Source organism: Kribbella sp. NPDC048928, assembly GCF_043197975.1.
GTDB lineage: Bacteria > Actinomycetota > Actinomycetes > Propionibacteriales > Kribbellaceae > Kribbella.
In genome coordinates this window covers 112350-223089 of sequence record NZ_JBICUC010000005.1, presented here as the reverse complement: position 1 = coordinate 223089, position 110740 = coordinate 112350, and the positions used below count along the sequence as shown (strand labels likewise).

General features: G+C 68.9%; 114 protein-coding genes (2 of these 114 only partly in view). 62 read left to right on the top strand and 52 right to left on the bottom strand.

Features of this window, described 5'->3' with window-relative positions; all coding sequences use genetic code 11:
* From ACGFI6_RS23155 to ACGFI6_RS23135, 5 genes are all read right to left on the bottom strand, one after another.
* Positions 1–445, bottom strand: partial view of an RNA polymerase sigma factor gene (locus ACGFI6_RS23155; RefSeq protein WP_393121755.1) — the start only. Its footprint begins 872 nt before the window's first position; 445 of the gene's 1317 nt are visible here — the first part of the coding sequence; it begins with the start codon at positions 443–445; its stop codon lies beyond the left edge, outside the window.
* Positions 446–649: 204 nt separating this feature from the next.
* Complete coding sequence (locus tag ACGFI6_RS23150) at positions 650–1270, bottom strand: HhH-GPD-type base excision DNA repair protein (protein WP_393121753.1); 621 nt, start codon at positions 1268–1270, stop codon at positions 650–652.
* A 1-nt stretch (position 1271) separates the two neighbouring features.
* Positions 1272–1685 (bottom strand): universal stress protein, encoded by a 414-nt coding sequence (locus tag ACGFI6_RS23145; RefSeq protein WP_131357832.1) that lies wholly within the window; start codon positions 1683–1685, stop codon positions 1272–1274.
* 348 nt (positions 1686–2033) lie between these two features.
* A complete protein-coding gene (locus ACGFI6_RS23140) occupies positions 2034–3512 on the bottom strand; it encodes a glutamate--cysteine ligase (RefSeq protein WP_393121750.1) in 1479 nt (492 codons plus the stop codon).
* An 88-nt stretch (positions 3513–3600) separates the two neighbouring features.
* Entirely contained in the window at positions 3601–4362 is a 762-nt protein-coding gene (locus tag ACGFI6_RS23135; protein ID WP_393121749.1) for an MBL fold metallo-hydrolase, read from the bottom strand.
* A gap of 36 nt (positions 4363–4398) precedes the next feature.
* Here ACGFI6_RS23135 and ACGFI6_RS23130 point away from each other — a divergent pair, with 36 nt between their 5' ends.
* The gene (locus tag ACGFI6_RS23130) at positions 4399–5724 is read left to right on the top strand and encodes a DNA polymerase IV (RefSeq protein ID WP_393121747.1); all 1326 of its coding nucleotides are present in this window, start codon (positions 4399–4401) and stop codon (positions 5722–5724) included.
* Between the two features lie 319 nt (positions 5725–6043).
* On the opposite strand, the gene ACGFI6_RS23125 is transcribed toward ACGFI6_RS23130, so the two are convergent.
* From ACGFI6_RS23125 to ACGFI6_RS23105, 5 genes are read right to left on the bottom strand one after another with little or no spacing between them, the layout of a single operon-like run.
* Positions 6044–6781, bottom strand: coding sequence for an MBL fold metallo-hydrolase (locus ACGFI6_RS23125; RefSeq protein ID WP_393121745.1), 738 nt, complete (start codon positions 6779–6781; stop codon positions 6044–6046).
* On the bottom strand, positions 6778–7170 hold the full coding sequence (locus ACGFI6_RS23120) for a YccF domain-containing protein (RefSeq protein WP_393121743.1): 393 nt from the start codon (positions 7168–7170) through the stop codon (positions 6778–6780). The genes ACGFI6_RS23125 and ACGFI6_RS23120 overlap by 4 nt, the downstream gene beginning before the upstream one ends.
* Positions 7167–8006, bottom strand: coding sequence for an alpha/beta fold hydrolase (locus ACGFI6_RS23115; protein WP_393121741.1), 840 nt, complete (start codon positions 8004–8006; stop codon positions 7167–7169). Before ACGFI6_RS23115 ends, ACGFI6_RS23120 begins: the two co-directional genes overlap by 4 nt.
* Complete coding sequence (locus ACGFI6_RS23110; RefSeq protein ID WP_393121739.1) at positions 7993–9129, bottom strand: saccharopine dehydrogenase family protein; 1137 nt, start codon at positions 9127–9129, stop codon at positions 7993–7995. The genes ACGFI6_RS23115 and ACGFI6_RS23110 overlap by 14 nt, the downstream gene beginning before the upstream one ends.
* Positions 9126–10019 (bottom strand): SDR family oxidoreductase, encoded by an 894-nt coding sequence (locus tag ACGFI6_RS23105; RefSeq protein ID WP_393121737.1) that lies wholly within the window; start codon positions 10017–10019, stop codon positions 9126–9128. The genes ACGFI6_RS23110 and ACGFI6_RS23105 overlap by 4 nt, the downstream gene beginning before the upstream one ends.
* 75 nt (positions 10020–10094) lie before the next feature.
* Here ACGFI6_RS23105 and ACGFI6_RS23100 point away from each other — a divergent pair, with 75 nt between their 5' ends.
* The 6 genes from ACGFI6_RS23100 (at position 10095) to ACGFI6_RS23075 (ending at position 15785) form a co-directional block, all read left to right on the top strand.
* A complete protein-coding gene (locus ACGFI6_RS23100; protein WP_393121735.1) occupies positions 10095–10703 on the top strand; it encodes a TetR/AcrR family transcriptional regulator in 609 nt (202 codons plus the stop codon).
* 3 nt (positions 10704–10706) lie between these two features.
* Complete coding sequence (locus tag ACGFI6_RS23095; protein ID WP_393121733.1) at positions 10707–11171, top strand: hypothetical protein; 465 nt, start codon at positions 10707–10709, stop codon at positions 11169–11171.
* Between the two features lie 9 nt (positions 11172–11180).
* The gene (gene xth / locus ACGFI6_RS23090) at positions 11181–11984 is read left to right on the top strand and encodes an exodeoxyribonuclease III (protein ID WP_393121731.1); all 804 of its coding nucleotides are present in this window, start codon (positions 11181–11183) and stop codon (positions 11982–11984) included.
* Between the two features lie 35 nt (positions 11985–12019).
* Positions 12020–12505, top strand: a complete 486-nt coding sequence (locus ACGFI6_RS23085; RefSeq protein ID WP_393121730.1) for a hypothetical protein — start codon at positions 12020–12022, stop codon at positions 12503–12505.
* Between the two features lie 32 nt (positions 12506–12537).
* Positions 12538–14643 carry a S9 family peptidase gene (locus ACGFI6_RS23080; RefSeq protein ID WP_393121728.1) on the top strand — a complete coding sequence of 702 codons (2106 nt, stop codon included), beginning with the start codon at positions 12538–12540 and terminating at the stop codon, positions 14641–14643.
* 182 nt (positions 14644–14825) lie between these two features.
* Positions 14826–15785 (top strand): RNA polymerase sigma factor RpoD/SigA, encoded by a 960-nt coding sequence (locus tag ACGFI6_RS23075; protein WP_393121726.1) that lies wholly within the window; start codon positions 14826–14828, stop codon positions 15783–15785.
* Positions 15786–15872: 87 nt separating this feature from the next.
* Here the strand turns inward: ACGFI6_RS23075 and ACGFI6_RS23070 are convergent, their stop codons facing one another.
* On the bottom strand, positions 15873–16589 hold the full coding sequence (locus tag ACGFI6_RS23070) for an HAD family hydrolase (protein WP_393121724.1): 717 nt from the start codon (positions 16587–16589) through the stop codon (positions 15873–15875).
* Between the two features lie 44 nt (positions 16590–16633).
* Positions 16634–17593 (bottom strand): CPBP family intramembrane glutamic endopeptidase, encoded by a 960-nt coding sequence (locus ACGFI6_RS23065; protein WP_393121722.1) that lies wholly within the window; start codon positions 17591–17593, stop codon positions 16634–16636.
* A gap of 337 nt (positions 17594–17930) precedes the next feature.
* Here ACGFI6_RS23065 and ACGFI6_RS23060 point away from each other — a divergent pair, with 337 nt between their 5' ends.
* On the top strand, positions 17931–18887 hold the full coding sequence (locus tag ACGFI6_RS23060; RefSeq protein WP_393121720.1) for a Dyp-type peroxidase: 957 nt from the start codon (positions 17931–17933) through the stop codon (positions 18885–18887).
* 3 nt (positions 18888–18890) lie between these two features.
* Here ACGFI6_RS23060 and ACGFI6_RS23055 read toward each other — a convergent pair whose 3' ends face one another.
* A complete protein-coding gene (locus ACGFI6_RS23055; RefSeq protein WP_393121718.1) occupies positions 18891–19826 on the bottom strand; it encodes a hypothetical protein in 936 nt (311 codons plus the stop codon).
* Between the two features lie 104 nt (positions 19827–19930).
* On the opposite strand from ACGFI6_RS23055, the gene ACGFI6_RS23050 reads away from it, so the two are divergent.
* The 3 genes from ACGFI6_RS23050 (at position 19931) to ACGFI6_RS23040 (ending at position 23118) form a co-directional block, all read left to right on the top strand.
* Positions 19931–21481 (top strand): ATP-dependent DNA ligase, encoded by a 1551-nt coding sequence (locus ACGFI6_RS23050; RefSeq protein WP_393121716.1) that lies wholly within the window; start codon positions 19931–19933, stop codon positions 21479–21481.
* Positions 21474–22148, top strand: coding sequence for a class I SAM-dependent methyltransferase (locus tag ACGFI6_RS23045; protein ID WP_393121714.1), 675 nt, complete (start codon positions 21474–21476; stop codon positions 22146–22148). Before ACGFI6_RS23050 ends, ACGFI6_RS23045 begins: the two co-directional genes overlap by 8 nt.
* 61 nt (positions 22149–22209) lie before the next feature.
* Positions 22210–23118 (top strand): helix-turn-helix domain-containing protein, encoded by a 909-nt coding sequence (locus tag ACGFI6_RS23040; RefSeq protein ID WP_393121712.1) that lies wholly within the window; start codon positions 22210–22212, stop codon positions 23116–23118.
* Here ACGFI6_RS23040 and ctaD read toward each other — a convergent pair.
* Both ctaD and ACGFI6_RS23030 read right to left on the bottom strand, forming a co-directional pair.
* Entirely contained in the window at positions 23115–24803 is a 1689-nt protein-coding gene (ctaD, locus tag ACGFI6_RS23035) for a cytochrome c oxidase subunit I (protein WP_393121710.1), read from the bottom strand. The two genes, ACGFI6_RS23040 and ctaD, sit on opposite strands and share 4 nt — an antisense overlap.
* 68 nt (positions 24804–24871) lie before the next feature.
* Positions 24872–25684, bottom strand: coding sequence for an alpha/beta fold hydrolase (locus ACGFI6_RS23030; protein WP_393121708.1), 813 nt, complete (start codon positions 25682–25684; stop codon positions 24872–24874).
* Between the two features lie 342 nt (positions 25685–26026).
* Between ACGFI6_RS23030 and ACGFI6_RS23025 the strand changes: the two genes are divergently transcribed.
* Complete coding sequence (locus tag ACGFI6_RS23025; RefSeq protein WP_393122522.1) at positions 26027–26341, top strand: LysR family transcriptional regulator substrate-binding protein; 315 nt, start codon at positions 26027–26029, stop codon at positions 26339–26341.
* On the opposite strand, the gene ACGFI6_RS23020 is transcribed toward ACGFI6_RS23025, so the two are convergent.
* Entirely contained in the window at positions 26338–28347 is a 2010-nt protein-coding gene (locus tag ACGFI6_RS23020; protein WP_393121706.1) for a glycoside hydrolase domain-containing protein, read from the bottom strand. The genes ACGFI6_RS23025 and ACGFI6_RS23020 overlap by 4 nt on opposite strands.
* A gap of 151 nt (positions 28348–28498) precedes the next feature.
* Between ACGFI6_RS23020 and ACGFI6_RS23015 the strand changes: the two genes are divergently transcribed.
* Both ACGFI6_RS23015 and ACGFI6_RS23010 read left to right on the top strand, forming a co-directional pair.
* A complete protein-coding gene (locus ACGFI6_RS23015; protein WP_393121704.1) occupies positions 28499–29074 on the top strand; it encodes a TetR/AcrR family transcriptional regulator in 576 nt (191 codons plus the stop codon).
* Positions 29075–29145: 71 nt separating this feature from the next.
* On the top strand, positions 29146–30345 hold the full coding sequence (locus ACGFI6_RS23010) for a Cmx/CmrA family chloramphenicol efflux MFS transporter (RefSeq protein WP_393121702.1): 1200 nt from the start codon (positions 29146–29148) through the stop codon (positions 30343–30345).
* Here the strand turns inward: ACGFI6_RS23010 and ACGFI6_RS23005 are convergent.
* A complete protein-coding gene (locus ACGFI6_RS23005) occupies positions 30303–30593 on the bottom strand; it encodes a hypothetical protein (protein ID WP_393121700.1) in 291 nt (96 codons plus the stop codon). The genes ACGFI6_RS23010 and ACGFI6_RS23005 overlap by 43 nt on opposite strands.
* A 91-nt stretch (positions 30594–30684) precedes the next feature.
* Here ACGFI6_RS23005 and ACGFI6_RS23000 point away from each other — a divergent pair, with 91 nt between their 5' ends.
* From ACGFI6_RS23000 to ACGFI6_RS22990, 3 genes are read left to right on the top strand one after another with little or no spacing between them, the layout of a single operon-like run.
* The gene (locus tag ACGFI6_RS23000) at positions 30685–31902 is read left to right on the top strand and encodes a hypothetical protein (RefSeq protein ID WP_393121698.1); all 1218 of its coding nucleotides are present in this window, start codon (positions 30685–30687) and stop codon (positions 31900–31902) included.
* 51 nt (positions 31903–31953) lie between these two features.
* Positions 31954–32433, top strand: a complete 480-nt coding sequence (locus ACGFI6_RS22995) for a hypothetical protein (protein WP_393121696.1) — start codon at positions 31954–31956, stop codon at positions 32431–32433.
* A gap of 9 nt (positions 32434–32442) precedes the next feature.
* Positions 32443–33126, top strand: a complete 684-nt coding sequence (locus ACGFI6_RS22990) for a hypothetical protein (RefSeq protein WP_393121694.1) — start codon at positions 32443–32445, stop codon at positions 33124–33126.
* Positions 33127–33274: 148 nt separating this feature from the next.
* Here the strand turns inward: ACGFI6_RS22990 and ACGFI6_RS22985 are convergent, their stop codons facing one another.
* Positions 33275–33775: a hypothetical protein gene (locus ACGFI6_RS22985; RefSeq protein ID WP_393121692.1), complete on the bottom strand. Its 501-nt coding sequence runs from the start codon at positions 33773–33775 to the stop codon at positions 33275–33277.
* A gap of 451 nt (positions 33776–34226) precedes the next feature.
* Between ACGFI6_RS22985 and ACGFI6_RS22980 the strand changes: the two genes are divergently transcribed.
* Together ACGFI6_RS22980 and lexA are read left to right on the top strand one after the other, a co-directional pair.
* A complete protein-coding gene (locus tag ACGFI6_RS22980; RefSeq protein ID WP_393121690.1) occupies positions 34227–35696 on the top strand; it encodes a hypothetical protein in 1470 nt (489 codons plus the stop codon).
* A 560-nt stretch (positions 35697–36256) separates the two neighbouring features.
* Positions 36257–36910 (top strand): transcriptional repressor LexA, encoded by a 654-nt coding sequence (gene lexA, locus ACGFI6_RS22975; RefSeq protein ID WP_393121688.1) that lies wholly within the window; start codon positions 36257–36259, stop codon positions 36908–36910.
* A gap of 40 nt (positions 36911–36950) precedes the next feature.
* Here the strand turns inward: lexA and ACGFI6_RS22970 are convergent, their stop codons facing one another.
* Genes ACGFI6_RS22970 through ACGFI6_RS22960 form a run of 3 tightly spaced genes read right to left on the bottom strand, consistent with a single transcriptional unit; the run spans position 36951 to position 38965 of the window.
* Positions 36951–38180, bottom strand: a complete 1230-nt coding sequence (locus ACGFI6_RS22970) for an RNA polymerase sigma factor (protein ID WP_393121686.1) — start codon at positions 38178–38180, stop codon at positions 36951–36953.
* Between the two features lie 7 nt (positions 38181–38187).
* Positions 38188–38535, bottom strand: coding sequence for a YciI family protein (locus ACGFI6_RS22965; RefSeq protein WP_393121685.1), 348 nt, complete (start codon positions 38533–38535; stop codon positions 38188–38190).
* A gap of 28 nt (positions 38536–38563) precedes the next feature.
* A complete protein-coding gene (locus ACGFI6_RS22960) occupies positions 38564–38965 on the bottom strand; it encodes a VOC family protein (RefSeq protein WP_393121683.1) in 402 nt (133 codons plus the stop codon).
* Positions 38966–39048: 83 nt separating this feature from the next.
* Here ACGFI6_RS22960 and ACGFI6_RS22955 point away from each other — a divergent pair, with 83 nt between their 5' ends.
* Positions 39049–39678: a class I SAM-dependent methyltransferase gene (locus ACGFI6_RS22955; RefSeq protein ID WP_393121681.1), complete on the top strand. Its 630-nt coding sequence runs from the start codon at positions 39049–39051 to the stop codon at positions 39676–39678.
* Positions 39679–39681: 3 nt separating this feature from the next.
* On the opposite strand, the gene ACGFI6_RS22950 is transcribed toward ACGFI6_RS22955, so the two are convergent.
* The gene (locus ACGFI6_RS22950) at positions 39682–40122 is read right to left on the bottom strand and encodes a YybH family protein (RefSeq protein ID WP_393121679.1); all 441 of its coding nucleotides are present in this window, start codon (positions 40120–40122) and stop codon (positions 39682–39684) included.
* A 71-nt stretch (positions 40123–40193) separates the two neighbouring features.
* Between ACGFI6_RS22950 and sigJ (ACGFI6_RS22945) the strand changes: the two genes are divergently transcribed.
* The gene (sigJ, locus tag ACGFI6_RS22945) at positions 40194–41099 is read left to right on the top strand and encodes an RNA polymerase sigma factor SigJ (RefSeq protein ID WP_393121678.1); all 906 of its coding nucleotides are present in this window, start codon (positions 40194–40196) and stop codon (positions 41097–41099) included.
* Here sigJ (ACGFI6_RS22945) and ACGFI6_RS22940 read toward each other — a convergent pair.
* Both ACGFI6_RS22940 and ACGFI6_RS22935 read right to left on the bottom strand, forming a co-directional pair.
* Complete coding sequence (locus ACGFI6_RS22940) at positions 41062–42330, bottom strand: FAD-dependent oxidoreductase (protein ID WP_393121676.1); 1269 nt, start codon at positions 42328–42330, stop codon at positions 41062–41064. The two genes, sigJ (ACGFI6_RS22945) and ACGFI6_RS22940, sit on opposite strands and share 38 nt — an antisense overlap.
* Before the next feature lie 7 nt (positions 42331–42337).
* The gene (locus tag ACGFI6_RS22935; RefSeq protein WP_393121674.1) at positions 42338–43204 is read right to left on the bottom strand and encodes a diiron oxygenase; all 867 of its coding nucleotides are present in this window, start codon (positions 43202–43204) and stop codon (positions 42338–42340) included.
* Between the two features lie 102 nt (positions 43205–43306).
* On the opposite strand from ACGFI6_RS22935, the gene ACGFI6_RS22930 reads away from it, so the two are divergent.
* Both ACGFI6_RS22930 and ACGFI6_RS22925 read left to right on the top strand, forming a co-directional pair.
* A complete protein-coding gene (locus ACGFI6_RS22930) occupies positions 43307–43858 on the top strand; it encodes a Chromate resistance protein ChrB (protein ID WP_393121672.1) in 552 nt (183 codons plus the stop codon).
* Positions 43855–44988, top strand: a complete 1134-nt coding sequence (locus ACGFI6_RS22925; protein WP_393121670.1) for an MFS transporter — start codon at positions 43855–43857, stop codon at positions 44986–44988. Before ACGFI6_RS22930 ends, ACGFI6_RS22925 begins: the two co-directional genes overlap by 4 nt.
* Here the strand turns inward: ACGFI6_RS22925 and ACGFI6_RS22920 are convergent.
* Together ACGFI6_RS22920 and ACGFI6_RS22915 are read right to left on the bottom strand one after the other, a co-directional pair.
* Entirely contained in the window at positions 44963–45583 is a 621-nt protein-coding gene (locus ACGFI6_RS22920) for an SAM-dependent methyltransferase (RefSeq protein WP_393121668.1), read from the bottom strand. The two genes, ACGFI6_RS22925 and ACGFI6_RS22920, sit on opposite strands and share 26 nt — an antisense overlap.
* Position 45584: 1 nt before the next feature.
* Positions 45585–46178 carry a TetR family transcriptional regulator gene (locus ACGFI6_RS22915; RefSeq protein WP_393121666.1) on the bottom strand — a complete coding sequence of 198 codons (594 nt, stop codon included), beginning with the start codon at positions 46176–46178 and terminating at the stop codon, positions 45585–45587.
* Between the two features lie 87 nt (positions 46179–46265).
* Between ACGFI6_RS22915 and ACGFI6_RS22910 the strand changes: the two genes are divergently transcribed.
* The 6 genes from ACGFI6_RS22910 to ACGFI6_RS22885 all read left to right on the top strand — a co-directional run bounded on the left by ACGFI6_RS22910 (position 46266) and on the right by ACGFI6_RS22885 (position 52898).
* Entirely contained in the window at positions 46266–47732 is a 1467-nt protein-coding gene (locus tag ACGFI6_RS22910; protein ID WP_393121664.1) for an FAD-dependent monooxygenase, read from the top strand.
* Between the two features lie 99 nt (positions 47733–47831).
* Positions 47832–48749: a DUF929 family protein gene (locus ACGFI6_RS22905; RefSeq protein WP_393121662.1), complete on the top strand. Its 918-nt coding sequence runs from the start codon at positions 47832–47834 to the stop codon at positions 48747–48749.
* Positions 48750–48753: 4 nt separating this feature from the next.
* Complete coding sequence (locus tag ACGFI6_RS22900; RefSeq protein WP_393121660.1) at positions 48754–49248, top strand: vitamin K epoxide reductase family protein; 495 nt, start codon at positions 48754–48756, stop codon at positions 49246–49248.
* 29 nt (positions 49249–49277) lie between these two features.
* On the top strand, positions 49278–49940 hold the full coding sequence (locus tag ACGFI6_RS22895; protein ID WP_393121658.1) for a DUF6766 family protein: 663 nt from the start codon (positions 49278–49280) through the stop codon (positions 49938–49940).
* Complete coding sequence (locus ACGFI6_RS22890) at positions 49940–50578, top strand: UdgX family uracil-DNA binding protein (protein ID WP_393121657.1); 639 nt, start codon at positions 49940–49942, stop codon at positions 50576–50578. Before ACGFI6_RS22895 ends, ACGFI6_RS22890 begins: the two co-directional genes overlap by 1 nt.
* A gap of 166 nt (positions 50579–50744) precedes the next feature.
* The gene (locus ACGFI6_RS22885; RefSeq protein WP_393121655.1) at positions 50745–52898 is read left to right on the top strand and encodes a DEAD/DEAH box helicase; all 2154 of its coding nucleotides are present in this window, start codon (positions 50745–50747) and stop codon (positions 52896–52898) included.
* Here the strand turns inward: ACGFI6_RS22885 and ACGFI6_RS22880 are convergent.
* From ACGFI6_RS22880 to ACGFI6_RS22870, 3 genes are all read right to left on the bottom strand, one after another.
* Positions 52890–53324, bottom strand: coding sequence for a hypothetical protein (locus tag ACGFI6_RS22880; protein WP_393121653.1), 435 nt, complete (start codon positions 53322–53324; stop codon positions 52890–52892). The two genes, ACGFI6_RS22885 and ACGFI6_RS22880, sit on opposite strands and share 9 nt — an antisense overlap.
* Before the next feature lie 194 nt (positions 53325–53518).
* On the bottom strand, positions 53519–54145 hold the full coding sequence (locus tag ACGFI6_RS22875; protein WP_393121651.1) for a DUF1684 domain-containing protein: 627 nt from the start codon (positions 54143–54145) through the stop codon (positions 53519–53521).
* A gap of 11 nt (positions 54146–54156) precedes the next feature.
* Positions 54157–54837 carry a transglycosylase SLT domain-containing protein gene (locus tag ACGFI6_RS22870; RefSeq protein WP_393121649.1) on the bottom strand — a complete coding sequence of 227 codons (681 nt, stop codon included), beginning with the start codon at positions 54835–54837 and terminating at the stop codon, positions 54157–54159.
* Between the two features lie 168 nt (positions 54838–55005).
* Here ACGFI6_RS22870 and ACGFI6_RS22865 point away from each other — a divergent pair, with 168 nt between their 5' ends.
* From ACGFI6_RS22865 to ACGFI6_RS22850, 4 genes are all read left to right on the top strand, one after another.
* Positions 55006–55707, top strand: a complete 702-nt coding sequence (locus ACGFI6_RS22865; RefSeq protein ID WP_393121647.1) for a GAF and ANTAR domain-containing protein — start codon at positions 55006–55008, stop codon at positions 55705–55707.
* A 44-nt stretch (positions 55708–55751) separates the two neighbouring features.
* A complete protein-coding gene (locus ACGFI6_RS22860; protein WP_393121645.1) occupies positions 55752–56390 on the top strand; it encodes a VOC family protein in 639 nt (212 codons plus the stop codon).
* A 103-nt stretch (positions 56391–56493) separates the two neighbouring features.
* Entirely contained in the window at positions 56494–57069 is a 576-nt protein-coding gene (locus ACGFI6_RS22855; protein WP_393121644.1) for a dihydrofolate reductase family protein, read from the top strand.
* A 45-nt stretch (positions 57070–57114) separates the two neighbouring features.
* On the top strand, positions 57115–58728 hold the full coding sequence (locus tag ACGFI6_RS22850) for a RecQ family ATP-dependent DNA helicase (protein WP_393121642.1): 1614 nt from the start codon (positions 57115–57117) through the stop codon (positions 58726–58728).
* Here the strand turns inward: ACGFI6_RS22850 and ACGFI6_RS22845 are convergent.
* Entirely contained in the window at positions 58718–60322 is a 1605-nt protein-coding gene (locus tag ACGFI6_RS22845; RefSeq protein ID WP_393121640.1) for an alpha-L-arabinofuranosidase C-terminal domain-containing protein, read from the bottom strand. The genes ACGFI6_RS22850 and ACGFI6_RS22845 overlap by 11 nt on opposite strands.
* Before the next feature lie 240 nt (positions 60323–60562).
* On the opposite strand from ACGFI6_RS22845, the gene ACGFI6_RS22840 reads away from it, so the two are divergent.
* Positions 60563–61288, top strand: a complete 726-nt coding sequence (locus ACGFI6_RS22840; protein WP_393121638.1) for an alpha/beta hydrolase — start codon at positions 60563–60565, stop codon at positions 61286–61288.
* Here ACGFI6_RS22840 and ACGFI6_RS22835 read toward each other — a convergent pair.
* The gene (locus tag ACGFI6_RS22835; RefSeq protein WP_393121637.1) at positions 61285–62997 is read right to left on the bottom strand and encodes a cation:proton antiporter; all 1713 of its coding nucleotides are present in this window, start codon (positions 62995–62997) and stop codon (positions 61285–61287) included. The two genes, ACGFI6_RS22840 and ACGFI6_RS22835, sit on opposite strands and share 4 nt — an antisense overlap.
* 127 nt (positions 62998–63124) lie before the next feature.
* Here ACGFI6_RS22835 and ACGFI6_RS22830 point away from each other — a divergent pair, with 127 nt between their 5' ends.
* The 4 genes from ACGFI6_RS22830 to ACGFI6_RS22815 all read left to right on the top strand — a co-directional run bounded on the left by ACGFI6_RS22830 (position 63125) and on the right by ACGFI6_RS22815 (position 65484).
* Complete coding sequence (locus ACGFI6_RS22830; protein ID WP_393121635.1) at positions 63125–63748, top strand: VOC family protein; 624 nt, start codon at positions 63125–63127, stop codon at positions 63746–63748.
* Between the two features lie 74 nt (positions 63749–63822).
* Positions 63823–64257, top strand: coding sequence for a VOC family protein (locus ACGFI6_RS22825; protein WP_393121633.1), 435 nt, complete (start codon positions 63823–63825; stop codon positions 64255–64257).
* 42 nt (positions 64258–64299) lie between these two features.
* Complete coding sequence (locus tag ACGFI6_RS22820; RefSeq protein ID WP_393121631.1) at positions 64300–65034, top strand: helix-turn-helix transcriptional regulator; 735 nt, start codon at positions 64300–64302, stop codon at positions 65032–65034.
* Between the two features lie 66 nt (positions 65035–65100).
* Positions 65101–65484, top strand: coding sequence for a VOC family protein (locus tag ACGFI6_RS22815; protein WP_393121629.1), 384 nt, complete (start codon positions 65101–65103; stop codon positions 65482–65484).
* Between the two features lie 9 nt (positions 65485–65493).
* Here the strand turns inward: ACGFI6_RS22815 and ACGFI6_RS22810 are convergent, their stop codons facing one another.
* Entirely contained in the window at positions 65494–66243 is a 750-nt protein-coding gene (locus tag ACGFI6_RS22810) for an SDR family NAD(P)-dependent oxidoreductase (protein ID WP_393121627.1), read from the bottom strand.
* Positions 66244–66332: 89 nt separating this feature from the next.
* Between ACGFI6_RS22810 and ACGFI6_RS22805 the strand changes: the two genes are divergently transcribed.
* Genes ACGFI6_RS22805 through ACGFI6_RS22795 form a run of 3 tightly spaced genes read left to right on the top strand, consistent with a single transcriptional unit; the run spans position 66333 to position 70279 of the window.
* Positions 66333–66956, top strand: coding sequence for a TetR/AcrR family transcriptional regulator (locus ACGFI6_RS22805; protein ID WP_393121625.1), 624 nt, complete (start codon positions 66333–66335; stop codon positions 66954–66956).
* Positions 66957–66966: 10 nt separating this feature from the next.
* Positions 66967–69093, top strand: a complete 2127-nt coding sequence (gene pta / locus ACGFI6_RS22800; RefSeq protein ID WP_393121623.1) for a phosphate acetyltransferase — start codon at positions 66967–66969, stop codon at positions 69091–69093.
* Complete coding sequence (locus tag ACGFI6_RS22795; protein WP_393121621.1) at positions 69086–70279, top strand: acetate/propionate family kinase; 1194 nt, start codon at positions 69086–69088, stop codon at positions 70277–70279. The genes pta and ACGFI6_RS22795 overlap by 8 nt, the downstream gene beginning before the upstream one ends.
* Here the strand turns inward: ACGFI6_RS22795 and ACGFI6_RS22790 are convergent.
* Together ACGFI6_RS22790 and ACGFI6_RS22785 are read right to left on the bottom strand one after the other, a co-directional pair.
* Entirely contained in the window at positions 70266–70910 is a 645-nt protein-coding gene (locus ACGFI6_RS22790; RefSeq protein WP_393121620.1) for a response regulator, read from the bottom strand. The two genes, ACGFI6_RS22795 and ACGFI6_RS22790, sit on opposite strands and share 14 nt — an antisense overlap.
* Entirely contained in the window at positions 70907–71857 is a 951-nt protein-coding gene (locus tag ACGFI6_RS22785; RefSeq protein WP_393121618.1) for a HAMP domain-containing sensor histidine kinase, read from the bottom strand. Before ACGFI6_RS22785 ends, ACGFI6_RS22790 begins: the two co-directional genes overlap by 4 nt.
* Before the next feature lie 157 nt (positions 71858–72014).
* On the opposite strand from ACGFI6_RS22785, the gene ACGFI6_RS22780 reads away from it, so the two are divergent.
* A complete protein-coding gene (locus tag ACGFI6_RS22780) occupies positions 72015–72563 on the top strand; it encodes a hypothetical protein (protein ID WP_393121616.1) in 549 nt (182 codons plus the stop codon).
* Here the strand turns inward: ACGFI6_RS22780 and ACGFI6_RS22775 are convergent.
* The 6 genes from ACGFI6_RS22775 to ACGFI6_RS22750 all read right to left on the bottom strand — a co-directional run bounded on the left by ACGFI6_RS22775 (position 72551) and on the right by ACGFI6_RS22750 (position 76705).
* Positions 72551–73831, bottom strand: coding sequence for an SLC13 family permease (locus ACGFI6_RS22775; RefSeq protein WP_393121615.1), 1281 nt, complete (start codon positions 73829–73831; stop codon positions 72551–72553). The genes ACGFI6_RS22780 and ACGFI6_RS22775 overlap by 13 nt on opposite strands.
* Positions 73828–74298: a CBS domain-containing protein gene (locus tag ACGFI6_RS22770; RefSeq protein ID WP_393121613.1), complete on the bottom strand. Its 471-nt coding sequence runs from the start codon at positions 74296–74298 to the stop codon at positions 73828–73830. Before ACGFI6_RS22770 ends, ACGFI6_RS22775 begins: the two co-directional genes overlap by 4 nt.
* A gap of 135 nt (positions 74299–74433) precedes the next feature.
* Positions 74434–75009: a hypothetical protein gene (locus ACGFI6_RS22765; protein ID WP_393121611.1), complete on the bottom strand. Its 576-nt coding sequence runs from the start codon at positions 75007–75009 to the stop codon at positions 74434–74436.
* A gap of 1 nt (position 75010) precedes the next feature.
* Positions 75011–75967 carry a DUF6286 domain-containing Asp23/Gls24 family envelope stress response protein gene (locus ACGFI6_RS22760; protein WP_393121609.1) on the bottom strand — a complete coding sequence of 319 codons (957 nt, stop codon included), beginning with the start codon at positions 75965–75967 and terminating at the stop codon, positions 75011–75013.
* The gene (locus ACGFI6_RS22755) at positions 75954–76136 is read right to left on the bottom strand and encodes a hypothetical protein (protein ID WP_393121607.1); all 183 of its coding nucleotides are present in this window, start codon (positions 76134–76136) and stop codon (positions 75954–75956) included. The genes ACGFI6_RS22760 and ACGFI6_RS22755 overlap by 14 nt, the downstream gene beginning before the upstream one ends.
* A gap of 62 nt (positions 76137–76198) precedes the next feature.
* Positions 76199–76705, bottom strand: coding sequence for an Asp23/Gls24 family envelope stress response protein (locus ACGFI6_RS22750; protein ID WP_393121605.1), 507 nt, complete (start codon positions 76703–76705; stop codon positions 76199–76201).
* A gap of 210 nt (positions 76706–76915) precedes the next feature.
* On the opposite strand from ACGFI6_RS22750, the gene ACGFI6_RS22745 reads away from it, so the two are divergent.
* From ACGFI6_RS22745 to ACGFI6_RS22735, 3 genes are all read left to right on the top strand, one after another.
* On the top strand, positions 76916–77473 hold the full coding sequence (locus ACGFI6_RS22745) for an RNA polymerase sigma factor (protein WP_393121603.1): 558 nt from the start codon (positions 76916–76918) through the stop codon (positions 77471–77473).
* Positions 77464–78024: an Asp23/Gls24 family envelope stress response protein gene (locus ACGFI6_RS22740; RefSeq protein ID WP_393121602.1), complete on the top strand. Its 561-nt coding sequence runs from the start codon at positions 77464–77466 to the stop codon at positions 78022–78024. The genes ACGFI6_RS22745 and ACGFI6_RS22740 overlap by 10 nt, the downstream gene beginning before the upstream one ends.
* Positions 78025–78122: 98 nt before the next feature.
* Complete coding sequence (locus tag ACGFI6_RS22735) at positions 78123–78458, top strand: hypothetical protein (RefSeq protein WP_393121600.1); 336 nt, start codon at positions 78123–78125, stop codon at positions 78456–78458.
* A gap of 6 nt (positions 78459–78464) precedes the next feature.
* Here the strand turns inward: ACGFI6_RS22735 and lhgO are convergent, their stop codons facing one another.
* Positions 78465–79631: an L-2-hydroxyglutarate oxidase gene (lhgO, locus tag ACGFI6_RS22730; RefSeq protein ID WP_393121599.1), complete on the bottom strand. Its 1167-nt coding sequence runs from the start codon at positions 79629–79631 to the stop codon at positions 78465–78467.
* 75 nt (positions 79632–79706) lie between these two features.
* On the opposite strand from lhgO, the gene ACGFI6_RS22725 reads away from it, so the two are divergent.
* Positions 79707–81914 (top strand): glycoside hydrolase family 2 protein, encoded by a 2208-nt coding sequence (locus tag ACGFI6_RS22725; protein WP_393121597.1) that lies wholly within the window; start codon positions 79707–79709, stop codon positions 81912–81914.
* On the opposite strand, the gene ACGFI6_RS22720 is transcribed toward ACGFI6_RS22725, so the two are convergent.
* The 3 genes from ACGFI6_RS22720 to ACGFI6_RS22710 form a co-directional block, all read right to left on the bottom strand.
* The gene (locus ACGFI6_RS22720; protein ID WP_393121595.1) at positions 81853–82665 is read right to left on the bottom strand and encodes an alpha/beta fold hydrolase; all 813 of its coding nucleotides are present in this window, start codon (positions 82663–82665) and stop codon (positions 81853–81855) included. The genes ACGFI6_RS22725 and ACGFI6_RS22720 overlap by 62 nt on opposite strands.
* A 26-nt stretch (positions 82666–82691) precedes the next feature.
* Entirely contained in the window at positions 82692–84089 is a 1398-nt protein-coding gene (locus ACGFI6_RS22715; protein ID WP_393122520.1) for a gluconate transporter, read from the bottom strand.
* Positions 84090–84385: 296 nt separating this feature from the next.
* The gene (locus tag ACGFI6_RS22710) at positions 84386–84670 is read right to left on the bottom strand and encodes an alkylmercury lyase (protein ID WP_393121593.1); all 285 of its coding nucleotides are present in this window, start codon (positions 84668–84670) and stop codon (positions 84386–84388) included.
* 138 nt (positions 84671–84808) lie between these two features.
* Here ACGFI6_RS22710 and ACGFI6_RS22705 point away from each other — a divergent pair, with 138 nt between their 5' ends.
* Together ACGFI6_RS22705 and ACGFI6_RS22700 are read left to right on the top strand one after the other, a co-directional pair.
* A complete protein-coding gene (locus ACGFI6_RS22705) occupies positions 84809–87019 on the top strand; it encodes a family 43 glycosylhydrolase (protein ID WP_393121591.1) in 2211 nt (736 codons plus the stop codon).
* 11 nt (positions 87020–87030) lie between these two features.
* The gene (locus ACGFI6_RS22700) at positions 87031–89844 is read left to right on the top strand and encodes an alpha-glucuronidase family glycosyl hydrolase (RefSeq protein ID WP_393121590.1); all 2814 of its coding nucleotides are present in this window, start codon (positions 87031–87033) and stop codon (positions 89842–89844) included.
* A 63-nt stretch (positions 89845–89907) separates the two neighbouring features.
* On the opposite strand, the gene ACGFI6_RS22695 is transcribed toward ACGFI6_RS22700, so the two are convergent.
* Complete coding sequence (locus ACGFI6_RS22695; protein WP_393121588.1) at positions 89908–90891, bottom strand: LacI family DNA-binding transcriptional regulator; 984 nt, start codon at positions 90889–90891, stop codon at positions 89908–89910.
* Between the two features lie 67 nt (positions 90892–90958).
* Complete coding sequence (locus tag ACGFI6_RS22690) at positions 90959–92101, bottom strand: NAD(P)/FAD-dependent oxidoreductase (RefSeq protein ID WP_393121586.1); 1143 nt, start codon at positions 92099–92101, stop codon at positions 90959–90961.
* 126 nt (positions 92102–92227) lie between these two features.
* On the opposite strand from ACGFI6_RS22690, the gene sigJ (ACGFI6_RS22685) reads away from it, so the two are divergent.
* Positions 92228–93097: an RNA polymerase sigma factor SigJ gene (gene sigJ / locus ACGFI6_RS22685; protein ID WP_393121584.1), complete on the top strand. Its 870-nt coding sequence runs from the start codon at positions 92228–92230 to the stop codon at positions 93095–93097.
* Here the strand turns inward: sigJ (ACGFI6_RS22685) and ACGFI6_RS22680 are convergent.
* On the bottom strand, positions 93094–94086 hold the full coding sequence (locus tag ACGFI6_RS22680) for an aldo/keto reductase (RefSeq protein ID WP_393121582.1): 993 nt from the start codon (positions 94084–94086) through the stop codon (positions 93094–93096). The two genes, sigJ (ACGFI6_RS22685) and ACGFI6_RS22680, sit on opposite strands and share 4 nt — an antisense overlap.
* Positions 94083–94514 carry a VOC family protein gene (locus tag ACGFI6_RS22675; RefSeq protein ID WP_393121580.1) on the bottom strand — a complete coding sequence of 144 codons (432 nt, stop codon included), beginning with the start codon at positions 94512–94514 and terminating at the stop codon, positions 94083–94085. The genes ACGFI6_RS22680 and ACGFI6_RS22675 overlap by 4 nt, the downstream gene beginning before the upstream one ends.
* 67 nt (positions 94515–94581) lie before the next feature.
* Here ACGFI6_RS22675 and ACGFI6_RS22670 point away from each other — a divergent pair, with 67 nt between their 5' ends.
* Together ACGFI6_RS22670 and ACGFI6_RS22665 are read left to right on the top strand one after the other, a co-directional pair.
* Positions 94582–95217: a TetR/AcrR family transcriptional regulator gene (locus tag ACGFI6_RS22670; RefSeq protein ID WP_393122518.1), complete on the top strand. Its 636-nt coding sequence runs from the start codon at positions 94582–94584 to the stop codon at positions 95215–95217.
* 45 nt (positions 95218–95262) lie between these two features.
* Positions 95263–97344, top strand: a complete 2082-nt coding sequence (locus tag ACGFI6_RS22665) for a hypothetical protein (protein WP_393121578.1) — start codon at positions 95263–95265, stop codon at positions 97342–97344.
* Between the two features lie 101 nt (positions 97345–97445).
* Here the strand turns inward: ACGFI6_RS22665 and ACGFI6_RS22660 are convergent, their stop codons facing one another.
* Entirely contained in the window at positions 97446–98528 is a 1083-nt protein-coding gene (locus ACGFI6_RS22660) for a sensor histidine kinase (protein ID WP_393121576.1), read from the bottom strand.
* Entirely contained in the window at positions 98521–99192 is a 672-nt protein-coding gene (locus ACGFI6_RS22655) for a response regulator transcription factor (protein WP_393121574.1), read from the bottom strand. The genes ACGFI6_RS22660 and ACGFI6_RS22655 overlap by 8 nt, the downstream gene beginning before the upstream one ends.
* An 87-nt stretch (positions 99193–99279) precedes the next feature.
* Here ACGFI6_RS22655 and ACGFI6_RS22650 point away from each other — a divergent pair, with 87 nt between their 5' ends.
* From ACGFI6_RS22650 to ACGFI6_RS22620, 7 genes are all read left to right on the top strand, one after another.
* Positions 99280–99870, top strand: a complete 591-nt coding sequence (locus ACGFI6_RS22650; RefSeq protein WP_393121572.1) for a M15 family metallopeptidase — start codon at positions 99280–99282, stop codon at positions 99868–99870.
* Positions 99867–100982 carry a lipid II:glycine glycyltransferase FemX gene (locus ACGFI6_RS22645; RefSeq protein ID WP_393121570.1) on the top strand — a complete coding sequence of 372 codons (1116 nt, stop codon included), beginning with the start codon at positions 99867–99869 and terminating at the stop codon, positions 100980–100982. The genes ACGFI6_RS22650 and ACGFI6_RS22645 overlap by 4 nt, the downstream gene beginning before the upstream one ends.
* Positions 100983–101102: 120 nt before the next feature.
* A complete protein-coding gene (locus ACGFI6_RS22640; protein WP_393121568.1) occupies positions 101103–101660 on the top strand; it encodes a VanZ family protein in 558 nt (185 codons plus the stop codon).
* A 9-nt stretch (positions 101661–101669) separates the two neighbouring features.
* Positions 101670–102680: a D-isomer specific 2-hydroxyacid dehydrogenase family protein gene (locus tag ACGFI6_RS22635; RefSeq protein WP_393121566.1), complete on the top strand. Its 1011-nt coding sequence runs from the start codon at positions 101670–101672 to the stop codon at positions 102678–102680.
* Positions 102673–103746 (top strand): D-alanine--(R)-lactate ligase, encoded by a 1074-nt coding sequence (gene vanA / locus ACGFI6_RS22630; RefSeq protein WP_393121564.1) that lies wholly within the window; start codon positions 102673–102675, stop codon positions 103744–103746. The genes ACGFI6_RS22635 and vanA overlap by 8 nt, the downstream gene beginning before the upstream one ends.
* Positions 103743–104351, top strand: coding sequence for a D-Ala-D-Ala dipeptidase VanX (gene vanX, locus ACGFI6_RS22625; protein WP_393121562.1), 609 nt, complete (start codon positions 103743–103745; stop codon positions 104349–104351). The genes vanA and vanX overlap by 4 nt, the downstream gene beginning before the upstream one ends.
* Positions 104348–104782 carry a GNAT family N-acetyltransferase gene (locus ACGFI6_RS22620; RefSeq protein ID WP_393121560.1) on the top strand — a complete coding sequence of 145 codons (435 nt, stop codon included), beginning with the start codon at positions 104348–104350 and terminating at the stop codon, positions 104780–104782. The genes vanX and ACGFI6_RS22620 overlap by 4 nt, the downstream gene beginning before the upstream one ends.
* Here ACGFI6_RS22620 and ACGFI6_RS22615 read toward each other — a convergent pair.
* The gene (locus ACGFI6_RS22615; RefSeq protein WP_393121558.1) at positions 104763–106184 is read right to left on the bottom strand and encodes a PepSY-associated TM helix domain-containing protein; all 1422 of its coding nucleotides are present in this window, start codon (positions 106182–106184) and stop codon (positions 104763–104765) included. The genes ACGFI6_RS22620 and ACGFI6_RS22615 overlap by 20 nt on opposite strands.
* Positions 106185–106336: 152 nt before the next feature.
* On the opposite strand from ACGFI6_RS22615, the gene ACGFI6_RS22610 reads away from it, so the two are divergent.
* Positions 106337–106903, top strand: coding sequence for a hypothetical protein (locus ACGFI6_RS22610; RefSeq protein WP_393121556.1), 567 nt, complete (start codon positions 106337–106339; stop codon positions 106901–106903).
* Between the two features lie 113 nt (positions 106904–107016).
* A complete protein-coding gene (locus ACGFI6_RS22605; protein ID WP_393121554.1) occupies positions 107017–107574 on the top strand; it encodes a sigma-70 family RNA polymerase sigma factor in 558 nt (185 codons plus the stop codon).
* Positions 107575–107618: 44 nt separating this feature from the next.
* Here ACGFI6_RS22605 and ACGFI6_RS22600 read toward each other — a convergent pair whose 3' ends face one another.
* Positions 107619–108209 (bottom strand): DUF5134 domain-containing protein, encoded by a 591-nt coding sequence (locus ACGFI6_RS22600; protein ID WP_393121552.1) that lies wholly within the window; start codon positions 108207–108209, stop codon positions 107619–107621.
* A gap of 139 nt (positions 108210–108348) precedes the next feature.
* On the opposite strand from ACGFI6_RS22600, the gene ACGFI6_RS22595 reads away from it, so the two are divergent.
* Together ACGFI6_RS22595 and ACGFI6_RS22590 are read left to right on the top strand one after the other, a co-directional pair.
* Positions 108349–110331, top strand: coding sequence for a cytochrome c oxidase assembly protein (locus ACGFI6_RS22595; protein WP_393121550.1), 1983 nt, complete (start codon positions 108349–108351; stop codon positions 110329–110331).
* 53 nt (positions 110332–110384) lie between these two features.
* A protein-coding gene (locus tag ACGFI6_RS22590) for a heavy metal translocating P-type ATPase (RefSeq protein ID WP_393122516.1) crosses the window boundary here: on the top strand, positions 110385–110740 show its beginning. 1825 nt of this gene lie beyond the right edge of the window; the window shows 356 of its 2181 coding nt (coding positions 1–356); it begins with the start codon at positions 110385–110387; its stop codon lies off the right edge, out of view.

Sequence of the window (110740 nt, the reverse complement as noted above, 5' to 3'; positions counted from 1 at the left end):
CGATCTGCTTCAGGTAGTCCTTGACCGGGTCCGCCGTGGCGCCGGCGACCATCACCTGCTGCTCGGGCTCGTCGGTCTCGTCGGCCTCGGAGACGATGAAGCCCTGGTCCTCGGTGAGCTCCTTCTCCAGCGGCTTGACCGCCTCGGGGCTGAAGTCCGCCTCGTCCACGTCGTCCAGCGCGCGCGGCTTGCCGGTCTTCGGGTCGATGGACAGACCCGCCTCGGACACTGCCTTCTTCGCCGTAGCCTTCTTGGCAGCGGCCTTCTTCGCGGGGATACCGTCCTCCTTGGTGCCGGCGGCCTTCACCGCGGCCTTCTTCGCGGCCACCTTCTTGGCGGCCGGGTCGGTCACTCGGGCGCTGGTCCTCGGAGCCGTGCTACGGGCGGTGGCGGCCACGGCCCGGGCCGGCTCGGCGGGAAGGTTCTCGGACGAGCTGGACGACACGAATTACCTCTCGTCTGACGCAGGGTTTTGTACGACGGTACGACTGATGTAGCTCGGGGTGTTGCTGAGTCTTTGGGTACTGCTGTTCGCGGCTGCTCGCTGGTCAGGCGGCGGCAACAGTCCATTGTAATCCGCGAACCAAGGCCACGCGTCGCACGACCCCCCGGCGAGCGTATTTCCGGGGGGTCGTGCACCGCACTTTGCTCACCCGTTACGTGTCTGCCGCAGCGGCCGCGCGACCACCGGCCGGCGGACCAGCTGCTGCTCCTGTTTGAACTGCCGGACCTTCACCAGCGAGGCCACGTCGATCACGTCCGCGACGGACTTGAACGCGCCGTCCTCGCCGTACGGCTCGGACGCCTCGCGCCACCCGCGCGGCCGGACCTTCAACTGCTTGCCGAGCAGCGCGACGAAGATCTTCGCCTTCTGCGCGCCGAACCCCGGCAGGGCGGACAGCCTGGCCAGCAGGTCGTCCCCGGACTTCACATCGGACCACAGGCCCGACGCGTTACCGGAGTACTGCTCGTCGAGGTGTTTGGCCAGGGTCTGGATCCGGGCCGCCATCGCGGTCGGGAACCGGTGCACCGCGGGCGGGCCGGCCACCACCTCGACGAAGGCGTCCGGATCGTAGTGGGCGACCGTGATCGGGTCGAAGGGACCGATCATTCGTTGTGAGATCGCGACCGGGCCGGCGAACGCCCGCTCCATCGGGATCTGCTGGTCGAGCAACATCCCGACCAGCAAGGCGAACGGATCTCTGCTCAGCATCTCGTCGGCGTCGGGCTGTTGGGCCAGGCACAGCTTCCTGCTGCGTGTCGAAGTCACCTCAGTCCTCCCCTTCGTCGGCCTTCACGGCAAGCACCGGACACGGAGCATCGAGCAGCACCCGCTGCGCGTTGCTGCCGAGGATGAGCTTGCCGACCGGCGACCGGCGCCGCAGCCCGATCACGATGAACTCGGCGTGCACCTGCTCGGCGACGGCCACCAGGTCCTCCGCCGGGTCAAGTCCACGCACCAGCTGCCGCACCTCGTACGGCACTCCTGTCGAGTCCAGTTGCTCGCGTACTTCCGTCAACGCGGCATCACTCGCCGCGGCCTCGTCGCTGTCGAAGCTGCGCCCGCCCCGATGCGAGTTCACCACCACCAGCTTGGCGTCTCGCAGCGTCGCTTCCTCCGCTGCTCGCCGAAGGGCCGCACGGCCTTCTGCCTTCGGCACATAACCCACGACGATGGTCGTCATCGCCCTGCCTCACCTCCGGGTGTGTGTCGACCCGTCTCGAACGATACTGCTCCCGACCTCGGTCGGCATCCGCTGCATTTGCACCTGTTGTGTCGCACCGGTGACGGAGGGCTGCCGGTGACCGACTACTACCCGCAGGTGGCCTGCCTAACCTTCCGGTGGCCACACCTTTGCAGGGCTGTCACCGAAAGCGCCACCCCTGTAGTCCGGGTCGTTATCGAACTCGTCCCTCAAGGGCGTGCCGAACCCGCTCCCACACGCTGTTGCCTTGGGCAAGAGCGAGCGGGTTCCGCCAGAAGGACCAGGGTTCCGCGACCCTGTCCTACGTTGTCGGGCCTCCGAACCGGTTCAGTCGACAGGCCATTGATGGACGGGCGTGTTGTCGTGCATGTGATCGCGGTAGCGGCGTAGCATCCCGCGCAATGCGTCGCGCCGGCCGTGCGAACCCTTCGTATACAGGCGATGGAACTCGTCGGCCTGCCAGGACGCACCGTTACGGTTGGTGAGGCAACGCTGCTCCACGATGCCCAGCAGCCGGTCGCGGACAGCGACATCGACGCCCCAGGCGTCCAGTCCGCGAACCGCCAACGGCAGCAGGCGTCTGAGCACCAGCTCGGTCGCGCGCGCGGTCCCGACGCCCGGCCAGAAGACCTCGGCCTCGATGCCGTTCCGCGCCGCGGTGTGGAAGTTCTCCTCGGCGGCACTGAACGACATCTGCGACCAGATCGGCCGCTCGTCGTCGGCCAGTGCGCGCACCAGGCCGAAGTAGAAGGCGCCGTTGGCAAGGGTGTCGACCACCGTCGGCCCGGCCGGCAGCACGCGATTCTCCACGCGGAGATGGGGTTTCTCCCGGACAACGTCATACACCGGGCGGTTCCAGCGATAGATCGTCCCGTTGTGCAGCCGCAACTCCGAAAGGGCCGGCGTGTCACCGCGGTCCAGGACCGCGATCGGATCCTCCTCGGAGATCACCGGCAGCAACGCCGGGTAGTACCGCGAGTTCTCCTCGAACAGGTCGAAGATCGAGGTGATCCAGCGTTCACCGAACCAGACCCGCGGCCGGACGCCTTGCGTCTTCAGCTCGTGCGTACGGGTGTCGGCCGCCTGCTCGAACAACGCGATCCGGGTCTCGCGGTTCAGCTCCTTGCCGAACAGGAACGGCGAGTTGGCCCCGATCGCGAGCTGGACGCCGGAGATCGCCTGGGCGGCGTTCCAGTACCGCGGGAACGCCTCGGGCGTCACCTGCAGGTGGAACTGCGTCGACGTACAAGCCGCCTCCGGGACGATGCTGTCCGCGGTCACCTGCAGGCGTTCGACGCCGTCGATGGAGATCTGCACGTCCTCACCGCGGGCGGCGAAGATCTGGTCGTTGAGCAGCGCGTACCGCGGGTTGGTGCTGAGCGCCTCGCGGTGGATGTGCTCGGTGAGCAGCGTCGGCAGGATGCCGACGGTGACCATCGACGAACCGGTCCGGGCAGCCTTCTCGTCGGCGGCGTTCAGGCTGTCCCGGATGCTCGACTCCATGGTGTCCAGCCCGAGTCCGTCGATCTGACCGGGCGGGACGTTGATCTCGACGTTGAACTGGCCGAGCTCGGTCTGGAACGCCTCGTCGGAGATCGCGCTCAGCACCTCGGCGTTCTTCATCGCCGGGTCGCAGCGCTCGTCGACCAGGTTCAGCTCGATCTCGATCCCGGTCATCGGCCGCTCGGGCGCGAACCGGTCCTCGCGCAGCATCCGCGCGAACGCGTCCAGATTGCGATGCACCTGACCCCGGAACGCGGTCCGGTCCGCCCGGGTGAACTCGACCCGGTCGACTTCCTCACCCATCAGCGCCTCCCCTGCTGGCTCCCGCTTACAGCATGGCCTCAGTGTGCCTGAAGGTGCCCGGTGGCGCGCTGTTCATTCGCGTCGCGGTTCAGACCGGAAACACGATGAAGTGGTCGCGGTCGATCCGGACCGGGTCGTCACCGGCTGCGGCGACCACGTCGACGAGCTCGGTCAGTACGGCAGGACGCAGCTGCAGGACGTGTTCGTCGGGATGCTTGTCGGCGCCCATCTCGTAGTCCTGACCGGGCTCGGTCGTGAGCTCGATGTGCGCACCCAGGACCCAGTCCACCGGCTTGCCCGCGGCAACGAACTCCCCGAGCCGCGCGACGCTCGCCCGGAACGCCGGCCAGTCGAAGACGTACAGCCGTCCCGGATAGAGCGAGTCGCCGGCGAGCAGCAGCCGGGTCGCGCGGTCGTACACCGCGATGTGCGACGCGTGGTGCCCGGGGATCGGCAGCACGTCCAGCACCCGCCCGCCGAGGTCGAGCTGCACCACGCCGTCCGGCCACTCGGGGAACCCGAAGAACTCCTGGACGGCCTCAGGGCCGCGGCCGATCGCCTGCGGGAACTCCGCGTCGCCGCCGACGTGGTCGCCGTGGCCGTGGGTGTGCGCGACGACCAGCTCGCGGTCGCCGGCCAGCTTCTCGATCAGCGGGCGCAGCGGCACGTCGCCGGTGCCGGTGTCGAGCAGCAGGGCGCGCTCGTCGCCGAGCAGCAGGTAGAGGAACGGTCCTTCGAAGCTGGTCCGGAGCGACTGGCGGATGATCGCCGTCCGGTCGTCGAACCAGTGCACCTGATGATCGGGCGTGGACGGATCGGTGCCGTCGTCCCAGTGGTCGGGGAAGCTCATCGAAGAATTGTCGGTGCCGGCAGCGACAATTGGCGAGTGCGAAATGATCCGTCGGTGCTGCACGTCGACCTGGACGCGTTCTTCGCGGCGGTCGAGCAGCGGGACAAGCCGTCGCTGCGGGGCAAGCCCGTGGTGGTCGGCGGGATCGGCGCGCGCGGCGTCGTGTCCACCGCCTCGTACGAGGCCCGCAAGTACGGCGTTCGCTCCGCGATGTCGACCGCAGAAGCACGTTCGCGCTGCCCGCACGCGGCGTACCTGAGTCCGCGCTTCGAGGTGTACCGGCAGACCAGCAAGGCGGTGATGGCCGAGATGCGGGCGCTGTCACCGCTGGTCGAGCCGCTGTCGGTGGACGAGGCGTTCATCGACCTGACCGCGAGCGGGCTGTCCGGCCTGACGGTCGAGGACGTGGAAGCGATCGCGAACGATCTGAAGGCCGCGATCCAGAAGGTGAGCGGCGGCCTGACCGCCTCCGTCGGCGCCGGCACGTCCAAGCTGATCGCGAAGATCGCCAGCGATCTGGACAAGCCGGACGGTGTGGTCGTGGTCCCGGCCGGCACCGAGGCCGAGTTCCTCGCACCGATGCAGGTCACCGTGATCCCCGGGGTCGGTCCGGCGACGGCGCAGCGCCTCGGCATGGCCGGCGTCCGGACCGTCGCCGACCTGCAGCAGCTCGACGAGGACGAGCTGATCCGCCAGGTCGGCTCGGCGCACGGCACCAGCCTGCACCGGCTCGCGGTCGCGGCCGACGACCGTCCGGTGGTGAGCGACCGGGAGACGAAGTCGGTGAGCGTCGAGGACACGTTCGAGACCGACATCATCGACCGGGCGCTGCTCGCCGCGATCGGCGACCGGATGGCGCACCGGGTCGCGGAGCGCCTGCAGAAGGCCCAACTGTCGGGCCGGACGGTGACCGTCAAGACCCGGATGCACGACTTCACCACGCACACCCGCTCGTCGACGCTCGCCGGGCCGACCGACGACGCGCGGGTGGTCGCGCGGGTCGCGCGCCGGCTGCTCGAGGAGAGCGACATCGGCGGCGGCATCCGGCTGCTCGGCGTCGGGGTGTCCTCGCTCGCCGACTGGATCCAGGACGACCTGTTCACCGAGGGCGAGCACGCGGAGAATCCGATCGAGGTCGTCGAACTGCCCGCCCGTCCTCGTGATCAGCTCGGCTTCCATCCCGGACAGGACGTCGCGCATCCCGACCACGGCCGCGGCTGGGTCTGGGGTTCGGGCCGCGGCCGTGTCACGGTCCGCTTCGAGACCGCCGACACTCCCCCGGGCCCGGTCCGGACGTTCTCGGTCGACGATCCCGCCCTGACGAAGATCCAGCACACCCCCGCGGACGCCGACGACGCCTGACCAACCGTTCGACCGATCGCCCCGTCCCGCGCCCCTCTCTCCGCGCCCGGCCACAAATCGCGACCTTTGAAGGGCGGACAGTTCGACAGGACATGTCGGTTGGGGTCTGGCCGGTGAGTAGTGCACCTGAGCGTGGAAGTGCCGTGCGCGTACGGTGTCTCGGGGTGCACTAACTGTCCAGATGTCCGTCGCCCAGGCCCGTCCGCCATCGGTCCACCCACACACACGACAGAAGAGCCCAATAACCGGTCCCCACCCACCGGTTCCTGTCCAAGCCCGCCAGAATCGGCCCGCGAAACAGCCGCCTCAGCGCACCGGCTCAGAGCGTCAGCGTGAGGCCCTCGTCGGCTGCGACTACCTCGCCGTCGAAGAGCTGCTGTGCTTCGGCAACCGACACCGAGCGGTCGGAGCCGGGCCAGAAATGGGTGAGCAGGAGGCGTTGGGCGCCGCGGGCTGCGTGAGCGGCCTCGGCGGCCGACATCAGGAAGTGGTCGGGTGACTCGCCTTGGTACGTCGCGTCCGCGATGAACAGGTCGGTGCCCTCCGCAAGCCTGCGGTGGTCCGGCGACGGGCCGCTGTCGCCCGTGTACGCGACCGAGACGCCAGGTGCCGTCAGCCGCACGCCGAGGTTCGTCTTGTAATGCGGCAGCTCCACCGTCAGAACGTCGAACGGACCGATCCGCGTCGTCGACGCCAGCTCGTGAACGTCGAACACCTCCGCCGGATCCGGGCTCGGTTCAAGAGCTCGCAGTACGTCGAGAACGCCCGGCGTGCAATGCAGTGGGACGGGCGGGGCTGTCGGGGCCTCGTAGTGACGGACCCGTGCCAGACCGCTCACGTCGACGCAGTGGTCCGGGTGCTGGTGCGTCACCACCACCGCATCGACCTCGCCACGCGGGCAGTGCTCGAGCAGTCGCGGCAACGTCGCGTACCCGAGATCGAGCACGACCCGAAACCCGTCGTACTCCAGCAAGAAACCGGCACACGCGCGACCCGCCTCGGGCCAGGCACCGCACGACCCCAGAACGGTCAGCGACCTGGCCACTGCGTTGCTCACCGAGTGGCGAACGGCTGGTTGGTCGGCACGATCTCCTTGCCGAGCGGCAGCAGCGAGACCGGGATCAGCTTAAAGTTCGCGACGCCGAGCGGGATGCCGATCACGGTCAGGCAGAGCGCGATGCCGGTGGCCAGGTGGCCGAGCGCCAGCCACCAGCCGGCGAAGACGATCCAGATCAGGTTGCCGAGCAGCGCGCCCGCGCCGGCGGTGCGCTTGTCGACCACGGTCCGACCGAAGGGCCACAGCGTGTACCCGGCGATCCGGAACGACGCGATGCCGAACGGGATCGTGACGATCAGTACGCAGCAGATGATGCCGGCGAGCGCGTACCCGATCGCCAGCCAGAACCCGGCCAGCACCAGCCAGATCAGGTTGAGAAGCGTCTTCATGTCTCCCAGCGTGCCACCCGGCGAGTGTGATCCCGCACCAGTTCGGCGACAAGTCCGGGATCGTTCCGGGGCATCCAGTGGCCGCCCCTGATCACCTTCACCGTGAGGTTCGGGGCCCAGCGCGCGACGTCGGTCTGCAGCGGTGTGGTGACGAACGGATCCGCGTCCGGTGAGACAGCGAGTACGGGCACGCCGGTCCGCCGCTCAGCCGGCCTGAGGAGACGTGGCAGGACGTTCGCGCGGTAGAGCTTCATGCCGTACACGTAGTCGCCGATCGTGCGGCGGTCGTCCGGGTCCTGCTGTTCGAGGCGGTTGAAGGCGCGATGCGCCCAGCCGTTGCGCCAGCCGCGCTCCGGGAGCCACGGGAGGTGGAAGTAGAAGATGTACCAGGAGTGGATCAGCTGACGGAGTGCCGCGCGGTTGAGTTGGCGAATGAAGTACCCGGCGTGATCGAGCGACGGCCCCGAGATGGAGACGAAAGAAGCGATCCGCTTCTGCAGGTGCGTGTCGGTCACGAAGTGCCAGGACTGGATGGAGCCCCAGTCGTGGGCGAGTATGTGCACCGGCCGATCCGGTGACACCTGGTCGATGACCGCTTCGAAGTCCTCTTGCAGACGGTCGAGCAAGTACGCCGACGTGCTGCTCGGATGATCCGACGCGCCGGCTCCGCGGACGTCGTACGTCACGACCTGGAAGTCGTCGGCCAGCAACTCGGCGACCGGATCCCACAACGCGGCGTTGTCCGGATAGCCGTGTACGCAGACCAGAACGGGCGCGCCGGGATCGCCGTACGTGGAGACAGCGATCCGGGTGCCGTCGGCGCTAGTAGCTGTCAACCTCGAGGGTGGCAAAGGTCATCCCCGCTTTCACCAGGCGCTCGCGCAGAGCAGGTCCCATGGCCGCGGCCGTGGTGGTCTGGCCGGCAGTCTCCGGAAGGTCGTCGAGAGCCAGGCAGAGCGCGCTCTCACCGAGCATCTTCGCGGTCTCGTCGTATCCGGGGTCCCGTCCCGCGACCTCGGTGATCACCTGTTTGCCGCCGCCACGACCGACGAATCGCACGTTGAACCAGGACCGCGCACGGGTCTCGGCGCTCGGTCCGTCGCCGGGCTGCAGCCGGTTCAGCAATGCGTTGCGTACCGGCGGGATCTGAGCGCCCGCGACCAGCAGGCCGACACCACCGATGCCTGCGGCAACAGTCGGCAGGTGCTTCACGGCGGCGTAGTGCGAGTAGCGGAAGTCGGGGCCGTACCGGTCGAGCAGCCGCCCGGAGTACCCGACGATCTGCGGGTCGATGGTCGGCAACGGCACCGCCCAGAACCCTTGCTCACGGTGGATCCGGCCCGCCACCGCACGAGCCTTCCGCCCCTCCGGACGAGGCTCCGCGGCGCGGCGGGCACGGTGCGCGTCGAGGTGCTGCTTCGGTCGTGAGAAGGCCGTGATCGCGGTGTGGAACGTACCGCCGGAGGGACGTCCGCCGGCGCGGAGCAGGCCGTCGACCTGGATCGGTACGTTCTCCGGCAGCTGCTCGACCGTGTACTGCACGCCGAGGTCGTACGGGATCGAGTCGAAGCCGCAGGCATGGATGATCCGTGCACCGGTCTGCGTCGCGCGCTCGTGGTACCGCACGTACATCCGGTCGGTGAACTCCGGCTCACCGGTCAGGTCGAGGTACCCGGTGCCTGCCTCGGTGCAGGCCGCGACCAGCCCCTCGCCGTACTGGATGTACGGGCCGACCGTCGTCGCGACGACCTTCGTCGACTCGGCGAGCTTGCGCAAGGACTCCGGGTCGGTGGCATCGGCGTACACGATGTCCCTGCCGAACCGTTCCAGCTTCGACTTGTTGCGTCCGGCAACGGCCCAGCGGAGGCCGTCGGGTGCGTTCTTCTCCAGGTACTCCGCGGTGAGCGCGCCGGTGAAACCGCTCGCACCGAGCAGGACGATGTCGTGCGCGCGACTCATTGGTGCGCGGCCTTCTCCGAGTCGGCCAGGCCACCAGCGCCGGACGGCCGCGACGACGCCTCGGCGCCGCGTGCCTGTACGTCGGCGAGCGCGGCCGCGTCGGCCTTCGGCACACTGAACCGGGATCCGGCCTCGATGATGTGCGGCAGCGCCCAGCGGACCACCTTGAGCGCACCGATCCAGCCGGGAACGTGCACCGTCCGCGAACGCTTCTTGATGCCCTCGACGAACTTGTCCACGGCGAAGTCCAGTGGGTACGTCTTGCTCACCATCGGGATGCCCGTCCGGACCTTGCCGAACACCGGATGCGTGTCGACGCCGCGCACCATGTCGGTGTCGACGAACGTCATGTGCGCGACACCCACCCGCACGCCGAGGTGCTTGAGCTCCGGGCGCAGCGTGTCGCCCATCGCCTCGACGCCGGCCTTGGCCACGTTGTACGACGCCAGGCCCGGGATGTGCACGATCGCGGCGAGGGAGGACACCAGCAACAGGTACCCCTTGCTCTCCAGCAGATGCGGCAGGGTGAGGTGCACAGTGCGCCAGACGCCGAGCAGGTCCACGTCGAGCACGCGCTCCCAGGCCTTCGGGTCCATGCTCCGGGTGAAGCCCGGCGCCGCGATCCCGGCGTTCGCCATCACGACGTCGATCCGGCCGTAGCGCCCCGCGACCGCCTCGACCGCCGCCTGCAGCGAGTCGATGTCGGTCACGTCAGCCTCCCACCAACCTGCGTCCGGGCCGCAGTCCTCCGCGACCTTCTTCAGCTCGTCCGGCTCCAGACCAACCAGGGCGAGCTTGGCCCCGTCCTGGGCCAGCTTCCGGGCGACCGCGGCGCCGATCCCCCGGGAGGCTCCGGTGACGAGCACGACTTGACCGGCCAACGGACGCATCGGGAACCTCCAGCTTGTTGAGTGGATACTCAACAGTAAGTGCTTGTTGACCATTTACTCAATAGACTCTCTGCCATGAGCCCGACCACTGCCCGCCTGCGTCCGGACGAACGCCGGGCGCAGATCCTGGAGGCCGCGCGCCGGGTGCTGCTCGCGGACCCGCATCGCGAGCTCACGGTCGAGCTGGTCGCGGCCGCGGCCGGCGTCTCCCCCGCGCTGCTGTTCCACTACTTCGGCTCGAAGAAGAAGTTCCAGTACGCCGTCATCGAGGAGGCGGCCGCCGAGGTCATGCTACGGACCGCCCCGGACCCGTCACTGCCTCCGGACGAACAGCTCCGGGCCGGCATCCGCGCATTCGTCCGCGCCGTCCTCGAAGCCCCACAGCTGTACCGCGCGACGCTGCTGAGGTCCGCGGCCGGCGACCCCGAGATCCGCGCGCTGCACTCCCAGCTGCGGCAGGTCTTCAGTCAGTGGGTGATCGGCGCGGTCGCTCAGCGTGGCATCGAGGTCACCCCCGTCGTCGAGCTCGCCTGCCACGGCTGGCAGGGTTACGTCGAACAGACCCTGTTGACCTGGATCGACGACCCGACCGTCCCGCCGGACGCCCTCGAGCACCTGTGCGCGCAGTCACTGGACGCCATCTTGTCGACAACCCAGCCTCTCGACGACGTTCCGAATGAGTGACAGATGAACAAGTTCTTCCTGATCGTCCACATCCTCGCCGCGATCCTCTGCGTCGGTCCGATCACGGTCGCGGCCAGCATGTTCCCGCCGATCGCGCGCCGGATGCTCACCGCGGAGACCCCGGGCGCGGGCGGTCTGGACGTGCTCCACCGGATCACCCGCCTGTACGCCTGGGTGAGCCTGGCCGTGCCGCTGTTCGGCTTCGCGCTCGCGGGCAGCATGCACGTGATGGGCGAGGCCTGGCTGATCAGCTCGATCGTGCTCACGCTGGCCGCCGCGCTGGTGCTGGCGTTGCTGGTCGTCCCGGCCCAGTCGGCCGTACTCGCCGTCGCGGGCGGTACGCCGGAGGCTCGCAGCGGTGTGCTGTCGAAGGCGAAGCTGCTCTCGATGACGAGCGGGATCTTTGCTCTGCTCTGGCTGATCGTCCTGGTGCTGATGGTTGTGAAGCCGGGTCATCACAGAGGGTAGGGTTTCGCCGTGCTGACGGTTGCGACGGTGAATGTGAACGGGATCAGAGCTGCCTTCCGGCGCGGGATGGCGCCGTGGCTCGAGGACACCGACCCGGATCTGCTGCTGATGCAGGAAGTTCGCGCATCCGACGAGGTGCTGCGGGAGCTCCTCGGCGCGGACTGGAACATCGCGCATGCCGAGCCGACGATCGACGGGCACAAGGGCCGCGCCGGGGTCGCCGTGGCGAGTCGGCGACCGATCAAGGGCGAGCGCCTGGAGATCGGCCCGGAGCGTTTCAACGGGACCGGCCGGTGGGCCGAGGCGGACGTGGTCCTCGACGACGGATCGACGTTGACCGCGGTCAGCACGTACGTGTTCACCGGGGAGTTCGAGACGCCGCCGCGCCAGGAGGAGAAGTACGCGTTCCTGGACGCGATCACACAGCGGCTGACCGAGCTGCGCGCGGACGGACGGCACGTGCTGATCTGCGGCGACCTGAACATCGCGCACCGCCAGGAAGACCTGAAGGCCTGGAAGGCGAACCGCAAGAAGAGCGGCTTCCTGCCCGAGGAACGCGCCTGGCTGGATCGCCTGTTCGCGGCCGGCTGGGTCGATCTCGGCCGCAAGTTCGGCGGCGACGGCCCAGGTCCGTACTCGTGGTGGTCCTGGCGCGGCAAGGCGTTCGACAACGACGCCGGCTGGCGCATCGACTACCAGATCGCCTCCCCCGAGCTAGCCGCCGCCGCATCAGCCTGCGTCATCCACCGAGCCCCGACCTACGCCGAACGCTGGAGCGACCACGCCCCCGTCGTCGCCACGTACGACCTTTAATCCAGCTCGCCGAGCGGGGATGCGTCGCGACCGTCGTGAACCACAGCCCGGACGGATTGCCTGACGACGACCGCTCCAACGCCGCAATCGCGGCCGCGACCACCGCCCTGCGCACGCATCCTCGGGTCGACGGCGAGCGCATCGCCCTGTGGTTCTTCTCCGGTGCCGGCCCGCTGGCCTCGCCGTTCCTGCACAGTCCGCCGGAGTGGTTGCGTTGTGTCGCGCTGACCTATCCGGTGCTGGGCGACTCCGAGCTCGTGACGGTGCGCGGCACGCATCCGGTCGAGGCGGTCGCCGGAGCCGGCAAACTCCCGGTCGTGATGACGGTGGTCGGCCATGAGTTGCCCGACGTGGCGCCGACGCAGCCGCCGTTCGTCGAGGCCGCCCGGGCTGCGGGCGTGCGGCTGCAACTCATCGACGTACCGAACGGGCGGCACGGGTTCGACGTACTGGACCACACGGACGAGTCGCGGGCCGCGGTCACGGCCGCGCTGGATGCCGTCACGGCCTTACTCGCTTAGTTGTCAGGTGGGGTCGCGGGTAGTCTCGCGGCATGTCTGAGACTTCATCTGAGCACCCTTCCCTGGTGCCGCCGGTGGCGGCGCGGAAGCCGGTGGAACGGACGCACCACGGCGACACGTTCGTGGACGACTACGAGTGGCTGCGGGACAAGACCGACGACGAGGTGCTGGGGTACCTGCGGGCCGAGAACGCCTACACCGAGGCGCGGACCGCGCACCTGGAATCGTTGCGTGAGGCAATCTTCAAGGAGATCTCGGACCGGACGCTGCAGACCGACCTGAGCGTCCCGGCGCGGCAGGGCGGGTACTGGTACTACTCGCGCACGATCGAGGGTCAGCAGTATTCCCTGCACTGCCGCGTCAAGGCCGACGGCGACGAGCCGCCGGCGACCGGCGGCGCGATCGCCGGCGAAGAGGTGATGCTGGACGGGAACGAGGTGGCCGGCGACTCCGAGTTCTTCTCGCTCGGCACCGTCGACGTCTCCCCCGACGGCCGGCTGCTCGCGTACTCGGTCGACGTCAAGGGCGACGAGCGCTTCACACTGCGGATCAAGGACCTGAGCACCGGCGAGCTGCTCCCGGACGAGCTGCCCGAGGTGCACTACGGCTCGGCCTGGTCCGCGGACGGCTCGACGATCTTCTACACGAAGGTCGACGACGCCTGGCGCCCGTACCAGGTCTGGCGGCACACACTCGGCACCACGGCGTCCGGCTCTGGCGACGTACTGGTGATGGAAGAGCCCGACGAGCGGTTCTGGGTCGGCGTCGACCTGACCCGTAACGAGCAGGCGCTGCTGATCTCGCTCGGCAGCAAACTCACCAGCGAGGTCTGGCTGCTCGACGCGCACAACCCCACGGGCGAGCCGGTCGTCGTCAAGACCCGCCAAGAGGGCGTCGAGTACGACGTCGAACACGCCGGCGACCAGCTCCTGATCACGCACAACGCGGACGCCGCGAACTTCTCCCTCGCCTCCGCGCCGCTCGACTCCCCCGGCGACTGGACGACGCTGATCGCCGGCGACGAAACCAGCCGGCTGCTCGGCGTGGACGCGTTCGCCGACCACGTGATCCTCTTCCGCCGGCGCAACGCACTCACCGAGCTGGCGATCATGCGGCGCAGCGGTGACGGCTTCGGTGCCCCCGAGGCGCTCGAGTTCGACGAGCCGATCTTCACCGTCTCCCCCGGACGCAACGACGAATGGCAGGACACCCGGTACCGGTTCGGCTACACGTCGCTGGTGACGCCGGGTTCGACGTACGACGTCGAGATCGCGACCGGTACGCGGCGACTGCTCAAGCAGCAGCCGGTGCTCGGCGGCGTCGACACCGGCGAGTACACGCAGTACCGGGAGTGGGCGACCGCGGCCGACGGGACCAAGGTGCCGGTCTCGATGGTGGCGCGCAAGGACGTCGCCAAGGACGGGAACGCGCCGGTCGTGCTGTACGGGTACGGCTCGTACGAGTCGTCCATGGACCCGTGGTTCTCGATCGCGCGGCTGTCGCTGCTCGACCGGGGCGTGGTGTTCGCGATCGCGCACGTCCGTGGCGGCGGGGAGCTGGGCCGGCACTGGTACGACGACGGCAAGATGCTCACCAAGCGCAACACGTTCACCGACTTCGTCGCGGCGGCGAAACATCTCGTCGAGGCCGGCTGGACCAGGCCGGAACGGATCGTCGCGCAGGGCGGCAGCGCCGGCGGCCTGCTGATGGGCGCGGTCGCCAACCTGGCCCCGGACGCGTTCGCCGGAATCGTCGCCGAGGTCCCGTTCGTGGACGCACTGACGTCGATTCTGGACCCGTCGCTGCCGCTCACCGTGATCGAGTGGGAGGAATGGGGCAATCCGCTCGCGGATCCCGAGGTGTATGCGTACATGAAGTCGTACTCGCCGTACGAAAATGTCACCGCACAGCACTATCCGCCGATCCTCGCGATCACCAGTCTGAACGACACCAGGGTCCTCTACGTCGAGCCGGCGAAGTGGGTGGCGAAACTCCGCGCGACCGCGACCGGCGATTCCGACGTGCTGCTCAAGATCGAGATGGAGGCCGGGCACGGCGGCCGCAGCGGGCGCTACGACGCCTGGCGCGAGCTCGCGTTCTCGCTCGCCTGGGAACTCGACACCCTCGGTCTGAGCTGAAAAAAGCGGGAATTTACTGCCCCTTGGTGTGTGTTGTGCAACACATCAAGGGGCACCGGTGTGCGCAATGAGGAATTGCTGCCGGGAACTCTCAGGGAACCTTCAGGGTGTTTACACACTGGTACCGGAATCTTGAACCCTACTCGAGCGTTGCTCTCCATGTAACGACGAAGGGAGTTTCGGTGGCTCGCATGGCTCGTGTCCGCAGCACGGACGACGGTATCGACGGCAAGGACAGCGTTGGTCTCTATCTTGAGGAGATCGCGCGGACCCCGCTGCTGACCGCAGAGGAAGAGGTCGAGCTCGCTGAGACGGTCGAGGCAGGACTCCTGGCGGAGCAACTGCTGGCCGAGGGGCGGGTTGGACGAAAGAAGGGCGGAGCGCCCAAATATGCGACGGAGGAAGAGCTGGAGTGGCTGGCCGAGGCAGGCCAGCGCGCACAGCAGCGGTTCGTGACCGCGAACCTCCGGCTCGTGGTGTCGATCGCGCGCCGTTACGGGCGGTCCCAGATGCCGCTGCTGGACCTGGTCCAGGAGGGCAACACGGGGCTGATCCGGGCGGTGGAGAAGTTCGACTACCGGAAGGGTTTCAAGTTCTCGACGTACGCGACCTGGTGGGTGCGGCAGGCGATCACCCGCGGTATCGCGCAGCAGGCCCGCGTGGTCCGGCTGCCGGTGCACGTGGTGGAGCAGCTGAACCAGATCGGGTCCGCACGGCGCACGCTGGAACGCAAGCTCGGGCGGGAGCCGGAGATCGACGAGATCGCGGCCGAGCTGGGCCTGGAGGTGGAGCGGGTCACCGAACTGATCCGCATCGGCCGGGACCACATCAGCCTGAACAGCCCGGTCGACGACGAGGGCGAGACCTCGCTGGGCGACCTGATCGCGGCGGAGACCGCGCCGGGTCCGGACCAGCTGGTCGCGGACGCGTCCGACCGCTCGGGGCTGTTCAGTCTGGTCGACCAGCTGGACCCGCGATCGGCAGACGTGATCCGGCGACGGTACGGTCTGCACGACGGCCGGCAGGCCAAACTGGCCGACATCGGCGCCGTGCACGGCATCTCGGCGGAGCGTGTCCGCCAGATCGAGCGCGAGGCGCTCGGCCGGCTCCGCCTGATGGCGGACCCGACGCTGGCCGCATAACGCAGCACCGGTAGTTACCCCGAAACCCCTCAGGACCCCTGGGCCACGATCTGGCCCGGGGGTCCTTCGGGTTTCAGGCGGCGGGGTTCAGGCGGCGGCCGCGTTCCAGGTGTCGATCAGGGCGGGGAGCTCGGAGAGCCGCTGGACGGTCGCGTCCGGCGTCCCCTCCGTGTGGCCGACCTGCTCGCGCGGGATCGCGCTGTGCGGCAGGTGCGCGGCCCGCATGCCCGCGTTCTGCGCGCCCCAGACGTCGTCGAACAGCCGGTCGCCGACGAACAGGCACCGGGCCGGCTCGGACACCCCGACCGCGCGCATGGCCGCCAGGAACGCCTCCGGGTGCGGCTTCGTGTGCGGGATCTCGCTGGTGTAGACCGCGCCGTCGAACAACTCCAGTACGCCGTCGCGGGCGAAGATGTCCTCGTGCCGCCGACGGGGCCAGATCGTGTTCGACAGGACGCCCAACTTCAGACCCTGTGCCTTCAGCGCGTGCAGCGTCTCGATCGCGTCCGGCTCGAGCACAGTGTGCGGATCCCACTGCCGCTCGTACTCCGCGAGGGCGGCCGGGGTCATGACGACCTCGGCCAGCGTGCAAACCTCCTCGAGGGTGCTGCTGCGGTGCTCGTCGCGGGACCGCCGCCAGACCGTGCCCTCGGCGGCGACCAGCCGGGCCGCCAGGTCCTCAGGGTCCGGCTGGTCGAGCACGGCGGTCACCGCGCGCCAGGTCTCGTGCAGGGAGATGTCGTGCCAGGTTGCCAGCGTGCCGCCCCAGTCGAACAGCACGGCCTCGATCTTCGCGTTCGTCACCCGGCACAGCCTGCCAGACCCGACCGACAGTTCTCGCGGGCTTTTCAGCTCAGCCGGGCGACCTCGCGACGACGCGCGAGCCAGGTCACCGCGTACGCGTAGGCGGCCAGGCAGACGGCGTCGCTCACGAGCAGCGTCCACGGCGCGCCGCCCTGCTGGTCCCACTCGGCGCCATGACCCATTGCCGCAGGCAACAAAAAGGCGATCAGGTTGTTGAGCACGTGCAGCGCGATCGCCGCCTCCAGTCCCCCGGTCCGGACCGTCAGCCAGCCGACCGTCACCGCGAACAGGAACACGTCGGCCATCGCCCAGCCGGTGTACCCGTGCCCCAGCACGAACGCCGCCCCGCCGACCACGATCCCCGGCCACGGCGACCGGAACAGCTTGCGCAACCGCCGCGCCTTCCCGTCGGCGCCGTCCACGCTGTCCGGACCGTACGCGCCGACCGCCTGGATCAGCCAGCCGCGGAACACGAACTCCTCGGCCGTCGACTGGAAGGGCACGAGGATCAGGATCACCAGCGCCGGTACGACGAACGCGCCGAACCCGATCCAGGCACCGCCCTCGGACCCGATCGCGTCCTCGGGTGGCGCGACGGCGTCGACGAGCAGGCCCACCAGGTACGAGAGGGCGACGTAGCCAAGGGCGGGCAGGCAGCACCAGAGCAGCCAGCGCCAGCGGATCCGGTTCAGGACCGAGGCGACGCTCCAGAACGGGCGGCGCTGGACCAGCCACGCGGCCAGGCCGACGAGCGGTGTCAGGATGCCGAGCAGCGCCAGCGACAGCGCAAGGTTCTCAGTGTCGCTCGGGAAGACGTCGGTGCCGCTCGGAGCCGGGAAGCTGCCGGCCGTCAGCTCGTGCACGATCGCCCAGGCGAGCACCACGAACGTCATCGCGAAGAAGCCGCAGAGGCCGAGCAGGAGGGTGCCGGCGATCGGCCGCCACCAGACGTGCTTCGGCGTCCGGCCGAGGCGGTGGAACGGAGTACCGGTCGGGGCCGGCACGATGCGCGGCTCGCGGACCCCGTACTGCGCCGGATACGGACCCGGCTGCGGATAGGGCCCCGGCTGGCCCCACGGCTGCGGGTACGGCCCGGGCTGACCGTACTGGCCCGGCTGGCCGTACGGACCTGGTTGACCGTACTGGCCTGGCTGGCCGTATGGGCGTGGCTGGCCGTACGGGCCTGGTTGGTTGGGAGGACCCGGCGTGGCGGGGTGGGGCGGCGGCGGTGGTTGCTGCCCCGGCTGGGAGTATGGGCCCGGTTGCGGAGGCGGCCCGGGCTGTTGCGGGTCCATGACTGGACTCTAGAAGATCGGGCCAAGGGGACGGAGGGAGACCACGATGGTTGGTGAACCGGATCGGGAGACGGACGCGCTACCGCAGTCCGTACTGATGCCGCTGAGCGGTTCGGCGATCTTCCTGGTCGTGCAGATCGAGCCGGACGGCGAGGATCGCACACGGGACCTGCTGGAGCGGCTGAGCGGCCTGGTGCGCTCCGTCGGCTTCCGGGTGCCGAGCGGGAACCTGTCCTGTGTCGCCAGCATCGGATCGGACGCATGGGACCGGCTGTTCGGCGGACCGCGACCGGCCGAGCTGCACCCGTTCGTCGAGCTGAAGGGCGCCACCCACCACGCGCCGTCGACGCCAGGCGACCTGCTCTTCCACATCCGGGCCGCACACCAGGACCAGTGCTTCGAGCTCGCGAGCCAGATCATGACCGTGCTCGACGGCGCCGCGACGGTCGTCGACGAGGTGCACGGCTTCAAGTACTTCGAGATGCGCGACCTGCTCGGCTTCGTGGACGGCACCGAGAACCCGACCGGTACCGAGGCCCGCGACGCCGTCCTGGTCGGTGACGAGGACCCCGGCTTCCGGGGCGGCAGCTACGTGATCGTCCAGAAGTACCTGCACAACCTGAAGACCTGGAACGCGCTGAGTGTCGAGCAGCAGGAGCTGGCGGTCGGCCGTACCAAGCTCGACGACATCGAGCTCGCCGACGCGAAGAAGCCCGGCAACGCGCACATCGTGCTGAACGTGGTCGAGGACGACGACGGCAACGAGCTGCAGATCCTGCGTGACAACATGCCGTTCGGCACCGTCGGCACGCAGGAGTTCGGCACCTACTTCATCGGGTACGCGAAGACGCCGGCGGTGACCGAGCTGATGCTGCGCCGGATGTTCATCGGCGTCCCCGAGGGCAACCACGACCGGCTGCTCGACTTCTCCACCGCGGTCACCGGCGGCCTGTTCTTCACGCCGCCGGCGGACTTCCTGGACGAGCTGCCGCCGGCGCCGTGAGGATCACTCGCCGAACAGCGGAGCGGCGACCACGCTGGCCCAGCTGAAGTCCAGCTGGTCGTCGAAGGTCGCCGGCACCTTGCCGAGGCTCTTGATCACGGTGGCCGTTCCGTTGGCGTGTCCAACGGCGTACAGGTAGCCGGAGCCGGTCTCCTTGTCGATCCCGAGCAGCAGCGTGCCGTAGTTCCCGCAGCGCGCGGTGAGGAGCGTCTCGAAGCCCTGCCAGGTGCTCCTCCGGACCGGTTTCACGACCGGCTTCATCGGCGACCTGAGCGGGATGTGGATCGTGTAGAGCGCACCGCCCCGCGTCGTCGCGAGCAATGTGTCGTACGTCGACGTACGGCTGAGCAAGGTGACCGCCTTGACCGCGGAGAAGCCCGGGTACGAGCCGGCGGCGTGCCAGACGTTGGTGCCGTCGTTCTGCGGGGTGAGGTTCCAGCGAAACAGGACGCCGTCGTTGCGGAGGGCGTACATCCGGTGCCCGGAGGTCTCCAGCGACCACGACTGGGTGAGGGTCCGGAACGCGTCCCAGCCGCTGCCGACCCGGGTCATGCTGCTGCTGACGACCTTGCCGCCGGTGCCCTTCTCGACCCATTGGTGTGCCTGGTACATGACGCCGCCGGACACGACATGGCCGTCGTACGACATCTGGTCCGGGTTCAGGTCGTCGTCCCACACCCAGTTCGTGCTCAGCGAGATCGCGCGGTCGCCGAACGGCTTCAGGGCCATCGTGTCGACCGGCTTCACGGTGATCGGCGACGTCGCGTTGACGTACCTGTCGACGGTGTTCTTGGCAGCTGTCAGCCCGCCGGACTCGACGGAACAGGTGTTCGCAGCCTGCGCTGTTGCCTCCGCCGGCGCTGCGTGCGCCGGTGCGGCCGCGGTCAGTACCGGGACCGCCAGCGCCAGCCCCGCCATCAGCGTGATATTACGTCGCATCTCAACTCCCCATTTGTGACCGATGTATTCAGCACGATGCACGCTAGCCAGCCAAAGTTGCGGTACGACCTCGGATTGTCGGCGGCTTGCGCGAGACTGGGGGCATGTTGCTCACCCAGGTGGTCGAGACCTCGGCCGCGCTGGCCGGGACGCGGTCGCGGCTGCAGAAGGCCGGATTCATCGCGGGGCTGCTCTCCGAGGCGACCGAGCCGGCCGAGATCGAGATCGTCGTGACCTACCTGTCCGGCGAGCTGCGCCAGCGCCGGACCGGAGTGGGCTGGCGGACCCTGATGGACGCTCCCGACCCGGCTCCGGAGCCGTCGCTGACGGTCGTGGAGGTTGATCACGCGTTCGCGGAGCTCGCCGAGATGTCCGGCACCGGTGTGCAGGCCCGGCGCCGTGCGGCCGTCGACGAGTTGTTCGGCCGGGCGACCGCGCCGGAGCAGCAGTTCCTGCGGCTGCTGGTCGGCGGCGAGCTGCGGCAGGGCGCGCTCGACGGCGTGATGGCCGACGCGGTCGCGCGGGCCACGGGCATTCCGCTGGACAAGATCCGGACCGCGGCGATGCTGCGCGGGGCGACGGCTCCGGTCGCGGTCGCCGTGCTGACCGAGGGCGAGCCGGGGCTCGCGCAGTTCGGGCTGGAGGTCGGCCGCGGCGTGCAGCCGATGCTCGCGCAGTCGGCGACCACAGTGGCCGAGGCGTTGACCAAGACCGGTGCACCGGCGGCGCTGGAGTGGAAGCTCGACGGCATCCGGATCCAGGCGCACCGCGACGGCGAGAAGGTGGTCGTCTACACCCGGACGCTCGACGACATCACCGCCCGCGTACCCGAGGTCGTCACCGCTGTCCTGGCCCTCGAGGTCCGGCAGGTCGTGCTCGACGGTGAGCTGATCGCGCTGCGTCCGGACGGTCGGCCGGAGCCGTTCCAGGTCACCGGCTCCCGGACCGCGACGCGGGCGACCACGGGTCCGGAGACCGTGCCGCTGACGCCGTACTTCTTCGACATCCTGCATCAGGACGGTGAGGACCTGCTCGGGCTCGACGGCGCCGAGCGGCACGACCGGCTCTCGAAGCTGCTGCCCGAGGAGCGCCGCATCCCGCGGCTCGTGACGGCTGACGCCGAGGCGGGTCAGGCGTTCTTCGACGACGCGGTGCGACGGGGACACGAAGGCGTCGTGGTCAAGTCGCTCACCGTTCCGTACGAGGCCGGCCGGCGCGGATCCGGCTGGGTAAAGGTCAAGCAGACGTTCACCCTCGACCTGCTGGTGCTCGCGGCCGAGTGGGGCCACGGCCGCCGCAAGGGCTGGCTGTCGAACCTGCACCTCGCCGCACGCGACGACGAGACCGGCGAGTTCGTGATGCTCGGGAAGACGTTCAAGGGGCTCACCGACGAGCTGCTGCGGTGGCAGACGGAGCGGTTCCAGCAACTTGCCGTACGGCAGGACGACTGGACCGTCTACCTCCGGCCGGAGGTGGTGGTGGAGATCGCCTTCGACGGGGTACAGACCTCACCGCGGTACCCGGCCGGCATGGCCCTGCGGTTCGCCCGCGTGATCCGGTACCGCGACGACAAGTTGCCGACCGATGTGGACACCGTGCAGACCGTACGGAGCATCCATGCCGGTCCTGAGTTGGAGGACGCAATCGATGACTGAGGATCCCGATGTCGTGTCGCGGCGGATCGCCCGCGAGTCGCTGGACCGCGACGACCCGACCGGCTGGTTCGAGGACCTCTACGCGGCAGCCGCCGACGGCGACGCGGTCGTACCGTGGGATCGTGGCACCGCGCACCAGCTGCTCGTCGAGTGGATCAACGAGTCCGAGCCGGACGGCAGCGGGAAGACCGCACTGATCGTCGGCGCCGGCACCGGGTGGGACGCGGAGCTGGTCGTCGACCGTGGGTACGACACCACCGCGTTCGACATCTCGCCCAGCGCGATCGAGACCGCACACCGCAACCATCCGGACTCCAAGGTGCACTACCTGGTCGCCGATCTGTTCCACCCACCCGCCGACTGGCACGGCGCGTTCGACCTGATCGTCGAGATCTACACGGTGCAGGCGCTCCCGATCGCCCTGCAGGCCGACGCGATCAAGCAGGTCACCAGCCTGGTCGCCCCCGGCGGCACCCTCCTGGTCATCGCGGCTGCCCGTCCCGACGGCCAGCCCGATGCGGACGTCCAAGGCCCACCCTGGCCGCTCACCCGCGCAACCATCCAGTCCTTCACGGCCCCGGACCTCCGCCTCATCCAGCTCGAGCAGGCCCCCAGCCCCTCCGATCCCACAATCCACCGCTGGCGCGCCGAATACCTCCGCGACTGAGGCTGCCACCGACCTGGGATCACATGGGAACATTTGTTCGATAGTGCTGTAGACTCGTCGTATGGCGGGGCGAAGTGTGGTGGGGCCTACTGCTCTGCGGATGGTGTTGGGGAGTCATCTGCGGGCGTTGCGCGAGCGCGCCGGCGTCAGCCGTACGGACGCAGGCTGGGCGATCCGCGCCTCGGAGTCGAAGATCAGCCGCCTCGAGCTCGGCCGGGTCGGGTTCAAGGAGCGCGACGTCGCCGACCTGCTCAGCCTGTACGGGGTGAGCGAGGCCCGCGAGCGGGACCGCCTGCTGGAGCTCGCCCGCGAGGCGAACAACCCGGGCTGGTGGCAGCGGTACGGCGACGTCACGCCCGAGTGGTTCGACGCGTACCTCGGGCTCGAGGCGACCGCCGAGCTCATCCGGACGTACGAGATCCAGTTCGTCCCCGGCCTCCTCCAGACCGCGGCGTACGCCCGCGCCGTCGCCCAACTCGACCCGAGCAGCACCTCGTCGACGTCGCGGAGCCCGACCCAGGCAGTCAGCACGCGCTCCGAGGGCGACATCGAGCGGGTCGTCGCGCTCCGGACCCGGCGCCAGCGCGTCCTTGACCGCGAGCCGCCGCTGCGCCTCTGGGCCGTCATCGAGGAGTCCGTCCTGCATCGGCCGATCGGCGGCACCAAGGTGCTCCGCGATCAGCTCGTCGCCCTCCGCGACGCCGTTGCCCGCCCGAACGTGACCATCCAGATCGTCCCCCTGGAGAACACCGGCCACGCAGCCTCCGGCGGGGCGTTCAGCCTGTTCCGCTTCCCCCAGCGCGACCTGCCGGACATCGTGTACGTCGAGCACCTGACCAGCGCCCTCTACCTGGACAAACGCGACGACGTCGAGACCTACACCCAGGCCTTGGAGCTGGTCGCCTCCACCAGTCCCCCACCCGCCCGAACCGCACACACCCTGACCCGTCTGCTGGAGCGCCTGGCCTAAACCTCGATCTCGTCCCTATGGGCGGTGGCGGAGAGCTCCGGATAGTGCACATCGAACGCCGGCGACTCCGACCGGACCCGCGGCAACGACACGAAGTTGTGCCGCGGCGGCGGACAACTGGTCGCCCACTCCAGCGAGCGCCCCCAGCCCCACGGGTCGTCCACCTCGACGCGAGGACTGCGCCGCGACCTGTAGATGTTGTAGAAGAACGGCAGCATCGACGCACCCAGGATGAAGGCACCGACGCTCGACACCTGGTTGAGCGTGGTGAAACCGTCGCTCACCCGGTAGTCGGCGTACCGCCGCGGCATGCCCTCGACACCCAGCCAGTGCTGCACCAGGAAGGTCGTGTGGAAGCCGATGAACAGCAACCAGAAGTGCAGCTTGCCGAGCCGTTCCTCGAGCATCCGCCCGGTCATCTTGGGCCACCAGAAGTAGAACCCGGCGAACATCGCGAACACCACCGTGCCGAAGACGACGTAGTGGATGTGTGCGACCACGAAGTACGAGTCCTGCAGTTGGTAGTCCAGTGGCGGCGAGGCCAGGATGATCCCGGTCAGGCCACCGAAAAGGAAGGTGGTCAGGAAGCCGATCGCCCACAGCATCGGCGTCTCGAACGACACCGACCCGCCCCAGATCGTGCCGATCCAGTTGAAGAACTTCACCCCGGTCGGGACCGCGATCAGGAACGTCATGAACGAGAAGAACGGCAGTGCGACCGCGCCGGTGGTGAACATGTGGTGCGCCCAGACCGCGATCGACAAGGCGCCGATCGCGACCGTCGCCGCGATCAGGCCGTAGTACCCGAAGACCGGCTTGCGGCTGAAGACCGGCAAGATCTCGGTGACGATGCCGAAGAACGGCAACGCGATGATGTACACCTCGGGATGCCCGAAGAACCAGAAGAGATGCTGCCAGAGAATCGCCCCGCCGTTGGCCGCGTCGAAGACGTGCGCCCCGAGGGTTCGGTCCGCCTCGAGCACCAGCAGCGCCGCCCCGAAAGTCGGGAACGCGACCAGCACCAGGATCGACGTCACCAGCACGTTCCAGCAGAAGATCGGCATCCGGAACATCGTCATCCCGGGCGCCCGCATCGAGACGATCGTCGTCACGAAGTTCACGGCGCCGAGGATGGTCCCGAGACCGGCCATCCACAGACCCATCGTCCACAGGTCGCCGCCGACCCCCGGCGACCTGACCCCACCCGACAACGGCGAGTACGCCGTCCAGCCGAAGTCGGCCGCGCCGCCCGGCGTGAGGAAGCCGCTGATCGTGATCAGGCCGCCGAACAGGAACAACCAGTAGCTGAACATGTTCAGCCGCGGGAAGGCCACGTCCGGCGCGCCGAGCTGCACCGGCATGATGACGTTGGCGAACCCAATGAACAGCGGCGTCGCGAACAGCAGCAGCATGATCGTGCCGTGCATCGTGAACAGCTGGTTGTACGTCTCCTCGTTGACGATCTGCAACCCCGGCTCGGCCAGCTCGGCGCGGATCAGCAGCGCCATCACACCGCCGGTCAGGAAGAACGCGAACGACGTGACCAGGTACAACTGGCCGATCACCTTGTGGTCGGTCGTCGACAGCAGCCGGCCGATCACCAGCCCCAGCGGCCGCCGCCCCACCTGGGCCGCGGTCGATCCGGTGCGCTCGGTGACTCCGGCATGCCCGCTGACGCTGGCCATGCCACCTCCCGTACTACCGCATCCCTTCGATTAGACACCTATCGATCGAAGAGCAACAGGCCCATCGCCTACCTCGCGATCACCGGCAGTTCGTCGACGAAGGTTGTCCAGTACGGCTCCGAGAGCCCGTGGCCCATGCCCTCCAGCACCACCAGCCGCGCGCCCGGCACAGCCTTCGCAATCGCTTCGCCGTGTGGGAGCGGAAGCAGCGGATCCGCATCGCCGTGCATCACCACCACCGGCACACTCAGGTCCCCGAATCCCCCGTTCCGCGGCCCGTCGAACGTCATCGCGTAGTGATTGGTCAGCGAAGCCTCGTAGTTGCGCGCCTGCCCCATGTCCTGCCGCACCAGTGCCCGCGCCGACGCCTCGTCGAAGTGCCCGGCGGCCTCGGCCTCGATCGACCGTACGACGTACTCCTCGACCGCAGCCGGATCGCCGAAGTCCGGCGTACCGAGCCGCGGCATCGTGGCCGACGGCGGCGGCAGGCCTTCATCGCCGGTGCTCGACGACACGAACGTCAGCGACCGCACGTACGCCGAGTGGTCGACGCCGAGCATCAACGCCGTGCCGCCGGACATCGACTGCGCCACGACGTCCGCCTGTTCGATGCCGAGGGCAACGAGCAGAGCGACGGCGTCCGCGGCCAGGTCGCTCATCGCGTAGCCGGGCACGCCGACCGGGAACGAGGTCGACTGCCCCGTGTCGCGCTGGTCGTAGCGGATCACATACCGCCCGCGGCGCGCGAGCTCCGCGCACAGGCGGGCGTCCCACCAGAGCATGGACGCGCCGGCGCCGTGGATCAGCAGGATCGCGGGGTCGGCCGGATCGCCGTACGTCTCCACACAGAGCTCGACGCCGTTGACGGTGTAGGTAGTCATACTGACGACCGTAGAAGCGCATCATGATCGTGAAAAGCGATTGATTCTTATCAAACCGATCGCCTGTGGCGATAGCATCGGCTTCATGTACGAGCTGCGCCACCTCGCAACGCTGGCCGCACTGTTCGACCGGCCGGGTGGGCCGAAGCCGGTGCGCATCACGCCGCTCGGCGCGGTCGTCCTGCAGCACGGACGCGAACTGTTGCGGCGGGCGGGCGAAATGACTGACGGGATCGAACGATTCCGGGCCGGTGACAGCCGGATCGACATCGGCACCTTCCAGACCGTCTCGAACACACTGCTGCCGCACGTGATCCGCGGGCTCCGGGATGCGCATCCGGGCTGCGACATCCGGCCATCTGCCACCAGGCGGTCGTCGAGGCGTTCCTGGCCGCACGCGGCATCCGGCCGCAGTTCGTGTTCCGCACCGAGGGCAACGAGGCGCTGCTCGCGATGGTGCGTGCCGGTCTCGGTGCGGCGCTCGCACCACGCCTTGCCGTACTCAGGCACGACGAGAGCCTGGCGCTGCACGAGCTCACGCCAGGCCTCCCGCCGCGGGAGATCTTCTTGCTGTGGCAGGCCGGCCGCACGCACTCACCGCTGGCAGCCCACGCGATCGAGCTGGCACGGACTGCGGCGGCCGACCTCGCCGGTTAGCTGACCGTCAGGACCTTGGACGCGGTCTGCGTACCTTGATGGTCGGCGTCCGCCAGCCACACAACCCGGTACGTGAACGTGCCACGCGCGGTCGGCTTGATGCTGAACGCGTACTTCCCGTTCGTCGTCAGCTTCCCGGTCGTCACGGCCACCCAGGTCGTACCCGAACGCCGTTGCAGGTACGCCGTCGTACCGGCGTGCGGCGGATTCAGGTACCCGTACAGCAGCGTCGATCCGCCGAGCCTGATCGCGGCCGGAGTCAGGTACGCCGACAGCGCCGGATGCACCTGCACCAGCGGTGCTGCACTCCGCGTGCCCAGCACACCGGCACCGCCGTTGTAGCCCCACATGTAGTACGTCGAGACGGCCGGCTTCTGGGTCGTCTTCACGATCCCGTTGGCGTCGGACGTGAACGACCCGACCGTCGACCACTTGGAGGCGGTCTTCGCCTTCGAGTACAGCACCACCGGTACGCCGGCCAGCTTGCCGCCGTCCAGCTTCGTCACCGCGGACGAGAGCGTCACCGCGCCCGTGTACATGATCGACGCGGGGCTCGCGCCGATCGTCGCCTTCGAGCCCACCAGCCGTACGTCTGCGCCCGGCCCGATCTTGCCGCGGGCATCCTTCGTCCACACCCGGTACGCGTAGCTGGCCGAGTTCGGCAGGCCGGTCTGCGTGTAGATGCTCGCAGCACCGTTGTAGACCGCCGTACCCGACGTCGTCAGCGGCGGCGGGGTCGAGCCGGCCGCGTTGCGCAGCATGACCGTCGTGTTCAGAGGCTTCGTCCAGCGCAGGGCCGCGGCCGCGACGCCACCGGTGACGGAGAAGCCCGTGACGGGCGCCGGTGGCGCGGTCAGGTTCAGGTAGTTCTTGTCGATCGAGATCGTGACGCCGCCGTTGGTCTCGCTGACATCGCCCGCGAACTGGTGCACCCGCTGGTGGTTGGTCCAGTACGCCGAGTTGATGAAGCGGCTCGTACCGGCCGGGGAGCCCCAGTGCGCGAACCAGATGTTGTCCGGCCGCGTGTACGCCGTACTCGTGTAGGCGCTGTTCAGGTCGGCGCCGCCCGATGCGGCACCTACGTACGCGCCGCCGACGTAGCCGCGCGAGTTCAGCTCCTGGGTCCAGCCGCTCAGGTACGAGAGCACGGCCGCCTTGCAGGCCGGCGTCGACGTGTACGCCTCGATGTCGCTGTAGATCGCGCTGCGCGGCGCGAACCCGAGCGCCTGCGCCGCGGCGATCGCGTTGGTCGCGGCGTTCTTCCCCTGGACGAACGTGGTCGCCGGCCGCGACGACATCAGGCTCTTGTACGTCGTGCACGGCGCCTGCAGGCCGACGTCGATGAGCAGGAACTGCCAGCCCTTGGCCGCGTTCGCCGCCACCCAGCCGGAGGTCAGGTTCGGCTGGGCGCAGGCCCGGAGCCCACCGCTGATGTAGATGCCGACCCCTTGGTACGTCGGGCGCCAGGCGTCCATCGCGGACTGCGCCGGCGCGGCGCAGGTGTCGAACCCGTTCCCCGCGAAGTTGCCGGTAGCAACCACCGACGGCGCTGCGGCCGCGGCCTGCGGGGTGACCCGGGCCGACGGGGTCTTCGTGACGACGCGGCCGGAGCCGAGCACGTCGCTCGCGGCCCGCTCGGTGCCCGGCGCGTAGTACGCGGTCGCGAGCACACCGGCGTCGGTGATCGCGCGCCGCAGCAGGCCGTCGCTGGACGCCTGCGTCGTGGTCAGCGGCTCGAGGATCAGGCCGGAACTCCGGCCGACCAGGTGCGCCGGGCAGTTGGCCTGCGCCGTACTGCGGCCCAGGTACACCGCGGGCTGGTCGAGGCGCACACACGCGGTCGGGTCGGCGGCCAGGTCGACCACGGGCCAGGTGGACGGGACAGTCACTTGGTAGCCGCGGTACGCCACGGTCTTCGTGTCGCCGGCCGCCGCCGGACCGGTAGCGACAAGGCCCGCCACCAGCGCGAGGGCGAGTGCGATCCCCGCAGGTCTGAACAACCTCACATTGCTCCCCAGATTCGAAGTCGGAAGTGCCCCCAAGTGAAGGCGAGCGCCTGCTCCGTTGTCGAAGAGCATCCGGCACTCGCCACGATGCGCAGATGCTATCGCCCGGCATTTTGGATCGATCGGTACAGAACGTGTTAGGCTCTAGGGCATGCCGAGACCGAGAACGTTCGACGAGGATCGCGCCGTCGACGCCGCGATGCGGGTGTTCTGGACAACGGGCTACGAGGCCACGTCGACGCAGGACCTCTGCGCGGCGACCGGTCTCGGCCGGAGCAGCATCTACAACACGTTCACGAGCAAGCGCGAGCTGTTCGACCGGGCACTGCGGCGGTACGTCGATCGCTTCACCGCCACGCAACTCGAGGTGATCACCGACGAGACGCTGCCGATCCGTGAGCGGGTCCGGCAGATCCTGTGGACGGCGGTCGAGCCGGATCCCGACGTACCGGCGGGCTGCTTCGTGATCAACACGATCGTGGAGCTCGGGCCGACGGACCTCGAGATCATCGACCTGCTCGACCGCGACCACCAAGCCAAGCTCGAGGCGCTCACCGCGGCAATCCAGGCGGCGCAGGCCGCGGGTGAGCTCGATGCCACGCAGGACGCCGCCGGGCTCGCGACGTACGTCTTCACCGTGCTCGGCGGCCTGCGAGTCGCGGCCCGGCGCGGTGCGGGGCCGGACAGTCAGCGGACGGTCGTCGAGGCAACACTGCGCAGTTTCTGACCTGTACTTTCGCGCGGGCCGATCGCTGCCCGCGTTTTGAACTCATCGATCCAATATCCGAGAGGGCCCCCATGCCTCGCGCTGTCTATCTGCTCGGCCTCGCGATCTTCGCCCAGGGCACGTCCGAGCTGATGCTCGCCGGTCTGCTCCCCGAACTCGCGACCGATCTGCACGTCTCCATCCCCGCCGCCGGCCTGCTGATCTCCGCGTTCGCGGTCGGCATGCTCGTCGGCGCCCCGATCCTGGCCGTCGGCACACTGCGCTGGTCCCGGCGCGCCGCGATGCTCGCGTTCCTGACGATCTTCGCGCTGACCCACGTGGCCGGCGCGCTCACATCGTCGTACGGCGTCCTGCTCGCGACCCGGGTCGCTGGTGCGTTCGTGTACGCCGGGTTCTGGGCGGTCGCGTCCGTGACAGCGATCGAGCTCGCCGGACCGCAGGCTCGCGCGAAGGCGATGAGCATCCTGGCCGGCGGCCTGACCGTCGCCACGATCATCGGTCTGCCCGCGGGGACGCTGCTCGGTCAGCACTTGGGCTGGCGGGCCGCATTCTGGGCGGTGGCCGCGTTGTCGGTGCTCGCGATCGCTGGTGTGGTGACGACCATCCCGCGCGGACGGTCGGAGAGCGTGCCGCAGTTGCGTCAGGAGCTGCGGAACATGGCGAACCCGCAGCTGTGGATCGCGTACGGCACGACTGCGCTGTCGACGGGAGCGATCCTGGTGATCTTCAGCTACCTCGCTCCCCTGCTGACCGAGACGACCGGGCTGTCGGAGGCCTGGGTGCCGGTGATCCTGGCGCTGTACGGGGTCGGCTCGCTGATCGGGATCACGATCAGCGGCCGGACCGCGGACCGGCGGCCGTTCCGTACGCTCGTCGTCAGCCTTGCCGGGGTTGTCGCCGCCGCGGTGATCCTCGCGCTCGCGACCAGCACGCCGTGGATCGCCGTGCCCGCGATCGTGCTGGTCGGGACGTTCGGGTTCGCGACCAATCCGGCAGTGAACTCGCGCGTCTTCAGCGTGGCAGGATCGGCCCCCACGCTGGCGGCGGCGTTCAACATCTCCGCGTTCAACGTCGGCATCACCGTCGGCCCCTGGCTCGGCGGCCTTGCCCTCGACGCGGGCGCCGGCTACCCCACCGTCGGCTGGATCGGCGCCGCCCTGGCCCTCCTCGCCGCCGCCACCATTCCCCTGGCCCTCCGAACCGCTGCCCGCAACCGCCCAACAGTTGGTCAAGTGGAGTACGAGAGCGCCAGCTCGATCACGGGCAGGTAGCCCGACCGCCGAGCGTCCGTCCAGGTCGCGGCGCCGCCGGCCAGGTCGTCGGTCGTCATCCGATAGAGCAGTGCGCGGATCAGCATCTGTCCCCACTCCGGCAGCTCCGCCCACCGCGCCGCCAGCCCCGGCTCAGCCCCGTACCAACACAACGCATCCGCCACCGCAACAGCAGCCGCCCACGCAGGCGGACGCCAGTACACCGGCCAGTCGATGATCGCCGGCGGCAACCCATCGGCAAACATCACGTTCCCCGCCAGATCCCCATGCACTAAGGGTTGTTGTGGTAGATGTAGCCATCAACGGAGAGGATCACGTGGGACGGTTAGCATTTGGGCCGTGAACTGGCGCCCAGCAGTGACGATCGCAGCTGTCCTTGCCCTTGTTCTGAACGCTTGTGACAGAGACGATCCGAAGAAGATCGACGGTGAAGCCGTTGTGATCTTTGCGGGCGGGGGCGCGAGCACTCTCGCGAAAAGGGCTGTCGACCTCAGTCTGAGCGGAGTGGCAGATGACCTCGAGGTCGGCCGCGACGACGTGGTCAGATTGATGGTGACCGAGCACAATAGAGTGCTTATCTGGGCGTTCGGTCCCGATGGATCCGTTGGACGTACGGAAGTAGATCCGAAGATCACTGACGCCGCGCAGATGGCGGTCGCGGATGACGGCACCGTCTACATCTCGCACCTCGTCGGCCGTGTTTGGGCCATTTCTGAAGTCGGAGCCCGCGGTCAGTTGACGCCGATCATCATCGACGGACTGCCTGCCACGTCGAAGGGCATTCAAAACGTCCGGCCGATTGTCCGAATCGACGGCATCGCGGTCGATCGGCTAGGGCGCCTTGTGTTCGTCGAAGACTCCTACAACGTGGCGCGGCGACAGGCGATCAACCTCGTTCGCCGGGTTGAGGCGAATGGACAGATCGTCACAATCGCAGGACGTGACGCACCGCTCGGCGCAAGTGAGTACGCCGAGGCGATCATCAGGTCCGTTGCGCCCCCCTCGGGGACAAGAGCGATCGATTGGCCGTTGCCTGGGCTCGGAGACCTGGACAGCCTCGCCGTCGGCGACGACAACACGATCTACGTTCAAGCGCATCGTGGTGTGCTCGCTCTGCCTCCGGACGGGACGATTCGGCCTGTGGCCCGTCGCCGCGACAGGACCGCTGCACACGTTGCAGATCGCCCCTTCACCCACGAAGGAGACGCGGCGGATGCGGACCCAAGGTTCATCGAGCACGCCGGCATCACCGAAGACCACGGTTTCGTAGCTATGCCAGTCACACAGGCCCGGCCCGATTACTCAAACTTGCTACCGGCTGCCTTTCGATGGACCGGTGATTTCACGCCGAATCAGCGGATGATTATCGAGGCAGCACAGCGTCAGGCAGGCAAGACCCGCCTGCAACAGATTCTGCGTATTGTCCGACCGGACGGATCAATCACTACCGGCGCATGGGCAATAGATGGCGCCGCCCTGCGAGGCGGGGTCCTGTACGTTCTCATACAAGGCGACCGCAGTCAGTTAATGATCGGAAAGATCGATCTGCCAGACTGACCGACTACCATGTCTGTCGTGAAGTGGTGGCATCCAGTGACTCTCATGGCAGTGACAGCACTTCTGATCAGTGCTTGTGGCAACAACAGCGGAAAGGGCGAGGATCCGCTAGGTCAGGCGTTCGAGGTAGTCGCCGGCGGCGGAAGCGATCCAGCCGCGACACGGGCGCTCGACACGAAGCTCACCGGCCTGATCGGCGACCTTGAGGTCGCGGCCGACGGGGTCGTGCGGCTGCTGGTGACCGAGACCTCCGGTCGGTCCATCGTGGCGATCTCCCCCGCCGGACAAGTGCAGCGCATCAAACTGAAAACCGCCCAGCGCGGCGCGAATCAACTGGCTGTGGCAGATGACGGCTCCCTGTACGTTTCGTTCACGGGTGATGGCGGCGTCTTCCACGTCAGCGCGACAGGTGAACTGGTGCGCGTCGTCGGGAACGGGATCAGAGGTTTCACTCCCGACGGCGGCCTGGCAACGGGGCGTGCCGGGGCGACGCTCGGAATCACCGTGGATCATCAGGGTCGGCTGGTATAAAGCGAACGGGTGACCACAAGCGCTCAAGGGCACGACGTGTTCCTTCTGCGTCGAGTCGAGGCGAACGGCAGGATCAAAACGATCGCCGGCGACCGTACGCCGATCACGGACGACGACGCCTACCTCCGAGGAGAACAGCGAACCGTTGCTCCCCCGCCAGGAACCAAGGCCTTGGGCTGGCCAATGCTGGGCATCGCTCAGTTGACGACCTTGGCTGTCGATGGTGACGGCACGATCTACGCCCAGTGCGAGTACGGGGTCCTCGCGTTTCCCGCCGACGGCACCGTCCACGCCGCGGCGCGACAACGAGACAGCTCAGCCGCACCGCTAGCGGACCATCCGTTCGCCGACGAGGGCGACGCAGCCGACGCGGCCCCCAACTTTGGCACATGGGGGATCACCGCAGACCACGGCTATGTCACCATGACCGTCAGGTCCGACACCAACGGTCCACGCCCCCCTGCTTACCGTTGGGCCGGCGACCACACCCCCGGCCAGCACGCGATCCTCGACACCGCGTCTCCCGAGTTCATCATCCGCCTGGTCACGCCGAACGGGCGGCTCACGACAGCCGCCTGGTCGGTCTACGGCAGCGCAGTACGCGGCAAGTGGCTCTACGTCCTGGTGTTCAAGAGCTCCGGGCTTCGCGAGGATCAGTACCTGATCGGCCGAACCAAGCTACCGACCGGATAACGAGGCAACTTCCTCACCAAGCAATTGGTGCTGCACGATTCCACCCTTGATCTGCTCAAGGGGTCGGCCACCAGTTCGCGCTGACCCGGCATCCACCACACCGTGCGCCGGGCAGTGCCCGCCGGAGCGTCAGTATCGTTCCTGGCTGTCAGTCGCTGCGGCGGGTTGACCAGCCGGCCAGCGCGACCACGACAGCAACCAGCCAGACGCCGACGGCAACGACTGGCGACCCTGTGAAGGCCACTTGGTAGGTCAGGCCGGACAACGCGTCCTCCCGGTTCGGCTCGAGCAGCATGATGACGATGGTGACGACTATTCCAGCGAAAGCGCTCAGCACCGCGCCGGTCGTTGCAGGAAACAACAGACCGACCAGGATCAGCACGAGATAGGTGAGGAGTAGAGCGGTTCCCCAGCCGCCGAGTGGCGAGCCTCCGCCGAAGACCTCGATCAGGCCGATCCCGCTGTACAAGCTCGTCGGCGCCGAACGGTCGTCCCCCCAGACCGTTAGCCAGGGCGGTGCGAGCAGAACGAGCAGCGCCAGCGAGACAGCGAAGCCCATCAGGCGAAGATGCTGGTGCCTGGTTTCCTCGTTGTTACTGCCTGGCGGCTGCACGGCTCCGATGGAGCCGCGCCTGTCGGCCTCGCTCATGTCCCTACCTTTCTCAGACACGGTTGTTCTCGGCATCTTCTCAGGTCTGCAGACCACGGATCCACGATTCTCTTCCGTGTCCCGACATCTCAGTTATGGGAGTTGAATTGAGATCGAGCGGGTCTCGGCAGTCAGGCCTAAACCGCGGGACTTTGAAGAAGCCGAGGCGTCGATGACGGCTCGTTGACCTGGCGAGCACTGGCCGGCCCAGCGGTAGGCGGGCGGACGTCCGCGTTGGGATGGAGCCTTAACCGTCATCGCGATGTAGCCATCCACCGACGACGGCTGTCTGGTGATATCGAATTCGTCGTGTTTCGTCCACCGGACCTTGCTGCTGGCAATGTCACGGGCGACGACCGTCGGGTCACGCGCTGCCTGAAGTTCTGCGGTGCCCCGCCAGACCGGTGCTCGTACGCCTGGCGGTGACCTGGTGTGGTGGTACCGATACGTCATGGATACGTCGAAACGCCGGATCGCATTGGTGGCCGGTATCGCGGTCACGGTCGCGGCCGCCTCGGTGGGCGGGGTCAACGGCTGGGACCGGTGGAAGTCGCGTTGCTCCGCACATGTCGCGGAGACTCCGGCGAAGGTGCTCCGGTCGATCCAGGCTCGGCCGGCGGACCAGGTCGACCTCGCAGCGGACCGCGGGAGCGACTCGATCAATCCGAATGCCGCTCGCGGTGTCTTGGCTTCGGCTCGCAAACCCGGTGGCGGGTTCAGTCCGGCGACCCGTGTCCTCGTCTCCGGCGCCGACGGCCGGAGCGCCGACTCGGTGCAGTCGATCGGCACCGCCGACGGAGACCCGATCCTAGCGGTCGGTCCGCCCGCGTGGGTGGGGTCCGCCCTGAAGGGATCGGTCGTGGTACTGGACCGGCACACCGGTCAGGCCAGGTGGGGGCGCCAGTACTTCGGCGACGCGGTCCAGGGGCGGCAACTGCCCGGCCGGATGATGGTGCTGCAGTTGACCTCCCGGCCGATGGCAGCGTCCTTCGCGACTGCCGACGGGGACATCACGTGGTGCACCTGGGTCGGCACAGACCCGGTCATCAGCTACCCGCCGACATTCACCTCCGACGCCGAGGACGGCCAGTTGTACGTCGTCCGCGAGCCAGCCGAGGAAGCCGGCGACCGAAGCGTACTGTTGTCCCGGATCGACGGCACCTCCGGCAAGATCGCCTGGGAGCAACCCGTTGACGGCGTCGACCGGCTCAGCTCGTTGGACACCTTCGGCGACCAGCTCCTGCTCAGCCGGTGGGATCCGCAGATGTACGTCGACGATCGGTGGGCCGCCCTGAGCGGGCGAACGGACCCGAACGCCGGCGCTGTCGTCGCCCGCTCAGCGGCGACGGGCGACGCAACCTGGACGTACGACGGCCCGGACCCCTCCGGCTGGATCGTCAACGTGATCGGGGTCCGAGACGACACCGCCGTCGTGGTAGCGCGCCGAGTGAAGGCAGACCCCAAGACCGGTGGACCGGCCGGCGAAGCCCTCAATCAAAGCTGGTTGATCGGCCTCGACCGAACCGGGAAGGAACGCTGGCGACAGGACCTTGGCAGTGCGCTGGTCTACACCCTGGCCGACGATGCGAAGGTCGCCGACGACGTAGTCATCACCGACGAGAGCAAGTCGACGGACCCAAAGGTGCGTCTGGTAGCGCGCGATCTCACCACCGGAAAGGTGCGCTGGACGAAGATGACCAGCCGCTCCGGCCCCACCATCAAGCTCGAGGTATCCACCGTCATCGACCACCAACTGGTTGCCGCCGGCGCCAACCCCCGCGGCGGCCTACAGTCCATCGACCTGACCACCGGAAGCCAACAAGCTGTACTAACCGACGGGGACATCCGAAACATCGTCGGCGACAACAAATCGATCACCTTCGTCGCCGACGGCCTGGTCTTCACCCTCGACCACACCTGACCTGGGGCGCGGCTCGTGGCTGTGTGGGTTCGTGCGGGTGTGAACTGCTCGTCGTGCGCCGCAGTTCGGCTACGTCGTCTCGCTCGGCTGCTTTGATCGTGTATTGATCGGCGAACCGCCGCAGGAGGCCGGCCAGGCGGGCCAGCGGACGGCGACAGGTGCCGCGTGCTGGGAGTACTTCTCTGCCAGGTTTCGTTCCTTGGGCCCATCCACGCCCGACCACTCCTCTTCCGTGGAAAGCGACCGGATCGCCGCGGCCTGCAGCTGAGAACGGCCTTGGCCCAGACTGTGAGCACAGCCAGGGCGCGCGCCTCGTGTTCGCCGAGTCGTCACTGGCGAGGCGGGACCCTGGCCAGGCGGTCTGCGGCGGGTCCGCGTCGTGGACCCGCCGCCCGTCTACCCCTGGTCACTCATCTGGCGCAGCTCGAACAAGCACCTGGATCTGGACACCCTCGTCGACCATGTATGTCGGCAGCCGCGACCCACGAGGCCCGACGAGTTGTGACCACCGCAGCGGGTCGGAGCCCCGCGGCCGCGGGGACAGGCTCTAGGATTTTGCGGTGACTGATCTTGATCTGTTCGGCGACCTGGACACCGGGGCGCTTCCGGAGCGGCAGCAGCGGATTCTGGTGGTGATCCGGGACTGGGTGACGCGGCACGGGTACCCGCCGAGCAGCCGGCAGATCGGGGATGCGGTCGGGTTGCGGTCCTCGTCGTCGGTGTCGAAGCACCTGGCCAGCCTGGAGGACAAGGGCTTCCTGCGCCGCAGCCCGTCGGTGTCGCGGCCGATCGACGTCCGGATGTTCCTCCAGGAGACGTCCGCACGATCCACCAGCGACGACAACGTACCGGTCCCGGTGGTCGGCGACATCGCGGCCGGTACGCCGATCGCCGCGATCGAGCACGTGGACGACGTGATGCAACTCCCCCGCGGTCTGACCGGACGCGGCACGGTGTTCGGCCTCCGGGTCCGTGGCGAGTCGATGATCGACGCGGCGATCTGTGACGGCGACATCGTCGTGGTCCGTCAGCAGTCCGAGGCGCACTCGGGCCAGATCGTGGCCGCGATGATCGACGAGGAAGCCACCGTCAAGGTCTACCGGCGCCGCAACGGCCACGTGTACCTCGAGCCCCGCAACCCCGCGTACGAGGTGATCGACGGCGACCGCGCCACGGTCCTCGGCGTCGTCGTCTCGGTCCTCCGCAGCATGTAGTTGGACCGCCACGCAGGCAGAACCCCCTCAAAACGGCGATTTAGGCCCCGAAACCCGGGGTTCTGCCTGCGTGGCCGTCCACGTTCAACCGATCGTGGAGCAGGTCGAGTTGGGCCGGGTTCGTGGTGAGCGCGGCGGCCTGCTCGTCGGCGGCGTGGGCTTCGGCCGGGCGGTCGAGGTCGCGGAGGAAGTGGGCTCGCGTCGCGTGGAACAGCGGGTACGTGTTCAGGTCGCCGGCTAGGGCGTCGATCTCCGCGAGTGCGGCCGCTGAGCCGCGGACGTAGGACAGTGCGATCGAGCGGTGCAGGCAGGTCACCGGGCTCGGTTGCAGGGTCAGCAACATGTCGTACAGCACGAGGATCTGAGGCCAGTCGGTCTCGGCCCAGGTGGCCGCCTCGCTGTGGCAGGCGGCGATCGCGGCCTGCAGCTGGTACGGACCGGGCGCGTGATGCCGGTGCGCGGTACGGGTGAGCAGCGCAGTCGCCGAGGCGATCGCGGCGTGGTCCCACAGCGTGCGGTCCTGGTCTGCGAGCAGCACCAGGCTCGGGGTGAAGCGGGCTGCCGTACGCGCCCGGTGCAGCCGGATCAACGCGAGCAGACCCGCGACCTCCGGCTCGTTGGGCAGGAGGCCGTGCAGCAGAGCAGTCAGCCATTCGGCATCATCGACGAGGTCACGGGAGTGCGTGCGTTCCGCCGTACTGGACAGATAGCCCTCGTTGAAGAGCAGGTAGATAACCGTCAGTACCTCGGCCAGCCGCTCCGCCAACTCGTCGTCGCGCGGGATCCGGTACGGGATGCCGGCGTCGGTGATCTTGCGCTTGGCCCGCGTGATCCGCTGCCCGACCGCGGCTTCCGAGGCGAGGAACGCGGCCGCGATCTGCCCGGTCGTCAGTCCGCACACGACCCGCAGCGTGAGCGCGACCTGCGCCTCCCGGGCGAGCGCCGGGTGGCAGCACGTGAAGATCAGCCGCAGCCGGTCGTCCGGTGGCGGCTGATCGTCCGGCTCCAGCAGCGCCAGCTTGGCGCGGTAGTTCTGCTGACGGCGCAGTACGTCGAGCCCGCGGCGCTTCGCGACCGTGAACAGCCACGCGTCCGGCCGTTCCGGGATGCCCTCGACCGGCCACCGCTTGAGGGCGATCTCGACCGCGTCCTGCACGAGATCCTCGGCGGCGGCGAAGTCGCCGAGCAACGACACGAGCGCGCCCGCCAGCCGGCCCGCGTGGTCGCGGACCACGCGGGCGAGCTCGTCCTCGGTTCCCGAAGCCTTCACCGCCACGTCACATCGGGACGACCGGCCGGATCTCGACCACAGGACAAGCCGGCCAGGTCTTCACCATCCGCAACGCCTCGTCCAGGTCCTCGACCTCGATCTCGGTGAACCCCGACACGACTTCCTTGCCCTCGATGAACGGCCCGTCGGTCGTCATTGCCGCACCGCCAGCGAGCCGGACGGTGGTCGCGGTGGCGGCGCCCTGCAGCTTGCTGCCGCGGTTCGTGATCTTGTCCGCGTGGTCGTCGAACCACTGGTAGACCTTCCGGTACGCCGCCTCGCGCTCGTCCGGCCCGAGCTCGGCGAACTCCTTCGCGAACTCCTCGGTCTCGATGAACATCAGTACGTACTTCACGCACACACCTCCTTCGGCACAGTCTGGCTCAGGACGCGGGCAGGTTGGCGTACAGATCGATCCCGTTTCCGGACGGATCCGCGACGGTCGCGTACCGCATCCCCCACGGCACGTCGTACGGCTCCTGCAGCCCGGTCACCCCGGCTGCGACGAGTTCGCCGTACGCGGCATCGACCTCGGCCGGCGTGCCGTACTCGACGGTGAGGAAGATCCGGCCGCTCGCGGGCGGGGTCCAGCCCGCGGTGACCTTGCTCCGGGCGCTGTCGGTGTCGAGCATCAGGTGCAACCCGTTCGGCAGGTCGCAGTCGGCGTGGTCGTCGGGCATGTACTGGTTGCGCTCGAACTCGAACCCGAGCCGGCGGTAGAACTCGATCGCCGCGCCCAGGTCGGACACGATGATGTCGATGATCTTCACGGTGGTGGTAGGCACTGCGGTCTCCTCTGGTGACGAAAGCTGTCACTCAGGAGACGTTCGGCGGCCGCCGCGATCCGACACTCTGGCATCGTGGATCCATGAAACGTCCGCTCTTCGCCCGGATCTACGCCCGCGCCCGCCCGACACTCGACGAGCACGGTGCCGCCGAGCACCGCCGGCGGCTCCTGGCCGGCGCCTCGGGACGTGTGATCGAGGTGGGCGCCGGCGACGGCGGGAACTTCGCGCACTACCCCGGCACGGTGCAGAGCGTCCTCGCCGTCGAACCCGAGCCGTACCTGCGCTCGCACGCCGAGAGCCAGGCCGCGTCCGCGCCGGTCCCGGTCGAGGTCGTCGAGGGTACGGCCGACCAACTGCCGGCGCCGGACGCGTCGGCCGACGTCGTCGTGGTCTCCCTCGTACTGTGTTCGGTCCCCGACCAGGCCACGGCCCTCGCCGAGGCCAGCCGCGTGCTGCGGCCCGGCGGCGAGCTCAGGTTCTACGAACACGTCGCAGCCGACCCTGGTCGCCGCCTGGCACGGGTTCAGCGGATCGCCGATGCCACGCTCTGGCCACTGCTCGTCGGCGGCTGCCACACCCACCGCGACACCGCGGCCGCGATCACCGAGGCCGGCTTCGAGATCGAGGAACTCGACGCGTTCGAGTTCCCGCCCGACCGCAGCACACCGGCCAACCCACACATCCTCGGACGGGCCCGGATCAGGCCATAAGGATCAGGGCAGGAGATCCATCGCCGCAGTACGGTCCAGGAAGTTCGTCGGTACGGACACGTGGTCGTGGACGATGATCCAGTCGCCGTCGATCCGCCGCCAGGTCGAGGTCGCGCGTAGCCAGTAGTCGATCTTCGGGCCGGCGTTCATGGTGGCGTTCATGTGGTTCAGCGAGTAGACCACCGCGAGGTCGCCGTCGACGAGGACGGTCGGGTCCCGCACCTCGTACTCGAGCGGCAGCGCGAAGGCCTCGAAGATCATCTCCCAGCTGGCCTGCTTGGTCGCCGCGCCGGCGTGCCGCAGTGGCGGCTGGATGTCGAACGAGACCATGTCCGGCGCGAAAATGGTCTTCAGTGTTGCCAGGTCCCCGGTCCGGACGGCCTCGACGAGCCGGTCGACAGCCGCGCGAACCTCGGCCTCTGCAGTTGCGTTCTGTGTTGTCATGATCGGTACGACGGCACAGGCCGGCGGAATGTCAGACCTCACAGTTCGCGGCGCCGCCTCGTCGTACAGACATGGACGAAGGGACCGATGTGTCAGAGCCCGGGCTGAGCGCGATCATGAGCGAGCGGCGGCAGTTGATCAGCCTCGCGTACCGGTTGCTCGGTTCGCTGGCCGATGCCGAGGACGTGGTTCAGGAGACGTACGCCCGCTGGTATGCGATGACCGTCCCGCAGCGGGACGCGATCGACAACCCGGCTGCCTGGCTGACCAAGGTGGCGAGCCGGATCTGCCTCGACCTGCTGCGGTCCGCACGATCCCGGCGCGAGCGGTACGTCGGTGAATGGATCCCCGAGCCGCTGCCCGAGGACTCCGAGGCCACGTCCGGGACCGCCGACCCGGCCGATCGCGTGACCCTGGACGAGTCGGTGAACATGGCGTTCCTGGTCGTCCTGGACTCGATGACGCCGGCCGAGCGCGTCGCGTTCATCCTGCACGACGTGTTCCGGTACCCGTTCCCGGAGGTCGCCGAGATCGTCGGCCGGACGCCCGCGGCCTGCCGGCAGCTCGCCTCCTCGGCCCGGCGCCGGATCCGTGACGCGCAGGCGCCGACCGCGCCGTCGGCCCGCAAGACCGAGCTGGTCCGGGCGTTCAAGGCGGCCTGGGAGACGTCCGACATCCAGGCGATCATCAGCCTGCTCGATCCGGACATCGTCGCCACCGCCGACGGCGGCGGCATCGTCACGGCCACGCTCGAGCCGATCCACGGCACGGCCGAGGTCGCGGCGTCGTTCGGCCGGCTCAACGTCGTCCTGCACGGCCGGGACATCGTGGAGCGGACCGTGAACGGTCAGCCGGGTCTGGTCATCGAGTTCGAGGGCAAGGCCGAGACCGTGGTCGCGTTCGGCTTCTCGGGCGACAAGATCACCAACATCTGGGCGGTCAGGAACCCGGAGAAGCTACACCCCTGGACGAACTGACCAGCGTCATCACGGTCTCCTGCGCACAGGCCTTGTTGACGCCGATCCCGCCGCGCGCGCCGCGCTTGATCCAGCCCGCCACGTAGTGTCCGGGCCGGCCGACGACGGCGCCGCGGACGTTCGGCACGATCCCCCGCCCGGCGTCGAACGGCAGCCCGTCGATCGGCCGGCCCTCGAACCCGATCGCGGTGAACAGGTTGCCCGCGGCAATCGTCTCGCCGGTGCCGAGGGTCAGCCCGGCGGACGTCCACGCGGTCGGCCGGGCGTGGTACCGCAGCTCCACCCGGTCCCCCGCGACCGCGAGCAGTTCCCGCAGAGCCGACTCGGTGTACGCCGCCTCGTCCGGACCCCGCCGCCCGAGCAGCACGACCTTCTTGACCCCACTGGCGCTGAGCACCCGCCGAACGTCACGCTGGAGGTCCATGGCGCGGAGCTGCTCCTCATCACTCAGCAGCAGCCGGGCGAGGTCCAGGGCGACGTTGCCGTTGCCGACGACAACCGCCTGCGGTCCCACCAGCTCGACAGGCAGCGAGGCTCCCGGTCGTCCGTTGTACCAGGCAACAAAATCCTCCGCGCTGCACGCAGCGTCCTCGCCGGTGATCCCGAGCCGGCGACTCTGCCGTGCGCCGACCGCATGGACCACCGCGTCGTACCCGTCCGGAAGACCACCCGGCCCGCTCCGAAGCGTCGCCGCGTCGGTGCCCGGCCGCCAGTGCACGCGGCGATGCCGGACCAGGCGCTCGAAGTTCTCGATGATCTGCTTGGTCTGCGGATGATCCGGAGCGACCCCGCACCTGACCAGTCCGCCCAGATGCTGGCTACGGTCCACGACCGTGACCTCGGCCGTTGTCCGTAGCAACAACTCGCGGGTCGCGTACATCCCGGCCGGCCCGGCGCCGACGACCAGCACGCGCCGCGGCCCGCCGCCCCAGACCTGGTACGTCGGTGGCTCCCAGCTGTCGAGGTCCATCGCCTGCAACGGCTGGCGCTCCGCGAAGTACTCCGCGTTGCGCTGCACGTCCTCGGCCGCGGACGAGTCGGCCGGCTTGGCGGCGTCGACGGGGCAGATGTCCGCGCAGGCGCCGCAGTCGATACAGGTCCGCGGATCGATGAACAGACTGGCACCGGTGCCGAAGCCGGGTTCGCCGGGCGACGGGTGGATGCTGTTCATCGGGCAGACCGCGACGCAGCTCGCGTCCGAGCAGCAGTCCCCTGAGATCGCGAACGTCACCGTCGGCTCACAGCAGACCGGTCCGCCGGTACACCCGGGACGCTGCGGGAGTGAGCAGTCCGACCGACCCGAGGAAGTCCATCAGGTTCGCGCAGCTGGTCCGCAGCAGCGACCGGTGGTGCTCGTTGTTCCGCGCCTCCCGGACGGCCCGATCGACGTCCAGCCCGACGTTCACGTAGACCTCGCGGCCGACCATGCTGGACACGATCATGTCCGCCGCGATCGCGATCACCAGCGCGCTCACCCAGCGCCGTCCGCGGCTCGCGCCGGCCAGTCGCTCGCGGGTCTCCTCGCGTGCGAACACCATGTGCCGCGACTCCTCCACCACGTGGATGTGGTTCACCGTACGGACCAGCGGCTCGACCCGGCGGTCGCGCATCCAGTCGCGCTGCATCACGTCGAGCACCTCCTCGGCTACCAGGATCGCGGCGTACGCCGACTCACCGGTCGCGACCGTCTTGAACGCCCGGCCGAGCTCGCGCGCCAGCAGCCGCGGCCGGTACGACGGCTCCACCATCCGCTCGGTGGCGCGGGCGAACATGATCGAGTGCCTGCACTCGTCGGCGATCTCGGTCAGCGCCCACTGGAACTCGGCGCTCCGGGCCGGCTTGTCGTACACGTCCCGCATGATCAGCTGCTGCAGGATCAGCTCGAACCAGATCCCGGTCGTCGCCACCGACGCGGCCTCGTGCCGGGTCAGCTCCCGCTGCTGGTCCTCCGTCAGCTCGTCCCAGTACGGCGTCCCGTAGAGCGTGCTCCACTCCGGCGACAGGCCGTACCCGTCGCCGACCGGCGCGTCCCAGTCGATCTCGGTCTCCGGATCCCTGGACAGCCGGCTCGCCGACCCCAGCAACCGCTCAGCAGTCTGATCCATCACACACCTCCGAGCCGATATAACATCGTCTATGTAACATAACCGATGTCCCAACTTCCTGTCGAGCTGCATCATGATGTAACACGCGATACATTGGTGCATGTGACAGATCGATGGCTGGTCCTCCTGGTCCGGATCCCGGCGGAGCCCTCGCGGCACCGCGTCGCCGTCTGGCGAGAGCTTCGGAAGGCCGGAGCGCTCTCCCTCGGCCAGGGCGTATGGGCCGTACCCGAACTGCCGGTCTTCGAGGCCGCGCTGCAGCGCACGGCCGAGCTGGTGGAGCGCGCCGAGGGCGAGGTCACGATGCTCGAGGCCGCCGGCAAGGACGCCGCCGACGGCGACCGGCTGCGCGCGCTGTACGACGAGGCGCGCCGCGCGGACTGGACCGAGTTCCTCCGGGACTGCGGCAAGTTCGAGGACGAGCTCGCCAAGGAGATCCGGATCGAGAAGTTCACGCTGGCCGAGCTCGAGGAGGAAGAACAGAGCCTCGAACGCCTGCGCCGCTGGCACCGCGATCTGACCAGCCGCGACGTCTTCGGTACGCCGGAATCCGCCGAGGCGACCGTCCGGCTCAAGGACTGCGCCGCCCGCTGCGAGGAGTACGCCGAGCTCGTGTTCCGCGCGCTGCACCAGCTCCCCGGGGACGAGCGATGAAGACGATGTGGCCGCTCTACGCGGCCGGCTTCACGACCGCGTTCGGGGCACACGCAATCGCCGCCAACCTCGGCGGGTCGTCTTCGGACGCGGTCACGTCGTTGATGACTCTGGGGGCGCTGCTCGCGTTGTACGACGGTGCGGAGGTGTTACTGAAGCCGGTCTTCGGGACCATCTCGGACCGGATCGGCGCACGTCCGGTGCTGCTGCTCGGCCTGGTCGGCTTCGCCGTTGCCTCCAGCACCTATGTGATCGCGGACCGCCCCGGTTGGCTGTGGGTCGCGCGGCTCGGGCAGGGCGCCGCCGCCTCGGCCTTCTCCCCCGCCGCCTCGACCCTCGTCGCCCGGCTCAACCCGTCGGCGAAGCACGGTCGCGCGTTCGGGTCGTACGGCTTCTACAAAAGCATCGGCTACACCGCCGGACCGTTGCTCGGGGGCGGCATCGTGTGGCTTGGCGGATTCCGGCTGGTGTTCGGCGTGATGACCGTGCTCGCCCTGGGCGTGGCGGTCTGGGCGCTGATCGCCGTACCGGTCGTGCCGCCGTTGCCGAGGACCCGGCAGACCGTGCTCGACCTCGCGCGGCGGATCACCGACCCAGCATTCCTCCGGCCGACCGTGGCGCTCGCCGCCGCAACGGCGGCGCTGTCCGTCGGTGTCGGCTTCCTTCCGGTCACGGGCGCGTCGGACGGTCTCGGCACGATCGCGACCGGCGCGGCGGTCTCCCTGCTGGCAGCGACCGCCGCGGTCGTTCAGCCGCGCGCGGGTCGGGCTCTGGATGCCGGCAAGCTCACGACTCGTACCGGCATCGCGGTCGGGCTCAGCCTTGCGGCCGTCGGCTTCGTCTGCGCGGCCCTGCCCGGCGTGGCGTTCCTACTGATCGCGGCCGCTCTGATCGGCGCCGGGACGGGCGTGATCACGCCGCTCGGGTTCGCCGCGCTGGCCGCGAGCACACCGCAGGAGCGCCTCGGTCAGACGATGGGCACTGCGGAGTTGGGCCGGGAGTTGGGCGATGCCGGCGGTCCGCTACTCGTGGCGGCCGTCGCGTCCATCGCCGTACTCGATGCCGGGTACGTCGTACTTGCCGTCCTGCTGGCGGCCGGACTGCTCATGCTCCGCCGGGCACAAAGCTGAACAGGCTCTGACCCTTCACCAGAGGTTGAGGTACGCCGGTGAAGCGGTGCACGCCGATGCCGAACCCGGCGTCCTTGTCCGACAGCCACACCTGCTCGAACCCGTACTCCTCGAACCACTCGCACATCGTCGGCACCAGATCCGGATCCTCGCGGTGCCGGGTCCAGATCACCGTGGCGCCGGTCCGGCAGAACTGCGGTGCGGCCGCGATCGTGCGCCGGATGTCGGCGTCGGCGATGTTGCCGAAGATCCCGCACAGCAGCACCAGCTCGGCCGGCACGAAACCGTCGTAGTGATCGGTCAGCGATGCGTCGCCGGTGACGACGTCGACCTGCTCCGGCGCGCGGGCCCGCGCGGTCGCGGCCAGCTCCGGATCCAGCTCGACCAGGCGGGCCCGCACGTCCGCGGCCCGCGGGTGATCCTCGAGTACGGCGAGGAGATCCCGGCCCTGTCCTGCGCAGAGGCTGACCACCGGCACCGTACCGGCCGGAGCTCCGTCCAGGGCTGCGCGGACGTAGGCCTGCACCGCCTCCAGGCGGCGCGACAACGCGGAGTCCGGATCGTCGTACCGCTGATGCCACTGCCGCCAGTCCATGTCAGGAGACACTACGGTCGAGAAGGTCGAACGCCCGGTCGATCAGGGCGAGCACCCGCTCGCGCACCTCGTCCGGTCCCGCGCCCTCCTCGGTCCAGCGCTCCACCATCCGCAGCGCGAGCGGATGAATACTGAACACCTGATGCGCCAGCACCCGCGCAGTCACCTCGTCGACGTCGGCCGCCAGTGCGCCCGCGACCGCATCCTCGTGGCGCGCCCACATCTGCTGCCCGCGTGCCTGCAGCAACGCGCTGCCGGCCAGCACCGTACGGAAATGCGCCGTCTGACCGCCCGGATAGTCCGCGAACCGACCCAGCGATCGGCGCCGCAGCCCGGCCAGGAGGCCCTCGCCCTCCTGCCGGTCGGTGACGGCCTCCATCCAGCGCTGCTCGATGTCCTCGGCGCTGTCGAAGAACAGATCCTCCTTCGCCGGGAAGTAGTTGAAGACGGTCTTCGCCGACACGTCCGCGGCCGCGGCGACCTCGGCGACCGTCGTCCGGTCGAAGCCGTGCTCGGCGAACAACCGCAGCGCAACGTCCGCGATCCGCGTCCGGGTTTCGCGCTTCTTGCGTTCCCGCAGACCGGGTTCGGCCATCTCGGCAACCTCCTTGCGGCATGAGTTTACAGTGGGCTATAACTTTATAGTCGAGTGTAATTATCTACCAGAGTGTAGGAGAACATCATGACCCGGACCTCGGTCCTGATCGTCGGAGGCGGGCTCGTTGGCCTGTCGGCGGCGCTGTTCCTGCAGTACCACGGGGTGGACTTCGTGCTCGTGGAGCGGCGCAGCGGGGCGTCCGTACTGCCGCGCTCCCGGGGCGTGCACACCCGTACGGTCGAGTTCTACCGGCAGATCGGTATCGAGGACCGCGTCCAGGAGGTCGCCGCGACCGCGCTGAAGGCCGGCGCGTTCGGCGGGGCGCGGCACGGCCGGAGCCTGATCGAGTCCGAGGCACTGGACCTGACCAGCCTGCACAAGAAGGGAATGGGTGGGGACCCGAGCCCGTCCGGGTTCTGCTTCTGCCCGCAGGTGCTGCTCGAACCGGTGCTCGCCGAGATCGCCCGCGAGCGCGGCGGCGACCTGCGGTTCGATACCGAACTGACAGCCTTCAGCGCCGGGCCGGACACGGTCACCGCGACCATCGGCGGAGAGGAACTGGAGGCCGACTACCTGATCGCCGCCGACGGCGCCGGCAGCCCCGTACGGACCGAACTCGGCATCGCCGGGTGGACGCTGCCGCCGACGCACAAGTACCTGAACGTCTTCGTGCACGCGGACCTGACCGAGCTCGTCGAGGGGCGCACGTTCAGCCAGTGCGACGTCGCCAACGACCGGATGAGCGGCATCATCCTGGCGAAGAACAACACCGACGAGTGGTCCTTCCACCTCGCCTACGACGACACTCCCCCGGAGCACCCGCTCCCGCAACTGCAGGCCGCCATCGGCCGAGACGACATCGCCATCGACGTCCTGGCCACCAGCACCTGGGACACACGGGTCCACGTCACCGACGAGTACCGGCGAGGCCGGGTCTTCCTTGCCGGGGACGCAGCGCACCAGCACGCGCCGTGGGGCGGGTACGGCGCGAACACGGGCATCGCCGACGTACACAACCTGACGTGGAAGCTCGCCATGGTGCTGAACGGTCGCGCCGCAGCATCGCTGCTCGACACGTACCAGCCGGAACGTCGTCCACGCGCCGTACTGGCTGCTCAGCAGGCTCGGCTGCGCACCGGCTTCTTCGCGCGGTACGGCATCGAGACCGAGGACAACGCGGCAGACATCGCGCAGCAGGTCGACATCGGCGCGATCATGACGCGCTACGACTACAGCAGTGATGGGTACGTCGACGAGCTGACCGGTCAGGTAGGTACGCGACTGCCGCACGTCGAACTGTCCGACGGACGCTCGTCCCTCGACCTGTGCGGGCCGAGCTTCGCCGTACTGGCCGGACCCGACGCGCCGGACTACGGCAAACTGGTACCCGTCCACCGGATCGGCAAAGGCACGGAGCTGGGCAGTGACTGGCTCGACCGGACCGGACTTGCCGCGGACGGCGCCGTTCTGGTCAGGCCGGACCAGCACATCGCGGCACGCTCCGACGACGGGCTGTCGCCGGCCACGCTGCGTACCTACCTGCCGCAGTAGATCCGTGGATCTGTAACCTCACAGTGACACAGGGGCAGGAACTTCCGGGCCCGATGGATAGTTGTCCCTCGGGAGCCCGTGCGCGATCAGAGGAGAGTCATGGCAAGGCGTGTCGAACAGAAGGCTGCGGCCCGCGAGCGGATCGCGGCGCAGCAGGCCGCACAGCGACGGGCCGAGCAGCGCCGCCGACTCCTGCTCGCGCTCGGTGCGGTCGTTCTGGTCGTGGTGATCGTCGGCGGGCTGATCACGATCCGGCTGGTCGGCGGCGGCAAGAAGACCGCCACCGGTGCGACCGGGATGGCCAGCTCCGGCCTGATGACGGCGCTCTCGTCGATCCCCGACTCGACCTTCTCCACGGTCGGCACGTCCGATGTCAAGACCGCTCCGTCCGCGATCAACGACCAGCCGCCGCTGACCGCGGACGGGAAGCCGCGGGTGCTCTACATCGGCGCCGAGTTCTGCCCGTTCTGCGCCGGCGAGCGCTGGCCGGTCACCGTCGCGCTGATGCGCTTCGGCACCTTCAGCAACCTGGGTACGACGCACTCGGCCGCCGCCGACGTGCATCCGAACACGCCGACCCTGTCCTTCCACGGGGCGACCTACACGAGTCAGTACCTGTCGTTCACCGGTATCGAGACGACGACCAACGAGCCGCAGGGCAACGGCTACAAGCCGCTCGACACGCCGTCGGCCGCGGACCAGGCAGCGGAGCAGAAGTACAACGCCCCGCCGTACGTCGACCAGGAGAGCGCCGGATCGATCCCGTTCATCGACCTCGGGAACAAGTTCATCGGGTCCGGCGCGACGATCGACCCGGAGTTGCTCGCGGGCAAGACCCAGGACGAGGTCGGCGAGGCGCTGAAGGATCCGTCGAACCCGATCACGAAGGCCGTGATCGGATCGGCGAACGTCTACACCGCCGCGATCTGCAAGCTGACCAACAACCAGCCGGCCAAGGTCTGCTCCACCGACACGGTCACCCAGGCGGCGTCGAAGCTCGGCGCTGCGAAGGGCTGAGACGGTGCCGGAATCCACAGTGGACGCGAAGATGGACACAGCACAACGCCCGCAGCGGGCCCCGCTCGGCGTCATCCCGTGGGCGATCCTGGCGGTCTCGATCGCCGGTCTCGCCGTCGCGGCGTATCTGACGTACGAGCACTTCACCGCCGGGACGACGCTCGCCTGCCCGGACACCGGCGTGGTCAACTGCGCCAAGGTCACCTCCAGCCAGTACTCGAAGCTCTTCGGCATCCCGGTCGCGGTGCTCGGGCTGGCGTTCTTCGTCGGCATGACCGCACTGTCGGTGCCGCCGTTGTGGCGTACGTCGTCACCATGGCCGGGCCGGCTGCGCGTCGTCGGCGTACTCACCGGCGTGATCTTCGTGTGCTACCTGATCTGGGCCGAGCTGTTCCAGATCAACGCCATCTGCCTGTGGTGCACCGTCGTCCACGCGCTGACCCTGGTCCTGTTCGGCCTGGTCATCGTCCGCCTCGCGCTGGTCCCGCCCGCATCATGAATTCGTAGCCCCCGGGGTACCGGAGCCCTATGAGATGGCTTCGGCTCCGCGGGTTGCTGCTGGCGAACCTCTTCCTGTTCTTCGGGTTCCTGGTCGGTCTGGCGTTCACGGGTCACGCGAACGAGAACGCCGAGCTCACCGACCACGGGCAGTCGGCCCAGACGCTGACGCAGTACCTCGGATCGTCCTCGTTCGGCGAGGCGGTGTTCGAGAACTGGGAGTCCGAGTTCCTGCAGATGTTCATGTACGTGCTGCTCACGGCGTACCTGGTGCAGAAGGGCTCTGCCGAGTCGCGGCCGATCGACAAGGCCGCGCCACAGGACGAGGACCCGCGGGACCACCGCGACGACCCGAAGGCTCCCTGGCCGGTACGGCACGGGTCCGCGGTGGTGCTGAAGCTGTACGAGAACTCGCTCGCGATCGCGTTCGGCGTGGCGTTCCTGGTGACGATCTGGTTGCATGCGGCAACCGGCGCGGGAGCGTACAGCCAGGAGCAGGAACTGCACGGCAGCCCGGCGGTGACGACCTGGCAGTACCTGGGCACGTCGCAGTTCTGGTACGAGTCCCTGCAGAACTGGCAGAGTGAGTTCCTGGCGGTCGCGGCGATCATCGGCGGCTCGATCTACCTCCGGCAACGTCGCTCCGCGCAGTCGAAACCGGTGCACGCACCGCACTCGGAAACAGGTGGCTGATGACTGCCGAAGAATGGGTACCGTCGGACGGCGGGATGCGCAAACTGCGTGCCGCGCTCCCCGACTGCCGCGGCTGTGATCTGTGGGAGGACGCGTCGCAGGTGGTTGGCGGCGAGGGTCCGGTACGGACGCGGATGGTGCTGGTCGGCGAGACGCCGGGCGACCACGAGGACAAGGAAGGGCACGTGTTCGTCGGGCCGGCGGGACACCTGCTCGACAAGGCGCTGGTCGCGGCGGGCATCGAGCGGCAGGACGTCTACCTCACGAATGCCGTGAAGCACTTCCGGTTCGAACGGCAGGGCAAGCGGCGGATCCACAAGACACCGTCGGCCGGCCAGATCACGGCCTGCCACCCGTGGCTCGCCCGTGAACTCGAGATCGTGAAGCCGTCCGTGGTCGTCGTGATGGGATCCGTCGCGGCACGGTCGCTCCTCGGCTCGAGCTTCCGCGTCACCCACGAGCGCGGCAAGCGCATCGAACTGGACACCGGACAGCCGGCCGTGGCGACCGTCCACCCGTCCGCAGTGGTCCGATCGGACAACTACCACCGCGACTTCGAACACTTCGTCAACGACCTCCAGGTGGCGATCTCGCTGATATCCGGTGCCGGTCTGCGACATTCGGGAGCAGCCAGGTAGGATAGGTATCCGATCGCGCACGCAGGAGCGGTGAATTCTGAGCCGTGTTCCTGGGGACTCTCTGGACGGCCCTCTGCACGACACCGGGTGGCGTCTCGTCGGCAGGGCGGTTCTCGTGCGGTCCGGCGTTCCGCCACGGCTCCGTCGTGGCACGACACAGGAGGAAATGTTGGCCCGACGAGGTCAGCGCCAGCCCGGCGCTACCCGTTCTGCTCCCCGTCGCCGCAGGCGTGTCCGCGACGGCGAGTCCGACGGACTGATCCAGGTTCTCGCGCAAGCGGTCCGTGAGGTCGAGAACGCGGTCACCCGCGCGGCGATCAAGCCGTCGACCCGGACGAAGTTCCAGGTCGTCGCCCTACTGGTCCGCGAGGAGCGGTCCCGGGTGAACGGCGACCCGGCCGCCACCGACGCATACCGTACCGAGCAGCTCCGGCGGCTCGACGGGATCGCGACGATCCTGGCCAAGACCGCCGCACTGGACCCGTCGCTGCTCGGCCTGCTGGCCGAGGAGGCGGTGATCTCCGAGGCCGCGGCCGCGCTCCGCCGGCAGATGCTGGAGGACGCCGGCCTGGAGGCCCCCGAGGAGCCGGAGCCGGCCGAGCCGGTCGCTCCCCCGGAGACGCAGACCCGGCGCGTGGTCCCGCAGGCCGTGGTCTCCCGGCAGCTCGCCAACCCGTTCCTGGCCCCGGACTTCTCGAGCGCACCGGCCCGTCCCGCGGGCCCGAGCCGGCTCGGCGGCTGGGAGCTGATCGGCCCGCTGCTGCGCTCCTTCGAGCACGCCGCCGCCTCGGCCACCATGTCACTGCCCGACCCGGACTCGCTCCGGCTGGCCGGCGGCATCGACGCGCTCCGGCTCCGCGGCCTCGAGCTGATGCCGCACCAGGCGCGGATGATCGCCGCCGCGGCCGAGGGCCACCGGACGTTCCTGCTCGCCGACGAGCCCGGCCTCGGCAAGACCGCCCAGGCGCTGCTCGCCGCCCAGGCCGCGGAGGCGTACCCGCTGCTCGCCGTCGTCCCGAACGTCGTCAAGACCAACTGGGCACGCGAGGCCGGCCTCTGGACCCCGCGCAAGACCCCGACCGTGATCCACGGCGACGGCGACTCGATCGACGGCTTCGCGGACATCGTCGTGGTCAACTACGAGGTCCTCGACCGGCACGTCGGCTGGCTCGGTGACCTCGGGTTCCGCGGCATGGTCGTGGACGAGGCGCACTTCATCAAGAACAAGAAGTCCCAGCGGTCCCGCAACGTACTGGAGCTGGCCGGCCGGATCCGCAGCCGGAGCACGCGCCCGCTGATGATGGCCCTGACCGGTACGCCGCTGATCAACTCGATCGAGGACTTCACCGCGATCTGGGAGTTCCTCGGCTGGATCGACGAGAAGGCGCCGCGCGCCGAGCTGATGGACAAGCTCGACGCCACCGACCTGACGCCGGCCGACCCGGGGTTCGCCGCCGCCGCCCGGGCCAGTGTGATCGACATGGGCATCGTCCGCCGCCGCAAGGTGGACGTCGCAGCGGACATCCCGGCCCGCCGGATCGCCGACCTGCCCGTCGAGCTGGACGGCGCCCTCGGGCGTTCGATCCGGGCCGCCGAGCGGGAGCTCGCGGACCGGCTCGTCGCGCGGTACCGGACGGCGCTCGAGACCCGGCGCTCGGGGATCGTCGTGGACGGTATCGACCACGACCTGGTACGGCAGGTGGCCGGCTGGGAGCGTACCGAGATGGCCGCCAAGAAGACCGGCGACAACGTCTTCAGCCTGTTCCGCCGGATCGGTCAGGCGAAGGCCGGCCTGGCCGCCGACTACGCCGCCCAGCTGGCGCAGAACGTCGGCAAGGTGGTCTTCTTCGCCCGCCACATCGAGGTGATGGACACCGCCGAGGAGCTGTTCGCCGAGCGCGGCATCCGGTACTCCTCGATCCGCGGCGACCAGACGTCGCGTACCCGGCAGAAGAACATCGATGCCTTCGTCAACGATCCGGACGTGTCGATCGCGGTCTGCTCGTTACTCACCGCGGGCGTCGGCCTGAACCTGCAGGTCTCGTCGAACGTCGTCCTCGCCGAGCTGTCCTGGACGAACGCCGAGCAGACGCAGGCGATCGACCGGGTGCACCGGATCGGGCAGGACGAGCCGGTCACCGCCTGGCGGATCATCGCCGCGCAGACCATCGACACCCGCGTCGCCGACCTGATCGACGCCAAAGCCGGCCTGGCCGCCAAGGCTCTCGACGGCTCCGACGAAGAGGTCGGCTCCTCGGCCGACTTCCAGCTCGAGGCCCTGTCCGCCCTCCTCACCAGAGCCCTGGAAGCCTCAGCCTGATGCTTTTCCGGCGGCGGTGATCTCCACGCAGCAGTCACCGCCGCCGGGATCGAGGGCAACCTCGACCGTGTTCGCCTCCAGACCCGTCAGCAGCCCGTCCACGAACGCATGGTTGATTCCGCAGACCGCTTCCGGCTGAACCGCGGCCAGCGGATGGAACGGGCAGCTGTGCAGCCGCAGACAGCCCGGCCGCGGCCGCACCGGCTCGAAGCCCGCGCCCGACAAAGTTGCCTCTGACAACGTCAGCGCCCGCTCGGCGCTCAGCCGTCCCGGCCGAGCCCGGGCCCGCACCTCCGCCCCCACTCGCTCGCCGCGCCGGAACGCCGCCTTGTGCGCTGCGTCCAGCGGGTTGTCCGACGCGTTGCTGAGCACGCCCTCGAGCAGGATCGCCGCCAGCAGGTCGGGGTGCCGGGGCGGGATCGACACCTTGAGGTCGGCATCGGTCGGCTCGTACAGCTTCGGGGCCCGGCCGACCTTGCGCAGCCGCCCCGGATGCCCGAAGTGCGACCGCAGCAGCCGGCCGTCAGCTTGGTAGCCCTGAGCATCTCGGGCTACCTCGGGGGCAAGCTGGCGTTCCGGTCTTCGCGGTCGTGACCGTCGTGCTCGTGCTGCTGACGGCGTTAGGCGTCGGCGGGAGCTGAGGTCAGCTCGCCCGCCGGCAGTTCCGTGGTTACGGTGCTTGTCGGTGGGGCGAGGGGGCAGGTCCAGTCGGGGCTGTAGGCGCAGGACGGGTTGTAGGCGAAGTTCAGGTCGACGACCAGCCGGCCCGCTGCGAGGTCGCCGCCGAGATCGGCGCCCTTCACGGTGTCGATCAGGTAGCGGCCACCGCCGTACGTCGACCGGCCGGCGAGCCCGTCCTTGACCGGGACGAACAGCCCGCCGCCGTACGACTCCAGCCACCACACGTCCAGCTCACCGATCGGCAGGTGCAGTACGCCGACGCGCGAGAACGGGATCACGCCGTCGGTCGTGGACGTGAACTCCCAGTTGTGCGGCTTCACGTCGGTGTCGATCGTGGCCTCGAAGCGGTACTGCGGGTCATATTCGGCGACCGGTGCTCCGGCGTACGTGCCGCGCTGCTCGACCGGGACCGGCGATGCGGGATGGTGCAGCAGCAGGTCGTCACGGCCGGCCCGCCAGCGCGCGTGCGCCACGGCCGGATCCGCCTCGGCGCGGACCGCTCGGTACAGGTCGAACACCTGGCGGCGCCAGTCGGCGACGGCCAGGGCGGGTGCTCCGAAATCCACGATGTCTCCAGTCAGCTCTTGAGTGCCTCGGCGGAGTCCGCCCAGTACTTGTGAATGCGGTCCAGGTACGACTGTGCCTGGGCGCCTGCCTTCCGGCCGCGGGCGAAGATCCGCATGTTGCCGCCGCCCGCGTTGTAGCCGAGGGCAAGCAATTCGTCCTTGGTGTAGAGGTCGGCGCGCTTGGCCGGCAGCCGTTTCGCCAGGTCGTGCAGGTGCCAGGCGGCGGCCTCGATCGCCAGCGCCGGATTGTCCGGCAGTTCCTCCCACTGACGCTTCGCGAAGTCCCGTCCGCGTTTGGTCTCGTCGAAGGCGGGCTTGTGCATGTTCGCGATCCCGAACGCCGGGTCCGAGTCGACCTGCGCCCACTGCCGCTCGAACTTCGGGTCGTGCGGCTTGTACGACTCGGCGTACAGGATCGCCATCAGCAGCTGTGGATTGATCCCGGCCGGCTTCGCGGAGCGCCGGACCTCGGCCGCGAAGTGCGCCGGGTCGTAGTCGTCGTACCACGGCTTGGTCGTCGTGGCCGACGGCTTCGGCTTCTCCGTCGTGATCGGAGTGGCCGGAGTGGTCGGCTTGGTCGCGGTTGCCTGTGGAGCCGGGGTGGACTTGCTCGTGCCGCTCTTGTCCGAGCAGGCCGCCCAGACTCCTACGAGGAGTACGCCGACCGCCACCCAGCGCCACCGCTTCGCCACCTGCACTCCGCCAAGCCTAGCCGGACGGCGAACGGCTCTCGTCCAAGCAACGCAATATCGAGCCAATCGCAGACTTTCAGGACGGAATCGTGCATTCTTACCGCACTAGGTGAGAACGGCAGCTCGTGCTCCGATCGGGAGCACTCGTGCCAGTCACGAGGAGCGGCTATGACTTTGATCGATCCCGGCCAGGAAGATGCGGCGACGACGTTCGCCAGGCTCGCCGTGGACCTGCACGAGGCGGGTGGTGTCGAGGAGACCGTGGACGCGGTCGTGCAGTTCGCGCTGCAGGCCTTGGACTGCACGTACGCCGGTGTCGCGCTGTCGTCCAGGGGTTCGCGGGCCGAGATCGCGGCGGTCACGGATCCGTTGGTCAGCGACGTCTTCGAGCTGCAGATCAGCAGCCAGACCGGCCCGCTGATGACGGCGCTGCGGGACCGTACGCCGGTACTGATCCGCGACACCGCACTGGACGAGCGCTGGCCGGAGTGGGCCGCGAAGGTGGCCGAACTCGGGGTCCGCAGCGTGTTCGACGTACCGCTCACGACCGGCAATCCGCGGACCTGGACGGTCGGGGTGCTCGGGCTCTACAGCCCGGACCCGGACGCGTTCGGGCCGGACGACGAGGCGGTCGCGCACATCCTTGCCCGGCACGCGTCGGTGGCGCTCGCGTCCGCCCGGAACGAGGCCGCGCTCGCGCAGGCGGTCGACGCCCGCAAGCTCGTCGGCCAGGCGATGGGGATCCTGATGGAACGTTTCGACATCGACGGCGACCGGGCGTTCGCCGTGCTGCGGCGCTACTCGCAGGACACCAACACCAAGCTGCGGGACGTCGCGCAGCAGCTCATCGACACCCGCAAGCTGCCCTAGCCGGACCCTGGCGCCGCGCGGAAAGCGCTTGCTAGGGTGCGGGAATGATCTACGAGCTGAATCATGTCGGCGGGCGGGTCCGGGATCTCGACGCGAGCCTGGAGTTCTACGGCGGACTCGGCGCGGAGGTGGTCGACCGGTTGTTCATGAGCGGATCGCGGGTCAATCGCGTCCACATCCAGCTTGCGACCGGCCTGGTCGAGTTGCTGCACCACGAGGAGCCCGACGAACAAGCGACGTACGGACTGAACCACGTCGGCTTCATGACCGATGACCTCGACGGGGACTATGCGCGGCTGATGGCGCTCGGGTACGACGAGTTGTCCTCGCCGCGGGTGGCCGGCAGCGGCCAGGGGCGACTCGCCTTTCTGTCCGACCCGAACGGGGTGCGGGTGGAGCTGTTGCAGCGCAGCGAGGAGTTCCGGGTGCCGCCGATCACGAGCGGTGCCGTGCAGGCGTTCTCGTACGTCGGTGTCGCGGCACCGGACCTCGACGCCGCCGCCGAGTTCTACGGCACGCACCTCGGCATGGAGCAGGTCGCCGACGACACGTTCCGGCTGGGTGCCGACGCCGTCAAACTCTTGCCATCGGCAACCACCACGATCGACCACCTGGGTCTGGCCGGCACCCCGTCCGGCAACCCGGTCGCAGATCCCGACGGCAATCGAGTCGCGTTCGCCTGACTCGGAGTGACCGGGGTCACATTAGGGTGGTGTCGATCTGCCGGTGCGCTGCCCGACGCACAGGCAGAAGCACCCACTGACCCTGATCAAGGAGCACCAGACGATGCGTACTCTCATCACCACTGCCTTCCTGTCCCTCGACGGCGTCATGGAGGCGCCGGGCGGCGAGCCCGGCTACCGCAACTCGGGCTGGACCTTCAAGGACATCCCGTTCGACCCCGCGGCGTACGCGCTGAAGGGCGAGGAGCAGGAGCAGGCGACCGCGCTGCTGCTCGGCCGGGTCAGCTATGAGGCGTTCGCCCCGGTCTGGCCGAAGATGACCGACGACTTCCCGGGCTACAACGCGATGCCGAAGTACGTCGTCTCGACCACCCTCCAGGACGGCGACCTGGTGACGAACTGGGGCGAGACCACGATCCTGCGCTCGCTCGACGACGTCGCCGCGCTGAAGCAGACCGAGGGCGGCCCGATCATCATCAACGGCAGCGCCACCCTGAACCGGAACCTGTCCGACGCCGGCCTCATCGACCAGTACAACCTGCTGCTGTTCCCGGTCCTGCTCGGCGCGGGCAAGCGGCTGTTCAGCGACGCCGACCGGGACAAGCTCAACCTCAAGTTGACGTCGAGCGAGTCCTTCCCGAACGGCATCCAGAGGCTTACCTACGACGTGCAGCATTGAGCCGCTGTATTACCGTTCCCCGCATGAGTGTTGTGGGGATTCGCGATGCCGGTTGACGTCGCCGCGCTCGCGCTGGAGCGGCTCGGATACTCGACGTTACGACCCGGCCAGGAGGAGGCAGTACGGGCGGTGGTCGACGGCCGGGACACGCTGGCCGTGCTCGCCACCGGGACCGGGAAGACGGCGATCTACCAGCTGGCCGGGCTGGCGCTCGGCGGGGTGACGGTCGTCGTCAGTCCGCTGGTGGCGCTGCAACGCGATCAGCTGCGGGCACTGTGTGCGAACCTGACCGGCGTTGGCGTTGCGGAGATCAACTCCACTGACCACGCCGGCCGGCGTGCGGCGCAGGACATGCTGACGAACAACCAGCCTGGTTTCGTACTGCTGTCGCCCGAGCAGTTGACGCATCCGGACGTTCTCGAGTTGCTCGCAGCGTCCCGGCCTCGGCTGCTGGCCGTGGACGAAGCGCACCTGGTCAGTGAATGGGGTGAGGACTTCCGCCCCGACTACCTCCGGCTCGGCGCCGCGATCCGTGCGATGGGGCGGCCGCCCGTGCTGGCGCTCACCGCGACCGCCGCTCCCCCGGTCCGCAAGCAGATCGTGCACCGGCTGGAGCTCGACGATCCGGAGGTGGTGGTCGGCGGCTTCGACCGGCCGAACCTCAACCTCGCGGTGTTCGCGTTCGCCGACGACGACACGAAGTACCGCAGGCTGCTCAGCCACGTCCGGTCATCGAGCGGGCCGGGCATCGTGTACGTCGGTACGCACCGGCATGCCGAGGATCTCGCGTCCGAGCTGCACACGGCAGGGGTGGCCGCGTCGGCGTACCACGCCGGCCTCCCGGTCAAGGAGCGTCGCGCGGTGCAGGACTCGTTCCTCGCCGGGGACTGCCGGGTCGTGGTCGCGACCATCGCGTTCGGGATGGGCATCGACAAGCCGGACATCCGGTGGGTCGCCCATGCCGAGGCGCCGTCGTCGATCGACGCCTACTACCAGGAGATCGGGCGCGCCGGACGCGACGGCGAACCGGCCGACATCGAGCTGTTCTTCCGGCATGCGGACCTCGGCCTGAACAAGTTCTTCGCCTCCGGCGGCGTCACCGACGCGGACCTTCGCACGGTCGCCGCAGCAATCGCCAAGGACAGTCCGCAGACCGTCGCCGTACTGGCGAAGGCAGCCGGGCTCAGCGCCGCCCGCGTGGAGCGGGCGCTCGGCCGGCTGACGGACGCCCGAGTGGTTGCCGTCGGCCACCAGTTCCGGCTGACCACGGGCGTCGACGAGGCGGTTGCGGCAGCGTCGGCCGTGGAGCACGACCGGCGCGAGGTCGCGCGCTCCCGGGTCGAGATGATGGCCGCCTACTCGGAGTACGGCGGGTGCCGGCGCGAGTGGTTGCTCAGCTACTTCGGCGAACGCTACCAGGGCCCCTGCGGGAACTGTGACAACGACCTCGCCGGCCGGACGGCTGCGCCGGCCGAGGACGAGCCGTTCCCGGTCGGCAGCCGGGTCAACCACCGCAAGTTCGGTCCGGGCTTGGTCGAGCACTACGACGGCACCGCGATGACGGTCCTGTTCGACCGCGTCGGCTACAAGGAGCTCCGGACGGCGTTCATGATCCACAACCACCTCCTGCAGGCGGAGGATCAGGACGCTACCGGTTGAAGGCGAGCAACGTGATGCTGTGCGGCGGGAAGTCGTAGGCCCCTTCGGTCAACTCCTGAGTGCCGAGATCGCGGAGGGCTACGGTGTCAGGTGCGCTCAGGCTGTTCGAGGCGAGTACGTCGTCCGCGCTCAATCGCTTGAGGCTGCACCGGGCGGGCAGGGCGTCGCTGCGGCCGTCCAGCGTCAGCGCCGTGCGGATGGCGGCGTCGCGATGGCGGTTGATCACGGCGATCCGGATCTCGCGCCCGTCGACGGTCTGGGTCGCGGACACGTCCAGGTCCGGGACCGTCGCCGGCTGGGTGCGGAACTCGCCCCGCGAGTCCCGCTCGTCACCCTGCCGTACGGCGGTCAGCCGGCCAGATGACCGGACGTCCGCCGCGAGCGCGATCGGGCCGAGGTGGTTCTGGTAGAGGTCCCAGACGTGGTACGTCGCCGCGCGCACCGAACCGTTGGGACGGGCAACGATCACGCCGTTCGCGTTCAGCAGGTTGACGGTGTTCGCCATCGTCACCGGGACCTCGCGGGCGCCGGCCCGGTGCAGGGCGTGGAAGACGCCGGCGTAGAACAGTGCGTCGGCGAGCGTCCGCGGGCTCCAGCGGTTGACCCGGTGCGCGGGATGCGTCGGCAGGCCGTCCAGGTCGCGGGCGACCGTTCCACCGTCGCCGGACGGCTGCGGGTCGGGCCAGCTCGCCGGCTCCACGTGCCGGATGTTCCACTCGTCGAGCGCGAGACCGAGCGGGCGCTCCACACCGGCCCGCGCGGCGAGCGCTGCCACAAGGTCGGAGTACTGAATGATCTGCTGCTCGAAGTAGAGCGACTGGGCAACGATCACGTCGTACTCCGCAGCGCCGTCGATGAGCTGCGTGGTCGCGCCGTACAGATGGAACGAGAGGTAGTCGATCTGGTTGCCCACAGCCCGCAGTACGGCGTCGGTCCAGCCATCACGGTCGTCGGTCTTGCCAACGGCGATGAACTTCAGCGACGGGTCGACCGCACGCATGAACCGGGCGTGCTCGGCCGCGTCGGCGGCGTACGCGGCGGCGGGGCGATGGCCCATCTGCCAGTCGCCGTACACCTCGTTGCCGAGACCCCAGTACTTCACGCCGTACGGTTCGCGGCCGCGGCGGCGGGTGTACTCGGTGTCGCCGGCGTAGTTCGTGTACTCGACCCAGCGGACCGCCTCGTCGACGTCGCGGCAGCTGTGCGCGAGGTACGGCTCGGTGCCGACCTCTGCGCACCAGGCGAGGAACTCGTCGGTCCCGAAGTGGTTGTTCTCCTCGGAGCCCCACGCCAGCTCGAGCCGCCGCGGGCGATCGGCGCGCGGCCCGATGCCGTCCTCCCAGTGGTACGCCGACGTGAAGTTGCCACCGGGCCAGCGCACGATCGGGAGGCCGAGCTGCTGGCAAAGCTTGATCACGTCCGTACGCAGACCGTTCCGTGCGTCGGCACCGGAGTGCGCCAGCGGCGATCCCTCGTCGAAGACGCCGCCGTCGATGTTGCCGAAGAACGCGGACTCCAGGAAGTGCCCGTAGATCATCGGGTCGATGGCGTGCCGGCGGTCGGTGCGGACGTCGATCGTGGCGGCAGAAGTCACGATCCCCGACTCTTTCGCCGCGCCACCGACTTTGTCAACACTGTGGGGATATTGCCAACCCACCGTTAAATCAGTGGCACCGCCAGCCGCGCGCGGCTACGGTTCCGGCAGACGTGACGTTGAGCGAGGAGGTGGTGCCCGATGACTGCAATTCGACGGGTGCTCCCTCTTTCCGTCACGGTTCGGCGACCGGACTAGGTGTCGCCAGGAGCGCCGACGGCTCTCCTGAGAGGCATCATCATGAACACTCTGCGCTCCACCACCACGAACGGTCTGCTCGAACGTGAGTTCACGCTCGGCGACGATCTCCACGGCGTGCTCTGGTCGCCGTCCGAGGATCCGGCTCCGCTGGTACTGCTCGGGCACGGCGGCGGACGGGACGCGAAGGCCGCGCCGATGGCCGGCCGGGCCAAGCGCCTCGTCGAGGCCGGCTTCCACGCGGTCTGCATCGACGCACCCGGACACGGCAACCGGCCGCGGACGGCGTACGACGTGCAGCAGGAAGCGGCGATGAAGGAGGCGATGGCCACCGGCGTACCGGTCGGGCCGATCGTCGTCCCGTACAACCGGCACCTGGCCGACCTCGCCGTACCGGAATGGCAGGCGACCCTGGACTTCCTCGAGGGGTTGCCCGGCATCGAGGGCCCGATCGGGTACTTCGGGCTGAACATGGGCACCGCGATCGGCGTACCGCTGACGGCCCGGGAGCCGCGGATCAGTGCCGCGGTCTTCGGGATCTTCTGGTACGACGAGCAGCTCGCGACCCACGCCCGGGAGATCAAGATCCCGGTCGAGTACCTGCTGCAGTGGGACGACCAGCACATCCCGCGCGAGTCGGGGCTGGCGTTGTTCGACGCGTTCGCGTCCACCGAGAAGACCTTGCACGCCAACTCCGGGGCGCACAAGGAGGTCCCGCGCTTCGAGGTGGACAGCATGGTCCGGTTCTTCCAGCGGCACCTCCGCTAGGCAGGGCTGAACCGCTCGACGGTGTCGAGGAAGCCTTGGACCTGGCGGTATGTCTCGGAGCTGTACGCCCCGACGCTGCGTTCCGTCGCCAGGGCTTCCCGCATCGCGTCCAGGTAGCGGCGCTGGACGACCGACATCTGTTCGCGGGTGTCCGGCTTGGTCTCCCGGAGCTGCTGGCTCCCGGAGACCAGGCGGGGCACGATCCGGTCCTTCAGCGTGCGCGCCACGTCCGGGTCCAGTGGCTCGCCGTCCACGGTCTGCTCGTCGAGCGGACCGACGGCGTCGATCGCCGCCTCCCCGATCTGCCGCATCAGCTCCTGGACGGCATCGCGCTTGTCCTCCGCGGTCTCCGGCCGGAACCGCATCCTGGCGATCACCGCGGGCAGCGAGATACCGAACATCACCAGCGTGATCAGCGCGACGATGAACGCCGCCAGGACGACGGTCGCGCGGTGTGGCGTACCGGCCGGAATCGTCTGCGCCGCGGCGACCGTGACGACGCCCCGCATCCCGGCCCAGGCGAGCACCAGCAGGCCGCGAGCGGTGATCGGCTCGCGTTCCTCGAAGTCCGCGTCCGCCCGACCGCGGGCCAGCCGTTTGCGGGCCCACGCGACGCGGTTCTCCTCGCGCTGGGTCGACGGCTCCAGTGATTCCAGACGCTCCTCGAACTGGTCGAGCTGAGCATGCGCCTGCTCGTGCCGGTTGTTCGGTCCGAAGTGGCTCTGCAGCGCCGGCCAGGCGAGGCCGAGGAACCGCAGCGCGATCAGCAGCCCGACCACCAGCAGTACGAGCACCGTGATCTCGCCGAGCGTGGTCTCCGCGCGGGCGTCGTTCACGAGCTCGGGAAGCTCGTAGCCCATCGCCAGGAAGACACCGCTCTCCAGGATGAAGCTGATCGTCGTCCAGGTGGTCGACTGCGTCTGCCGGTCGCGGGCGCTGAACCGGCGGTTCCCGAGCGCGCCGGTCAGCAGCCCCGCGATCACGACGGCGAGGACGCCGGACGCGCCCGCTTCCTCGGCCGGGAAGTACGCGAGGAACGGGACGGCGAACGAGATCGTCGTGTTCAGGACCGGGTCGTCCAGGCGCTGACGCAGGACGACGGTCAGGTACCCGATGATGCCGCCGATCAGGATCGCGCCGACGACCGCCCAGGCGAAGTCGAGGATCGTGTGCCCGAGCTTGAAGTGGGTGGTGACGGCGAGCGCGGTCACTGCGGTCCGCAGCACGACCAGCGCCGACGCGTCGTTGACGAGACTCTCGCCTTCGAGCACGGTCATCAGGCGGGGTGGCAGGCCGACCCGGTGCCCGATCGCGGTCGCCGCGACCGCGTCCGTCGGGCTCACGACCGCACCGAGCGCGACGGCCAGCGCGAACGAGATGCTCGGGAACGCCGCATGCACGAGCGCACCGATCACCAGCGCCGACACGATCACCATCACGATCGACAGCCACGCGATCAGCCCGAAGTTCCGCCGTACGTCGAGCACCGGCAACTTCACCGCGGACGTGTAGAGCAGTGGCGGCAGGACTCCCGCGAGGATGATCTCCGGCTCGATGTGGATGGCCGGCGTACTCGGCAGGTAGCTGGCGCCGATCCCGAGCGCGACGAGCAGCAGCGGTGCGGCGACACCGGTCCGCCGCGCGAACACCGAGGCGGCGATCATGATCGCAAGCCCCGCACCGGCAATCGGAACGATCTGATGGTCCACGCGACAGCACTTTAGGCGCGGACACCGGTGGGTCAGGGGAAATGACCAGGGAAACCCACTGGTGTCACCGGGCGGCGCGGGCGGCAGATTGGGACTCACCGGAACACTGCTGATCCTGGAGGAAGTCATGAGCACCGACCTGAAGTTCGAAGCCGTAGTCATCCCGGTGGCCGACGCCGACCGGTCCAAGGAGTTCTACAGCGGGCTCGGCTGGCGGCTGGACGCGGACTTCGCGTTCGACAACGGGTTCCGGGTCGTTCAGTTCACCCCGCCGGGCTCCCCCGCGTCGGTCCAGTTCGGCCGCAACATCAGCTCGGCCGACCCGGGCACCGCGCAGGGCCTGTACCTGGTCGTCGACGACATCGAGGCGGCACGTTCCGAGCTGCTCGCGGCCGGCGCCAAGATCGGCGAGGTCTTCCATCCCGCCGCGCCGGGCGCTCAGTTCAACCCGGCCGACGCGGACGGCAGGGTCGCCGGGCCGGCCGACGAGCGGTCGAGCTACGGCTCATTCGCGACGTTCAGCGACCCGGACGGCAACACGTGGCTGCTGCAGGAGGTCACCGAGCGGCTCCCGGGGCGTGTCAGTGAGGCGACGTACGCCTCCGTCGACGACCTCGAGGCCGCCCTGCGGCGCGCGGCCGGTGCGCACGGTGAGCACGAAGCCCGTACCGGCCAGGCCGACGAGAACTGGCCGGCCTGGTACGCCGCCTACATGCTGGCCGAGCGCACCGGATCGGAATTGCCCCAATAGCGGATGTAGAGAACGCCGGCGCGGCCTCGTCCTCCGGGTAAGTTGCAGCACCTACTCGGAGGAGAACCACCAAGATGGCAATCAAGCGCATGGACCACATCGGCGTCGTGGTCACCGATCTCGCGGCGGCGAAGGCGTTCTTCTTCGAGCTCGGCATGGAACTCGTCGGCGAGACGACGGTCTCCGGCGCCTGGGTGGAGGGCGTGTCCGCACTGCCCGGTGTGGTCGCGGACATCTCGTTCCTCCGGACGCCCGACGGGCACGGGCAGCTCGAGCTGACGACGTACCGCGAACCGCTCGCGACCACCCTGGAGCCGTCCGCCCCGCCGAACACGCTCGGCCTCCGGAACCTGATGTTCGTGATCGACGACGTCCACGACACGGTCGAGCGGCTGAAGGCGCACGGCGGCGAGCTGGTCGGGACGATCGAGGAGTACCAGCCCGGCAACTACTTCTGCTACCTGCGCGGACCGGAAGGCATCGTCGTCGCGATGGCGTCGGAGGGCTGAGCACGCCGGTTTTTGTCCATGGTGCCGCCTAGCGTGCGAGACATGAACCGGATGGATCGGCTGTACGCGCTCGCGGAGGAACTGCGCGCCGCAGGACCCCGCGGGCGGACGGCGCGGCAGCTGGCCGCCCGCTTCGAGGTCAGCGTACGGACCATCGAGCGCGACCTCAGCGCGCTGGGACAGGCCGGCGTACCGCTGGCGACGAAACAGGGGCGCACCGGCGGGTACTCGGTGGATCGCTCGATGAGCCTCCCGCCGCTGAACTTCACCCCGCGGGAGGCGATGGCCGTCGCGGTCGCGCTCAGCCGCAGCGACGGTGTGCTGTTCGCGCGTGACGCCCGGACCGCGCTGCAGAAGATCGTCGCCGCGATGCCGCAGCGCGATCTGGACGAGGCGCGGACGGCGGCCGCGAAGGTGCGGCTGCTCGTGCACCCGATCCCGGATCCGGACGGCGAGGTCGCCGAGCAGATCTGGCGCGCGGTCCGCGACAACCAGGTGCTGCGGATCGCGTACACCAACGCCGAGGGCATCGAGACCCTCCGCGAGATCGAGCCGCAGCACGTGGTTGTCGGACCACGCGGGTCGTACCTGACCGCCTGGTGTCATCTCCGCGAGCAGGACCGGGTGTTCCGGATGGACCGGATCAGCAAGGCCGAGCGGACGGCGACCGTACCGTTGCGCCCGCCGGCCAGCGGCGACCTGCACGTGGACGGCCACGAGACCAAACTGCCGGAGGCCGCGCTGCGTCCGGAGGAGCTTTTCCCAACACCGACATAGGGCTGTCGCGAACCGCTGAGAACGTGGATCTCGTTGCTGAACACCACCGTTGCGAAGGAGAGATCCATGAGTACTCCGGCCCCCAACACCCTGGCCTGGTTCGAGGTCGCGACCGACGACCCGGCCGCCGCAGAGAAGTTCTACGGCGGCCTGTTCGACTGGACGTTCGAGTCGTCCGGAAGCCTGACGTCCGGCGGCCTCGACTACCGCAACATCAGCGCGTCCGGCGCGCCGCAGCCGATGGGCGGCCTGTTCGCCACCAACGGCGAGCTGCCGAACCACGCCGTCTTCTACATCCTGGTCGCCGACCTGGAAGCCACCTGCGCCACCGCGGAGAAGCTGGGCGGCACGCTCCTCAACAAACGCCTCAGCAGCTCCCCCGGAACCCCCGACTTCGCCTACCTCCAGGACCCCGCCGGCAACAAGTTCGCCATCTTCACCCCTCGTTAGGCCGGTTGGTCAGACGGCGAGGCGGCCGCCGTCGATCGGGAGGGTGGCGCCGTGGATGAGGGAGGCTGCGTCGGAAGCCAGGAAGACGATGCCGGCGGCGATCTCGTCGGGGGTTCCGACGCGGCGCAGTGGCGTCGTGCTGGCCAGGTTGTCAAGGCCCTCACCCATCACCGCTGTTCCCTCGGTACGGGTCGGACCGGGGCTGACGGCGTTCACCCGAACACCGGCGGCGCCGAACTCCGCGGCCCAGGACCTGGTCAGCAGCTCGACTGCCGCCTTGCTCGATCCGTACGCCGCCATGCCCGACATCCCGACGTACGCGACGACCGTCGTCACGTTGACGATCGCGCCGGATCCGCGGGCCGCCATCAGCGGTGCGAGCTCCGCGACCAGGTAGAACGGTGCGCGGACATTCACGGCATACACGGCGTCGAAGTCGGTGTCGGCCACCTCGGCGGTCGGGCCGAACGGGAAGATCCCCGCGTTGTTGACCAGTACGTCGACGTGGCCTCCGCCGAGCTCGATCGCCTGCTTGGCCAGCGACCGCACGCTGTCGAGCTCGGCCAAATCCGCCTGCACGAAGTCTGCCGTGCCGCCGGCGGCACGGAGCTGCGCAACCACGTCCTGCCCGCGCGCCACGTCCCGCCCGCTGATCACCACATGCGCGCCGCGGGCCGCGAGCTGGGTGGCGACGGATCGCCCGATCCCGCTGTTGCCGCCGGTGACGAGTGCGGTCCGGCCGGCGAAGTCCTGCGTCATAGGTGTTCCCATCACTGGTTGGAGTATTTGCTCCAATAGTTCGCGGTAGGGATTGGAGTATCAACTCCAAAATCCGTAGGCTGGGGATCATGACGCAGACGGCACGGCGGCTCACCCCGAAGGGACAGGCGACCCACGACCGGATCGTCGAAACGGCAGCTCGGCTGATGATCGACCAGGGCGTCGCCCGGACGACGATCGAGGACATCCAGGCGGCGGCCGGCGTGAGCCCGTCGCAGCTGTACCACTACTTCCCGGGCAAGGACGCGTTGGTGACGGCTGTCATCGACCACCAGACGATCCAGGCGCTCGACGTACAGCAGAGTTGTCTCGGGGAGCTCGACACGATCGACTCGCTGGGTCGCTGGCGGGACGTGATGGTCGGCATCCTGAGCGAGGTGCAGTGCGCGGGCGGCTGTCCGCTCGGGTCCCTGGCCAGCGACCTGTCCGAGAGCGATCCGGTCGCCCGTATGCAGCTCGCCGGAGCGTTCGCCCGCTGGCAGGAGCTGATCCGCGACGGTCTGGTCGCGATGCAGGACCGCGGCGAACTCTCCGCGTCCGCGAACCCGAGCGACCTCGCCGTCGCCATGCTGGCTGCGGTCCAGGGCGGTCTGCTGCTGAGCCAGGTCAACCGCGACCCGGCACCGTTGCGCATCGCAGTCGACACCATGATCGACCACCTGCACGCCCTGACTCGCCCGGCGGTTCCGTAGGGTTCGCAGTATGGGTAGCAGTGTTTATGTTGCTTCGGTGGAAGGGACGACCGGGAAGTCGACGGTGGCCCTTGGGGTGTTGCATCAGTTGGCGCGGCGGGTGCGGCGGGTGGCGGTGTTCCGGCCGGTGGTGCGGGCGGACACGGCGACGCACGGCGGGCGGGACTACGTTCTCGATCTGCTGATCTCGCAGGACGCGGTCGACCAGTCGTACGAGGACGGAGTCGGCGTCACGTACGAAGCGGTGCACGCGGACCCGGATGCGGCGCTGGACACGATCGTGCAGCGGTACCACGCGGTTGCGGAGCAGGCTGATGCGGTTCTGATCGTGGGGAGCGACTACACCGACGTCGGTACGCCGACCGAGTTCTCGTTCAACGCCAAGATCGCTGCGAACCTGGGTGTTCCGGTGCTGCTGGTCGTCAACGGGTTCGGGCGGACACCGCACGACGTGCGCGCAATCACCGACCTGGCCGCGGCCGAGCTCGCCGCGAACCACGGCACGCTGTTCGCGGTGATCGCCAACCGCGTCGGCCAGGAACCCAGCGACGGTGCTGCGGGTGGCGACGGTTCGGTTGGCGTGACTCCGGAGGCGTTGGTTGCGGCGCTCGACGGGATCGGCGCGCCGGCCTTTGCGATCCCGGAGGAGCCGATCCTCAACCAGCCGCTCGTCGCGGACCTGCTCGCCCCGATCGACGGCCGGCTGCTCAGCGGCGATCCGCAGCTGCTGACCCGCGAGATCAGCGGGCTGATGATCGCCGGGATGACGATGCCGAACGTCCTCGACCGGCTGTTCGAGGGCGCGGTCGTGGTCACCGCCGGCGACCGCCCGGAGGTCGTGCTCGGCGTGGTGATGGCGCACGCGTCCCGTACGTTCCCGCAGATCGCGGCGATCGTGCTGAACGGTGGCTTCGAGCTCCCCAGCCAGGTGCGCCGCCTGATCGAGGGCCTCGGCGTCACGCTGCCGCTGATCGAGACCCGCCTCGGTACGCAGGCCACTTCCACCAAACTCACCGCCGTCCGCGGCCGCCTGACCAAGGACGCGCCGCGCAAGATCGACACCGCACTGGCGCTGTTCGACTCCTCGGTCGACGGGCCGGCCCTGCTCGATCAGCTCGCCCTCGCCCACACCAGTGTGGTGACACCGCTGATGTTCGAGCACCAACTCGTCGACCGGGCCGTGTCCGACCGCCGGCACATCGTGCTGCCGGAGGGCGAAGAGGAGCGGATCCTGCGCGCCGCCGACGTTCTGCTCCGGCGTGGGGTCGCGGACCTGACACTGCTCGGCGACCCGACCACGATCAGCGCGAAGGCGGCGACCCTCGGCGTCGACGTGAGCGCGGCGACCGTCGTACATCCGGAGGACAGCGAGCTGACCGAGCGGTTCGCCGCCGAGTACCACCGGCTGCGGAAGCACCGCGGCGTCGACCTCGACCGGGCGCGAGAGGCGGTCCGCGACGTGTCGTACTTCGGCACGATGATGGTCCAGCTGGGCCTCGCGGACGGGATGGTCTCGGGCGCCGTGCACACCACCGCGCACACCATCCGGCCGGCGCTCGAGGTGGTGAAGACCGTGCCGGACGTCTCGGTCGTCTCGTCGGTCTTCTTCATGTGCCTGGAGAACCAGGTCCTCGTGTACGGCGACTGCGCGGTGAACCCGGATCCGAACGCGGAGCAGCTCGCCGACATCGCGATCTCGTCCGCCACGACGGCGGCGGCGTTCGGGGTCGAGCCGCGGGTCGCGATGCTGTCGTACTCGACCGGTACGTCCGGCACCGGTACCGACGTCGAGAAGGTGTCCAAGGCAACGAACATCGTCCGCGAGCGCGCACCACAGCTGCCGGTCGAGGGCCCGATCCAGTACGACGCCGCGATCGACGCGGCGGTGGCCCGGACGAAACTCCCGGACTCCCCCGTCGCCGGGAAGGCCACAGTCTTCGTGTTCCCGGACCTGAACACCGGCAACAACACGTACAAGGCTGTGCAGCGCTCGGCCAACGCGGTGGCGGTCGGTCCGGTCCTGCAGGGCCTCCGGAAGCCGGTCAACGACCTGTCCCGCGGGGCGACCGTCCGCGACATCATCAACACGGTCGCGATCACCGCGATCCAGGCACAGCAGGGTGGACACGATGAGTGAACATGTCCTGGTCATCAACGCCGGATCGTCGTCGCTGAAGTACAGCCTCGTCGACGCGGCGTCGGGCGAAGCGGCGGCGAGCGGCCTGGTCGAGCGGATCGACGAGGAGCAGAGCCATCACGTCCATCACGGGCCATCGGGTGCGGTCGACGACGACCGGCCGATCGCTGATCACGAGGCCGCGCTGGAGGCCGCAGTCCAGGCCTTCGAGAAGCACGGTCCCGCGCTCGGGTCGGTCGAGATCGTCGCGGTCGGGCATCGGGTCGTGCACGGCGGCGACCGGTTCGCGGCACCGGCGCTGGTCGACGACGAGCTGATCGCGGCCGTCACCGATCTGGTGCCGCTCGCTCCGCTGCACAACCCCGCGAACCTCGAAGGGATCGAGGTCGCGCGGCGGCTGTTCCCCGATCTGCCGCATGTCGCGGTCTTCGACACCGCGTTCCACCAGACGTTGCCGCCGTACGCGTACACGTACGCCGTGCCGTCGTCCTGGCTGGACGACTACGGCATCCGCCGGTACGGATTCCACGGGACGTCGCACGCGTTCGTCTCGGAGCAGGCCGCGCGGGTGCTCGATCGCGATCCCGCCGAGGTGAACGTGATCGTCCTGCATCTCGGCAACGGCTGCTCGGCCGCCGCCGTACGGGGTGGGGAGTCGGTCGACACGTCGATGGGGCTCACGCCGCTCGAGGGACTTGTGATGGGGACCCGGTCCGGCGATCTCGATCCCGCCGTCCACGGGCATCTCGCGCGCGTCGCCGGGCGCACCGCGGAGGAGACCGACCGGGCGCTCAACTCCGAGTCCGGGCTGAAGGGCCTGGCCGGCGTCAACGACTTCCGTGAGGTGCTGCGGCGCCGGGCGGACGGCGACGAGCGGGCACGGCTCGCGTTCGACGTCTACTGCTACCGGCTCAAGAAGTACGTCGGCGCGTACTACGCGGTCCTCGGCACGGTCGACGCGATCGTCTTCACCGCCGGTGTCGGCCAGCACTCCGCCGAAGCCCGCGCCGCCGCGCTGGACGGCCTGGAGCCGCTCGGCATCCGGCTGGACCCGGTCCGCAACGCCGACCCGGACGGCCCGATCGTCTCGACCGACGACAGTCCGGTCAAGGTCCTCGTCATCCCCACCAACGAGGAGTGGGAGATCGCCCGCCAGTCCATCGAGGTCTGCGCTACGGCTCGATGAGGCCGGCGCGGATCGCGTAGCGGGTGAGCTCGGTACGGTCGCGCATGCCGAGCTTCTGCAGGATGTTGGCGCGGTGCCGTTCGACGGTCTTGTAGCTGATGGTCAGGATGCGGGCGATCTCCTTCGACGGATGGCCCTCCGCGATCAGCTTCACGACCTCGTCCTCGCGGTCGGTCAGCACCTGACCGGGCACGCGTTCACCCCGGCGGACGCGGTCCACGTAGTCGCGGACGAGCGTGCTCATCACGCCCGGATACAGGAACGACTCGCCCCGGCCCGCGGCGCGGCAGGCATCGACGAGATCCCGATCGGCGACCGACTTCAGTACGTACCCGCTCGCGCCGGCCTTGAGCGCGGCGAAGAAGTACTGCTCGTTGTCGTACATCGACAGCATCAGGATCCGCGGTGGATCCCGCCGGCGGGACAGCTCCCGGGCCGCCTGCAGCCCGGTCATCCGCGGCATCGCCACATCCAGTACGGCCAGATCGACCGGCGTGTCCCGGAACGCCTGCAGCGCCTCCGCGCCATCTCCTGCCTCGGCCACCACCTGCAGATCCGGCTCGCTGTCCAGGATCAGCCGTACGCCGCGACGCACCAGCGCGTGGTCGTCGGCGAGCAGGATCCGGATCATGGCCGCTCCAACGGAACCGTGAGGCGCACCGCCGTACCGCGATCTCCGGGGCCGACCGACAACTCGGCTCCGATCAGCAAGGCCCGCTCCCGCATGCCGCGAATCCCGGTACCTTCCTCGGCGCCACGCATCCCCGTTCCGTCGTCCTCGACCGCGAGGATCACCGCATCGCCGTGTCGTTGCAGCGACAACTGCACGCTGCAAGCCTCCGAGTGGCGGGCCGCGTTCGTCAGAGCCTCCTGCGCGACGCGGTAGATGACCAGCTCCCGATCGGCCCCCAGCTCGGGCAGCCCAGGCGAGGTCACGCGCCGTACCCGCATGCCGTGCGCCGAGAACTCGGTCGCGAGCGCAGCCAGCGCACTCTGCAGACCCAGATCCTCCAGTACGCCCGGGCGCAGCCGGCGCGCCACACCACGCACCTCGTCAAGCGTCGCCCGCGCGGTCTCCTGCACCTCGAGGAGATCCTTCTGGACAGCGGGCGGCAGGCCGGACGACAGCTGCTTGAGACCGAGCAATACGGCCGTCAGCCCCTGGCCGATCTCGTCATGCAGTTCGCGCGCGATCCGGTGCCGCTCGGCCTCCTGCGCCTCCAGGGCTTTCGCGTTGCTCCGCCCGCGTTCGGTCTCCAGCCGTTCGAGCATCGCGTTGAATCCGCGGACAAGATGCTCGACTGCGCCGTTGCGCGACTCCGGCAACCGGCGTCCCGGCCGCTGCAGGTCGACCGTGTCCATCAGCCGCGCCAACCGGTCGAGGGGCGCCAGGCTGGTGCGCAGCAGGATCGAGTTCAGTACGACGATGCCGATCAGGCCGAGCACCAGCACGACGGCCTCGGACTCCAGCACGGTCGCGGACACCGTGACGGGCGCCAGTGCCAGCGCGGCGGTGCCGACCACGAACACCAGTCCGTTGATCAGGCAGACCCGCCAGTACAAAGGCAATCCGTTCACCTCTCCACCCTCCACCACGCGACGCGGTGAAGTCCATGCAGGCAAGCAAAAGTGGGTGTCAGCACTCATACCGCCGTTCCGTTCGGTCTTGCAGACTGGAGTTGCGGCGAGAGGCCGTCGCCGCGCTCAATTCTGCTCGGCGGCCCCGGGAGGCACCATGCTCGGCACGACCCCCGTCCTCGCGGCGCCGGCCGCGCATCCATGGGCGATCCTCGGCGCGCTCCTCGTCCTCGCAGCGCTGGCCGCACTCGAACCACGCGTGGTGCCCCGCGCCCGCCTGCTCGTCGTCCTGCGCTCCGGCCGGGTCGACCGGGTGGTCACGACCGGACTCGCGATCCGCTGTCCGTTGCTGGAGCGGTACGTCTGGTTGCCGAGGGCATGTATGCGGCAGCCGCTGTCCGTCACTGCCCGCAGCCGCGAAGGCATCGAAATCCGCGTCTCCGGTGAGATCGATGTGCAGATCATCGACCCTGCTGCGGCCGTCGAGCACACGCTCTTCCCGGTCGATCTCGCACTCGACGAGGCCGAGCGGAGCCTGACGCGGATGGTGGCCCGGTCTGACCTGGCGGCGCTCGCGGACCTTCCGGCGTACGTCGAACTCATGGTCGAGGTGCCCGGCGTACAGATGACCGCGGTCGAGATCGGCACCGTCGAGATCGCGCTCACACCGCACGCGCTGCGCTCTGTCGCGGCTCAGGTGAAGTAGCGCAGCCACACGTACACCCAGGCCATTCCGATGCTGAGGGCGGTCACCACGACGCCGTACCGCGTGAACTGCCAGAACGTGATGTGGTGACCGCTCCGCGAGGCGATGCCGAGGGCAACCACATTGGCGCTTGCCGCCACCGCCGTACCGTTACCGCCGAAGTCGGCGCCGAGTGCGAACGCCCACCACAGCGAGTTGCCCGTCTGCGGTTCCTGCTCGACGATGCCTTCGACCACCGGAGTCATTGTCGCGACGTACGGGATGTTGTCGAAGAACGCCCCGAGCACGCCGGAGCCGAACAGCAGAGCAGTTGCCGCGAGCAAGTACCGGTCGCCGATCGCGTCGACCGCCCAGTTGCCGATCGCCTCGATCACGCCGGTGTGGACGAGGCCGGACACCATCACGAACAGGCCCATGAAGAACACCAGCGTGGCCCATTCGACCTCTCGCAGGACCTCCCCGACGTCGGCCTTCGCGACCAGCACCATCACGCCTGCGCCGATCAGCGCGACCAGCGACGGCTCCAGGTGGATCACGGAGTGCAGCGAGAAGCAGGCCACCATCAGCGCGAGCACGATCAGGCACTTCGCGAGCAGCCACGGATCGCGGATCGCCCGGCGTTCCTGAAGGGCCAGGACCGCGGCGACCTGTTCGGGATTGAACCGGAAGTCCTTACGGAACAGGAACCGTGACAGCACCACGAACAGCACGAACACGATCACCACGATCGGCGTCATGTGCACCAGGAAGTCGTTGAACGTCAGGCCGGCCCGGCTGCCGATGATGATGTTCGGCGGGTCGCCGATCAGCGTCGCGGCGCCGCCGATGTTGGACGCCAGCACCTCGGCAATCAGGTACGGCTGCGGCCGGATCCGGAGCCGTTCGCAGACCACGATCGTCACCGGCGCGACGAGCATGATCGTGGTCACGTTGTCCAGGAACGGCGACGCGATCGCGGTGATGATCATCAGCAGCACCATCAGCCGGTACGGCCGGCCGCGGGACCGCTTCGCCGCCCAGATCCCGAGGTAGTCGAAGACCCCGGTCTGCTTGATGATCCCGATCACGACCATCATCCCGAGCAGCAGGAAGATGACGTTCCAGTCGATCCCCTCGTGCTCGGAGAAGAACACCTCGGTCCCCGGCGCGAGCCCGAGGACGAGCATCGCGGCGGCACCGATCAGCACCACCTTGACCTTGTCGGCCTTCTCCGTCGCGATGTAGAAGAATGCCAGGCCGAAGATCGCCAGCGCGACGAACGGCCTCACCCCGGCGGCTGGTCCTCGAGCCCGGCGACCGCCAGGCTCGTCAGCAACCGATCCAGCGTGATCACGCCGGTCAGCAGTCCGTCAGTTCCGGTCACCGCGACGAGCGGCGTCCGCCCGCGGGCCATCAGCGCCGCGATCTCCAGCAGTGTCGCGTCCTGCGTCACGGTCACCGGCCGGGCGATCGGGTGCGGCAGGCAGTCGCCGACCGCGAACCCACCGAGCTGCCGCCAGAACGCGTCCGCCGACGACTCGTCGACCGTGCGGGCGAGCAACGGGTCGTCCTGGTACGCCGCCGGAATGCACAGCCGCAGTACCTGCGAACCCGGGAGCACCGCGAGCGGCCGGCCGGCCTCGTCGACGACGACCAGCCCGGGCATCCGCCCCACCGCCATCAGCTGCACGGCCTTCACCACCGGGTCGAACACACCGACCGTCGGCAGCCCGATCGCTATGTCGACGGCCCGCATCGCCGCTCCCTGCCCAATCGCCCCGACACCACTCACCTTGACCTCCCCGACCGCCGTTCGTACGGCCTACTCAGAGATCAGTCTTGTCGCCAGAACACCCCCCAACCATGGGGTCCACACCCCAACTTCACCGCCTCAAACCACCCGCGGCTGGGCGGTCGTCCGGTCGTTGCGAGCGACGCGGAGCCGGACGCGGTGCCTGAGGTGGGGCAGGCCGAGGACGGTGTGCAGGTCCGCGGCGGTACGGGTGATGGCGGCGTGGACCGTCTCGAGGTCGGCGGTCGGCTCGATCGTGCACTGCAGCTCGGCGACCAACTCGCCACGGTCGGCGACGACCCTTCCTGAGCCGTCGCGGATCTCGGGGATCCTCGCCAGGTCCGCTGCCGCGGCGGCAACCGCGGCGTGCGCATCGGCGTGCAGCCGTCCGTTCTGATCGGAGGCGGGGAGGCTGAACCGGCCGCTGACGCGTCGCGGGAGGTGTCGCACCAGCCACCACAGGCCCAGCAAGATCAGCAGCACCCCGGCGACACCCGTTGCCCATGGCCACCATGATGTGGCGGTGTAGTCGGCCGGGCCGTGGACCTTGAGCGTTTCGGGTGCTCCGGGCAGTACGTCGTACCACCAGCAGAGCGCGAAGGCGCCGCATGCGATCAGGATGAACGCGATCAGGAGACCGACTGTCCGGTCGAGGGCGATGACTCCACGTCGCATGTCAGTCCTCCCGGAGTTCGATCCGGACCCGCGGTTGCGGGCTGACGGTACGCAGGCGTTCGGCAATCGACGTGCCGACTTCGTCGCGGACCCGGGCAGCATCGCCGAAGGTCGTGATCGTCGCGTGCAGCCGGCGGCGCTTGGCGGCGACCGAGGCCGCTGTCACCGAGTCCAGGCCGGTGGCGCTCTCGGCGGCAAGCCGGGCTGCATCCGCCGCACCGATCCAGACGATCGTGTCGGGACCTTGCACAGCCAGGTGCGTGCGTCGGCGCGGTTTGACCGCGATCACGAGCAGCAGCAGGCCGATGACCACCGCAGCGATGCCGGCTGGACGCAGCCAGCTCGTGGGCTCGAGTACGTCGGTCCATCCGAACCAGCTGGGCCGGATCACGTCGCCGCGCAACAGACCGACCGAGCGGAGCATCTCCGCAACACCAACCGCCCCGACCACGATCAGGATAAGTGCCCCAACAACACCGATCGCGGCGGCCACCGGCCCCGCAACCGGACTCCGCGCAGGCACAGGAGGAGGCCCGTCCTGGTGGCTGCCTGCTTGGGTGATGGTTGCCGGGGTGATTTCTACGGCTGTGATTTCTACGTCTACTCGGTCGACTCCGAGGGCGGTGAAGCGTTCGATGTCGGTGGTGACCGCCTGCCGTACTTCGGTTGCTATCTCGCTCAGCGGTCGGCCCCAGGCCGCGGCCACCTGGACCTCGACCCGCGTACGCCGGCCGGCGATCACCGCACGCGCCTTCGGCAGACCACGTCCGAGCACCGCGTCCCGGCGTACCACCGCACCGTGCCGCCGGGCGGTGATCTCCGCGATCCGCTCCACCGCCCGCTGAGCGATGTCGAGCCGCCCTCGATCACCCCCGAATGCGACCGAGGACGGCTCGGGTACCGGGGTTGCCGGGAGTGCCGGGGTTGCCGCAGGGGCGCGGAGGTCAGCCACGACCACGGCGGGAGATCAGGTCGTCGAGCCCCTTCGTCCCGTCGGACAGGAACCGGCCGACGGCCAACCCGACCGCGCCCAGCACGAGCGCGAGCAGGAAACCGGGAAACCCGCCGGCCGCGGCGGCGATGGCGATCAGCAGACCGGCGAACAGACCGATGGTCGACGTGCTCACGTGCTCTCCTCCGAGCTCAACTGGGATTTACTGACTCAGCTACCGGCCTCGGGGCCGATGGCTCACTGCACCCGGCGCTCGGCCGGGACGTCGTCGGTCTCGTCGTCCTCGTCGTCACCCTCGAGGTGCACGTCGCTGACCGCGATGTTCACCTCGGTGACCTCGAGCCCGGTCATCCGCTCGACCGCGGCGATCACGTTGCCGCGGATCGCGGTGGCCAGGTCGGCGATGCTCACGCCGTACTCCGCGACCAGCTCGATGTCGACGGCGGCCTGCTTCTCCCCGACCTCGACCGAGACGCCCTGGGACAGGTTCGTCCGCGAGCCCGGGATCCGCTCGCGGAGCATGCCGACCGCCCGGGCCGCGCCGCCGCCGAGCGCGTGCACGCCCTCGATCTCCCGGGTCGCGATGCCGGCGATCTTCGACACCACGATGTCGGCGATGGTCGTCTTCCCCGACGTACCGGTGCCGTCGGCAACGATGTCCTTGGGCGCCGGCGCGGTGCCGGGAGTTGTGGTGCGCCGGGCGGTGCCCTTGGCCGGGTTCTCGGTGGTCACGGTTTCGGTCATCGGCCGATGCCTTTCTCGTCAGCGGTTGTGCTCGTACGACCGTTGGACAACGGCAGGACCGGAATCGTCACGCGCCGGATCGCGACTTTCCGCGGCGCGGCGTCGTACACACGCCCAAGGGTGACATGTCTCACGACGTCGATCCGGGAGGCTACCGTGACATCTGTGTCCTCGGCGTCGTCTTCACAGCATGTTCCACCTGGAGCCGCGGTGACCGGCCGCGTGGCGCTCGTCGAGCTCGACGAGGCGACGCTGGTTGCGCGCGCCCGCGATCGCGACCCGGCGTCGTTCGAGCTGCTCGTCCGCCGGTACCAGCGGCGGATCTACACGCTCTGCGTGCGGATGCTGGACGGCGCCAGCGGTGAGGCCGAGGACATCACGCAGGAAACGTTCGTGACGGCGTGGCGCCGGCTGCCCGAGATCCAGAACGACGCGGCGTTCGGCGGCTGGCTCTACCGCACCGCGACGAACAAGTGCCTGACCGTGCTGCAACGGCGGCGGCCGACCGTCGGCCTCGACGAGCACCATCCGGCCCCCGACGACCACGACCCGGAGCGGGCGGCCGGCACCACGGCCGCGATGAACGCGCTCTCAGACGCGCTCCGCCAGTTGCCGCCGCAGCAACGCGCCTGCTGGTTGCTGCGCGAGGTGCACGGCCGCTCGTACCAGGAGATCGCCGGCCTGGTCGGTACGACACCGACCGCCGTCCGCGGACGGATAGCAAGAGCCCGCGCCGAGCTCGCGGAGGTGATGAAGCCATGGAAATGACCCCTGGGACCAGTGAGTTGCACCCGCTCGCCTGCGGACGAACCGTCGAGGACGTGTGGGACGAGCTGGACAGCGGTACGCCGAGTGCGCATCTGACCGGGTGCGCGCACTGCCGGACGGCGCGCGCCAGCCTCGAGCAGCTGGCCGAGGCGACCGCCTTCCTGATCGACGACCCGGTCGAGGTGCCCAACAGCCTGCTGGACCGGATCATGACCGCGGTGCGCGCCGACGCGAACCTCGGCCGGACGCTCCCGCTCCCGACCGATGGCGCGGAGGTCGAGCTGTCGGTGCCGGCGTTCGCTGCCGTACTGCGGTACGCCGTGGATGCGGTGCCCGGGATCAGAGCCCGGCAGTGCCGGATCGAGCTGGTGCCGGAGCGACCGGACGCGGTACGGGTATGGATGACGGTCGCGCTGCGGTTCGGGTCCGGAGAGGTCGCCGCGCTGGCTCTCGCCCGCGAACGCGTCGCGGCCGCGCTGCGAGGACAGGTCGGCTACGACCTCGACCGCCTCGACTTCGAGGTCGTCGACGTCTGGACAGACCCCCGATGATCCTCGGCAGCCCATCCGACGAGTCCGAAGGCACAGCCGCCGCAGGCGGGGCCGGCTCGGCTGGGGGCCGACTTGGTGATCAGGCGGATGTTGAGCGGGTGGTACTTGCTGAGGCTGCGGCGTCGGCGGCGCGAGCTGTCGGCGGCGTCGTACGGCTGCAGCCTGGGCTGATGGGACTGCTCAAGCAGCTCGCCGCGCAGGCCTGGGAGCGTGCGACCGGCCGCCCGGTCCCCGACGTGGCAGGCATCGACGTCGACCTGCACGCCGACGGCACCGTCCAGGTCGACGCACGCATCGTCACAGCAGCCGACCACTGCGCGGCCGACGTCGGCACAGCCGTACACACAGCCATCACCACCGCCCTGGAGCCGCTCACGGTCCAGCTCACCCGCGTCCGCGTCCGCATCGTAGAAATCGACCTGGAACCCCACTGAGGTAGGTCAGGCGGTGGTTAGTTCTTCGGCTATGCGGTCGGCTATTACCAGGCAGGCTGTGGCGGCTGGTGAAGGGGCGTTGAGGACGTGGAGGGCGTTGCCGTCGCGGAGGAAGAGGAAGTCGTCCACCAGTTTGCCGTCGCGGGTCACGGCTTGGGCGCGGACACCGGCGCCTGAGCGACGTACGTCCGAGACCTGCAACTCGGGCAGCATCCGGCGCGCTTCCTTCACCAGTGCGCGACCGGTCAGCGACCGTGCGATCTCCTTCGCGCCGGTCCGCCCGTAGCGTCGCGCGAGCCGCCAGGTTCCCCGGTACGTCGCTGCCTCCCAGACGTCCCGCGGGATGATCTGGCCCCACGAGTACCCCTCGCGGGACAGCGCCGGCACCGCGTTCGGACCCACATGGACGCTGCCGTCGATCCCGCGCGTGAGGTGCACGCCGAGGAACGGAAGGTCCGGGTCCGGCACCGGGTAGACGAGCCCCTTCACCAGATGCTCCCGCTCCGGCACCAGCTCGCTGAACTCTCCACGGAACGGCAGGATGCGCACCCCCGGCTCCAGCCCGGACGCCCGCGCGAGCCGATCGCTGTGCAACCCCGCGCAGATGGCGACCCGATCCGCCTCGACGACGTCGTCCGTCGTCCGCACTCGTACGGTCCGCCCGTTCTCGACCGCCGTCACGGTCACGCCGGTACGGATCTCCCCGCCCGCCGCCCGGACGTCGTCGGCGAGCGCAGCGGCGACGAGTTTGAAGTCGACCCGCCCGGTCGAGTCGACCGCGAGCGCGCCCTTGACCCGCAGGTGCGGTTCACGCTCGGCGACCTCGTCGAGCGTCAGATGCCGGACCGGTACGCCGTTCTCCCGGCCGATCCCGTACAGCCGGTCGAGCTGGGGCAGTTCGGCCTCGGTCGTCGCCACGACAAGCTTCCCCGGTACGTCGAGCGGGATGCCCTTCTCCGCGCAGTACTTGCGCAACGCCGCGCCGCCCTCGACCGCGTACCGCGCCTTCAACGAGCCCGGGCGGTAGTACAGCCCGGAATGCACGACGCCCGAGTTGTGCCCGGTCTGATGTGCCGCGACCGTCGGCTCCTTGTCCAGCACGACAACCGGCGTACCGGGATCGCGCCGCTGCAGACTCCGCGCCACAGCCAGCCCGACGATCCCTCCACCCACTACCACCGCAGTCCTCGTCACCTCAGAGAAGAGCCGGAACCACGCCTCAGAAATACATGCCCGTAGGGTCGGGGCATGGCTGAGTGGCGGTTCGGGAGGCTGGCCGACGAGTCCGCGACGGAGGTGACGTACGACGACAGCGGTTACGAGCCGGTGACGTTGCCGCACACAGTCGTACCGCTGTCGTGGCGGGACTGGGACGCGGACACCTGGGAGGACCGCTGGTGCTATCGGCGCTGGGTGGACGTACCGGCCGACGCGCAGCGGGTGTTCGTGGACGTCGATGGGGCGCTGCATGCGGCCTCCGTGTACGTCAACGGGACGCTGGCCGGCACTCAGCAGGGCGGCTACCTGCCGTTCACGCACGAGGTCACCGATCTCGTCGCGCCGGGAGCGAACCTGGTGGCGATCGTGCTCGATGCGCGGTGGTTGCCGATCCCGCCGAGCGGTCATCCTGACGGTCACAGCGGCGTCGACTATTTCCAGCCGGGCGGGCTGACGCGGTCGGTCGACGTACGGCTCGAGCCGGCGTCCTTCATTTCCGACCTCCAGGTCCGCCCGCTCGACGTACTCGATCCGTCGGCTCGCCGCGTCGAAGTCACCTGCACCATCGACGCACCCGACTCACCCGACGGCCGCGTGGGAGTTGAGTTGCGGGCAGGCGACGGGCGCCTGCTCGCCTCCTCGGCCGCGGACGTCACCGGGCCCGAGGTCGTACTGACGTTGAGCGGGCTCGACGACGTACAGCTCTGGGCTCCCGACTCCCCCGTTCTGTACGACCTGGTGGCGCGACTCGACAGTGGCAGCGAGCGGACCGCGCGGATCGGGTTCCGCGAGGCACGGTTCGCGGTGGACGGGTTCTACCTCAACGGCGAACGGCTCGAGCTGTTCGGGCTGAATCGGCATCAGATCTTCCCGTGGACCGGGATGGCGATGCCGGACCGCGTGCAGCGCCGCGACGCCGAGATCCTCCGCACCGAGCTGAACTGCACGATGGTCCGCTGCGCGCACTACCCGCAGTCGCCCGCGTTCCTGGACGCCTGCGACGAGCTCGGCCTGCTCGTGTTCGAGGAGATTCCCGGCTGGCAGTACGTCGGCGACGCCGCCTGGCAGGACCTCGTCGTCGCCGACGTCGAGCGGATGATCCGCCGCGACCGCAACCGCCCGTCGGTCGTCGTGTGGGGCGTACGGGTCAACGAATCCGCGAACTACCCGGAGCTTTACCGGCGTACTCAGGAGGTGGCGAAGGCGCTCGACCCGGACCGGGCGACGAGCGGCGCGATGCTCGCCTCGGAGTACTCGACGGACGGCTTCCACCAGGACGTGTTCGCGTACAACGACTACGCCAACGACGAGACCGGTGCGACGCTGCTCGAGCCGCTGCCGGGCATCCCGTACCTGATCACCGAGGCGATCGGCGCGCTCGCCGGGCCGCACTTCTACCGGCGGACAGATCCGCAGTCGGTGCAGGCGCGGCAGGCGTACCTGCACGCGCAGGTCCACCAGCAGGCCGCCGCCGACGACCGGTACCTCGGCGTCCTCGCCTGGCAGGCGTTCGACTACGACTCGCAGAACGGGTGGATCGACCATCGCCTGAAGTGCAACGGGGTGGCGGACACGTTCCGCATCCCGAAGCTCGGCGCGGCGATCTACCAGGCGCAGGTCGACCCGCAGCGCCGTCCGGTGATCGCGCCGGCGTTCCACTGGGATGCGCCGCTCGACGACGAGCTGATGATCTGCTCGAACTGCGAGCGCCTCGAACTCTTCCTCGGCGACGATCACTTGGCGACCGTACGCCCCGACACGACCCGTTTCGGATCCCTGCCCTATGCACCGTCGTTCGTCACGCTGCCGCCCGGGCCGGCAGCACTGCCCGACCTCCGCATCGACGGGTATCTGGAGGATCGTCGCGTGGTCAGCCGGTCCTTCTCCGCCGACCGCACCGCCGATCGTCTGGACCTGCTTGCCGACGACAACGAGATCGTGGCCGACGGCACCGATCTGACGCGGGTCGTGGTGCGTGCCACGGATGCCTACGGCAACCTTCGCCCATCGGCGTACGGGACCGTCACGATCGACGTGGAGGGTTCCGTACAGCTTGTCGGTGACAGTACGTTCGTGCTCGAATTGAACGGTGGCGCCTATGCCGTCTGGCTACGAGCGTTCTCTCCGGGCGAGATCCACCTCACCGCGACCCACCCGCAACTCGGCGACGCAGCGATCACCGTGACAGCCACTCCCGCAGTACAGTGGCCAGCGCCACCGGGGCGTCGTACTGCATGAGGTGGCCGGCGTCCGCTACCTCCACGTACGAGGCCCCCGGGATCAGCCCGGCCAGGCGCCGCCCGGTCGCGGCCGGGATCCACGCGTCGTCGCGTCCCCACACCACCTGCACCGGGAGCTCTAGCTCGCCGACGAGGCGTTCGTTCACGGCCAGGAAGTCCTCGTCGTACTGCGCGATCTGCCGATAGAAAGCCGGCTGCCCTTCGTCCGTGCACCACGGAGCGACGAGCTCGTCCAGCTCGTCGGCGCGCAGCCCGCGATGGCTGGCAGCGCTCACGTACGCCCGCAGGACCGCCTCATGGACGTACGCGGGCAGCTCATCGAGCGTCGTCGGGTGCCGTTTCACGAACTGGAAGAACGCCGAACCGCTCGGCGGGATCGCCACCACGTCGACGAGCATCAACGACGCGTACGCCGCCTTCTCGACCAGAGCAGCACGCAGCGAGACCGCCCCGCCGAAGTCGTGCGCGACAACCCGCGGCCGGTCCAGCTCCCAATGCTCGAGCAGGGCGGCGAAGGCCCGCGCCTGCGCTCCGAAATCCACGGCGTGGGACGGATCCTTCGACGACTCGCCGTACCCGGGCATGTCCCACAGGTACACCGTGAAGTCGGCGCTCAGCGCATCGGCGTACCGCGACCAGACCCGCGACGAGAACGGCGTCCCGTGACAGAACACCACCGCGGGCCCGGTCCCTGCCTTCCCGTACGCAATCGATCGCCCTTCCCATTCGAACCGCCCGTCAACCTCCACCCCACCACCTAATCATCTCCGCGGGGCTACCAGAAGATCGACAGGATCAGCGTCATGCCGAGGCCCATGATCGAGATGACGGTCTCCATCAGCGACCAGGTTTTGATGGTCTCACCCACGGTCATGCCGAAGTACTCCTTGACGAGCCAGAAGCCGGCGTCGTTGACGTGCGAGAAGAACAGCGAGCCGGCACCGATCGCCAGCACCACCAGGGCGAGGTGGGTGGTGCTCTCGCCGGTCGCGAGCGGCGCGACGATACCGGCGGCCGTGACCGTGGCGACCGTCGCGGAGCCGGTTGCGAGGCGGATGAGTACGGCGACGATCCAGCCGAGAAGGAGCGCCGAGAGGTTCGCGGCGATGGCGATCTTGGCGATCGCGGTACCGGTCCCGCCGTCGACCAGGACCTGCTTGAACCCGCCACCGGCACCGACGATCAGCATCACGCCGGAGATCGGCAGCAGGCTCTCGCCGATCTTCTTGCTCAGGACCGGAATCCCGAAGCCGACCGCGGTGCCGAACGTGTACATCGCGACCAGTACGGCGATCAGCAGCGCGACCACCGGGTCGCCGATGAACTGCAGCACCGGGTAGATCGCGTTGTCCTTGCTCATCCAGACGTCCGACGCGGCCTTGATCAGCATCAGCGCGACCGGCAGCAGGACCGTGATCAGCGTCGCGGCGAAGCTTGGGGTCCGGGTCCGCTTCGTACCGGCCGGCGCAGGCTCCTCCGGCCGGCCGTGCCGCCCGTCCTGAGCCTTGCCGTCCTGGGACCCGCCGTCCTCGACCTCGTGGTGTCCCGCGCCGACCTCGAGGGCGGTTCCGGCGGCACCGATCGGGACCCACTTAGCGGCCAGCCGCCCGAACAGCGGACCGGCGACGATCACGGTCGGGATCGCCACCAGCAGACCGAGCGCGAGCGTGATACCGACATTGCCCTTCAGGACGCCGATCGCGGCCAGCGGGCCGGGGTGCGGTGGGATGAAGCCGTGCAGCACCGACAGGCCGGCCAGCGCCGGGATGCCCAGCAGCATCGCCCGGGCGCCGGTCCGCCGAACGGCCAGCACGACCACCGGGATGAGCAGCACCAGGCCGATCTCGAAGAACATCGGGATGCCGATGATGAACGCGATCAGCGCCATCTTCCACGGCAGGCTCGCGGACTTGCCGCGCAGCAGCGTGTCGACGACCTGGTCGGCGCCGCCGGAGTCGGCCAGCAACTTGCCGACCATGGCACCGAGCGCGATCAGGACGCCGACGTACCCGAGGACACTGCCGACGCCGTTCTCGTACGACTTGGTCACGTCACCGGCGCCGATCCCGGACGCGACCCCGACGAACAGTGCGCCGATGGTCAGCGACAAGAACGCATGCACCTTGAGCGCGACGATCAGCAGCACGATGATCGCGATGCCGAGCACCGCCATGATCAGCACCCGGGTGTCATGCCCGTTCCACGGGGCGTGCACGTCCGCGTCGGCCACCAGTGGAAGGCCGACTTCGTAAGCGAGACTCATGATTCCCCACCGCTCTCCGGTCGCGACTCCTACGTCCGCAGTCTCCCACCAACCGCCGCAATTCGCCGGTCGGCGCGGCGATCAGCCGGCGAAAGCGAACCGGTCGTCGGGTAAACCAATCACCATGGTTCTTCCCGCAGAGGTCGTCGCGCCGGTCCAGGCGGTTGTCGTCGGCCACGATCTCGGCGCGATGATCCCGGGCGATCTCATCCGCTTGTGACCGAGCGCAGTTGGTCGACCGACGGCACGCCGACCGACTTGCCACTCGCGTCCCGGTACAGGCGACAGGAAAGGCTCACCTGATCCCCGGTGCCGAACGGGTCCACTCCGTCGACCAGGAGCGTCGGTGAGCCCGTCATCCCGAAGCGCTCCGCATCGGCCTCGGACTCGATCAGCCGCATCCGCACTGGTACGGGCGTGACCGCGGCCAGCCGGTCGAGCAACAGGTGCAGATTGGGGCAGTCCGGGACGTGCAGTACTTCGAGCCTCATCCGGCCAGCCTGCACCTCTGAGGTCTTGCGGTCGAATTATCGATCACTTACTGTCTGTCCGAACGGCAGAATGTGATCGATAACTTTTCTGCCGGACCTGCAGCTCGCGAGACCTCTCCGCCCATGTGAGGACCCACCATGAAGCCTCGAACTCGCCCGTTCCGCCTGCTACTCACCGGCCTGGCCGCGGTGCTCGCCGCCGTCGCCGGAGTGCCCGCGGCCGGTGCCCCGCCGGACCGACCGACGTACAGCAATCCACTCATGTCCGACATCGCGCAGGCGTTCTCCGATGCCGGCCTGATCCGCGCCAAGGACGGCGCCTGGTACTCGTACGCCACCAACACCAGCCTGACCCGTGAGAACGCGGACAACCACGGACCGCAGCACCTGATCCCGATGGTGCGCTCCACCGACCTCGTGCACTGGACCTTCCTCGGCGACGCGTTCAGCGAGGCCAACCACCCGCAGTGGGCCGGCTGGCCGCAGAAGGGCTACTGGGCGCCGGACGTCCGGTACGTCGACGGCGAGTACTACATGTACTACTCCGCGCCCGGCTCCACCTCGCTCGACGCCGCGATCGGCCTGGCGACTGCGCCGACGCCCGCCGGCCCCTGGACGGACGTCGGCCATCCGGTCGTGAACTTCGTCAAGGACAGCGTCGTGATGGAGATCGACCCGATGATGTTCATCGACGACGACGGCACGAAGTACCTGTACTACGGCTCGTTCCGCAGCGGCGGCATCCATGTCGTACGGCTCACCGCCGACGGCAAGAACACGGTCGGTGAGTCGACGCAGGTCGTCTCCGGTGAGCGTGGCGAAGGCGCGTGGGTCGCGAAGCGCGGACCGTGGTACTACCTGTTCTACTCCGGCTACGGCTGCTGCATGGGTACTGACGGCGGAGGCGGCTACCCGGTGCTCGCCGGGCGCTCCACCTCCCCCACCGGCCCGTTCCTGGACGAGAACGGCGTCTCGCTGACGTCCGATCAGCCCGGCGGCACGATCGTGAACTCGTTCAACGGCAACTCGCTGAACGCCACCGGCCACAACGCCGTCACCGTCGACCGATCCGGTCAGGACTGGAACCTCGTCAACTCCGACATCCGCGCCGACCGCACCTGGGGCGGCCGTCCGCAGTCGATGGACCGTCTCGACTGGGTAGGTGGCTGGCCGACCGTGCGGGCCGGGCAGTGGACCTCCGACACGCCGCAACCCGCACCCGCCGCGGCCTGGAACGTCGGCAGTTCGTTCGACTCCTCGGACCTGACTGCCTGGCGCACGATCGCGGGTCAATGGAGCAGTAACGACGGCTACGTCGCCTCCGACTCGGCGTCCTCGTTGCTCGTCAACCGCACGAGCGGACCGGCCGACTATCGCGTCGAGGCCGACCTCAGGACGTCCGCCGGGAAGGCCGGACTCGTCTTCGGGTACCGCTCGGCCCGCAACTACGCGGTCGCCTACCTGGATCCGGAACGCAGGACGCTCCGCGTCGAGCAGCGCGTGGGCGGCAGGATCGTCAGTACGTCCGAACGCCCGCTGTACCAGGGCTTCCGGTACGACACCTGGCACTCGGTCACCGTGGAGGTCCGCGACGGCCGCGCGACGATCCAGGTCGCACCGTCGATCGGCGACAATGCGCTCGCTTCTGTCGACGTACAGCTCGCGAAGGGGCTCGCCGGACCCGCGCAGATCGGGGTCACCGGCACCGCGCAGGCCGACAACGTTGGCATGACCAAGCTCTACCAACCAGTCACGCACAAGGTCCCGGACCCGCACACCGGCAAGCTGCTCACCGGCTTCAGTGACGAGTTCAACGCCCAGGACGGGGCGTGGCAGTGGACCGGGGCGAACCAGGGTCAGGTCGCGAACGGGCAACTCAACTGGGACATGCAGTCCACGAACCTCAAGACCGGTGCCACCCTGCTGCTGCGGGACGCCCCGGCCGGCGACTTCACCGTGGAGACGAAGGTCTCGCTGCCGTTCGAGGGCAGTACGGGCAACGCCCGCGCCGGGTTGATCGCGCAGGCATCCGGGACGCAGTCGTTGCAGCTGGCACCGACCCGGACCAACGCCGTACGGCAGACCTTCCTGTGGCCCGGCTCCGATCCCAGCCCGTGGCCGGAGGCGATCCAGGTCGGGCCGAGTGCCGACACGATGTGGCTGCGGCTGCGGCACACCACCCGGGACGGTCAGCATCTGTTCCAGGCGGCGACCAGCCTCGACGGCAAGCACTGGCAGTGGGGCAGCTACTGGTACCTGCCCGACGGGCCGTTGAAGATCGGCCTGATCTCGATGGGCGGCACCGGACCCGCCGCGCACTTCGACTACCTCCGCACCTACGAGTCGTGAAGGAGCGCCCGATGAACATCACTCGCCGAACTCTCCTCGCCGGCAGTGCGGCCGGTGCTGCCGGTGCCTTCGCTGCTGGATTGCTGCCGGGCCAGTCGGCCTTCGCTGCATCAGGCAATCTGACCATGCCGCCTGATGAAGACGGGTACGACCTCTGGCTGCGGTACCGGTTGATCTCGAACCGCGACGTACTGAACCGCTATCGGTCCGCGTTCACCCACATCGTTGTCGCCGGCAAGCAGCCCGTACTGCAGTCCGCCGGGGCCGAACTGGCCCGTGGATTGTCGGCCCTGCTCGGCCGGCCGGTGCCGGTGAAGGACCAGGCCGGCAAGGGCGCTGTCCTCGTCCGGGTCGGCGACCTCGCGGCGGAGAGCTTCACGATCAAGCGGCGCGCGGACCGGGTGGAGATCACCGGTGGCGACGAGCGCGGCGCGCTGTACGGAGCGTTCCGCCTGCTGCAGCACCTGCAGCGGCAGCGCCCGCTCTCCGACCTGAACCTCACGGACCGGCCGGCGTCGCCGCTGCGCATGATGAACCACTGGGACAACCTCAACCGGAGCATCGAACGCGGGTACGCGGGCAAGTCGATCTTCGTGTGGGACGAACTGCCCGGGCTGCGCGAGCGGTACGTGGACTATGCGCGCGTACTGGCATCTGTTGGGATCAACCACACGGTCATCAACAACGTGAACGCCAGCGCCGACTTCCTGCGCTCGGAGCGGTTGCCCGGGCTCGCGGCGCTGGCCGGCGTACTGCGGTCGTGGGGTGTGCGGTTGTGGCTGTCGGCGAACTACGCCGCGCCGATCACACTCACCGCCGGCGAGTCGTCGCCGATCACCGTGGCCGATCCGCTCGATTCGCGGTTGCAGCAGTGGTGGCAGGACAAGATCGACGAGATCTACCGGCTGATCCCGGACTTCGGCGGGTTCCTGGTCAAGGCGAACTCCGAAGGACAGCCCGGGCCGCTCGACTACGGCCGGACGCACGCCGAGGGCGCGAACATGCTCGCCGACCGGCTGGCGCCGTACCAGGGGCGGCTGGTCTGGAGGTCGTTCGTCCACGAGGGGTTCGACGACTGGGCCCAGTACGAGTACAACGTGTTCCATCCGCTCGACGGGCAGTTCCACGACAATGCGGTCGTCCAGACCAAGAACGGGCCGATCGACTTCCAGGTACGCGAACCGGTCAATCCGTTGTTCGGTGGGTTGCCGCAGACGAACCAGATGATCGAGCTGGAGATCACGCAGGAGTACACAGGGCATTCCACGCATTTGTGTTATCTCGTTCCGGAGTGGAAGTCGATCCTCGGGTTCTCGACGCACCAGGGGCCCGGGAACGGGCCGACGGTGGCCGACATCGTCACCGGGGCCGCGTACCAGCAGGAGAACGTCGGTTTCGCCGGCGTCGTCAACATCGGTGACGACCGGGACTGGACCGGCTACCAACTCGGTGCGGCGAACACGCATGGGTTCGCGCGACTGGCGTGGAACCCGAGGCTGTCGGCGGACGAGATCGTGACCGAGTGGATCGAGCTGACGTTCGGGCTCGACCGCCAGGTCGGATCGGTGCTCAAGGCCATCATGTTGCAGTCCTGGGAGACGTACGAGAGTTACACGTCGCCGTTGGGCATGGGCTACCTGACGTACCCGCTCGGATCGCACTTCGCGCCGGACCCGAATTCGACCCACAACCTTTCGCACTACACCACCGCGGAAGGAACGGGATTCGACCGTACGGCGGTCTTTCCGGTTCTGTACGCCGATCATTGGCGGGACCTGTACGGATCGTTGGAGAACTGCCCGGACGAGTTGCTGCTGTTCATGCACTTTGTGCCGTACACGCATCGACTGCAGTCCGGGAAGACTGTCATCCAGCATATTTACGACAGCCATTTCGCCGGGTACGAAAAGGTGCTGGAATTCCGGCGGGCCTGGGGACGGCTCGCGGGACACGTCGACGAGGCGCGGCACGCGGACATCGCGGCCACGTTCGACGCGCATGTGGTCGAGGCCGAGCGCTGGCGGGACACGATCGTCTCGTACTTCTACGGCTACTCCCGGATCTTGTCGACCGGGACCGAGTGGCTGCAGGTCGCGTACCCGAACCGTGGTCTGCTGATCGGTGGACGCGCCAACGATCTGCCGCTCGAGCTCACCAACGCGTTCCGGACCTCGCAGACGGTTACTGCCGGCGTGCACGCCGTCGACTCCAGCTGGCAGGTCGGAACGACGTCGGTCACCATCGACTCGGGGGCGACCGCGACGACTACCGTGCCGGTCACTCCCCCGTTGATCACCGACCTGGTCGAGTTGGCGATTGACACCGGGCAGACTGCGTTGGGAGCGCAGAATCAGACGTTCATCGTGACGCCGGACGCTGCGCAGTGTCGGCTCGCGCTGGACGTCGGGACCGTCGACAGCCCGCTGGTGACGGGCTATGCGCGGGTCTCGCCCAGCACGACCTGGGACGCGACGCGCGGTTATGGCTGGGTGGGTACGGCACCGCAGCCTCGGGATCGGGGCAGCGCCTGGGATGCACTGCGGCGCGACTTCGTCGGGGACTATCCCGCGCGGACGCTCCGGATCACTCTGCCGCCCGGCAAGGTGCGACTGTCCGCGCTGGTCGGCGACGGCGGGCCCGACTGCCCGCCGACGACGATTGCCGAAGGCACCAAGATCCTTGCCGCGTCCACCGATCTCCCCGGCGGGGTCTTCACCTGGATCCACGCCGACCTCGACGGCGGCCCCACCGGCCGAACCGCAGACCTGATCCTCGACAGCGACCCAGACCGCTTCTGGCACCTAGGAGCCCTGATCCTCACCTAATCCCGCCCCCACCCGCCGGCCGCGGACCTGCTCCGCGGCCGGCGGGCTGCAGTTGGTGGTGGGTCAGCGGGGTGGGGCTGTGGTTTCCCGGAGGATGATCTTGGTGGGGGCTGCGGGCAACGGTTGGGGTTCGGGCTCGTTGCGGATGGCGGCGATCAGGCGGCGCATGCCGTGCCGGCCGGACGTTTCGCGGTCGACGCGAACGGTCGACAGCGCCGGCGTACCGTACCGGGACAACGTCAGGTCGTCCCACCCGGTGACACTCAAATCCTCCGGTACGCGCCACCCGCGGTCGAACGCCGCCCGCAGCACGCCGGCCGCGATGTGATCGCTGGCCGCCACCACAGCGGTCACCGGCGTGTCATCGGGCAACGACTGCACCGCCGCCGCACCCGTCTCCGGATGCCACGCACCGTCGTACACACCGTGCGACCGCAACCCCAACCGCTCGCAAGCCTTCAGATATCCGGACCGCCGGAGCTGCGCCGACCTCCAGTCCTGCGGCCCGGCAGCATGGAAGAACTCCCGATGCCCCAGCGAAGCGAGCCTCTCAACAAGCTCGACCATCGTCGCCTCGTCCGCAGCGACCGCCTCCACCGCCCGCAACCGATCGTCGAACTCGTCCGTCTGTACGACGACACCATCGGTCTTCACCGTCAACGGCGTCACCGACAGCACCCCGTCGACCTGCCCACGGCCGAGGATGTCGTCCGCAAGCCGGCTCAGCGCCGCCGGATCCTCATGCACCCCGATCACGATCTCCACCTGGTACCCGAGCCGCTGCGCCTCGTCACACGCCGCCTCGACCGTCCGCTCCGGCCCGGTCCACCCCGGCAGGATGATCGCCACCACACCCGTACTCCGGGTCCGCATCGCCCGCGCCATCAGATTCGGCCGATACCCCAGCTCGTCGATCGCCGCCTTGATCCGCACCGACGTCCCCACCCGAACAGTAGGATCCGCCCGCAAATACCGCGACACCGTCTGATGCGAAACCCCCGCCAGCGCAGCCACGTCATACATAGTCGGCCGCCGCTGCACACTCATACCACCACGATACTTGCCGTCCCCCCTCGATCCGCGTCGGCTGCCAGGTGCGGTGGAAGACCTTCACTCACTGCGGAAGTAGGTTGGTGCGGGGGCCGGCTTTGGGCCAGGTCATGGTGCCTGGGGCGCGGGCTTCGCGGCGGATTCGGCTGTCGATGACGAAGCGGCAGGTCTTTTCTTTTACTCGGGCCCCTAGGCGGCCTGAGATGTAGAGGTTGACGGCCGTGTCGTCTTTGCGGGCGAGTTGGCGGATGCCTGCGTCGCGGCCGAGGCTCACGCAGGCTCCGCTGAACCTCAGCTCGAGGAGCGTCGGTTCGGTGCCGGCGATCCGGCTCAGTACGGTGTCGGCGGCTTGGGCGCCGAGCGGGCCGGCTGCATACGTACTCATCCGGAGCGGCCGGCCCGACGGTGCGACCGCGTCGCCTGCTGCCACGATCCGGTCGTCGTCGACCGAGGTCAGCGTCTCGTCGGTGATCAGCCGTCCGACCGCATCCGTCTGCAGACCGCTCGCGGCTGCCAGCTTCGGTACGCCGAATCCGGTGGTCCAGATCGTCAGCGCGCTCGGGCGGACCGTCTCGCCGTCCAGGACGACGGCGTCCGCACGGACCTTCGTCACGGTCCGGTGTTCGAGTACGGCGACGTCATGATCGGCCAGCCAGTTCGCGACGTACCGGCGTCCTTTCGTACTGAGCGTTGGCGCCAGCGAACTGCTGCACACGAGCGTCACACTGCGCCCGCGTTCCGCGAGCTCGGCCGCGGTTTCGATACCGGTGAAGCCGCCGCCGACGACGGTGACCGGAGCATCCATCGGCAGCTCGTCCAGCTGCGCACGCAGCCGTTCCGCGGACTCGTACTCCGCGATGCCGTACGCGAACTCGTCCACCGGCGTCGCCCCGGTACTGCCCACCGCGTAGATGACGTAGTCGTAGTCCAGCGCTGCTCCCGACGCCAGCTCAACGGTCCGGGCGGCGGTGTCGATGCGCGTGACGCTGTCGACGACGAGCTCGATCCCGTCGCCGAGCAGCGTGCCGTAGTCGATCGTGACGTCACCGGTCCGGGCCACGAGCTGATGCAGCCGGATCCGCTCCACGAACTTCGGTCGCGGGTTGACGAGTGTGACGTCGAGATCGACGCGCATCCGCAGACGGTTCGCCGCGAGCGTGCCCGCGTACCCGCCACCGATGACGACGACCTTGTGCTGTTCGGACATCATGACTTCCCTTCACTGACGTTGGTGTCTCAAAGGTCCGACCAGGCAGGGCACCAGAACGTCAGGCGACGTCACAATTCACCGGGCTGCGGTGTCGGAGTTCTGACGGGTGACGAAGGGAAGACCATGCAGCTGCTCATCAGCGAGCGACGACAGCTCATCAACGTCGCGTACCGGCTGCTCGGCTCGGTGGCCGACGCCGAGGACGTGGTTCAGGAGACGTACGCCCGTTGGTACGCGCTGACGCCCGCCGAGGCGCAGGCGATCGACAACCCGGCGGCGTGGCTCACGAAGGTTGCCGGCCGCATCTGTCTGACCCAGTTGACGTCAGCCCGGGTACGACGGGAGCGGTACGTCGGCGAGTGGATCCCGGAGCCGGTCCCCGACCCGTCGGAGTGGAGCACCGCGGACCCGGCGGATCTGATCACGCTCGACGAGTCGGTCGGCATGGCGTTCCTGGTCGTCCTGGAGTCGATGACGCCGGCGGAGCGGGTCGCGTTCGTGCTGCACGACGTGTTCCGCTACCCGTACAAGGAGATCGCGGAGATCGTCGGCCGCTCCACCGCGGCCTGCCGGCAGCTCGCGTCGTCCGCTCGCCGTCGGCTCGACGCGTCCCGCCCGACGCCGGCCGCGGTCGAGGAGCAGATCGTCCGGGACTTCAAGCGGGCCTGGGAATCCAAGGACATCGACGCGCTGATCGGCCTGCTCGACCCCGAAGCCACCACGGTCGCAGACACCGGCGGCCACGCGCCGGTCTTCGTGAAGTCCCTCAGTGGCGCCGCTCAGATCGCCGAGACCTTCACCAAGTTCGCCGACCGGCTCCTGGGCCTCGACCTCAAGGAATGCCTCGTCAACGGCCGCCCCGGCCTGCGCGCCGAGTCCGCCGGCACCACCGTGACCGTCTATGCGTTCGACACGAAGGCCGGCCGGATCACCCGCATCTGGGCGATCCGCAACCCGGACAAACTCCAAACCTGGTCCGACACGGCACACTAGAGCGCGGCCGCGCCCAGGACCCAGGGTGTGGTCTGGTTGATGAAGTCGGCGGGAAAGCCGGGCTCGAAGCCAGTGGCGGACTCGAGACGCTCGACGGACTCCTCCGGCAGGGTGAGGTCGAGGCAACCGAGGTTGTCCTGCAACTGGCCGACGGTCCGGGCGCCGAGGATCGGCAGTACGCCGTTGCGCCGCCGGACCCACGCGAGCGCGACCTGGGCCGGAGTCGCCCCCAGCTCGCCCGCCACCTCCTGCACAGCCTGCGCCACCGCGAGATCCCGAGCGTCGATCGCATCCCGCTGCAACCGAGCCCGCTCCGGCTGACCCGCGCCGTACTTCCCGGACAGGACGCCTCCACCCAGCGGGCCCCACGCCGTCACCGTCAACCCGTACGCCGTTGCCATCGGCAACAGCTCGCGCTCGACATCGCGGTTGACCAGGCTGTACGGAACCTGCAGGCCGGCGAACGGGGTCCACCCACGCCATTCGGCGAGCGTGTTCGCGCGCGACACCACCCAGGCCGGCGTGTCCGAGATGCCGACGTACAGAACCTTGCCCGAACTCACCGCGTCGTCGAGGGCCCGCATCGTCTCCTCGATCGGCGTGTGCTGATCCCAGATGTGCACCCAGTAGACGTCGAGGTGATCGGTCCGCAGCTGACGCAGGCTGGTCTCCAGCGAAAGCCTCAGGTTCTTCCGATGATTGCCGCCGCCGTTGGGGTCCGTGGAGTCCCGGGTGACCGTGTACTTCGTCGCCAGTACGAACCGGTCGCGCCGCCCCGCGAGCAGCTCACCGACGATCTGCTCGCTCGCACCACCGCGGTAGTTGATCGCGGTGTCCACGACGTTCCCGCCCGCTTCCGCGTACGCGTCGACGATCCGGCGACACTCCTCGATCGGCGCGCCGACACCGCCCTGCTCTCCGAACGTCATCGCGCCGAGCACCAGCTCCGAGACCCGCAGGCCCGTTCGGCCGAACGTCGTGTACCTCATGCGAACATCGCCGCGACCCGCTCGGCCAGCTCGTCCGCCGAGACGTCGCGCTGATGCCGGTCGACCGCCCAGCGGTGCCCGGACGGGTCCAGGAACTGCGCGGTCCGGTCGCCCCAGAACGCGTCATACGGCGCCTCGACCGCACTCGCACCGGCCTCGATCGCCCGTGCATAGGCGGCGTCGACGTCGGCCACCGGCAGATGGAACGCGGCGGGCGTACCGCCGAGGGAGGCCGGCGTGCGCTGACCGCGATCAGGCCACTCTCCCGCAACGGCCAGCACGGTGTCGCCGACGCGCAGCTCGACGGTGAGCGGACGGCCGTCGGGAAGGACGACGCGACTGGTCTCCTCGGCGCCGAGAACCTCGACGTACCAGGCGGCCGCGGCGTCGGGGTCGTTGACGACGAGATGGACGGCAAGCTGTGTCATGACGATGACCATACAGCCTGTCTGGTCACATCGTCTAGACGCTTTGTTTGCTAAGGTCGGCAGGGTGATGGCCCGACGGGACGACCCCCAGCAGAACGGCGCCGAGCTGCGCGACCGGATCCTCGACGCACTCCGCGAGCTGCTCCGCGAGCGCACGTTCGACACGCTCAGCGTCGCCGAGATCATCACCGAGGCGGGGGTGTCGCGCGCGAGCTTCTACTTCTACTTCGCGGGTAAGCAGGCGGTGCTCGCCGACCTGGTGCGGGACGCGGTCGGGGCCGGTCACGAGGTCGCCGAGCCGTGGGTCCGGGCGCAGGCGGGTCCACGCCAGACGCTTCGGGCCGGCATCGAGGGCGGCGCCGATCTGTGGATGGCCAACGCCGCCGTGCTGCGCGCGATCGTGGAGAGCTGGGCGTCCGACCCGCAGCTCCGCGAGCTGTGGCTCGCCCAGATGGCGACGTTCACCGAAGCCACCATCGCCCGCATCGAGGCCGACCGCCAGGCGGACCCGGCGGTCGCCGCCAAGCTCAGCAACATCGACGTCCCGGCGCTCGCCGCGACGCTCACCTGGACCGGCGAACGTCTCTACTACCTCGCCGCCTGCGGCATCCCGCCGTTCGACGACCGCCAGACCCTGATCGACACCCTCACGCATCTCTGGATCTCCGCTCTGTACGACGAGGAGCAGGTGTCCAGTTCCTGACAAGGCGCTGGATTCTCGGTCGCGGAGCGGACAGGGTTGATTCATATGACGCACAGGGACCGTGAGGCGACCGGGTTTCAGGAGCAGGCGGCGTACGACGCATCGATCGATCTGCGGACCGACTTCGTCATGGTGTACGGGCTGAACGACACCACGGCGGAACGGATCGCACGCTGGCGGGAGGCCGGCTACCGGGTGCATCTGATGACCGGGATCTCCTGGGGCACGTACCAGGACTACCTGGACGGGCGGTGGGACGGCGACGACCACTGGGCCGATGCGCAGACGGCGGGCGACGGGTCGCCGATCCTGCACGGGCAGAGCGTCGACATCCCGTACATGGTGCCGACGTTCGGCTTCACGGAGTACCTGGTCCAGAAGCTGCGTCCGATCATCGAGCTCGGCGTCGAGGGCATCCACCTCGAGGAGCCGGAGTTCTGGTCCCGGGCCGGCTACTCGGAGTCGTTCAAGCGCGAGTGGGAGGCGTACTTCAAGGAGCCGTGGCAGCCCCCGCACAGCACACCCGAGGCGCACTTCCGGGCCGGGCAGCTCAAGCAGCACCTGCTGTCGCGCAGCCTGGACCGCGTCACCTCGGTACTGCGAGACGACGCCCTCCGGCAGGGACGCCAGGTGCGCTTCTACGTCCCGACGCACAGCCTCCTGAACTACACCCAGTGGCAGATCATCAGCCCCGAATCGCGGCTGCGCACGCTGCCCTCGATCGACGGCGCGATCGCGCAGGTCTGGACCGGCACGTCCCGGACGCCGAACGTCTACGACGGGAAGGCCGCCGAGCGTACGTTCGAGACGGCCTACCTGGAGTACGGCATCGCGCAGGACCTGACCCGCGGCACCGACCGCCGGATGTGGTTCCTGCACGACCCGATCGAGGACCACCCGGACCGGACCTGGGAGGACTACCTGGCCAACTACCAGCGCACCCTCGTCGCCTCCCTGCTGCACCCGGGCGTCTCGCGGTACGAGGTCGCGCCGTGGCCGAACCGGATCTTCAACCGCCCGTACCTGCGCGAAGGCTCCACCGAACGCGAGCTGATCCCGCCGACCACGGCGACCAGCTACCTGATCGCGATGAACAGCCTGCGCGACCTCGAGCAGCCCGATGTCCGGTGGGCACACGAGGGACCGCGGGTCGGAATTGCGCTCTCGGACACGGCGATGTTCCAGCGCTGGTCGCCCGGCGGTGAGAGTGGGCACTACGACGGCCTGCAGGATGCCCTGGCGTTGGAGGGTCGCGAGCAACTGCACTTCTCCGACTTCTACGGTCTCGCGCTGCCGCCGTTGTTCGAGGGGCAGCGCGTCGCGCCGGTGCAGTTGGAGAACGTGATCGACACCCCCGACGCCCTGGACGACGTCGACGTGCTCGTCCTGAGCTACGAGTTCCAGAAGCCGCTCGCGCCGAGCATCCACTACGCGCTCGCCGGGTGGGTCAATCGCGGCGGCAGCCTGCTGTACGTCGGTGACGGCGCGGACCCGTACCACGAGATCCGTTCGTGGTGGACCGGGCGGTACGAGACCTGTGCCGACCATCTCGCCGAGGCGCTCGGAGCGGACCGCAAGCGCGACGACATCCAGCCGGTCGGTGCGGGGCGCGTCCGCTTCGTCGCGTCCCGCCCGGCCGACTTCACCTCGGCACCGGCCGCCCTGGTCACCGCGCTTCGCGAGCTGGCCGAGTCCGGCGGTCACACCTGGGAGCCCACCAACTGGCTCGGGGTCCAGCGCGGTCCGTACCTGATCGGTGCCGTACTAGAGGAGGCCGGCGGCTCACATGTTGTCGAGGGCACCTACCTCGACCTGCTAGACCCGGAGCTGCCCGTCGTACGCCGCCGCGAGCTCGGCCCTGGTGAGCTGATCTGGCTGCGCGACCTGACGTACGACGACGTACCGGTCCTCGCGTCCGCGGGCCGAATCGCCGACTGGCACCAGGACGACTCGACAATCTTCTTCACCTGCGAGGCACCCCAAGGAGTTCAGGTCACCACGGCGATCCGGGTCCCCAAGGAGCCGACCGCAGTCAACGTCGACCACCGCTACGACCCTGAGCTGAAGATCCTCTGGCTGACCCACCCCGGCATCCCGTCCGGCACCTCCATCACCATCACGCACTGATCTTTCACCGAGTCGTGGAAAGTGGTTCGAAATCCGCGCCGCAATCCACGACTCGGTGAAGGGTGTTCGAACCATTTGCCACGCCTCGGCGCTTCGGAGGATCAGGCGGGGAGTTCGACGGTGATGCGGAGGCCGCCCTGTTCGCGCGGGGTGACGGTGAGGGTGCCGTCGTGGGCTCTCGTGATGCTTTTGACGATGGCGAGGCCGAGGCCGACGCCTGCATGGTGATCGGTACGGATGCGTTCGCTGCCGCGCTGGAACGGCTCGACCAGCGTGGAGATCACGTGCGGAGCGAGCTGTTCGCCGGTGTTCTCCACGGTGAGGACCACGGTCGGTGTGTCGACGCTGGTGGTGACCCACACGCTGCCGTGGTCCGGAACGTTGTGGACGATCGCGTTGTGCACGAGGTTCGTCATCAACTGCATCAGGAGTGCGGGCGAGCCGACGGTCGGGGCCTGCTCGCCCGTGGTCTCGATCGTGACGCCGTTCTTCTCGGCGAGCGGGAGCAGCGTCTCGGTCGCCTCCTCCGCGATCAGTGACAGATCGACGCGTTCCCGGCCGAACGACCGCTGGTTGGCGCGGCTGAGCACGAGCAGCGCCTCGGTCAGATCGATCGCGCGGGCGTTGACTGCGCGCAGCCGATCGACCAGTACCTGGTTGTCACGGTTGTCGTGGTTCAGGTCGTTGCGGGCCACGTCGAGGAGCGTCTGCGTGATCGCCAGCGGCGTCCGGAGCTCGTGGGAGGCGTTCGCGGCGAACCGCTGCTGCTCGGCCACATGGGCCTCGAGCTGCGCGAGCATCGTGTCGAACGCGTCGGACAGCTCCCGGAACTCGTCCTTCGGACCGGGCAGCCGGATCCGGTGCGACAGCGACCCGGTCGCGGCGACCCGGGTCGCCTCGGTGATCTTCGTCAGCGGGTCGAGCATCCGGCCCGCGAGGATCCACCCGCCGACCAGGCCGAACACCAGCAGGAACGCCATCACCGCGGCCGAGATCGGCGCGAACGAACGCCACACCAACTGCGGGAAGGAGTAGGTCGTGGTCATGATCACTACACCACCGGACCGGAACTGCATCAGGCCGATCCAGGCGGCCCCGAGCAGCACAGCGCCGGCGACCATCAGGAAGGCCGCATAGCTGATCGCGAGCTTGAGCCGGACGCTGAAGCCAGGCTCCCTATCCATGGCCGGCGTCCTCGATGCGGTACCCGACGCCGGCCACCGTCGCAATCACCCACGGCTCACCGAGTCGCTTGCGCAGCGCGGACACCGTGATCCGGACGGCATTGGTGAACGGGTCGGCGTTCTCGTCCCAGGCGCGCGCGAGCAGGTCCTCCGCGCTGACGATGCCGCCCTCGGCCCCGACCAGGACCTCGAGCACGGCGAACTGCTTCCGGGTGAGAGCGACGTACCGCCCGTCGCGGAAGACCTCCCGGCGGAACGGATCCAGCCGCAGCCCCGCGATCTCCCGCACCGGCGGCCGGTTGTACGCACGCCGGCGGTCGAGCGCGCGCAGCCGCAGCACCAGCTCCTGGAACGCGAACGGCTTGGTCAGGTAGTCGTCGGCGCCGAGCTCGAACCCGGTGGCCTTGTCGTCGAGCCGGGACGCCGCGGTCAGCATCAGGATCGGCATACCGCTGCCGGAGGCAACGATCCGCGCGGCGATCTCGTCGCCCGACGGGCCGGGAATGTCGCGGTCGAGGACGGCGATGTCGTACGTGTTCACCTCGAGCAACTCCAGCGCGGTGTGACCGTCACCGGCGATGTCGGCGGCGATCGCCTCCAGGCGCAGGCCGTCCCGGATGGCGCCCGCCATCTCCGGTTCGTCCTCCACGATCAGCACCCGCACACTGACGATGCTACGGGGCGATCCATATCGCCCGCGTATCCAAAACCTGATACCGGGCGGCAACACGCCGTTGCCTTCACTGGTGAGATGACCGTCAGCCCATCGACCCGGCGGACCCGATCGACCATCCGCGCAGCCTTCCTGCTCGCGAACGTGGCCCTCGTCGGCGTCTTCATCCACCAGACGATGACCACGTCGATCCCGACCGCCGGCCGGGCCGGGCTCGGGGAGGCCGACGGGGCCGTCCCGGACGGCGTCACGGTCTTCGACGAGAAGGTTCCGGGCGTCGTCAACCTCGATCCCGAACTGCTCGGTGCGTTGCGCCGCGCAGCGCGGGCCGCCGCCGAGGACGGGGTCGTCTTCTACGTGAACAGTGGGTGGCGCTCACCGGCGTACCAGTCGCAACTGCTGCAGGAGGCGATCTCGAAGTACGGCTCCGAGCGCGAGGCTGCGCGCTGGGTGGCGACTCCGCAGAACTCGCCGCACGTGCAGGGCCAGGCCATCGACATCGGGCGCTCCGACGCCACCGCCTGGCTGGCCGAGCACGGCGCCGGGTACGGGCTCTGCCAGATCTACGACAACGAGCCGTGGCACTACGAGCTGCGTCCGGAGGCCGCGGAACACGGCTGTCCGCCGCGGTACGCCGACCCGACGCACGATCCGAGGATGCAAGGGTGACCCTCATTGTCGAGCCGATCGACGCCACCCAGCACCTCGGCTTCGTGGAGGCGCAGCAGTCGGTCAGCTTCTTGCAGACGCCCGAGTGGGGCCGGGTGAAGACCGAGTGGCGGCACGAGTCGCTCGGTTGGTACGACGGTGAGCAGCTCGTCGGCGCTGGGCTCGTCCTGCACCGGCCGGTTCCGCGGCTCGAGCGCTACACGCTCGCGTACCTGCCCGAAGGGCCGGTCATCGACTGGGCCGGTCCGCTCGATCGGTGGCTCCGCCCGCTGGCGACGTACCTGAAGGCACAGGGTGCGTTTGCGATTCGGCTCGGTCCTCCGGTTCGCACGGACAGCTGGAGCGCGGCGCAGGTCAAGCAGGGCATCGCGGACCCAGAGATCAGGCGGCTGCCGGACTTGCCCAGCGAGTACGTCGATCCGGTCGGTGCGCACGTGACGAGGCAATTGCGCGAGGCCGGCTGGCTGTCGCAGAGCCCCGTCGACGGCTTCGGAACCGGGCATCCTCAGTACACCTTCGAGTTGCCGCTGAACGGGTCCGAGGACGAGGTGCTGCGCGGGATGAACCAGCTCTGGCGGCGCAACCTCAAGAAGGCGGCGAAGGCCGGCGTCGAGGTTGTGGTCGGCGACGACCTGAAGGCGTTCCACGAGCTGTACGTACACACCGCCGAGCGCGACCACTTCACGCCGCGACCGCTGCAGTACTTCGAGACGATGTTCGCGGCGCTCCAGGAGCGCATCCGGTTGTACCTGGCGTACCACGAGGGCTCGCTGGTCGCGGGTGCCGTGCTGGTGCGGGTCGGCGTACAGGCCTGGTACGCGTACGGCGCGTCTGCCACCGCGAAGCGGGAGGTGCGCGGCTCGAACGCGTGTCAGTGGGCGATGATCCGCGACGCGTTGGCGGCCGGCTGCGGCGTCTACAGCCTGCGCGGCATCACGCCCACGCTCGACGCCGAGGATCCGCACCTCGGACTGATCCAGTTCAAGGTCGGTACGGGTGGCCAGGCTGCCCGGTACGTCGGCGAGTGGGACCTGCCGCTGCGGCCGCTCGTGTACCGGGCATTCGACGTCTACATGACGCAGCGCGCGCGGCGGCGCGGGCGCTCGTCCTGACATCGCTCGTCCTGACATCGCTCGTCCTGACATATCGCCGGTGTATCAAAAAACGCATACGCCGCCGCAACATCAGCTGAGGTTGGCTGGCGGGATGCCTTCATCCCTGTGCAGTCCGGCGTGAGACTGACCGGCCTACGCTTCTGGTTCGGCACCTACACCGGGCTCGCGGAGTTGATGGTGCTAGCCCTCCCCCTCGCCGCGTTGGTGGCATGGATCCTGGGCCGCCGGCGTGGCACGCGGACCGCGCTGGCCGAGGTCGGCATCGTCTACTGGACGGTGCCGTTGGTGTGGATGACGATGCTGCCGAACAGCAGAGCCGGGCTCGTCCCCGGCCGGGTCAGCCTGGTGCCGTTCCGCGATCTGGTCACGATGTCGCCGCCGCAGATTGTCGGCAATCTGCTGATCTTCGCCGCGGTCGGGTTCTTCGCGCCGCTGCGCTTCGCCGCGCTGGCCTCCGTCCGGCGGATCCTGCTGCTGGCCGCGGCCTGCTCGGTCACGGTCGAGGTCGCGCAGTACGTGCTGCAACTGGACCGGGTGTCGTCGGTGGACGACGTACTCCTCAACACCGTGGGCGCCGGGCTGGCAGCGCTCGCGTCGTACCGGTGGTGGCTGCGTCCGGCATGTCGTGGGCGTATGAAAAACCGGATACGTGCCCGCAACGCCGCCCGTTCTTGACTGGGAGGCATGAAACCAGCACGTACGGCGGAATTGCTGTCCTCCGGGCCCGTGCCGACGACCGGAATCACGATCTTCGGCTGTGCACCGGATGAAGCGGTCCTGTTCGAGGAACTGGCACCGCTGCTCGGCGTAGAACTGACGCTGAACCCGACGCCGGTCACCGCGGAGAATGCTGGCCTTGCCGTCGGCAACCGCTGTGTGAGCGTCGATCACAAGAACCGGATCAGCAATTCGGCACTCCTCGCACTGAGCCGCGCCGGCGTGACGTATCTGTCGACCAGAAGCATCGGCTACAACCACCTCGACGTGCGGTACGCGGAAAGCGTCGGCATCACCGTCGGAAATGTCGCCTACTCCCCCGACAGCGTCGCCGACTACACGCTGATGCTGATGCTGATGGCGGTACGGAACGCGAAGACCGTCCTGCGGCGCGCCGACGTGCACGACTACCGGCTCAGCGATGTCCGCGGGCGTGACCTGCGCGATCTCACCGTCGGCGTCGTCGGGACCGGGCGGATCGGCGCCGCGGTGCTCGACCGGCTGCGCGGGTTCGGGTGCCCGGTAGTTGCCTTCGACAAGCAGCCGAAGACGTCCGCGGACTACGTCCGGCTCGACGAGCTCCTGCAGCGCAGCGACATTGTCACGCTGCACACCCCGCTGACTCCGGACACACATCACCTGCTGGACGAACGTCGCATCGCGCAATTGCGGCCGGGCGCTTTCGTCGTCAATACCGGGCGGGGCGGCCTCGTCGACACGAAGGCACTCGTGGAAGCGCTGGAGCGGGGCGATCTGGGCGGCGCCGCACTCGACGTACTCGAGGGTGAAGAAGGCATCTTCTACGCCGATCACAGCAACAAACCGATCAGCAGCGGACTCCTGCTGCGATTGCAGGCGCTGCCCAACGTACTGATCAGTCCACACACCGCGTACTACACCGACCGCGCCCTGCGGGACATGGTCGAGAACTCCCTTGTCAATTGCCTGAATTTCGAAAGCAGGACGCAGCATGGCTAAGTTGAAGGTCGGCATCTTGTTCGGCGGGGTCTCCGAGGAGCACGGCGTCTCCGTGAAGTCCGCGCGTGAGGTCGCACAGCACCTCGATCCCGAGAAGTACGAGCCGTACTACATCGGCATCGCACAGAGCGGGGCGTGGAAGTTGTGCGACGGTCCGGACACCGACTGGGAGCAGGGCAAGCCGGTCGTGCTGTCGCCGGACAGCAGTGTGCGCGGTCTGCTCGTCCTGGAGTCCGACCGGCTCGGCTCGCGGATCCGCGAGGGGCAGTACCGGACGCTCAACCTTGATGTGATTCTTCCCGTCCTGCATGGCAAGCGCGGTGAGGACGGCGCGATGCAGGGCCTGCTCGAGCTGTCCGGGGTCCCGTACGCCGGCTGCGACATCCAGAGCTCGGTGCTGTGCATGGACAAGTCGCTGACGTACCTCGTTGCCCAGGGCGCCGGTATCGCGACGCCGAACTTCTGGATCGTCAGCGCGAAGGAGACCATCGACCCCGATCGGCTCAACTACCCGGTGTTCGTGAAGCCGGCCCGCTCCGGTTCGTCGTTCGGCGTCAGCAAGGTCAACCAGAAGGACGAGCTCGCGAACGCCGTCGAGACCGCTGCCCAGTACGACACCAAGATCCTGATCGAGGAGGCGGTCGTGGCCAGCGAGGTCGGCTGCGCGATCCTCGGCAACGATCCGGAGCTGACCGTCGGCGAGGTCGACCACATCGCGCTCTCGCACGGCTTCTTCAAGATCCATCAGGAGGACTCGCCGGAGAGCGGCTCCGAGAACTCCACTCCGATCGTTCCGGCCGACATCCCGGCGGAGGCGCGGTCGCTCGTTCAGCAGACTGCGAAGGCCGTCTATCGCGCACTGGGCTGCAGCGGGCTGGCACGCGTCGACCTGTTCCTCACCGACGACGGCTCGGTGATCCTGAACGAGGTCAACACCTTCCCGGGGCTCACCTCGTACAGCCGGTATCCGCGGATGATGACCGCGGCCGGCCTGCCGCTCGGCGAGGTGCTCGACCGGCTGGTGTCGGTCACCCTGTCGGGCACGCTGTCCGGGAGTCCGCGGTGAGCGCCGACCTGGTGTTCGTCGACGAGTTCGCCGCCGGGATCCGGTGGGACGCGAAGTACGCGACCTGGGACAACTTCACCGGGAAGCCGGTCGACGGCTACCTGGCCAACCGGATCGTCGGCACCCGCGCACTCTGCGCCGCGCTCGAGGTCGCGCAGCAGTTGGCCGAGCCGCTCGGCTTCGGCTTGCTGCTGTGGGACGGGTACCGCCCGCAACGGGCTGTCGACCATTTCCTGCGCTGGTCCGAGCTGCCCGAGGACGGCCGTACGAAGCCGCGCCACTACCCGAACCTCGACCGGACCGCGATGTTCGAGAACGGGTACGTCGCGACCAGGTCCGGGCACACGCGCGGCAGCAGCGTCGACCTGACGCTCTTCGACCTCGCGACCGGCGAACTCGCGGCGATGGGCGGCGACCACGACCTGATGGACTCGATCTCACACCACGGAGCCACCGGCATCACCCCCACCGAGGCGGCAAACCGCGAAACCCTGGCGTCCACCATGGAAGCAGCCGGCTTCAACCGCTACGACCGCGAGTGGTGGCACTACACCCTACGGAACGAGCCCTACCCCAACACCTACTTCGACCTCCCGATCACATGATCCGGCCGGCAACCCCCACCGATACCGCCGCAGTCAACGAGCTGCTCCAACAGCTCGGCTATCCCCAGGACGATCCAGGAGCCACAGGCGCCCGGATCCGTGCCTGGGCGGACGATCCGGCGAGCGCCGTCTACGTGGCCGATGCCGACGGCAACCTTCTCGGTCTGGTCGCAGTACATGTCGAGCCGTTCTTCCAGCTCTCCGGGTTCTCCGGGCGCATCGTTGCCCTGGTCGTCTCCGACCGCGCCCGCCGGCAGGGCGTCGCGACACAGCTGATGACGGCGGCCGAGTCGTTCGCCATCAGCCGGGGGTGCACGCGTTTCGAGGTCACCAGCGCCGACCATCGTACCGACGCGCACGAGTTCTACCAGCGTCGTGGCTACCTCAATCAGGCCGGCCGGTCGTCGCGGTTCATCCTCGTGGCCGGCTGATGTTGAACCAGGTTCGGAGGGTTGGGACGCGGCGTAGGAGGAGTTGGTCGAGGAGGAGGACAGCCGCGAGGGTGATGCCGAAGAGTGGCAGGAAGAGGCCCAGGGCGAGCACCAGGACGGCGAGGCCGGGCGTTGCCCGGAGGGGTAGGCGGCCGCGGGGTGCGCCGAGTGCGTTGCCTTTGGGGCGGCGGCGCCACCACATGAGCGGGCCGGTGACGCACATGAAGATCACACCGAGGCAGAACACCGTCGTCAGCCAGAAGTTGAGCAGGCCCAGCCGGCGACCCTCGTGCAGCGCGATGCCCTGCGACACCACCTTCGCGAGCGCCGGATAGTCGCGATAGCCGTACGTCGACACCACGCGACCGCCGTACTGGTCCACGTGCAGCGTCCGCTCCTGGGCGGGGTTGCTGAACGCGTACCCGATCGCGGAGAAGACGCCCGTGGTGCTGGTGGGCAGCGCAATCGTCATCGGACTCCGCAGACCGTTGCGCCGTCCGACCTCGATCGCCGTGTCGACCGTCGCGACCGACCCGGTCCGGCTCGCCGGATCCGACCGCGGTACTTCGGTCTTGCCCAGCGCCCACGGCACCGTGTGACTGTGCGGCAGCGACTCGTCCAGCGTCGACGTCGGGTTGGACAGCGCGCCCGGATCCTCGCCCCAGAACGACGTACCGTGGCTCGTCGCCAGCTCCTGGGTCTTAGCGCCCCAGAACCCGGTCCACGGCAGTCCGGAGACGATCAGGAACAGCAACCCGAGCCCGAGAACCGCGCCGGTCCGCCCATGCCGCGAACGCAGCACCGCACCCGCCGCACCGGCAGCCCGACGACGAGCCCGCGCCACCCGGCCGCGGATGAACAGGTAGTAGCCGGTCAACGCCATCACGAGCGCCCAGCACGCGCCGACCTCGATCACATAATCGCCCCAACGGCCGGCCATCAGCTCACCGTGCAGCAGGATCGCCGCGCCGGACAGCGTCCGGTCAGGGTTGAGCGACCCGAGAACCTTGCCTTCGTACGGGTCGACGTACACGTCACGTGATCCGGCAGCGGTGTCGACGGAGAACACGGTCGACCTGTTCGGCTTCGACGGCTCGGTCATCGAGACCACGGTCGCGCCGGGGAACGCCGCGCGGACCTCCTCGAGCTGTGACTCGTACGGCTGCGCCACCAGGCCGGCCGGCTGCTGCACCTTCATCAGGTCGGCGTGCAGGACGGGCTCGAGCTGGAACCGGAACAGGTAGATCAACCCCGTCGACGCCAGGATCAGCAGGATCGGGACGACCAGGAAACTCGCGTAGAAATGCCAGCGCCAGAACGCGCGGAACAGTCCCGTACCGCGGCCGCGCTTCCCGCGCTCCGGCGCCACGGTGCGGTCTTCCAGCTCCAGTACTGCACTCACGTCCACTCCTCGTCCGTGCCGCGGCTCAGTCCGCTGGGTCCGCACGGTTTCCGGTACAGGAGTCGGCCCGCGGCCCCGGCTGGTTCCCGGTGGTCCGTGTGGTGTGGGCCACAGGCGGGGCGTCGCGGCCGGGATGCGACCATGGCTCGGTCATGCACGAGAGCTGGGGATTCCGCGCCACGCGGGCCGCGACGTTCGCGGCTGTCTGCGTACTGCTCGCTGCCCTCGGCCACGTCCTGATGTCCGGGGCGAGCTTGCCCGGCTGGGCGATCCCGATGGCTTTCGCCTGGATCGCGACGATCGGCTGGATCCTGGCCGATCGAGAACGCGGTGTCGCGTTCGTCGTCGCCGGCACGCTGGCGATGCAGGCTGCGCTGCACACGGTGTTCACGCTCGCTCAGACCATGGCACCGGCCCACCAGGACGCCATGCACGACCATCACCTGACCGGTACGTCGTCATTCGGGATGCTCGGCGCGCACCTCGTGGCCGCGCTGTTGTGCGGCCTCTGGCTCGCGTACGGCGAGCGCGCCGCCTTCTCCGTACTGCGATCTCTGGCTGTCCGGGTACTGCGGCGATTGCGGCCCGTGCTCCGGACGCCGGCGATCCCGCTCCGGCCGCGCAACATCCCGGTCTACTCCCCCGCGCCGGTTCGAGAGCTCCTGCTCGCGCACGCGATCACGTCCAGAGGCCCACCCAGCGGACTCGCTGTTCGCTGACACCTCGGGTGCTGTGCACCCGGGATGCTGCCCGCTGTTCGGCGGGCCCTTCCCGTTGACCGGCAGCGCTTTCACGCGCCGCCGGTTCTGGACGTTCCAGAAGGACGCATGTCATGACTTCTGCCCTGTTCATTGACGGTGACGAGACCTCGACGCGGCTGGCGCTGGCCGCCCGTGACGGCGATCTCGTTGCCCTCGACAACTTCATCCGTACCCTGCGTCGCGACGTACGGCGCTATGTCGTGCACCTGTCCGCTGATCCGCAGGCAGCCGACGACCTGACCCAGGAGACGTTCCTGCGGGCGCTCAAGAGCCTGCACAGGTTCGAAGGGCGATCGTCGGCGCGAGTGTGGTTGCTGTCGATCGCGCGGCGTACCGTCGCCGACGATCTGCGCCGCCGGGCCGCACGACCGCGCATCTCGCAGCAGGACTGGCAGTTCGCCGCCGAACGATCCCAGCCGCGAGGCCTCCCTGGCTTCGAGGACCGGATCGCGCTGGGCGAGTTGCTCGACGCACTGCCCGGAGATCGTCGCGAGGTGTTCGTACTGACGCAATTGGCCGGCGTTCCGTACGCACAGACCGCGGCCCAGCTCGGTTGCCCGATCGGCACGGTGCGGTCCCGCGTCGCCCGCGCCCGAACGGACCTTGCCGAACTCCTGGCAACCGCCTGACCCGCTTGAGTACAGCCCTCCGCCGGGCACTCCCGGCGGAGGGCCTACAGCGCGGGGATCATGAGTGCGAGCATGGCCGCCATGCCGCCGGAGGCCAGGCCGTGGCAGCAGCAGAGAATCCGGTGGCCCGGCGACCGCACCACGCGGACGAACCACCATCCCGCGGACAGCGCCAGCAGCCCGGCGACCGGCCAGCTCAACAACGTGCCCCACGCCTGCCCGCCGGTGTGAACCATCCCCGGCATCTCAGCCATCTGAGGCATCCCCGGCATGTCCGACATCCCGGACATGCTCGACATCCCGACAGCGAGCATCCAGACCATGCCCAGATTCATCCCGCCGTGCAGCAGTGCGGCCGTCCGCGCGGTGACGTCGTGCGAGCGGGACAGGTCGCGGAAGAACACCAGCGCCAGTCCCGAGAACGCGACGATCTGCACCCACGTGGATCCGGTCGCCGAAGGCCACCACACCATCAGCAACATCGCCGGACTCATCAGCACATGGTTGACGTCCACGACCAGGTCCATCCCGCGACCGCGCCCGGCCGCGACGCGCCACAGGCAGTACAGACCGGAGACGACGAAGACAGCCGTCAACGCAACCGACCAGGCGATCGGGATCATGCCGTGTGACATCGCGGCGGGACCTTCCTCGGGAGTGGCGACCGTACTGACAACTCCACAACCGCCCGGGAAGTTCCGGGAACTCTTCCGCTCGCTGCTTCGTACTCAAGGGTTGGGGGCACAAGGCAATCGAATGCATCAGGAGAGACGTGTGGCACCGACACGGCACCGGCCGTGGCTGATTCGGTACGTCGTTCTGCTCGGCGTACTGGCCGTCGCCGTACCGCTCGTCGCGACCGCGGTCATGGGACCGGACAGCTATCTGCGGATCGCCCGTGACGACCCCGGACGCCTGACCGGCCTCATCGCGACGTTCGTGCGCGCTGTGGCCGATCTCTCGTCGCTCGTCACCGTCGGCGCACTGGTCTCGGCACTGGTCGCGGGCAAGCTCCGGCCGGTTCAGGACGCGGCCGCCCGCCGGCAGCTCGACGTCGCGGAGTGGTTCGAACCCATCGTCGTACGTCGGGCCGCAGCCTGCTGGGTGATCAGCTCCGGGCTGCTCATCGCGCTCGATTCGGCCGACTCGAACGGTTACGCGCTCGGCCGGATCGTCGACCCGCAGGCGTTGTGGTTCGCGATGTTCTCCGGCGACGCGGGACGGTCCTGGATGGTGACCTGCGTCGCAGCGATCATCGTGCTCGTCACGAGCGTGCTGACCGTCCGCTGGATCGGGTACGCCGTCGCGCTCTGGGCGGCACTCGTGGGTTCGCTGGCGCCGGTGATGGTCGGGCAGATCCTGGTCGGGCCGCGGCACGACTTCGGGAGCGACTCCGGCATCTACCAGACCGTCGCGGGTCAGATCCTCCTCGGCATGGCTGTCGTCCAGACGCTCCGGGTCGCCACCGGACGCCGGCCGCGAGTGCTCGACCGAGTGCATTGGCGCAGTACGGCGACGGTGCTCCTTGCTGTCCTGGTGGTCACCGAGGGCGTGCTGCTCTGGTTCAAGCTCGCCGGCTCGTCGCCGTTCGCCGACGCGACCGGTTGGCTGAGCCTGACGCAATTCGTGGCGCTCGGTCTGCTCGGTGCAGGTCTGACCGCAGTACACCGCGGCAGGATCACGGCAGGTGTCAGCCTCTTGGCGGGTGGGACCTCCGTCTTCGTCGCGGCCGGCCTCGCGATGATGCGGATCCCGCCGCCGCAGTTCTTCGTACCGACGTCGATCAGCCAGATCTTCTTCGGCTTCGACCTGCGAGTCCCACCGGGACTCGCCTCGCTGGCCGGGCACTGGCGACCCAACCTGCTGTTCGTCGTCGCCGCGGCCGTGGCGGTCGCCTGCTACCTGGCGGGTGTCCGCCGGCTGGCACGGAAGGGCGAGCGGTGGCCGGTCGGCCGGACCATCGCGTGGGTGCTCGGCTGGCTGGTGATCGTCGTCGTGACCAGCTCCGGCCTCGGCAAGTACTCCGGCGCAGATTTCGCCGTGCACATGGCCGTACACATGTCCTTGAGCATGGTGGCGCCGATCCCCCTCGTCCTCGGCGGCCCGATCACGCTCGCACTGCGCGCGTTGCCGGCCGCGGCCAAGGACGCGCAGCCCGGACCGCACGAATGGGTGCTCGCCGTTCTGCATTCGCGCCCGTTGCAGGCGCTTTACCACCCGCTGTTCGTCTTCGCCGTCTACATCGGTTCGTACTACGTGCTGTACCTGACGAACGCGTTCGGGACGCTGATGCGATTCCATTGGGCGCACCAACTGATGAACGTGCATTTCCTCGTGGTCGGCTGCCTGTACTTCGGTCTCGTGATCGGTGTCGACCGCACGCCGCATCAGCTGCCCTCGCTGGCGAAGCTCGCCGTCCTGCTCGGCGCGATGCCGTTCCACGCGTTCTTCGGCGTGATCCTGATGTCCGACGGCGCCATCATCGGCGACTCGTTCTACCAGCACCTCGAGCTGCCCTGGAAGCCCGACCTCGCCGCGACCCAGCACGTCGCCGGCGGCATCGCCTGGGCCGGCAGCGAGATCCCGCTGCTGATCGTCGTCGTGGTCCTGGCGCTGCAGTGGGCGATCCAGGACGGCCGGGCCGCGCGCCGCATCGACCGGCACCTAGACAACGGCCTCGACGATTCGTACGACACCTACAACGCGATGCTCGAGCGGCTGGCCCGGCGCACCGAGACCACCAAGGAGCACCGGTGACCCTGACCGAACAGGAACCACGGACCGCGACGGTCGAGCTCCTCGTCGGCGGCATGACCTGCGCCGCCTGCGCCAACCGCGTCGAGCGCGCGCTGAACAAACTCGACGGTGTCACCGCCAGCGTGAACTACGCCACCGAGCGAGCCATCGTCACCGGCTCCGGTCCGGATCTCACCGACCGGGCGACGACGGCGGTCGACCGCGCCGGCTACCAGGCGACGATCCGCGATCCCGAGACCGGCGACGAGCTCGCCGAGCAGCTGTCCGCCCGCCGCATCACCGCGCTCCGGCGCCGTCTCGTGGTCGCGACCCTGCTAGCGATCCCACTGATGGACGCGACGATCGTGCTCGGCGCCTTGCCGTCGCTGCGCTTTCCGGGCTGGGACCTGATCTGCCTGCTGGTGGCGCT

What these genes read in the sequence shown, in the direction of transcription:
- ACGFI6_RS23105 (WP_393121737.1), bottom strand. Translation starts at nt 10,019, where the DNA reads ATGCGTCCGTTGGCCGGTCAAGTCGTGCTCGTCACCGGAGCCTCCCGG.
- ACGFI6_RS22675 (WP_393121580.1), bottom strand. Translation starts at nt 94,514, where the DNA reads ATGACACAGCTTGCCGTCCATCTCGTCGTCAACGACCCCGACGCCGCG.
- ACGFI6_RS23100 (WP_393121735.1), top strand. Translation starts at nt 10,095, where the DNA reads ATGAGCCCGACCACTGCCCGCCTGCGTCCGGACGAACGCCGGGCGCAG.
- ACGFI6_RS22825 (WP_393121633.1), top strand. Translation starts at nt 63,823, where the DNA reads ATGGCAATCAAGCGCATGGACCACATCGGCGTCGTGGTCACCGATCTC.
- ACGFI6_RS22915 (WP_393121666.1), bottom strand. Translation starts at nt 46,178, where the DNA reads ATGGCCGAACCCGGTCTGCGGGAACGCAAGAAGCGCGAAACCCGGACG.
- ACGFI6_RS22650 (WP_393121572.1), top strand. Translation starts at nt 99,280, where the DNA reads ATGACCGTCAGCCCATCGACCCGGCGGACCCGATCGACCATCCGCGCA.
- ACGFI6_RS22795 (WP_393121621.1), top strand. Translation starts at nt 69,086, where the DNA reads ATGAGTGAACATGTCCTGGTCATCAACGCCGGATCGTCGTCGCTGAAG.
- ACGFI6_RS22980 (WP_393121690.1), top strand. Translation starts at nt 34,227, where the DNA reads ATGGATACGTCGAAACGCCGGATCGCATTGGTGGCCGGTATCGCGGTC.
- vanA (WP_393121564.1), top strand. Translation starts at nt 102,673, where the DNA reads ATGGCTAAGTTGAAGGTCGGCATCTTGTTCGGCGGGGTCTCCGAGGAG.
- ACGFI6_RS23055 (WP_393121718.1), bottom strand. Translation starts at nt 19,826, where the DNA reads ATGCGACGTAATATCACGCTGATGGCGGGGCTGGCGCTGGCGGTCCCG.
- ACGFI6_RS23030 (WP_393121708.1), bottom strand. Translation starts at nt 25,684, where the DNA reads ATGACTACCTACACCGTCAACGGCGTCGAGCTCTGTGTGGAGACGTAC.
- sigJ (WP_393121678.1), top strand. Translation starts at nt 40,194, where the DNA reads ATGGACGAAGGGACCGATGTGTCAGAGCCCGGGCTGAGCGCGATCATG.
- ACGFI6_RS22710 (WP_393121593.1), bottom strand. Translation starts at nt 84,670, where the DNA reads ATGAGGCTCGAAGTACTGCACGTCCCGGACTGCCCCAATCTGCACCTG.
- ACGFI6_RS22955 (WP_393121681.1), top strand. Translation starts at nt 39,049, where the DNA reads ATGAAACGTCCGCTCTTCGCCCGGATCTACGCCCGCGCCCGCCCGACA.
- ACGFI6_RS22820 (WP_393121631.1), top strand. Translation starts at nt 64,300, where the DNA reads ATGAACCGGATGGATCGGCTGTACGCGCTCGCGGAGGAACTGCGCGCC.
- ACGFI6_RS22600 (WP_393121552.1), bottom strand. Translation starts at nt 108,209, where the DNA reads ATGTCACACGGCATGATCCCGATCGCCTGGTCGGTTGCGTTGACGGCT.
- ctaD (WP_393121710.1), bottom strand. Translation starts at nt 24,803, where the DNA reads ATGGCCAGCGTCAGCGGGCATGCCGGAGTCACCGAGCGCACCGGATCG.
- ACGFI6_RS22925 (WP_393121670.1), top strand. Translation starts at nt 43,855, where the DNA reads ATGAAGACGATGTGGCCGCTCTACGCGGCCGGCTTCACGACCGCGTTC.
- ACGFI6_RS22865 (WP_393121647.1), top strand. Translation starts at nt 55,006, where the DNA reads ATGACTTTGATCGATCCCGGCCAGGAAGATGCGGCGACGACGTTCGCC.
- ACGFI6_RS22750 (WP_393121605.1), bottom strand. Translation starts at nt 76,705, where the DNA reads ATGACCGAAACCGTGACCACCGAGAACCCGGCCAAGGGCACCGCCCGG.
- pta (WP_393121623.1), top strand. Translation starts at nt 66,967, where the DNA reads ATGGGTAGCAGTGTTTATGTTGCTTCGGTGGAAGGGACGACCGGGAAG.
- ACGFI6_RS22850 (WP_393121642.1), top strand. Translation starts at nt 57,115, where the DNA reads ATGCCGGTTGACGTCGCCGCGCTCGCGCTGGAGCGGCTCGGATACTCG.
- ACGFI6_RS22935 (WP_393121674.1), bottom strand. Translation starts at nt 43,204, where the DNA reads ATGGATCAGACTGCTGAGCGGTTGCTGGGGTCGGCGAGCCGGCTGTCC.
- ACGFI6_RS22790 (WP_393121620.1), bottom strand. Translation starts at nt 70,910, where the DNA reads ATGATCCGGATCCTGCTCGCCGACGACCACGCGCTGGTGCGTCGCGGC.
- ACGFI6_RS23095 (WP_393121733.1), top strand. Translation starts at nt 10,707, where the DNA reads ATGAACAAGTTCTTCCTGATCGTCCACATCCTCGCCGCGATCCTCTGC.
- ACGFI6_RS22860 (WP_393121645.1), top strand. Translation starts at nt 55,752, where the DNA reads ATGATCTACGAGCTGAATCATGTCGGCGGGCGGGTCCGGGATCTCGAC.
- ACGFI6_RS22620 (WP_393121560.1), top strand. Translation starts at nt 104,348, where the DNA reads ATGATCCGGCCGGCAACCCCCACCGATACCGCCGCAGTCAACGAGCTG.
- ACGFI6_RS23040 (WP_393121712.1), top strand. Translation starts at nt 22,210, where the DNA reads ATGGCGGGGCGAAGTGTGGTGGGGCCTACTGCTCTGCGGATGGTGTTG.
- ACGFI6_RS22910 (WP_393121664.1), top strand. Translation starts at nt 46,266, where the DNA reads ATGACCCGGACCTCGGTCCTGATCGTCGGAGGCGGGCTCGTTGGCCTG.
- ACGFI6_RS22855 (WP_393121644.1), top strand. Translation starts at nt 56,494, where the DNA reads ATGCGTACTCTCATCACCACTGCCTTCCTGTCCCTCGACGGCGTCATG.
- ACGFI6_RS22725 (WP_393121597.1), top strand. Translation starts at nt 79,707, where the DNA reads ATGGCTGAGTGGCGGTTCGGGAGGCTGGCCGACGAGTCCGCGACGGAG.
- ACGFI6_RS22765 (WP_393121611.1), bottom strand. Translation starts at nt 75,009, where the DNA reads ATGCGACGTGGAGTCATCGCCCTCGACCGGACAGTCGGTCTCCTGATC.
- ACGFI6_RS23015 (WP_393121704.1), top strand. Translation starts at nt 28,499, where the DNA reads ATGCCGAGACCGAGAACGTTCGACGAGGATCGCGCCGTCGACGCCGCG.
- ACGFI6_RS22885 (WP_393121655.1), top strand. Translation starts at nt 50,745, where the DNA reads ATGTTGGCCCGACGAGGTCAGCGCCAGCCCGGCGCTACCCGTTCTGCT.
- ACGFI6_RS23080 (WP_393121728.1), top strand. Translation starts at nt 12,538, where the DNA reads ATGTCTGAGACTTCATCTGAGCACCCTTCCCTGGTGCCGCCGGTGGCG.
- ACGFI6_RS23135 (WP_393121749.1), bottom strand. Translation starts at nt 4,362, where the DNA reads ATGAGCTTCCCCGACCACTGGGACGACGGCACCGATCCGTCCACGCCC.
- ACGFI6_RS22670 (WP_393122518.1), top strand. Translation starts at nt 94,582, where the DNA reads ATGGCCCGACGGGACGACCCCCAGCAGAACGGCGCCGAGCTGCGCGAC.
- ACGFI6_RS22665 (WP_393121578.1), top strand. Translation starts at nt 95,263, where the DNA reads ATGACGCACAGGGACCGTGAGGCGACCGGGTTTCAGGAGCAGGCGGCG.
- ACGFI6_RS22815 (WP_393121629.1), top strand. Translation starts at nt 65,101, where the DNA reads ATGAGTACTCCGGCCCCCAACACCCTGGCCTGGTTCGAGGTCGCGACC.
- ACGFI6_RS22780 (WP_393121616.1), top strand. Translation starts at nt 72,015, where the DNA reads ATGCTCGGCACGACCCCCGTCCTCGCGGCGCCGGCCGCGCATCCATGG.
- ACGFI6_RS23045 (WP_393121714.1), top strand. Translation starts at nt 21,474, where the DNA reads ATGACTGAGGATCCCGATGTCGTGTCGCGGCGGATCGCCCGCGAGTCG.
- ACGFI6_RS22950 (WP_393121679.1), bottom strand. Translation starts at nt 40,122, where the DNA reads ATGACAACACAGAACGCAACTGCAGAGGCCGAGGTTCGCGCGGCTGTC.
- ACGFI6_RS23060 (WP_393121720.1), top strand. Translation starts at nt 17,931, where the DNA reads ATGGTTGGTGAACCGGATCGGGAGACGGACGCGCTACCGCAGTCCGTA.
- ACGFI6_RS22610 (WP_393121556.1), top strand. Translation starts at nt 106,337, where the DNA reads ATGCACGAGAGCTGGGGATTCCGCGCCACGCGGGCCGCGACGTTCGCG.
- ACGFI6_RS23050 (WP_393121716.1), top strand. Translation starts at nt 19,931, where the DNA reads ATGTTGCTCACCCAGGTGGTCGAGACCTCGGCCGCGCTGGCCGGGACG.
- ACGFI6_RS22605 (WP_393121554.1), top strand. Translation starts at nt 107,017, where the DNA reads ATGACTTCTGCCCTGTTCATTGACGGTGACGAGACCTCGACGCGGCTG.
- ACGFI6_RS22770 (WP_393121613.1), bottom strand. Translation starts at nt 74,298, where the DNA reads ATGCGGGCCGTCGACATAGCGATCGGGCTGCCGACGGTCGGTGTGTTC.
- ACGFI6_RS22695 (WP_393121588.1), bottom strand. Translation starts at nt 90,891, where the DNA reads ATGAGTGTGCAGCGGCGGCCGACTATGTATGACGTGGCTGCGCTGGCG.
- ACGFI6_RS22805 (WP_393121625.1), top strand. Translation starts at nt 66,333, where the DNA reads ATGACGCAGACGGCACGGCGGCTCACCCCGAAGGGACAGGCGACCCAC.
- ACGFI6_RS22660 (WP_393121576.1), bottom strand. Translation starts at nt 98,528, where the DNA reads ATGGATAGGGAGCCTGGCTTCAGCGTCCGGCTCAAGCTCGCGATCAGC.
- ACGFI6_RS22890 (WP_393121657.1), top strand. Translation starts at nt 49,940, where the DNA reads ATGACTGCCGAAGAATGGGTACCGTCGGACGGCGGGATGCGCAAACTG.
- ACGFI6_RS22715 (WP_393122520.1), bottom strand. Translation starts at nt 84,089, where the DNA reads ATGGCGGTGCTCGGCATCGCGATCATCGTGCTGCTGATCGTCGCGCTC.
- ACGFI6_RS22840 (WP_393121638.1), top strand. Translation starts at nt 60,563, where the DNA reads ATGAACACTCTGCGCTCCACCACCACGAACGGTCTGCTCGAACGTGAG.
- ACGFI6_RS23140 (WP_393121750.1), bottom strand. Translation starts at nt 3,512, where the DNA reads ATGGGTGAGGAAGTCGACCGGGTCGAGTTCACCCGGGCGGACCGGACC.
- ACGFI6_RS23120 (WP_393121743.1), bottom strand. Translation starts at nt 7,170, where the DNA reads ATGAAGACGCTTCTCAACCTGATCTGGCTGGTGCTGGCCGGGTTCTGG.
- ACGFI6_RS22895 (WP_393121658.1), top strand. Translation starts at nt 49,278, where the DNA reads ATGAGATGGCTTCGGCTCCGCGGGTTGCTGCTGGCGAACCTCTTCCTG.
- ACGFI6_RS22905 (WP_393121662.1), top strand. Translation starts at nt 47,832, where the DNA reads ATGGCAAGGCGTGTCGAACAGAAGGCTGCGGCCCGCGAGCGGATCGCG.
- ACGFI6_RS22740 (WP_393121602.1), top strand. Translation starts at nt 77,464, where the DNA reads ATGGAAATGACCCCTGGGACCAGTGAGTTGCACCCGCTCGCCTGCGGA.
- ACGFI6_RS22635 (WP_393121566.1), top strand. Translation starts at nt 101,670, where the DNA reads ATGAAACCAGCACGTACGGCGGAATTGCTGTCCTCCGGGCCCGTGCCG.
- ACGFI6_RS23010 (WP_393121702.1), top strand. Translation starts at nt 29,146, where the DNA reads ATGCCTCGCGCTGTCTATCTGCTCGGCCTCGCGATCTTCGCCCAGGGC.
- ACGFI6_RS23145 (WP_131357832.1), bottom strand. Translation starts at nt 1,685, where the DNA reads ATGACGACCATCGTCGTGGGTTATGTGCCGAAGGCAGAAGGCCGTGCG.
- ACGFI6_RS22920 (WP_393121668.1), bottom strand. Translation starts at nt 45,583, where the DNA reads ATGGACTGGCGGCAGTGGCATCAGCGGTACGACGATCCGGACTCCGCG.
- sigJ (WP_393121584.1), top strand. Translation starts at nt 92,228, where the DNA reads ATGCAGCTGCTCATCAGCGAGCGACGACAGCTCATCAACGTCGCGTAC.
- ACGFI6_RS22810 (WP_393121627.1), bottom strand. Translation starts at nt 66,243, where the DNA reads ATGACGCAGGACTTCGCCGGCCGGACCGCACTCGTCACCGGCGGCAAC.
- ACGFI6_RS22705 (WP_393121591.1), top strand. Translation starts at nt 84,809, where the DNA reads ATGAAGCCTCGAACTCGCCCGTTCCGCCTGCTACTCACCGGCCTGGCC.
- ACGFI6_RS22690 (WP_393121586.1), bottom strand. Translation starts at nt 92,101, where the DNA reads ATGTCCGAACAGCACAAGGTCGTCGTCATCGGTGGCGGGTACGCGGGC.
- ACGFI6_RS22985 (WP_393121692.1), bottom strand. Translation starts at nt 33,775, where the DNA reads ATGAGCGAGGCCGACAGGCGCGGCTCCATCGGAGCCGTGCAGCCGCCA.
- ACGFI6_RS23110 (WP_393121739.1), bottom strand. Translation starts at nt 9,129, where the DNA reads ATGAGTCGCGCGCACGACATCGTCCTGCTCGGTGCGAGCGGTTTCACC.
- ACGFI6_RS22830 (WP_393121635.1), top strand. Translation starts at nt 63,125, where the DNA reads ATGAGCACCGACCTGAAGTTCGAAGCCGTAGTCATCCCGGTGGCCGAC.
- ACGFI6_RS22700 (WP_393121590.1), top strand. Translation starts at nt 87,031, where the DNA reads ATGAACATCACTCGCCGAACTCTCCTCGCCGGCAGTGCGGCCGGTGCT.
- ACGFI6_RS22680 (WP_393121582.1), bottom strand. Translation starts at nt 94,086, where the DNA reads ATGAGGTACACGACGTTCGGCCGAACGGGCCTGCGGGTCTCGGAGCTG.